115 protein-coding genes and 1 tRNA gene (1 of these 116 running past the window's edge) are annotated in these 115,343 nt (G+C 38.2%); 6 read left to right on the top strand and 110 right to left on the bottom strand.

All coding sequences use genetic code 11. The features are described 5' to 3' along the window. Window positions 1–118: 118 nt before the first annotated feature. The 4 genes from NE668_RS01880 to NE668_RS01865 form a co-directional block, all read right to left on the bottom strand. The gene (locus NE668_RS01880) at window positions 119–2,566 is read right to left on the bottom strand and encodes an ATP-dependent Clp protease ATP-binding subunit (protein WP_227036998.1); all 2,448 of its coding nucleotides are present in this window, start codon (window positions 2,564–2,566) and stop codon (window positions 119–121) included. A 234-nt stretch (window positions 2,567–2,800) separates the two neighbouring features. After that, the gene (locus tag NE668_RS01875) at window positions 2,801–3,862 is read right to left on the bottom strand and encodes a protein arginine kinase (RefSeq protein ID WP_024061851.1); all 1,062 of its coding nucleotides are present in this window, start codon (window positions 3,860–3,862) and stop codon (window positions 2,801–2,803) included. A gap of 9 nt (window positions 3,863–3,871) precedes the next feature. After that, the gene (locus tag NE668_RS01870) at window positions 3,872–4,411 is read right to left on the bottom strand and encodes a UvrB/UvrC motif-containing protein (RefSeq protein WP_024061852.1); all 540 of its coding nucleotides are present in this window, start codon (window positions 4,409–4,411) and stop codon (window positions 3,872–3,874) included. Window positions 4,412–4,417: 6 nt separating this feature from the next. Beyond that, window positions 4,418–4,897 carry a CtsR family transcriptional regulator gene (locus tag NE668_RS01865; RefSeq protein ID WP_004696020.1) on the bottom strand — a complete coding sequence of 160 codons (480 nt, stop codon included), beginning with the start codon at window positions 4,895–4,897 and terminating at the stop codon, window positions 4,418–4,420. A gap of 213 nt (window positions 4,898–5,110) precedes the next feature. Between NE668_RS01865 and NE668_RS01860 the strand changes: the two genes are divergently transcribed. Then, a complete protein-coding gene (locus NE668_RS01860) occupies window positions 5,111–5,617 on the top strand; it encodes an S-adenosylmethionine decarboxylase family protein (protein ID WP_004696023.1) in 507 nt (168 codons plus the stop codon). A gap of 80 nt (window positions 5,618–5,697) precedes the next feature. Here the strand turns inward: NE668_RS01860 and NE668_RS01855 are convergent, their stop codons facing one another. The 32 genes from NE668_RS01855 to recG all read right to left on the bottom strand — a co-directional run bounded on the left by NE668_RS01855 (window position 5,698) and on the right by recG (window position 35,466). Continuing rightward, on the bottom strand, window positions 5,698–6,381 hold the full coding sequence (locus NE668_RS01855) for an HAD hydrolase-like protein (RefSeq protein WP_227037000.1): 684 nt from the start codon (window positions 6,379–6,381) through the stop codon (window positions 5,698–5,700). A 1-nt stretch (window position 6,382) separates the two neighbouring features. Beyond that, window positions 6,383–6,808: a Fe-S cluster assembly sulfur transfer protein SufU gene (gene sufU, locus NE668_RS01850; protein WP_004696027.1), complete on the bottom strand. Its 426-nt coding sequence runs from the start codon at window positions 6,806–6,808 to the stop codon at window positions 6,383–6,385. Window positions 6,809–6,822: 14 nt separating this feature from the next. Beyond that, complete coding sequence (locus NE668_RS01845) at window positions 6,823–8,052, bottom strand: SufS family cysteine desulfurase (protein WP_227037001.1); 1,230 nt, start codon at window positions 8,050–8,052, stop codon at window positions 6,823–6,825. A 12-nt stretch (window positions 8,053–8,064) separates the two neighbouring features. Beyond that, window positions 8,065–9,111: a SufB/SufD family protein gene (locus NE668_RS01840; RefSeq protein WP_004696032.1), complete on the bottom strand. Its 1,047-nt coding sequence runs from the start codon at window positions 9,109–9,111 to the stop codon at window positions 8,065–8,067. Between the two features lie 9 nt (window positions 9,112–9,120). Next, complete coding sequence (sufB, locus tag NE668_RS01835) at window positions 9,121–10,530, bottom strand: Fe-S cluster assembly protein SufB (protein WP_004696034.1); 1,410 nt, start codon at window positions 10,528–10,530, stop codon at window positions 9,121–9,123. Between the two features lie 8 nt (window positions 10,531–10,538). After that, complete coding sequence (gene sufC, locus NE668_RS01830; RefSeq protein WP_004696035.1) at window positions 10,539–11,282, bottom strand: Fe-S cluster assembly ATPase SufC; 744 nt, start codon at window positions 11,280–11,282, stop codon at window positions 10,539–10,541. Between the two features lie 294 nt (window positions 11,283–11,576). Then, window positions 11,577–12,833, bottom strand: a complete 1,257-nt coding sequence (locus tag NE668_RS01825; RefSeq protein ID WP_227037002.1) for a diaminopimelate decarboxylase family protein — start codon at window positions 12,831–12,833, stop codon at window positions 11,577–11,579. Window positions 12,834–12,896: 63 nt separating this feature from the next. After that, on the bottom strand, window positions 12,897–13,313 hold the full coding sequence (locus tag NE668_RS01820; RefSeq protein ID WP_004696040.1) for a DoxX family protein: 417 nt from the start codon (window positions 13,311–13,313) through the stop codon (window positions 12,897–12,899). A gap of 333 nt (window positions 13,314–13,646) precedes the next feature. Continuing rightward, the gene (gene groL / locus NE668_RS01815) at window positions 13,647–15,272 is read right to left on the bottom strand and encodes a chaperonin GroEL (protein ID WP_004696042.1); all 1,626 of its coding nucleotides are present in this window, start codon (window positions 15,270–15,272) and stop codon (window positions 13,647–13,649) included. A gap of 112 nt (window positions 15,273–15,384) precedes the next feature. After that, complete coding sequence (gene groES / locus NE668_RS01810) at window positions 15,385–15,666, bottom strand: co-chaperone GroES (protein WP_004696047.1); 282 nt, start codon at window positions 15,664–15,666, stop codon at window positions 15,385–15,387. 131 nt (window positions 15,667–15,797) lie between these two features. Continuing rightward, window positions 15,798–16,376: an ANTAR domain-containing response regulator gene (locus NE668_RS01805; RefSeq protein ID WP_227037003.1), complete on the bottom strand. Its 579-nt coding sequence runs from the start codon at window positions 16,374–16,376 to the stop codon at window positions 15,798–15,800. Beyond that, entirely contained in the window at window positions 16,377–17,768 is a 1,392-nt protein-coding gene (locus tag NE668_RS01800; RefSeq protein ID WP_119563064.1) for a sensor histidine kinase, read from the bottom strand. 2 nt (window positions 17,769–17,770) lie between these two features. Next, window positions 17,771–18,802 carry a tRNA (adenosine(37)-N6)-threonylcarbamoyltransferase complex transferase subunit TsaD gene (gene tsaD, locus NE668_RS01795; RefSeq protein WP_155086188.1) on the bottom strand — a complete coding sequence of 344 codons (1,032 nt, stop codon included), beginning with the start codon at window positions 18,800–18,802 and terminating at the stop codon, window positions 17,771–17,773. Next, entirely contained in the window at window positions 18,799–19,248 is a 450-nt protein-coding gene (rimI, locus tag NE668_RS01790; RefSeq protein ID WP_004696055.1) for a ribosomal protein S18-alanine N-acetyltransferase, read from the bottom strand. Before rimI ends, tsaD begins: the two co-directional genes overlap by 4 nt. Continuing rightward, window positions 19,248–20,006 carry a tRNA (adenosine(37)-N6)-threonylcarbamoyltransferase complex dimerization subunit type 1 TsaB gene (gene tsaB, locus NE668_RS01785; RefSeq protein WP_227037004.1) on the bottom strand — a complete coding sequence of 253 codons (759 nt, stop codon included), beginning with the start codon at window positions 20,004–20,006 and terminating at the stop codon, window positions 19,248–19,250. Before tsaB ends, rimI begins: the two co-directional genes overlap by 1 nt. After that, window positions 19,990–20,484 (bottom strand): tRNA (adenosine(37)-N6)-threonylcarbamoyltransferase complex ATPase subunit type 1 TsaE, encoded by a 495-nt coding sequence (gene tsaE / locus NE668_RS01780; protein ID WP_227037005.1) that lies wholly within the window; start codon window positions 20,482–20,484, stop codon window positions 19,990–19,992. Before tsaE ends, tsaB begins: the two co-directional genes overlap by 17 nt. Beyond that, window positions 20,474–21,454 (bottom strand): thiamine-phosphate kinase, encoded by a 981-nt coding sequence (gene thiL, locus NE668_RS01775; RefSeq protein WP_008601113.1) that lies wholly within the window; start codon window positions 21,452–21,454, stop codon window positions 20,474–20,476. The genes tsaE and thiL overlap by 11 nt, the downstream gene beginning before the upstream one ends. 112 nt (window positions 21,455–21,566) lie before the next feature. Next, complete coding sequence (locus NE668_RS01770) at window positions 21,567–22,127, bottom strand: GerMN domain-containing protein (protein WP_008601115.1); 561 nt, start codon at window positions 22,125–22,127, stop codon at window positions 21,567–21,569. A 3-nt stretch (window positions 22,128–22,130) separates the two neighbouring features. Next, window positions 22,131–23,228 (bottom strand): N-acetylmuramoyl-L-alanine amidase family protein, encoded by a 1,098-nt coding sequence (locus tag NE668_RS01765; RefSeq protein ID WP_227037006.1) that lies wholly within the window; start codon window positions 23,226–23,228, stop codon window positions 22,131–22,133. A 243-nt stretch (window positions 23,229–23,471) separates the two neighbouring features. Next, window positions 23,472–24,416 carry a ComEC/Rec2 family competence protein gene (locus tag NE668_RS01760; RefSeq protein WP_227037007.1) on the bottom strand — a complete coding sequence of 315 codons (945 nt, stop codon included), beginning with the start codon at window positions 24,414–24,416 and terminating at the stop codon, window positions 23,472–23,474. Further along, window positions 24,413–25,990 carry an NAD(P)H-hydrate dehydratase gene (locus tag NE668_RS01755; RefSeq protein WP_227037008.1) on the bottom strand — a complete coding sequence of 526 codons (1,578 nt, stop codon included), beginning with the start codon at window positions 25,988–25,990 and terminating at the stop codon, window positions 24,413–24,415. The genes NE668_RS01760 and NE668_RS01755 overlap by 4 nt, the downstream gene beginning before the upstream one ends. Before the next feature lies 1 nt (window position 25,991). Further along, complete coding sequence (gene acpS / locus NE668_RS01750) at window positions 25,992–26,363, bottom strand: holo-ACP synthase (RefSeq protein ID WP_008601123.1); 372 nt, start codon at window positions 26,361–26,363, stop codon at window positions 25,992–25,994. 68 nt (window positions 26,364–26,431) lie between these two features. Next, entirely contained in the window at window positions 26,432–27,223 is a 792-nt protein-coding gene (locus tag NE668_RS01745; protein ID WP_227037009.1) for a hypothetical protein, read from the bottom strand. A 94-nt stretch (window positions 27,224–27,317) separates the two neighbouring features. Next, window positions 27,318–27,401: transfer RNA gene (locus tag NE668_RS01740), tRNA-Leu, on the bottom strand. Window positions 27,402–27,455: 54 nt separating this feature from the next. Continuing rightward, complete coding sequence (surE, locus tag NE668_RS01735) at window positions 27,456–28,217, bottom strand: 5'/3'-nucleotidase SurE (protein WP_004697320.1); 762 nt, start codon at window positions 28,215–28,217, stop codon at window positions 27,456–27,458. Window positions 28,218–28,234: 17 nt separating this feature from the next. Further along, window positions 28,235–29,497, bottom strand: a complete 1,263-nt coding sequence (locus NE668_RS01730) for a glycosyltransferase family 2 protein (protein WP_227037010.1) — start codon at window positions 29,495–29,497, stop codon at window positions 28,235–28,237. A gap of 19 nt (window positions 29,498–29,516) precedes the next feature. Next, window positions 29,517–30,188, bottom strand: coding sequence for a CDP-diacylglycerol--serine O-phosphatidyltransferase (gene pssA, locus NE668_RS01725; protein WP_077708488.1), 672 nt, complete (start codon window positions 30,186–30,188; stop codon window positions 29,517–29,519). Further along, window positions 30,181–30,822 (bottom strand): phosphatidylserine decarboxylase family protein, encoded by a 642-nt coding sequence (locus NE668_RS01720; RefSeq protein ID WP_123137894.1) that lies wholly within the window; start codon window positions 30,820–30,822, stop codon window positions 30,181–30,183. The genes pssA and NE668_RS01720 overlap by 8 nt, the downstream gene beginning before the upstream one ends. A 14-nt stretch (window positions 30,823–30,836) precedes the next feature. Next, a complete protein-coding gene (locus NE668_RS01715) occupies window positions 30,837–31,559 on the bottom strand; it encodes a WecB/TagA/CpsF family glycosyltransferase (protein WP_227037011.1) in 723 nt (240 codons plus the stop codon). A gap of 15 nt (window positions 31,560–31,574) precedes the next feature. Then, a complete protein-coding gene (gene guaB / locus NE668_RS01710; protein ID WP_227037012.1) occupies window positions 31,575–33,029 on the bottom strand; it encodes an IMP dehydrogenase in 1,455 nt (484 codons plus the stop codon). 76 nt (window positions 33,030–33,105) lie between these two features. Next, window positions 33,106–33,291, bottom strand: coding sequence for a 4-oxalocrotonate tautomerase (locus tag NE668_RS01705; protein ID WP_004696087.1), 186 nt, complete (start codon window positions 33,289–33,291; stop codon window positions 33,106–33,108). A 132-nt stretch (window positions 33,292–33,423) separates the two neighbouring features. Beyond that, the gene (gene recG / locus NE668_RS01700) at window positions 33,424–35,466 is read right to left on the bottom strand and encodes an ATP-dependent DNA helicase RecG (RefSeq protein ID WP_227037013.1); all 2,043 of its coding nucleotides are present in this window, start codon (window positions 35,464–35,466) and stop codon (window positions 33,424–33,426) included. Between the two features lie 237 nt (window positions 35,467–35,703). Here recG and rpmB point away from each other — a divergent pair, with 237 nt between their 5' ends. Beyond that, complete coding sequence (gene rpmB / locus NE668_RS01695; protein WP_008601135.1) at window positions 35,704–35,892, top strand: 50S ribosomal protein L28; 189 nt, start codon at window positions 35,704–35,706, stop codon at window positions 35,890–35,892. Between the two features lie 84 nt (window positions 35,893–35,976). Here the strand turns inward: rpmB and NE668_RS01690 are convergent, their stop codons facing one another. The 6 genes from NE668_RS01690 to tyrS form a co-directional block, all read right to left on the bottom strand. Further along, the gene (locus NE668_RS01690) at window positions 35,977–36,966 is read right to left on the bottom strand and encodes a deoxyguanosinetriphosphate triphosphohydrolase (protein ID WP_021148238.1); all 990 of its coding nucleotides are present in this window, start codon (window positions 36,964–36,966) and stop codon (window positions 35,977–35,979) included. Then, complete coding sequence (locus tag NE668_RS01685) at window positions 36,963–37,784, bottom strand: pyruvate, water dikinase regulatory protein (protein WP_004697248.1); 822 nt, start codon at window positions 37,782–37,784, stop codon at window positions 36,963–36,965. The genes NE668_RS01690 and NE668_RS01685 overlap by 4 nt, the downstream gene beginning before the upstream one ends. A gap of 10 nt (window positions 37,785–37,794) precedes the next feature. Beyond that, the gene (locus tag NE668_RS01680) at window positions 37,795–38,424 is read right to left on the bottom strand and encodes a helix-turn-helix transcriptional regulator (protein WP_004697485.1); all 630 of its coding nucleotides are present in this window, start codon (window positions 38,422–38,424) and stop codon (window positions 37,795–37,797) included. A gap of 98 nt (window positions 38,425–38,522) precedes the next feature. Then, window positions 38,523–40,904 (bottom strand): phosphoenolpyruvate synthase, encoded by a 2,382-nt coding sequence (gene ppsA, locus NE668_RS01675; protein ID WP_227037014.1) that lies wholly within the window; start codon window positions 40,902–40,904, stop codon window positions 38,523–38,525. A gap of 77 nt (window positions 40,905–40,981) precedes the next feature. Next, window positions 40,982–41,623, bottom strand: coding sequence for an NUDIX hydrolase (locus NE668_RS01670; RefSeq protein WP_227037015.1), 642 nt, complete (start codon window positions 41,621–41,623; stop codon window positions 40,982–40,984). A 228-nt stretch (window positions 41,624–41,851) separates the two neighbouring features. After that, window positions 41,852–43,060 (bottom strand): tyrosine--tRNA ligase, encoded by a 1,209-nt coding sequence (tyrS, locus tag NE668_RS01665; protein WP_105086757.1) that lies wholly within the window; start codon window positions 43,058–43,060, stop codon window positions 41,852–41,854. A gap of 157 nt (window positions 43,061–43,217) precedes the next feature. Between tyrS and NE668_RS01660 the strand changes: the two genes are divergently transcribed. Next, window positions 43,218–45,308, top strand: a complete 2,091-nt coding sequence (locus NE668_RS01660; RefSeq protein ID WP_227037016.1) for a transglycosylase domain-containing protein — start codon at window positions 43,218–43,220, stop codon at window positions 45,306–45,308. A gap of 153 nt (window positions 45,309–45,461) precedes the next feature. Here the strand turns inward: NE668_RS01660 and NE668_RS01655 are convergent, their stop codons facing one another. The 40 genes from NE668_RS01655 to nth all read right to left on the bottom strand — a co-directional run bounded on the left by NE668_RS01655 (window position 45,462) and on the right by nth (window position 84,696). Further along, window positions 45,462–47,840 carry an endonuclease MutS2 gene (locus NE668_RS01655; protein ID WP_227037017.1) on the bottom strand — a complete coding sequence of 793 codons (2,379 nt, stop codon included), beginning with the start codon at window positions 47,838–47,840 and terminating at the stop codon, window positions 45,462–45,464. A gap of 13 nt (window positions 47,841–47,853) precedes the next feature. Then, the gene (locus NE668_RS01650) at window positions 47,854–50,277 is read right to left on the bottom strand and encodes a U32 family peptidase (RefSeq protein ID WP_227037018.1); all 2,424 of its coding nucleotides are present in this window, start codon (window positions 50,275–50,277) and stop codon (window positions 47,854–47,856) included. An 88-nt stretch (window positions 50,278–50,365) separates the two neighbouring features. Beyond that, complete coding sequence (gene pheT / locus NE668_RS01645) at window positions 50,366–52,810, bottom strand: phenylalanine--tRNA ligase subunit beta (protein ID WP_227037019.1); 2,445 nt, start codon at window positions 52,808–52,810, stop codon at window positions 50,366–50,368. 9 nt (window positions 52,811–52,819) lie between these two features. After that, window positions 52,820–53,842, bottom strand: a complete 1,023-nt coding sequence (pheS, locus tag NE668_RS01640) for a phenylalanine--tRNA ligase subunit alpha (RefSeq protein ID WP_227037020.1) — start codon at window positions 53,840–53,842, stop codon at window positions 52,820–52,822. Between the two features lie 36 nt (window positions 53,843–53,878). Next, window positions 53,879–54,343, bottom strand: a complete 465-nt coding sequence (locus tag NE668_RS01635) for a PaaI family thioesterase (RefSeq protein ID WP_256195522.1) — start codon at window positions 54,341–54,343, stop codon at window positions 53,879–53,881. A gap of 158 nt (window positions 54,344–54,501) precedes the next feature. Then, window positions 54,502–55,713, bottom strand: coding sequence for an ABC transporter permease (locus NE668_RS01630; RefSeq protein WP_227037022.1), 1,212 nt, complete (start codon window positions 55,711–55,713; stop codon window positions 54,502–54,504). Further along, window positions 55,706–56,428, bottom strand: a complete 723-nt coding sequence (locus tag NE668_RS01625; RefSeq protein ID WP_120054852.1) for an ABC transporter ATP-binding protein — start codon at window positions 56,426–56,428, stop codon at window positions 55,706–55,708. The genes NE668_RS01630 and NE668_RS01625 overlap by 8 nt, the downstream gene beginning before the upstream one ends. A 12-nt stretch (window positions 56,429–56,440) precedes the next feature. Continuing rightward, entirely contained in the window at window positions 56,441–57,523 is a 1,083-nt protein-coding gene (locus NE668_RS01620) for an efflux RND transporter periplasmic adaptor subunit (RefSeq protein ID WP_004696124.1), read from the bottom strand. Between the two features lie 159 nt (window positions 57,524–57,682). Beyond that, a complete protein-coding gene (locus tag NE668_RS01615; protein WP_060918893.1) occupies window positions 57,683–58,597 on the bottom strand; it encodes an ATP-dependent 6-phosphofructokinase in 915 nt (304 codons plus the stop codon). Continuing rightward, on the bottom strand, window positions 58,569–59,411 hold the full coding sequence (locus NE668_RS01610; protein ID WP_060918894.1) for a shikimate kinase: 843 nt from the start codon (window positions 59,409–59,411) through the stop codon (window positions 58,569–58,571). The genes NE668_RS01615 and NE668_RS01610 overlap by 29 nt, the downstream gene beginning before the upstream one ends. A 119-nt stretch (window positions 59,412–59,530) precedes the next feature. Beyond that, complete coding sequence (locus NE668_RS01605) at window positions 59,531–59,938, bottom strand: hypothetical protein (protein WP_042986426.1); 408 nt, start codon at window positions 59,936–59,938, stop codon at window positions 59,531–59,533. Next, window positions 59,928–60,524 carry a fimbrial assembly protein gene (locus NE668_RS01600; protein ID WP_215675565.1) on the bottom strand — a complete coding sequence of 199 codons (597 nt, stop codon included), beginning with the start codon at window positions 60,522–60,524 and terminating at the stop codon, window positions 59,928–59,930. Before NE668_RS01600 ends, NE668_RS01605 begins: the two co-directional genes overlap by 11 nt. Continuing rightward, entirely contained in the window at window positions 60,508–61,362 is an 855-nt protein-coding gene (locus NE668_RS01595) for a hypothetical protein (RefSeq protein WP_227037024.1), read from the bottom strand. Before NE668_RS01595 ends, NE668_RS01600 begins: the two co-directional genes overlap by 17 nt. 9 nt (window positions 61,363–61,371) lie before the next feature. Next, complete coding sequence (locus NE668_RS01590) at window positions 61,372–61,779, bottom strand: hypothetical protein (protein ID WP_021148255.1); 408 nt, start codon at window positions 61,777–61,779, stop codon at window positions 61,372–61,374. After that, window positions 61,760–62,404: a hypothetical protein gene (locus NE668_RS01585; RefSeq protein ID WP_227037025.1), complete on the bottom strand. Its 645-nt coding sequence runs from the start codon at window positions 62,402–62,404 to the stop codon at window positions 61,760–61,762. Before NE668_RS01585 ends, NE668_RS01590 begins: the two co-directional genes overlap by 20 nt. Beyond that, on the bottom strand, window positions 62,401–62,757 hold the full coding sequence (locus NE668_RS01580; RefSeq protein ID WP_004696139.1) for a hypothetical protein: 357 nt from the start codon (window positions 62,755–62,757) through the stop codon (window positions 62,401–62,403). Before NE668_RS01580 ends, NE668_RS01585 begins: the two co-directional genes overlap by 4 nt. Window positions 62,758–62,764: 7 nt before the next feature. Continuing rightward, complete coding sequence (locus tag NE668_RS01575; RefSeq protein ID WP_227037027.1) at window positions 62,765–63,226, bottom strand: hypothetical protein; 462 nt, start codon at window positions 63,224–63,226, stop codon at window positions 62,765–62,767. Then, entirely contained in the window at window positions 63,205–63,747 is a 543-nt protein-coding gene (locus tag NE668_RS01570; protein ID WP_004696142.1) for a prepilin peptidase, read from the bottom strand. The genes NE668_RS01575 and NE668_RS01570 overlap by 22 nt, the downstream gene beginning before the upstream one ends. Before the next feature lie 53 nt (window positions 63,748–63,800). Next, entirely contained in the window at window positions 63,801–64,247 is a 447-nt protein-coding gene (locus tag NE668_RS01565) for a competence type IV pilus major pilin ComGC (RefSeq protein WP_004696145.1), read from the bottom strand. Window positions 64,248–64,284: 37 nt separating this feature from the next. Beyond that, window positions 64,285–65,460 (bottom strand): type II secretion system F family protein, encoded by a 1,176-nt coding sequence (locus tag NE668_RS01560; RefSeq protein WP_227037029.1) that lies wholly within the window; start codon window positions 65,458–65,460, stop codon window positions 64,285–64,287. 8 nt (window positions 65,461–65,468) lie between these two features. Further along, entirely contained in the window at window positions 65,469–66,488 is a 1,020-nt protein-coding gene (locus NE668_RS01555; RefSeq protein WP_004696149.1) for a type IV pilus twitching motility protein PilT, read from the bottom strand. After that, on the bottom strand, window positions 66,472–67,482 hold the full coding sequence (locus NE668_RS01550; RefSeq protein ID WP_004696151.1) for a GspE/PulE family protein: 1,011 nt from the start codon (window positions 67,480–67,482) through the stop codon (window positions 66,472–66,474). The genes NE668_RS01555 and NE668_RS01550 overlap by 17 nt, the downstream gene beginning before the upstream one ends. A gap of 188 nt (window positions 67,483–67,670) precedes the next feature. Further along, window positions 67,671–68,954: a phosphopyruvate hydratase gene (eno, locus tag NE668_RS01545; protein ID WP_227037030.1), complete on the bottom strand. Its 1,284-nt coding sequence runs from the start codon at window positions 68,952–68,954 to the stop codon at window positions 67,671–67,673. A gap of 117 nt (window positions 68,955–69,071) precedes the next feature. Continuing rightward, window positions 69,072–70,598: a 2,3-bisphosphoglycerate-independent phosphoglycerate mutase gene (gpmI, locus tag NE668_RS01540; protein ID WP_227037031.1), complete on the bottom strand. Its 1,527-nt coding sequence runs from the start codon at window positions 70,596–70,598 to the stop codon at window positions 69,072–69,074. Between the two features lie 13 nt (window positions 70,599–70,611). Beyond that, a complete protein-coding gene (gene tpiA / locus NE668_RS01535; protein WP_227037032.1) occupies window positions 70,612–71,382 on the bottom strand; it encodes a triose-phosphate isomerase in 771 nt (256 codons plus the stop codon). A gap of 1 nt (window position 71,383) precedes the next feature. After that, complete coding sequence (locus tag NE668_RS01530; RefSeq protein ID WP_227037033.1) at window positions 71,384–72,562, bottom strand: phosphoglycerate kinase; 1,179 nt, start codon at window positions 72,560–72,562, stop codon at window positions 71,384–71,386. 13 nt (window positions 72,563–72,575) lie between these two features. Further along, complete coding sequence (gene gap / locus NE668_RS01525; protein ID WP_174892263.1) at window positions 72,576–73,586, bottom strand: type I glyceraldehyde-3-phosphate dehydrogenase; 1,011 nt, start codon at window positions 73,584–73,586, stop codon at window positions 72,576–72,578. A gap of 68 nt (window positions 73,587–73,654) precedes the next feature. Next, on the bottom strand, window positions 73,655–74,680 hold the full coding sequence (locus tag NE668_RS01520; protein WP_012864497.1) for a sugar-binding transcriptional regulator: 1,026 nt from the start codon (window positions 74,678–74,680) through the stop codon (window positions 73,655–73,657). A gap of 240 nt (window positions 74,681–74,920) precedes the next feature. Beyond that, the gene (gene upp / locus NE668_RS01515) at window positions 74,921–75,547 is read right to left on the bottom strand and encodes a uracil phosphoribosyltransferase (protein ID WP_008601199.1); all 627 of its coding nucleotides are present in this window, start codon (window positions 75,545–75,547) and stop codon (window positions 74,921–74,923) included. Between the two features lie 185 nt (window positions 75,548–75,732). Then, window positions 75,733–76,965 carry a serine hydroxymethyltransferase gene (gene glyA / locus NE668_RS01510; RefSeq protein WP_227037034.1) on the bottom strand — a complete coding sequence of 411 codons (1,233 nt, stop codon included), beginning with the start codon at window positions 76,963–76,965 and terminating at the stop codon, window positions 75,733–75,735. 46 nt (window positions 76,966–77,011) lie between these two features. Then, window positions 77,012–77,449, bottom strand: a complete 438-nt coding sequence (gene rpiB / locus NE668_RS01505) for a ribose 5-phosphate isomerase B (protein ID WP_227037035.1) — start codon at window positions 77,447–77,449, stop codon at window positions 77,012–77,014. Window positions 77,450–77,460: 11 nt separating this feature from the next. Next, window positions 77,461–77,907, bottom strand: coding sequence for a low molecular weight protein arginine phosphatase (locus NE668_RS01500; RefSeq protein WP_227037036.1), 447 nt, complete (start codon window positions 77,905–77,907; stop codon window positions 77,461–77,463). 112 nt (window positions 77,908–78,019) lie between these two features. Next, entirely contained in the window at window positions 78,020–79,051 is a 1,032-nt protein-coding gene (locus NE668_RS01495; protein ID WP_227037037.1) for an L-threonylcarbamoyladenylate synthase, read from the bottom strand. Window position 79,052: 1 nt separating this feature from the next. Further along, the gene (prmC, locus tag NE668_RS01490) at window positions 79,053–79,922 is read right to left on the bottom strand and encodes a peptide chain release factor N(5)-glutamine methyltransferase (RefSeq protein WP_227037038.1); all 870 of its coding nucleotides are present in this window, start codon (window positions 79,920–79,922) and stop codon (window positions 79,053–79,055) included. Then, on the bottom strand, window positions 79,915–80,997 hold the full coding sequence (gene prfA / locus NE668_RS01485; protein WP_227037039.1) for a peptide chain release factor 1: 1,083 nt from the start codon (window positions 80,995–80,997) through the stop codon (window positions 79,915–79,917). Before prfA ends, prmC begins: the two co-directional genes overlap by 8 nt. A gap of 2 nt (window positions 80,998–80,999) precedes the next feature. After that, window positions 81,000–81,905: a DUF1385 domain-containing protein gene (locus NE668_RS01480; RefSeq protein ID WP_060919733.1), complete on the bottom strand. Its 906-nt coding sequence runs from the start codon at window positions 81,903–81,905 to the stop codon at window positions 81,000–81,002. Between the two features lie 57 nt (window positions 81,906–81,962). Continuing rightward, window positions 81,963–82,160, bottom strand: coding sequence for a 50S ribosomal protein L31 (gene rpmE / locus NE668_RS01475; protein WP_004696185.1), 198 nt, complete (start codon window positions 82,158–82,160; stop codon window positions 81,963–81,965). 79 nt (window positions 82,161–82,239) lie between these two features. Beyond that, a complete protein-coding gene (locus NE668_RS01470) occupies window positions 82,240–82,509 on the bottom strand; it encodes a YdbC family protein (RefSeq protein ID WP_004696187.1) in 270 nt (89 codons plus the stop codon). 104 nt (window positions 82,510–82,613) lie between these two features. After that, the gene (locus tag NE668_RS01465) at window positions 82,614–84,059 is read right to left on the bottom strand and encodes a hypothetical protein (RefSeq protein WP_227037040.1); all 1,446 of its coding nucleotides are present in this window, start codon (window positions 84,057–84,059) and stop codon (window positions 82,614–82,616) included. A gap of 1 nt (window position 84,060) precedes the next feature. Next, window positions 84,061–84,696 carry an endonuclease III gene (gene nth, locus NE668_RS01460; protein WP_004696192.1) on the bottom strand — a complete coding sequence of 212 codons (636 nt, stop codon included), beginning with the start codon at window positions 84,694–84,696 and terminating at the stop codon, window positions 84,061–84,063. 123 nt (window positions 84,697–84,819) lie between these two features. On the opposite strand from nth, the gene NE668_RS01455 reads away from it, so the two are divergent. Further along, window positions 84,820–85,089, top strand: a complete 270-nt coding sequence (locus tag NE668_RS01455; RefSeq protein WP_004696194.1) for a DUF896 domain-containing protein — start codon at window positions 84,820–84,822, stop codon at window positions 85,087–85,089. Window positions 85,090–85,218: 129 nt separating this feature from the next. Here NE668_RS01455 and NE668_RS01450 read toward each other — a convergent pair whose 3' ends face one another. The 28 genes from NE668_RS01450 to NE668_RS01315 form a co-directional block, all read right to left on the bottom strand. Further along, window positions 85,219–86,466, bottom strand: coding sequence for an aminotransferase class I/II-fold pyridoxal phosphate-dependent enzyme (locus tag NE668_RS01450; protein WP_227037041.1), 1,248 nt, complete (start codon window positions 86,464–86,466; stop codon window positions 85,219–85,221). A 247-nt stretch (window positions 86,467–86,713) separates the two neighbouring features. After that, window positions 86,714–87,283: an outer membrane beta-barrel protein gene (locus tag NE668_RS01445; protein ID WP_004696198.1), complete on the bottom strand. Its 570-nt coding sequence runs from the start codon at window positions 87,281–87,283 to the stop codon at window positions 86,714–86,716. Window positions 87,284–87,363: 80 nt separating this feature from the next. After that, the gene (gene ftsZ, locus NE668_RS01440; RefSeq protein ID WP_004697140.1) at window positions 87,364–88,404 is read right to left on the bottom strand and encodes a cell division protein FtsZ; all 1,041 of its coding nucleotides are present in this window, start codon (window positions 88,402–88,404) and stop codon (window positions 87,364–87,366) included. Window positions 88,405–88,542: 138 nt separating this feature from the next. Then, window positions 88,543–88,887, bottom strand: coding sequence for a small basic family protein (locus NE668_RS01435; protein WP_004696202.1), 345 nt, complete (start codon window positions 88,885–88,887; stop codon window positions 88,543–88,545). After that, entirely contained in the window at window positions 88,884–89,579 is a 696-nt protein-coding gene (locus NE668_RS01430; protein ID WP_004697175.1) for a DUF881 domain-containing protein, read from the bottom strand. Before NE668_RS01430 ends, NE668_RS01435 begins: the two co-directional genes overlap by 4 nt. Further along, window positions 89,580–90,461 (bottom strand): cell division protein FtsQ/DivIB, encoded by an 882-nt coding sequence (locus NE668_RS01425; RefSeq protein WP_227037042.1) that lies wholly within the window; start codon window positions 90,459–90,461, stop codon window positions 89,580–89,582. It abuts the gene before it with no gap. A 29-nt stretch (window positions 90,462–90,490) separates the two neighbouring features. After that, window positions 90,491–91,423 (bottom strand): D-alanine--D-alanine ligase family protein, encoded by a 933-nt coding sequence (locus NE668_RS01420; RefSeq protein ID WP_227037043.1) that lies wholly within the window; start codon window positions 91,421–91,423, stop codon window positions 90,491–90,493. Then, on the bottom strand, window positions 91,420–92,802 hold the full coding sequence (gene murC / locus NE668_RS01415) for a UDP-N-acetylmuramate--L-alanine ligase (RefSeq protein ID WP_004696210.1): 1,383 nt from the start codon (window positions 92,800–92,802) through the stop codon (window positions 91,420–91,422). The genes NE668_RS01420 and murC overlap by 4 nt, the downstream gene beginning before the upstream one ends. A gap of 14 nt (window positions 92,803–92,816) precedes the next feature. After that, a complete protein-coding gene (gene murG, locus NE668_RS01410) occupies window positions 92,817–93,926 on the bottom strand; it encodes an undecaprenyldiphospho-muramoylpentapeptide beta-N-acetylglucosaminyltransferase (protein WP_227037044.1) in 1,110 nt (369 codons plus the stop codon). Next, window positions 93,926–95,296, bottom strand: a complete 1,371-nt coding sequence (gene murD / locus NE668_RS01405) for a UDP-N-acetylmuramoyl-L-alanine--D-glutamate ligase (protein WP_227037045.1) — start codon at window positions 95,294–95,296, stop codon at window positions 93,926–93,928. Before murD ends, murG begins: the two co-directional genes overlap by 1 nt. 83 nt (window positions 95,297–95,379) lie before the next feature. Further along, a complete protein-coding gene (gene mraY / locus NE668_RS01400) occupies window positions 95,380–96,366 on the bottom strand; it encodes a phospho-N-acetylmuramoyl-pentapeptide-transferase (protein WP_012864508.1) in 987 nt (328 codons plus the stop codon). Window positions 96,367–96,422: 56 nt separating this feature from the next. Beyond that, window positions 96,423–97,781 carry a UDP-N-acetylmuramoyl-tripeptide--D-alanyl-D-alanine ligase gene (locus NE668_RS01395; protein ID WP_012864509.1) on the bottom strand — a complete coding sequence of 453 codons (1,359 nt, stop codon included), beginning with the start codon at window positions 97,779–97,781 and terminating at the stop codon, window positions 96,423–96,425. Between the two features lies 1 nt (window position 97,782). After that, a complete protein-coding gene (locus tag NE668_RS01390; RefSeq protein WP_227037046.1) occupies window positions 97,783–99,267 on the bottom strand; it encodes a UDP-N-acetylmuramoyl-L-alanyl-D-glutamate--2,6-diaminopimelate ligase in 1,485 nt (494 codons plus the stop codon). 55 nt (window positions 99,268–99,322) lie between these two features. After that, on the bottom strand, window positions 99,323–99,727 hold the full coding sequence (gene ftsL, locus NE668_RS01385) for a cell division protein FtsL (RefSeq protein WP_004697156.1): 405 nt from the start codon (window positions 99,725–99,727) through the stop codon (window positions 99,323–99,325). A gap of 21 nt (window positions 99,728–99,748) precedes the next feature. Next, window positions 99,749–100,681, bottom strand: coding sequence for a 16S rRNA (cytosine(1402)-N(4))-methyltransferase RsmH (gene rsmH / locus NE668_RS01380; protein ID WP_227037047.1), 933 nt, complete (start codon window positions 100,679–100,681; stop codon window positions 99,749–99,751). A gap of 9 nt (window positions 100,682–100,690) precedes the next feature. Further along, the gene (gene mraZ, locus NE668_RS01375) at window positions 100,691–101,122 is read right to left on the bottom strand and encodes a division/cell wall cluster transcriptional repressor MraZ (protein ID WP_227037048.1); all 432 of its coding nucleotides are present in this window, start codon (window positions 101,120–101,122) and stop codon (window positions 100,691–100,693) included. Window positions 101,123–101,506: 384 nt separating this feature from the next. Next, a complete protein-coding gene (gene trxA / locus NE668_RS01370; protein ID WP_004696229.1) occupies window positions 101,507–101,827 on the bottom strand; it encodes a thioredoxin in 321 nt (106 codons plus the stop codon). Between the two features lie 9 nt (window positions 101,828–101,836). After that, window positions 101,837–102,211: a CoA-binding protein gene (locus NE668_RS01365; RefSeq protein WP_101928366.1), complete on the bottom strand. Its 375-nt coding sequence runs from the start codon at window positions 102,209–102,211 to the stop codon at window positions 101,837–101,839. A 132-nt stretch (window positions 102,212–102,343) separates the two neighbouring features. Then, window positions 102,344–103,318, bottom strand: a complete 975-nt coding sequence (gene gluQRS / locus NE668_RS01360) for a tRNA glutamyl-Q(34) synthetase GluQRS (RefSeq protein ID WP_227037049.1) — start codon at window positions 103,316–103,318, stop codon at window positions 102,344–102,346. Window positions 103,319–103,398: 80 nt separating this feature from the next. Next, entirely contained in the window at window positions 103,399–106,308 is a 2,910-nt protein-coding gene (locus NE668_RS01355; RefSeq protein ID WP_227037050.1) for an insulinase family protein, read from the bottom strand. Window positions 106,309–106,448: 140 nt separating this feature from the next. Beyond that, entirely contained in the window at window positions 106,449–106,766 is a 318-nt protein-coding gene (locus NE668_RS01350; protein WP_004696238.1) for a hypothetical protein, read from the bottom strand. Window positions 106,767–106,773: 7 nt separating this feature from the next. After that, window positions 106,774–108,003: an aspartate kinase gene (locus NE668_RS01345; protein WP_004696945.1), complete on the bottom strand. Its 1,230-nt coding sequence runs from the start codon at window positions 108,001–108,003 to the stop codon at window positions 106,774–106,776. Between the two features lie 319 nt (window positions 108,004–108,322). Beyond that, window positions 108,323–108,712, bottom strand: a complete 390-nt coding sequence (locus tag NE668_RS01340; RefSeq protein WP_012864516.1) for a class II SORL domain-containing protein — start codon at window positions 108,710–108,712, stop codon at window positions 108,323–108,325. Between the two features lie 139 nt (window positions 108,713–108,851). Beyond that, entirely contained in the window at window positions 108,852–109,394 is a 543-nt protein-coding gene (cobO, locus tag NE668_RS01335; RefSeq protein ID WP_227037051.1) for a cob(I)yrinic acid a,c-diamide adenosyltransferase, read from the bottom strand. A 198-nt stretch (window positions 109,395–109,592) separates the two neighbouring features. Further along, window positions 109,593–110,969, bottom strand: coding sequence for a cobyrinic acid a,c-diamide synthase CobB (locus tag NE668_RS01330; protein ID WP_227037052.1), 1,377 nt, complete (start codon window positions 110,967–110,969; stop codon window positions 109,593–109,595). A gap of 29 nt (window positions 110,970–110,998) precedes the next feature. After that, window positions 110,999–111,706 (bottom strand): precorrin-2 C(20)-methyltransferase, encoded by a 708-nt coding sequence (gene cobI, locus NE668_RS01325; RefSeq protein ID WP_012864519.1) that lies wholly within the window; start codon window positions 111,704–111,706, stop codon window positions 110,999–111,001. Between the two features lie 86 nt (window positions 111,707–111,792). Further along, window positions 111,793–112,647 carry a sirohydrochlorin cobaltochelatase gene (locus NE668_RS01320; RefSeq protein ID WP_120055323.1) on the bottom strand — a complete coding sequence of 285 codons (855 nt, stop codon included), beginning with the start codon at window positions 112,645–112,647 and terminating at the stop codon, window positions 111,793–111,795. Window positions 112,648–112,853: 206 nt separating this feature from the next. Next, the gene (locus NE668_RS01315; protein ID WP_004696252.1) at window positions 112,854–113,735 is read right to left on the bottom strand and encodes a sirohydrochlorin cobaltochelatase; all 882 of its coding nucleotides are present in this window, start codon (window positions 113,733–113,735) and stop codon (window positions 112,854–112,856) included. A 474-nt stretch (window positions 113,736–114,209) separates the two neighbouring features. Between NE668_RS01315 and NE668_RS01310 the strand changes: the two genes are divergently transcribed. Beyond that, window positions 114,210–115,199, top strand: coding sequence for a sirohydrochlorin cobaltochelatase (locus NE668_RS01310; RefSeq protein WP_227037053.1), 990 nt, complete (start codon window positions 114,210–114,212; stop codon window positions 115,197–115,199). 51 nt (window positions 115,200–115,250) lie between these two features. Then, window positions 115,251–115,343: the start of an ABC transporter substrate-binding protein gene (locus NE668_RS01305; protein WP_227037054.1), read on the top strand. The gene runs 849 nt beyond the window's last position; 93 of the gene's 942 nt are visible here — the first part of the coding sequence; its start codon is at window positions 115,251–115,253; its stop codon lies beyond the right edge, outside the window.

Below are 115,343 nucleotides of genomic sequence, written 5' to 3'. Positions count from 1 at the left end.
TCATGACCTTTTATGCATAATTTTACTACATGGTTAACTATCATCATTCTATAGTATACCATTTAACTTATATTTTTTATATGAAAGGTAGTCATCAACTGTATAATTTGTATTTTTATCATATTGATACAACAAGATCGTTATCCTTTGCATCTGCTTTAATAATTTTACCTTCTTTTGCATCTCCTTTCAAAATAAGATCGGACACTGGGTCCTCAATTAAACGTTGAATAGCGCGTTTTAATGGTCGAGCCCCCATTGTGAAATCAGAGCCCTCCTTAAAGAGTAATTTCATAGCCTCAGGAGAGATTTCTAATTGTAAATCGCGCTCTTTAAGGCGTTTTGTAACATCACTCATCAATATAGTTACAATTTCTTTTAAGTCCTCTTCTGTTAATGGATGGAATACAATCATTTCATCGATACGGTTTAAAAACTCAGGTCTAAAATGACGTTTCACCGCATCCATTACCGATTTCTTAGCCTCTTTAAAATCAATTCCTTTATTTTCATCTACATTAGAATCAGACTTTTTAGCTGCTAAGAAACCAAGTTCTGGCGAGTTTTTATGTAAAGCTTTAGCACCTAAGTTACTTGTCATGATAATAACTGTATTTCTGAAATCAACAGTTCTTCCTTGACTATCAGTAAGACGACCATCATCAAGAACCTGTAACAAGATATTAAAGAAATCTGCATGTGCTTTCTCTACTTCATCGAGGAGAATAACGCTATATGGTTTACGACGTACCGCATCTGTTAATTGGCCACCTTCTTCATAGCCTACATAACCTGGAGGGGCACCGACTAAGCGAGACACAGTATGTTTTTCCATATATTCAGACATATCAAGTCGAATCATAGCAGATTCATCGCCGAACAAGGAGGATGCAAGCGCTCTTGCTAGCTCAGTTTTCCCTACACCAGTTGGCCCAAGGAACAAGAATGAACCAATAGGCCGTTTTGGGTCTTTTAATCCAGCCCTTGCACGGCGTACAGCTTTAGCTACAGCAGTAACAGCCTCATCTTGACCTACTACGCGTTTATGAAGTTCTTCTTCCAAATGTAGTAAGGTTGCAGACTCTTCTTCTGCAATTTTAGCCACTGGAATGCCTGTCCATTGCGCTACTACAGCAGCTATGTCTTCCTCTGTTACTATTAATTTTTGATCGCTTTTTTCTTTAGCGATAGATTTTTTATCACCAATTTCTTTTAATAGTGATTGTTCTTCATCGCGAAGCTCTGCAGCCTTTTCGAAATCTTGAGACGTAACAGCAGCTTCTTTTTCTTTCTTAACTGTATTAAGGCGATCCTCTAATGCTTTAACATCAGGTGATGCAGAAAATACTTTCATACGAACCTTAGATGCAGCTTCATCGACTACATCGATAGCCTTATCAGGCAAGAATCGATCTGTAATATATCGGCTAGATAAAGATACAGCTGCTGTTAATGCCTCATCTGTGATCTTAGCCTTATGGAAAGCTTCATACCGATCTCTTAATCCCTTTAAAATTTCAAGAGCATCCTCTTCGTTAGGCTCTCCTACTTGAACGGGTTGAAAGCGACGCTCTAAAGCAGCATCTTTTTCTATATATTTCTTATATTCATCAAGTGTTGTGGCACCGATAACTTGGAATTCACCTCGTGCCAAAGCAGGCTTTAAGATATTAGCTGCATCCATAGCGCCTTCAGTAGCACCTGCCCCAACCAATGTATGAATTTCATCTATAAAGATAATCATATCATCATGTTGTTGTACTTCATCAATGGCTTTTTTCAACCGTTCTTCAAACTCACCACGGTACTTGGCACCCGCTAACATAGAACCAATACTTAGAGAAATAATGCGTTTATTACGTAAAATCTCCGGTACATTACCAGTCACAATACGCTGTGCCAAGCCTTCGGCAATAGCTGTTTTACCTACACCTGGTTCACCAATAAGAACAGGATTATTTTTAGTTCTACGGCTGAGAATTTGAATGACTCGTTGAATCTCCGTATCGCGGCCAATAACAGGATCAATCTTACCTTGTTTAGCAGACTCATTAAGATCAGTTGCAAAATCTGACAGCTCACCTAAATCATTATTGCTATTTATTCCCTCTTGACCACCATTATTGCTACCTTTATTCGAGCCAAGAATACTACGAATTGCTTCTACTACATCATTACTACGTATATTCATAGCTCGTAAAATAGCAACTGCAACACCGCTACCATCGCTAAGCAGGCCCAATAGAATATGCTCAGTACCAACGTAATTGTGATTCATTTGATTTGCTACTTGAATGGCAAGCTCAAGTACATGTTTAACGCGAGGTGTCATATATATTGACGTTGCCTTTTTATTACCACGTCCTACATGTTCTTCTACAGCTTCAAAAATATCTTCTGTAACAAGTCCAAGCTCTTCTAAAGCTTTAGCTGCTACACCATTTTTAACCTTTGTAAGGCCGATGAGTACGTGTTCAGTACCGACATAGTCATGTCCTAACTCCAAAGCAGCCTCTTGAGCTAACGAAAGAACACGCTGTGCATCGTCTGTAAACCGTTGCATCATAATATCACCTCATCTATCTATGTAAATTGTAATTATTTCTTTTCAAATATATATAAACAATGGTGAAATAACCATTAGAATATCAAAAATAATATTAAACTCTATTAATCTATTATGCTATCTAGTATTAATATTTACTATTTTTTAAAAATCTCTTAACAGTAAACTAAGAAAATTATATAAATCAATCTATACAAAATAAATAATCATGCATTAATTATTTATGTACTTATATTAATTTGAAAGTTTTTGACGTATCACCTTTGCACGATAGCTGTCGCGATCGGTATCTGTCAAATTTTCACTACCTAAGTATTTAGAGAGGAAGTTTGGTCTAGTTATAGCAACAAGCTCATTAAAAGTATCTTTACCCCAGAATGGTAATATTTCTAAATCTACACCTAATTGAATGTCACTAAGCTTACTAAGTGCCTCTTTACCGCTTACACGTCGTGCATATTGTAAAATTCCATAGGATCGCCAAAGTATATCTTCCAAACCTTCTTTATCGTTGTGTAATAAAGATTGCCGTGACTTTCGTTCTTCTGCAATAATTCCTTCTACGATTTTAATCAATTGCTCAATAGTTGCTTCTTCACTAATACCCATCGTTCGTTGATTAGAAATCTGGTAAATACAACCTAAAGCTTCGGAACCTTCCCCATACAACCCTCGTACAGAGTAACCTAATTGTATTATGTTACGAATAAGTCTCGTAATACGACCAGATAAAGTCAATGCGGGTAAATGTAACATAACAGAAGCCCGTAAACCTGTACCCACGTTAGTGGGGCAAGCAGTTAAATAACCAAATCGCTCATCAAAGGAATAAGGGTATTTTGCTTCGATAGCTTTATCAATTTGAACTGCATGATTATAAGCTTGTTGCAATTTAAGTCCTGGAGCCATAGATTGAATACGTAAATGATCTTCTTCATTTACCATAATTGCGATAGAAGCATCATCAGATACGATCAAATTACGATACGGTAATTGTTCCTCTAAAGCAGGACTCATTAAATGCTTTTCAACTAAGACAGCACGTTCACGTTGACTTAATTGCTCAAGGCTAATATTTGTATATTGGTGCTCATCAGCCTTTTTTAATATTGGCAATAGGCCTCGAGAGATTGTATTCACTTTTTCTAAGGAAACTGTATCTTCACGATTCGTAAACAATATATCATCAAAATTTCTCGCCAATCGTATACGGCTTGAAATTACAATGTGGTCTGTCGCCTCTGTATCCTGACACAGCCACTGACTTAGCGGAGAGTCCAATATAGTATCTAACATAAGAACCTCCTATTCGTTATCACCATCAATGATAACTTCTAGATTTTTAATTTTATCTCTCAAAATTGCAGCTTCTTCAAAGTTTTCAGCTTGAATAGCTGTATCTAATTGACGGCGCAATTGCTTTACTTCATACTTTGCTTTAAAAACATTAGTACCACGACTAGGTATAGTCCCTTCATACTCAGAACTACCTTGTATTCGTTCTAATAATGGATTTATTTCACTATTAAAAGTCTCATAACATTGACCACAGCCAAACTTACCTACCCGATTGAATTCATCATAAGTAATACCACACTGAGGGCATCTCTTAGATTGATGAGCTTTTAATAAGTTATCTGGATACACCATATTCTTAAAAAAATCATTAGTAAAAAAGTTATTATCCCACATATCATTCATAAAAGAACTATAAGGAGATAATTTCCCAGCTTGTTGTAACTCGGTGGCACAAGCACTGCAAAGATGTTGCTCAGTCTTTTGATTATTTATGATATTAATCATATGGATAGTAGCTTCATTTTTATGGCAATGATCACATAACACAAATCATCACTCCTTCCGCAAAGTGTCCACCATTGATGCATATAATTGACGAACAGCATCATTACGTTCTTCTACGTCTACATTTTCAATTAATGTAGCAAAAGAATTATGCATCAATTGAGCTTCACGACGAGTAATCTTTTCAGATTGTAATAATTGAAATAATGATTGATCTACATCTCGCATATCAATTAATCGTTCTACCGTATTTGGACCTTCATAAATCCGATAAGTTGTAACAGCAGGTAAAGAATCTGAACTTTCTGGGTTAATTTTTTTGATTCGAATATATCCACCCAAGCCACGTCTTGACTCAACATCAAAACCGCGCTCATTAGAAAAACGCGTACTTAATACGTAACTAATTTGGGATGGCGCACAATCTAATTCATCAGCCAATTCATTACGCTTTAAAATTAGCTTTTCTTGTTCTTCACGCATACGGTCTAATATAAATTTTTCTATTTTATCAGCTATCATACTCATAAAAAACACCCCTTTAAAGTTTATTTACTATAGTTTTGACTATTTGTTCTTTAGCATAACTCTATTATATTTGACTTTTTGACCTTAGTCAATATAAAAGTCAAATTTTATAAAAATAACGTTTGACTTTTAATGTATTCTCATATAATTGGACTTAATCCTTAAATCTATGTATAATAAATGAGATATTATTTTCTGAAGGAAGGTGTTGTTATGGCAGAAGCATTAGGACAAGAACTGTTAATTGATTTATATTCCTGCGATGAAGACGCAATTTCATCCGCTACAGCTGTACAGGAAAGTGTAGCAACCGCATTTGACTTAGCTGAACTTGATGTAGATGAAATCAGTTGTCAAGTTATGGACGAGGAAATCGCCCTCCTTTCTGTCGCACCAGGTTTTCACTTTACATTGCACACATATCCTGCACTTGGTTATGTAGCAGTTGATTTGTATTCCTTCGAGCAAACATTACCGCTTACATTAATTATGAAAGCCTTACGTAAGTCTTTTAGAGCTGAAAAAGTAAAGGCAACAAGTGTACAACGTGGTGACTTTGGTAACGAACGTGATATGAAGCCACGTCGCAAAACTAAAATTACTACACTTGGTCGTGTTTCTCGTACACGTATCCAACTCAAACAAACAGGGGGCAAGTTGAAAAAACAAAGTGCTAAAGTTATCAAAACATTAGCTAAAAAAAGTGGCCTAAAAAAATAATATAAAATGAAAATGCAAAAAAGCTAGAGGATTCCCTCTAGCTTTTTATTTGGGTTGATATGTAATTCTATTTATATAGCTTATCTACGAACCATCATTTCTTCAAGATTGAGAACATCAGCAATTTCATCAACATCGTCACAGATATATTCGGCATCCGCTTCTTTTAACTCAGATTCCGTACCATAACCATAGGTAACGCCAATGGAGATACAGCCAAGTTCATTAGCTGCTTCTACATCGTACTTACGATCTCCAACCATGAATGTCAATCGACGACCATTTTCATCAGTTAATGGGTTACCACATAGCGTGAGAACTTTTTCAAGAATTTCTTTTTTGTGTAACAATCCCGCTTCGTAATTAGCACCAACAATAACATCAAAGTATGGTGTCAATTCAAAGTGATCAAGAATATCTTTAGCATAATGTTCTGGTTTTGCAGTAGCTACAGCTATAGTATATTGTTCAGTTTTGCATTTAGCCAATAAGTCTACAATATTCGGATATACTTTATTTTCAAATTTACCGATGGTACCATAACGTTCACGGAATTTAAAGTATGTTTCTTCCGCTTGCTCAAAGGTCAAACCACAATGTTCTTGGAAAGCATCTACCAATGGTGGTCCTAAGAACAATTGTAATGTTTCTTCATCAGGTACAGTATAACCGAAATGTTCCAATGCAAATTTAATGCTTTTAAGAATACCTTCTTGAGAGTCAGTTAAGGTTCCATCTAAATCAAATAATATCGTTTTCTTCATATTATTTCTTTAAAGCCTCTTTCAATGTATGCCATGCAAGAACTGCACATTTTACACGTGCTGGCATATTAGAAATATTTTGTAGAGCCATAGCATCTTCTAATTCTTCTAACTCATTTTCATCGGTAATCTCTTTTTTAATCATACCCAAGAAAATTTCTACTAAACGAAGTGCTTCCTCAACAGATTTGCCCTTAATGATATCAATCATCATAGATGCAGATGCTTGGCTAATAGCACAGCCAGAACCTGTATATGCAGCATCTTTAATGATACCATCTACTACATTGAGTTGTAATGTTAGATCATCACCACAACTAGGGTTATGTCCATGTTCAGAATTTGTAAATTCAGATAATTCATGCTTATTACGTTTATCTTGGTTATGTTCCAAAATAAGTTCCGTATATAATTGATCCATTTCCATTAGTGGTAATTCTCCTAATCTTTAAAACCCATTACTGAACGAACAGTCTTTAATACTTCAAGGAATGCGTCTAAATCTTCCTTGCGAGTGTATAAGTACATACTTAAACGAGTAGATGCAGATACATTGTAGAACGCACCTAATGGTTGTGCACAATGGTGACCGGAACGAACGCAGATCCCCTTAGAATCCAAAATTGTAGCTACGTCATGAGGATGTACATCATCTACAGTGAACGCAATAACGCCATGTTTTTCCTTAGGATTTTGAGAACCAATAACATGGACATGTGGCAATTCAACAATCTTAGGAAGAATATAAGCTACTAACTCCTCTTCATAGGCTTCTATAGCATCCATTCCAAAGGATTCCAAATAGTCAATAGCTGCATGCAAGGAAACGGCACCATCAGCATTTGGAGTACCTGCCTCAAACTTATATGGAAGCTCATTGAATGTAGCAGTTTGCTCTTTTACATACTCAATCATATCGCCACCCAATAGGAATGGAGGCATAGTTTCTAATAAATCACGTTTACCGTATAGTACACCAATCCCTTGAGATGCACACATTTTATGGCCAGAGAATACGAAGAAATCGCAATCCAATGCTTGTACGTCAATTTTTTTATGAGGGATAGATTGAGCACCGTCTAGAACAACAATAGCACCTACAGAGTGAGCCTTCTCAGTTAATTCTTTTACTGGGAATTCCATACCAAGCACGTTACTAACATGAGCGAAAGCAACAATTTTAGTCTTTTCATCAATTTTATTGATTTCACCATCTTTTAAGTGCCCATGTTCATCAAGATACATGTATTCTAAGGTTGCCCCCGTCTGTTCTGCCACATATTGCCATGTTACAAGATTCGCATGATGTTCAGCAACAGTAATGACAATCTTGTCACCTTTTTTCACATTATGAAGGCCATAGCTGTGGGCAATCAAGTTCATTGACTCCGTACTATTACGTGTAAATATAACCTCTTCTCGTTCGCGAGCATTGATAAATTCAACTACGCGATCCCGTGCATTTTCATAGTCTTCAGATGCTTCAATGGCTAAAATATGAGAACCACGATGTGGGTTACCATTACGTTGTGTCATATGTTCCACAACACGGTCAATTACGGACTGTGGAATTTGAGCAGTAGCACCGCTATCTAAATAGATAACACGATGCCCATTATGCTCTTTATGTAATATAGGAAAATCTTTGTATGCTTCTGCAATTGGTCTCATAAAAACGCCTCTTTAAATTTTATTACGTACAGCTGCTAACGCTGCTTCTTCAATCGTTTCATCACCAATGCGATCAATAATAGGTCGAATCATAGATTCAACAATGATATGTTTTGCCTCTACCTCACTAAAGCCACGGCTCATGATATAGAACAATTTATTATGATCAATTTGGCCTGCACTTGCTGCATGATTACCAACTACATTATCTTCTTTACACAATAAAAGTGGTAACGAAACAGATTTTACAGTTGGATCTAACAATAAGCAAGTATCTTCTTCTGCACCTTCAGAAGCTGTTGCTCCATTAAGGAAATCAAGGGTCCCTCTGAAGGATTTTTTAGAATTGCCACTAAGAGCACCTAAGGTATGAATATCACTAAATGATTTTTTACCACCATGACTCATAACCATAGAAATATCAAATTTTTGCTCTTTATTACCAAGATAAGCAATGTCATGAACCATACGGGATTCTTGACCTACTAAATCATGATAGTAATTCAAGATGTTTTCACTGCCACCAATTTCAATATTGATGTATTCTACATCTGCTTTTTCTTCTAATTTAGTGTATCGATGCTCGATATGTTGTACATGTTCAGGCAAAAGATTTACCTTTTTTACTACAACCTTACCAGCTTCTTTCACATCGTATTCGTTTAAATAGCTAACATTTGTCAATGCATCGCCAGAACCAGTTACATAGAATTGTACTTCTAGCTCAGCACCTTCACCAACGATAAATTGGAAACGGTTTGCCACACGAGCATTAGCATCAATGCGGATGCCTACAACTTCTTTCGCCTTAGGAGGCACATTGATAGCATAGCCTTCCGCTTTTTCAACTAATACATGAACAGCTTCTTTATTAGCACCTTCATAATTACCATCTAGTAATGCTGTACCAACAGGTAATGGTGAAAGTATATCTTTATTAGCTTCCACAGCGATGGATTGTACCGCTGTATCTTCTCCAGCTAGAGAGCTTACAGTATGATTAACGCGCAACCATCTGAATGTCGGTCTAGGGAGTTCATTAAATAGTAATTCGCTCATAATTCCTCCTTAACCGATAGAACCTTCTAATTCAAGATTGATTAGATTGTTCATTTCTACTGCATATTCAAGTGGCAATTCTTTAGAGATTGGCTCTACGAAGCCACGAACTAGCATCGCACGAGCTTCTTCTTCGCTAATACCACGAGTCATAAGATAGAAAATTGCTTCGTCGGAAATACGACCGATTTTAGCTTCATGACCTAAATCCACATTGTCATTTTCTACGATAATAGCCGGAATTGTATCAGATTGAGACTCAGCATCAAGCATCAAGGATTCACAAGAAACTGTTGCTTTGGAATGTTCAGCTTTAGGGCCAATCTTCAAAAGGCCACGATAAATTGCAGCGCCACCGGATTTAGAAATGGATTTAGAGTTAACATTACTTGTTGTATATGGTGCATTATGTACCACTTTACAACCTGTATCGAGGAATTGTCCTTCACCTGCGAATGTTACACCTGTAAATTCAGCATGTGCACCTTCACCGTTGAGAATACTCATTGGGTACAAACAAGAAACTTTGGAGCCAAAGGAACCAGATACCCACTCAATTGTACCATTTTTACCTACTACACAACGTTTTGTGTTAAGGTTGTACATGTTTTTAGACCAGTTTTCAATTGTAGAATAACGCAATGTAGCATTATCTTTAACGAACAGTTCAACAGCGCCTGCATGAAGGTTAGACACATCATACTTAGGAGCAGAACAACCTTCGATAAAGTGCAATTTAGCCCCTTCTTCTACGATAATCATCGTATGTTCGAACTGACCAGCACCTGGTGCATTCAAACGGAAGTAAGATTGCAATGGAATCTCTACTTGTACACCTGCAGGAACGTATACGAAGGAACCACCAGACCAAACGGCACCGTGAAGAGCAGCCCATTTATGGTCTGTAGGTGGAATTAATGTCATCCAGTATTTTTTTACGATTTCTTCATGTTCATGTAATGCTGTTTCGATATCAGTATAGATAACACCTTGCTTAACAAGATCTTCTTGAATACTGTGGTAAACAACTTCAGAATCATATTGAGCACCAACACCAGCTAGAGATGTTTTTTCCGCTTCTGGAATACCTAAGCGGTCAAAAGTACTTTTAATTTCTTCTGGAACTTCATCCCAGTTTTCTTTCATATCTACTTTAGGCTTAACATATGTATGAATATTTGCCATATCTAAGCCCGAGATATCAGGAATCCAATTCGGAATGCCCATGCGATTATAGATTTCCAAAGACTTTAAACGGAAATCGAGCATCCATTCTGGTTCATTTTTATTAGACCAAATCTCACGGATAATATCTTCTGTTAAACCGGCATCAGAGATATAAGAATATTCAAATTCGTTCTTTATATCATAGACGCCACGATCCATATCCGCGACTTGGGTTTTCTTTCTTTCTTCCATTATGCCTCCTATGCTAATGCTTTGTATGCGTCATAACCTTTTTCTTCGATTTCACGTACAAGAGAAGCATCACCAGTTTTAACAATCTTGCCATTGATCAACACATGAACATAGTCTGGTTTTAGTTTTTGTAAAATTTGGTTATGATGAGTAATGATTAATACAGCATTTTCTTCGTTATGGAAACGTTGTACACCTTCAGATACGATACGCACCGCATCTACGTCAAGGCCAGAATCAGTTTCATCAAGAATAGCCAATTTAGGATTCAAAATGGACATTTGAAGAATTTCATTCTTCTTGCGTTCACCACCAGAGAAGCCTTCATTTACATAACGTTGCGCATAAGATAAATCAAAGGATAATTCATCCATTTTTTCTTTCAATTCTTTTTTGAAAGATAATGCACGTACATTTTCACCAGTAATTGTGGATTTAGCTGTACGAATGAAGTTTTCTACAGTAATACCAGGAATAGAAATTGGATTTTGGAAGGACATAAAAATACCCGCTTTTGCACGATCATTTACTGCATCTTCCGTAATATCCTTACCATCAAAAATGATAGAACCACTATCTACTGTATATGTAGAGTTACCCATGATTGCATTAGCAAGTGTAGATTTACCAGCACCATTTGTCCCCATCACAACATGAATTTCACCTTTATTAATTGTTAAATCAATACCTTTCAAGATTTGTTTCTCTTCAACAGATACCTTTAAATCTTTTATCTGAAGTAATTCAGCCAAAATGTTCACTCCTTTTATTTGTATGTAACCATAAGAAACATACACTCATTATATATAAAACGTATATACTGACACATATAAAAAGGCGGTACGCACTAACGTGAATACCGCCGTAATTCTCGCCAACTTAGCAAGTATGTGCATAACAATCTACACTCATTATACATTCTTATCTAAATGATAGCAAGATATTCCTACTAAAATATACAGGAATTAAAAGAATATCAAGTATTACATATATTGATAGGTTTTTATTAATATTAATTCTCATCCTATTCGATTCTCAATATTAAATTATAGATTTGAAAAATCAAGAGTTCCAAATAAATCATCATATGTTTCAGCACGACGAATTTGTATAACAGAGCCATCTTTATGTAGCAATAACTCTGCAGAACGTAATTTACCATTATAATTGAAACCCATAGAATGTCCATGTGCACCAGCATCGTGAATGACGACACGATCTCCAATATCAATTTTTGGCAGCTCTCGTTGAATAGCAAATTTATCATTATTTTCACATAAGGAGCCTGTTACATCATATACATGATCCTTGGGAGCATTTTCTTTCCCCATTACGGTAATGTGATGATAAGAGCCATACAACGCCGGACGCATAAGATTTGCCATACAAGCATCTAAACCGATGTAATGACGATAAATATCTTTTTTATGAATAGCAGTAGAAACAAGATAACCAAATGGACCTGTTACCATACGCCCACATTCATAAGCCAATGCTACATCATTAAGTCCATTAGCTACTAAAATTCGATTATACGCTTCTTCTACACCCTTGCTTAATACGCGGAAGTCTACTGGTGTTTGTTCTGGTTTATAGGCTACACCTACACCTCCACCTAAATCAATAAATTCAACAGTGATACCAAGTTCTTTTTTAATATCTACAGCAAGATTAAAGCAAAGCTCTGCTGTACCAACTAAACCGTCAATATCAAGTTCGTTAGAAACAACCATTGTATGAATACCAAAGTGTTTTACACCTTTAGCTTGTAATTGTTTGTACGCTTCAAATATTTGTTCGCGTGTCATACCATATTTAGCTTCTTCAGGAAGACCAATAATTGTATTGCCCCCTTCTTTTAAAGAACCCGGATTATAACGCACGCAGAATGTATCTGGCAAAGAGCCATGATTTTTTTCTAAATATTCGATATGTGTAATATCATCAAGATTGATGATTGCACCCATTTCAAGTGCCTTTTTATACTCCACATATGGTGTATCATTAGATGTGAACATAATATCATGGCCCGTAATACCCACTTTTTCACATAAAAGTAGTTCTGCTAAGGAAGAACAGTCTGCGCCAACCCCAAGCTTTTGTAACAAACGCATGATATACGGATTTGGAGTTGCTTTAACTGCAAAATATTGCTTAAATCCCTTATTCCAAGAGAATGCATTGATGAAAGATTTCATATTCTCAATAATTCCTTCTTCATCATAAATATGGAATGGAGTTGGATACTGAGCAATAATATTTTCTAATTGTTCTGACGTGAATGGAACTGTTTTTTTGTTCATGATAACCTTTCTACATAAATAAAAGACTCATCAGCCGATGAGTCTTTTATTCTAATTTCCTAATTATTTAAATAAAGCTTTATCTAAACTAAAGCGACCAGCACCAGCAAAGAATAACATAAGTGCACCAAAGCCTAATTGAGATGGGTAGTCCCAGCTAAAGAAACTACCATTCAAACTCACAATAGTCGCAGTTGCTAAAGTACCTACAACTAGAATAGCACCAATACGTGTAAATAATCCTACTGCAATGAGAATACCACCAATCATTTCTGCAAGTGCTGCCATAGTGCCTAGCATCTCATAACCACCGGATACACCTAAAGGTGCTAACATAGTCCCTACTTTGTAGAGCCCTTCAGCTCCGCTAAGCCATTTTAAATATCCATGATAAAACATGGAAATGCCCAATGCAAGGCGATAAATCAATAAGCCAAAATTTACATAATTAGGTTTACTTTTAAAAATAAAGTTCAACATAGTGATCCTTCTTTCAATTCAAATATAACAAATCGAATAAATTCGATACGCTAATTATACTATTAGAGAATAACTATGTCAATAAGACTCACTATTAAATTCTATAGAATTATATCATACATTGTATACAAAATCAATTTTATCGATGTAATCAACATAATCTAGTCACTTTAAATCTGGTCAGCTTGAATATAATAATATCTTATTTAAAATATTACACCCTTACAATAGATTAATTTATCAGTAAAAAATAATCCTAATGAATATGAAAAATGTAATTCACAATTCATTAGGATTATTATATTTCTTATAAAATTAATTCTAAGCAGCTGATTACATCATACCGCCCATACCACCCATTGGAGGCATTGCAGGAACTGCTGCATTTTCATCTACCTTATCAGCTACGATTGTTTCAGTAGTTAATACAAGAGATGCGATAGATGCGGCATTTTGAAGAGCAGAACGAGTGACTTTTGCAGGGTCAACAATACCAGCTTTAACCATATCGATGTATTCTTCAGTCAAGGCATTAAAACCTACACCAGCTTCAGTATTTTTAACTTTTTCTACTACTACAGAACCTTCGAGACCAGCGTTGTATGCGATTTGACGAAGTGGTTCTTCTACAGCGCGTTTTACAAGGTTAATACCAGTTTGAACGTCACCAGTAGCTTCCAATGTATTCAATGCAGGGATGATATCGATGAATGTAGTACCACCACCAGCTACAATACCTTCTTCAACAGCTGCACGAGTTGCATTCAATGCATCTTCAATACGAAGTTTCTTATCTTTCATTTCAACTTCTGTAGCAGCACCTACTTCGATAACTGCAACACCACCGGACAATTTAGCTAGACGTTCTTGTAATTTTTCACGGTCGAAATCAGAAGATGTTTCTTCAACTTGTGCACGGATTTGGTTAACGCGTTTAGCAATTACATCTTTATCACCTGCGCCATCGATGATTGTAGTTTCATCTTTAGTGATGCGAACTTGACGAGCTGTACCAAGATCTTCAAGCTCTACAGAATCAAGCTTGCGACCCATATCTTCAGTAATAACAGTACCGCCTGTTAAGATAGCGATATCTTCAAGCATAGCTTTACGACGATCACCAAAGCCAGGAGCTTTAACGGCTACAGCTTTGAATGTACCACGCAAACGGTTTACTACTAATGTAGCCAATGCCTCCCCTTCTACATCTTCAGCGATAATAAGAAGTTCTTTGCCTACTTTTACTACTTTTTCAAGTGTTGGCAACATATCTGCGATGGCACTGATTTTACGATCAGTGATCAAGATATATGGGTTATCCATAACAGCTTCCATACGATCAGGGTCAGTTACCATATAAGGGGAAATGTAACCACGATCAAATTGCATACCTTCTACTACATTTAATGCAGTTTGCAAACCTTTGGATTCTTCAACAGTAATAACACCGTCATTACCAACCTTTTCCATAGCTTCAGCAATTAAACCACCGATTTCTTCGTCAGCAGCGGATACGCTTGCAACTTGAGCGATTTCAGCTTTACCAGAAACTTTGATGGAGCGTTTTTTGATTTCTTCAACCAATGTTTTAACAGCCGTTTCAATGCCTTTTTTCAAGATCATTGGATTTGCACCAGCTGCTACATTGCGCATACCTTCTTGAATCATAGCTTGCGCCAATACTGTTGCGGTAGTAGTACCATCACCTGCTACGTCATTAGTTTTAGTAGCAACTTCTTTTACTAATTGAGCACCCATGTTTTCAAATGGATCTGGAAGTTCAATATCGCGAGCAATGGTTACACCATCATTTGTAATTGTTGGGGAACCAAATTTTTTATCCAACACAACATTACGACCTTTTGGACCTAATGTAACTTTTACAGCATTTGCTAATTGATCGACGCCACGGCCTAAAGCGCGACGAGCTTCTTCATTAAACAAGATTTCTTTTGCCATATGTATTACCTCCTAAATAGTAACACTATCCAATGTAACGAAATATATGTGCCCTTAGGCAATATAGAATGTATCATCAGTTTTTATAGTCATATAGACTATAAATCAGCGATTATAATACTGCTAAAATATCGCGTTCGCTAATAATCAAATGAGTAGCGCCATCGATTTCTAATTCGCTACCAGCATATTTTGCAAACATAACAGTGTCGCCAACTTTAACTTCTGGAGCTACACGTTGACCATTGTCATATACTTTACCAGCACCTACAGCTACAACTACACCTTCTTGAGGCTTTTCTTTAGCTGTATCAGGAAGGAAGATACCACTTTTAGTTTTTTCTTCTTTTGCTTCTAGACGGATAAGAACGCGGTCAGCTAATGGTTTTAACATATAATGTCACTCCTTTTTACTAGTTAATCTCCATAATTTATTAGCACTCTAACTCATTGAGTGCTAATCACAAGTATTATTATAACCGAAGTTAAAATAATTGCAAGTACTAATTTTGATTTTTTGACTTTTTAGATATTATTTGACTTATTAGACTGTTTAATGATGAGATTACATGTTTCTATAATAGATATTTGTTTATTCATACTTAAAGTGCGGATTCGATTATACGCTTCCACTTCAGATATAGAATATAGTTCCATTAATATACCAGTTCCCTTTTGAATAATTTTACGATCTTCTAATGACTGTTCTAGCTCAGCCATCTTTTCGCGCAACTGAGCATCACTTTTATAGCGACCTAAAGCCATCTCTAAGGTAGGAACTAACTGTTCCTCCCGTACTGGTTTAATTAAATAGCCATATACACCAGAATCTCGAGCCTTATCGATTAAATCTTGCTGGCTATAACTTGTTAATAATACTACAGGTGCTTCATGGTGAAAGCCAATTTGACGTGCCGCCTCAATACCATCTAATGCTGGCATCTTAACATCCATCAATATAATATCTGGCTTATGTTTTTTACAAAGTGCTAAAGCTTCAACACCATTTGTACCTTCTGCAACGACTTCATGACCACAAGACTCAATAATATCTCGTAAATCCATACGTATTAGGGATTCATCATCCACGATTAAAACGCGCATTTATGCCTCCTTTTTCATATATATCGTCACCAATACACCTGTTCCAGTATTTTCTATGGATAAACTTCCTTTTAATTCATGAGTAACTAAATTATTAATAATTGTTAAACCTAACCGTTTATTAGACGAAACAGAAAAATCACTAGGCAATCCTTTTCCGTTATCTGTAAAAGCCAGTTTAATTGTACTACCTGCATCAGTAACTGCTAGATGAACATTTCCACGATTCCCGTCTAACCCATGTTCTAAGCTATTCGTAATCAATTCATTAATAATAAGAGATACATAACTCGCCATATGAGAAGAAATTAGCATATCTTCGCCACTGTAAGTAAAAGTAACCTCTTGGTCTTGTCGCACCATACTCATACGCAACAAACGACATAATTCATCGTAAATTGATCGTATACCAATATAATCCTCATCGTAATGAGACACTATATCGTGAACTAGAGCCATGCTCTCGATGCGATTAATCCCCTCTTGGAGTGCTTGCTTTACATCTGGCAAGCTAGAGCGTCTCGCCTCCATACGCAATAACCCTGCTACAGTTTGTAAGTTATTTTTTACACGATGATGAACCTCTTTGATAATGGAATTTTTAACCAATAATTCTTGTTGCTGTTTACTTTCACGAGTACAATCATGAAGAACTAAAAAGCACCTCGTTTCATTGCGCCCCATAGCAATAGGAATCATATGCTGACGAATTACCATATCTTGATAGATTTCTTCATTTGTACGTATACTTCTATCTAATAATACCTGCTGTATAGCGGACATCTTTAAGGTACTGCTAAAAATTGATGAACCTACCAAGCGACGATCAAAGCCTAATACATCTACTAACTTCATAGCTGCATCGTTAGCATACAGTATTTTATAAGTGTCGTCGAAAATAATTAAACCATCAAAATAGGACATAGGTTCGTAAGACAATATTTGTTCATCAGTAGCCGTCAGCATAAGACGTTGCATCGTATCAGACAAAAGGTATTCTTGCTCATATTGTTCTGCCTTAATAGATGGTGATAATGTAAAAGATATACCCCCAATAATACGACCTCCGTTGTCTACGATAGGAAAGACATATTGACGCTGCTTGTCATCTAACCCGATAAGTGGTTGACCATCTTTCATCATAGCATGCCACGTATGACTGCCTTTTAATTGACGTGTAGTAATCCCTTGATCACTGCGTTCTATGCATAGCATATCTGCACATTGTTGTGATCTCTCACCTTGTCCTGTCTCTAGTAGGGGTGTAAAAATCTGTATCCTTTGACGAGTTAAAGACTCGCCAAAGGATATGAGTTTACTAATATGCTCAAGTAATGAGGTTTGTAATGGTCCTAATGGTGTTCTATTTAAAATATCTTGACCAATATCCACGATTAATCCTCTTTCCAAGATACGTATCCAATTTCAACACTAGGCTTTGCATTCAATGTTAAATCGCCAAATTTTCCAGCCTGCGCCATATAATAAGCTCGACATCCAATCATGGCAGCATTGTCAGTAGACAATATTTTATGTGGTTTGTAATAAGTAAAACCTTCTTCTACACACATAGCTTCTAAAGCCTTTTGTAATCCTTTATTAGCTGATACACCGCCAGCAATAGTAATACGACTTTCACCTAAAGTATGTGCGGCATCTTTCGTCTTTTCTACTAACACATCTACGATGGCCTTTTGAAACGATGCGGCCACATCAGCTTGATTAATAGGCTCATTCTTTTGTTGCTTACAATTTAAATAGTTTAAAACTGCGGATTTCAAACCACTAAAGCTAAATTCAAAATTACCTGGTTCACTTAAAGCCTTTGGAAATTCAATAGCCTCTGGATTCCCTTCAGCGGCAAGGGCATCGATATGAGGGCCCCCTGGATAAGGGAATCCCATAACCCGTGCAATCTTATCAAAAGCCTCGCCAGCTGCGTCATCTCGTGTTTGACCAAGAACATCAAAATCTTCATATCCTTTTACATGTACTAACATGGTATGACCACCAGATACAACAAGACTTAAGAACGGAGGCTCCAGTTCTGGATTAGCTAAAAAGTTAGCAAAAATATGACCTTCCATATGATGCACTGGCACCAAGGGAATCCCTGTAGCAAAGGATAACCCTTTTGCAGCAGCTACACCAACTAATAAAGCCCCTACAAGACCTGGCCCATACGTAACACCAATATGATTGATATCTTGTAGAGTCACATTCGCATCACGTAATGCTTGGTCTATAACGGGTATAACTTGTTCTATATGATGACGTGATGCAATTTCAGGTACAACGCCACCAAATTTTCTATGTATTGGTACTTGGCTTGAAATAACATTAGACAAAACGGTGCGCCCGTCCTTAAGGACAGAAGCAGAGGTTTCATCACAGCTACTTTCCAAGGCTAATGTGTATATACTCATTCTATTTCCTCTGAAACGAGAGACATAATATAAGCATCTTCCGTAGGCTCTGAATAATAATCTTTACGAATTCCTTTTACAGAAAATCCTAAATTTCTATACATAGCCAATGCTGCTAAATTAGATATGCGCACCTCTAAGAAAATTTCTTTCATACCTCTCGTAAGACATTCATCTATTAATTGCTTGGTAAGTTTTGATCCATATCCCTTACCTCGTGCGGAAGGAATAATAGCGATATTCGTTATTTGACCTTCATCGTATACAAGCCAAGCACCTGCATATCCAACAATTTTGTTCTCCTCACAAATTACCATATATAATTTATTTGATGCCCCTTCTAACTCAACGAGAACAGATTCTAAACTCCAAGGAACAGAAAAAGACTGTTGTTCAATAGCATAGATAGCTTGAGCATCATCTATTGTAGCCAAACGAATCTCCATTATTCGACTCCCGCTGCCTCAGTAACTATAACTGCAGGATTTTGGTTCAACATTTCAGGATTATCCTTATGGCGTTCTTCCCATAACACTTCTGCTTCTGAGCGTCGAATATAATAAGGAACCATATCCATAGGATCAGAACTCTCTTCAGAGTCTACCAATCTACGGCCAGCCAGTAATAGAGAACTAGCTTTTGGAATACGTTGCGAGATATCTAAAATTGTTAAATTTGTATCACTTTCATCTAATAGCTTTTCTATTCGCTTAACGCCATCCCCAAGGAACACTACATGTTCTTCAGATGCTCGGAGTCGATCTAATAAATCATTAGCAGCAATGACAAAAGGTTCCTCTTTACAAACCAATTCATTATCATCATATTTGTAGATACCTGCATAAACATGTTTTTTCTGAGCATCGATAATAGTACAAATCGTGCGGTCTGTATAAGCTACATTACGAGCTAAACTATCCATGGTCATTACACCATATAAAGGAATTTGTAAGGCATAAGCCATAGCTTTGGCTGTTCCCATACCAATCCGTAACCCTGTAAAAGAACCAGGCCCAATGCTAACCATAATACCTTTTAATTCACTTTTTTTAACTTGAGAGGCTCGTAATAACATATCAATATGAGGTACCAACTGCTCAGAATGAGTCAATCCAGCTTGAATGGTCAATTCCCCAATTAGGCAACTTTCATCCATTAAAGCCACACTCGACACAAGTGAGCTCGTCTCAATCCCCAACCACATATGGGCCTCCTATTTCTACTAAATCATCCGCTGTAAGGTAATCACTAACTAATGTAATGGATCGGCTTGTATCATCAATGCGCGTTAAATAAATCCATAGTGTTTCATCAGGCAATTCATGAGGAAATTTATCAGCCCATTCTACAATGGATACGCAATCTTCTGTATACTCATAAAAGCCAATATTTTCCAGTTCACTAATATCTTCCAAGCGATATACGTCAAAATGATATAAATGAGTTCGATTCACATCATAGGTATTCATGATGGCAAAGGTAGGACTCGTAATTTCTTCAATAACTCCAAATCCCTTTGCAATTCCTTGCGACAAATGTGTTTTTCCTGTCCCCAAGTCACCAACTAGTGCTATACAAAGAGGGTCCCCATTCTGTTTAACCCATGCGCCTAATAATTTACCAAATTGTTGTGTATCTTCTACTGTATAAGTCTTTAAATGAACCTGTACCTTATCCTTCATGAAAATGATTATATCCTTTCGCTTCTACAGTCTTAATCGTTTTATCAGGTGTTACCATTTGAACCCGTGGTGGGCCAGATAAAACTTCTCCAATCAACGTAATGCCTGATAGCTTTTCCAATTCCGAAAGTAGCGATTTTGGCGCCGTAAAGACTAACTGAAAGTCTTCTCCACCATACAAAGCATAATCTACTGGATTAGTTTGTAAATGCTTAGCTAATTCGTAAGTCTCCTCGTGTAGAGGGATTGCTTGTTCTTCAAATACAATGGAAACATTACTAGCTACAGCGATTTCATTCAATTCACTTCCTAGTCCATCGCTAATATCATTCATACTATGGATACCAAGTCGTCGCAATTTTTGCCCCAATTCAATCTGTGGTTCGGGACGTTGATGCCCCACTTTGGTCATATCATAGCCTACTAAATTATATGATAACGCTCCTAAGCCTGTGGCTGCATAACCTACATAGTTTGTAACACCTACAACATCTCCTACTTTCGCACCACTTCGCATAACCGCAGTGCCTTTAGGAACCTCTCCGATAATTGTTACAGTCCAAACCATGGGCCCTTCTGTACGTACAGTATCTCCACCCAATATATTGAGTTGATATCGCATACATTGATCTTTAATTCCCCTATAAATTTCATCAAGAATGACTGTATCAACATGGTCTGGTACGGCTACAGATAATACAATTTGTCTAGGAATGCCACCCATAGCCGCAACATCACTTAAATTAGCCGTCATAAGGCGATACCCAACATCATAGGGCATCATATAGTGAAAGCTAAAATGAACACCTTCCACCATTGTGTCAGTGCTTATCAATTGCTCTGTATTTTGTTCTGCTTTATAAATAGCACAATCATCACCAATACCATACACTACAGTATTAGGATTATATATTGTGTTATCTTGAATTTGGCGAATGAAATTAAATTCCCCTACATCTTTTAATTGCATCTGATCACCTAGTTTCCGTTTATTACTTATTGTATTGTAACATATATAAAAGACAACAAAAATAGCAGATAGTTGATATAACAACTATCTGCTATAAATGTCTTTAAAAGAATTATTTTTTAATTAGATTCGTCATTCTCTTAACAGGTTCTTTAGTATCAAAGGAACCTACAGTTGGCACCTTTTTACCATTATTGACAAATAGAACACCATTAATATTATCAAAGGATGTCAATGTATTTACAATAGCAGCCATTTGTAATTTAATAGTTAAGTCTCCGCCATTACCCTTTACGAATGCATCATTTACTTCAACAGAAGCAATACCATCTTTTACAGTAACAGATGTAATTTCAATATCCTTAGAGAAGACTGGGTATTTTTGTGCTCTATCGGCATTTAACATTGCTAAAAGAGCTGCTTTAGGCGTAACTTTATTCGCCTCTATCTCAACGGTAGTTTGTTTTACCCCAGAACCATCCTCTGTAGGAACAAAGAAGGCCATCTTAACCTTTTCTTGAGATACTTTACTTGTTTCTGCATCCTTATTGACTTTCGTCTCTTGCGTAGGTTCACTTTTACCTGTTGTAGGAGCTTGTTCATGTGTACAACCCACTACAAATGCCAGCATACCTACACAGAGAATCGATAGAACTTGTTTACGTAATTTCATCGATTAACCTCCAAAGTAATTAGCAATACCATTTGCAATGCGGTTAGCAAAGTCTTCTTGAGTTTGAGGAGATTGTAGCACACGTTCCTCATTAGGGTTAGAAATAAAACCAAGCTCTACAAGAATTGCAGGCATATTAGAATGTCTCAACACGTATAAGTTACCTTCTTGAATGCCACGATCACCATTGAAACCAGGTGTGTTAGCAATTTGAGATTGTACCTTTTGTGCTAATCGAGCATCGTTACCGGTTTTGCTATAGTAATATGTTGCAATACCACCAACGCTAGGATTATTAAATGCGTTGATATGAACGCTTACAAGAGCATCAGAATTACTACGGTTAGCCACGTTAACACGAGCCCCCAATTCATCAACACCACTTGCATTAGGGCCATATACATCTACATCGGTAGTACGAGTCAAAAGTACTTTAGCACCACGATTTTCTAAAGATTTTTTCAAATACATAGAAATTGGTAGTGTAATGTTTTTCTCTTGTACACCGTGAGGTCCAATAGCACCAGAATCACTACCACCATGTCCTGGGTCAATAGTAATTGTTTTGCCAGATAAACCGCCACTAGTAGAGTATTTACCAGATCCTGTAGGTACATTTTTTGCTGGATGTGCAGATTGAGATGGCTTTTTACCATAGTAAGCAGGCTTAGCTGCAACACCTTTTTTCTGAACATCAACAACGATACGATACGGTTTCTTATTAACCGTATCTTTTTTCAAGGAAAAAACCTTTACATCACTAGTATCAATAGATGAAGGTGTCTTGATTGTTACTTTAACGTCTCTGCCATCTTGTGAAAGTTTAGCAGAGCTAGCAATAGCTGAGTCCATAGAAATGTTCTCTTTAGCAGTCTTTAGCTTTGTATTCTTTAAAGTAACAGTCGTAGTTTTCCCATCTTTGCTAATTGATGCAGATGCCTTTATAGGTGCCGATAAGTCCATAACAATACGAACATACGGTACAGGTGCATCTGTTCTAGTCACCCATCGAGCATCTTCCAAATTAGCTGCCTTTGCTTGAGTCAATAATAAAGGTATCGCCATCAAGACTGCAAGGCACATTAAAAATAGTTTACGCAATACATTCACTCCAATCTAACTGACATACATAGTGTCCAAACCATAGAGATGAGTCGATGATATTTTTATCTATCAAAATCTCATCGTTCCAATCTATCCATAAACTAATGTTAGATTATAAATAGATTATTTCATACAAACATGAAGATTAGTATACCGATTACACATATTACTATATAAAGACCTTATACAGAATATACAAAAAACAGTTTCATAAAATTATTTTTTTTATAAGTAATCAAACTAACGTTCAGTTGTAATTTGCCATTCATTCCCATCCGTACTAATATGAATACGCCCCATCGTATCTGTACGGTAAATAGCAATATTATTTTCCTGTAAACGACGTAATGTCACATCGTGAGGATGACCATACTTATTATACATGCCATTTGAAATTAATGCACTTTCAGGCTTAATAGATTTCAAAAAATCTTCAGAGCTACTTGTACGAGAACCATGATGACCTACCTTAAGAATACGAGCAAACAATCTGGAATTCTGCTCTTTTATAAGTTTTTTCTCTTCTTGCCATTCAGCATCACCCGTGAAGAGCATAGAGAATTTACCGAAGACTAATTTACCTACAATAGAATTATTATTAAGATCTGTCTCTCCTTTTTTATCAGTTAAAGGTTCAACCCAAGGAGCATATACTACAAAAACAGCACCATGCCCAAAATCAACTACATCTCCACTTCGCAAAGTAGATCTTTGAATTTTATTTTTCTCAATCCACTTTTCATAAGTTTTGTACATATTATTATCAACAGCAATACCATCATCATATACATGTTCAATAGGCATAGCCTTTGCAATAGCATAGAAACCACCCATATGATCAGCATGAGGATGCGTGATAATAATATTTTTTAACTTTGCTACACCCATAGTTTTAAGTTGAGCTACAATATTTTCACGATGCTCTATGTCACCAGTATCGATCATGCTATACTCATCACCTACCTTAAGTAATATAGCATCCCCCTGACCAATATCTAGCATATATACATCTAGCTTACCTTCAGGGGTAGTCGTTTTAGTATCGATCGAGTAAGCCCCATTAGCGTTAGTAGTTACTTGATTTGCTGCGTTTGCTACATCATTATTTGTGCATCCTGCAATGGCGAAGATAGGAATACATAATACTAACAAGAAAGCTATAAAGCGTTGTATTCTATTTGTCATTCATAATCTCCCAATAATTCACTAACCACGAAGCCTAAAAAAGCACTGACATCACTCGGAGTATAACCCCAACTCTTTGTTTCATTCAGAATATCTGCACTACGACTATGTACATATACACCGAGAATAGCACTATCTCGTAGTGAATAGCCCTGACTTATAAAACCAGCAATTACACCAGTCAGCACATCTCCCATACCGCCAGTCCCCATGCCCGCATTACCGATAGTATTTACATATACTGTTCCATCAGGTAATGCCACAATTGAAGGAATTCCTTTTAGTACAAGAATAACTTGATGAGCCTTAGCAAATTCTCTAGCCAACGTGATATAATGACGCTCAATCCATTTAATAGGTAAATCAATAAGTCTACTAAATTCACCTAAATGCGGTGTCATGACACAATATGGAAGTTCTCTTTCCACTGTATATGCAGACTCAATATCACCATCTCGCAAAGCATCTTTATTAACACAACCAACATGTCCCAATGCATACAACGCATCAGCATCTAGTACTAATGCTCCTTCGTAAGCATCTAAGATATGATCCACTAAATCACAGATTTCACGGGTGCGACCTAAACCAGGTCCCATAGCAACAACTTGGCGACAATCAGAAAGTTCTTTATTAGTCTCTGTGGAAGTAACCATCACCTCAGGTATGACACGGCTTTGTACAATCTGTTTAATTATTTGGGGTACAGCTAATGTTACCTTACCAGCACCACTATGAACTGCCGCTTCAGCAGCCAAAATAGGGGCTCCTATCATATCATTTGAGCCACCTATAATTAAAGTGTTTCCATTAACGCCTTTATGCGCCATCGGGGTACGATAGTTAATAATTTTTTCTGCTAAATCAGAATCAATGGTTATAGTTCTAGCACGTTCACCCAATACTTGTTGCCAAGGAGCACCCAATGGAGCAACCACAGAGGTTCCTCCTATAGCCTTTCCGGGATATAATAACAAACCTTGTTTGATAGCTCCAAAAGTAACAGTATAATCATAGGTCAGTGTGCCTTCAGTTACATGACCAGTAGTAGCATCCAAACCTGCAGGTACATCAATAGCCCACAAATCAAAATTATACTGACTACGCATAGTATCAATATCATTCAATATATCGATGGTCACCTCTCTTAACCTTCCAGTAAAGCCCGTTCCCATGATGCCTTCCACAGCGATAGCTACGTTGGACCAATCATTGAATTCATCATACATATCGATGCTACAGCCCATAGCTTTGCAGCGCTCAATTTGCACTGCAAAAAGATCACTACACTTGTTTATATCTCCTACTAGTACAATTTGTGCTGGTACGCCTTGCTCCATCAAATGGCGAGCCGCTACAAGGCCATCTGCCCCATTATTACCCGTACCACATATGAATAAAACAAAACTATTTATAGAACGGCCATTATTCAGGGAAAATAAATCGTACGCTCCCCATAAGGCATCTACGATACCACGTCCAGCATTTTCCATGAGGATTTCTAAAGAGATTCCTAATTGCTTAGGAACCTCTCGATCTATAAATCGAGCATCTTCTGTAGTTAAAATATTCATCTTATGCTCCTTCAAGTATAACTGTACTCATTGCATAATCCTTGCAATGACTAATTGATACATGAATATCAGTATAACCTGATGTTTCGTAAATATCTTTGAAAGTATCTTGTAAACGAATTAAGGGTGCGCCCCATTTATCATGATAAATCTCTATATCTTGCCATGATCCATGCCTCATCCCTGTGCCTAAAGCCTTAATAAAAGCCTCTTTTGCAGCATATATACCGGCAAAGGATTCGTAGCATCCTTTATTCCGACTTTTACAATATTCAATCTCATGAATCGTATAAACGCGCGCTTTAAATGAACTTGATTTCTCTATAGCTTGACGTATACGGTCAATCTCTATAATATCATTCCCTAATTTCATAATAGCTCCTAAAATACTCTAATACTATTATTATACACTCATAAAGGGGATTAAAACATAGGTAGTATCTAGACATTTACCGAAAATGGTAGGCTAGACAAACTATAAATTTCAACTTTACCTTTGCGATTGACCGCCATATACATTTGACCATTTCGACAATCCATGTCTTCTACTTCCATTCCAGAAGCATAAGGGCTAATATTTTTAACAACTCCCTCTTCATCGACGTATACAAAGGTTGTCAACGTCGTAAATATAGTATTTCCATTAGTTGCGTAAGCACCGTTATTATTTAAGTTTGTATGATTAGCATCAATTTTATAAGAACGAATACGATTAAAATTGGAGTCGTAATAATTAATTGTCCGTTCAGAGTTTGTTAAAGGCACAATTGATACATATTCATTGCGTACTTTATCATATGCAAAATTAAAAACTTTCTCTTTTAGTTTAATCGGTGCTTCAACAATCATGCTATCCGCTTCAATAGGAGTAAGGTTATATCCATTTACAACAGCATTTGTTGTATAGTAACGATTATTAACAGAATTATAAGTTAAGGTATTCATATGACCTAATAAACTTTTATAACTATACTCATATTTTGCAACAACAGTAAAAGTTTTTGGATTAATTTCATAAATAATTTGCTTCGTATTATCTGAATTAATACAAGCTAAAGCAAAAACGTCTTTTTTGGAATTATAACAAAATCCTTGGCACTGATTTACAGATCCATCTAATGGTATTTCTGCCAAGCGAGATAATGGCAATGGCATCTGTACAGCGCTAACCTGTTGAGTAAGTTTAGGAATATCAAAGATATTTGTAATATAATCAATTACACCTTGATCCATACTGTCACCTCATGAAATTAATAATGTATATTATAGTATATAAATTCATAAATATAAAAATAGGCGGTAAGACAAAAGTCTTACCGCCTAATGTTGGTGCCGGAGGTGGGACTTGAACCCACACGGTGTTACCCGCTTGATTTTGAGTCAAGTGCGTCTGCCATTCCGCCACTCCGGCGTATCGGAACATTTGTTATTATACAGACATCCCTAAGCAATGTCAACATATTTTTTATATTTCATCTAAAATATTTTGAACCCTTTTCATATCCGTATCACATTGTTGTTTCCATGTGAGTGCGACACCTGTAATATAGCCTTTACGGGCAAATTCTACATCTGTAGGAACACTTTCAGCACCATAGTCTAGCTCGCCAGCTAACCAATAATAATCCTGTCCTCTTGAATTAATACGAGCTTCGATAATATTACTGTAGGTTTGTAAGCCTTGGCTCACCATTTTAAAATGATCCCAATCACATGTGCCACGTAATGGGAAGTTCACATTTAGTAAACCGCTAAACTGGCCCGCCACATAAATTTTCTCAATCAATTCATGTATAAATGGATGCATCTCGTCTCCCCGTTCAACAGAATATCTCTCAACAGATAATGCTAAACCGGGAATACCGTAAAAACCACTTTCCATAGCTGCCGAAACAGTGCCGGAATACAATACATCAGAGCCTAAATTAAATCCATGATTAATTCCAGAAATTACAAGATCTGGCATATCATCAGTCAATAAATAACTGAGACCGAACTTCATGCAATCGGACGGCGTTCCCGTTAGAGCATAAAGGCGAGGATTTTCATCCTCGCCATTGCAAGCATCTAATTTCAATGGAACCTCGGTCGTCAATGCATGAGATTTAGCACTTTGCTCATTAGCAGGTGCTACAACGGTAATTCTATAATATTGACTTAAATACGATGCAAGATGACGTAAACCATCTGCTAAAATGCCATCGTCATTACACATTAAAATATGCATAGTCACTCCTACAGATTCTATTTTTCATTCTTATTCATATTGCCCATGCGTGTTAATTTAACATCATCTAAACCCACAGCTCTCGTATGGACTGTATGAGACCATACCTTATTATGACGGCGGAACCACCCTAAAATATTTACTGGAATCCAAGAATAAACAAATAATGGATATAGTAAATAGTAGAACCAAATCTTTGGTGGTACCTTGATTTTCAACAATACAATTAATGGGAATAGATATTGACCAACACCTATAATTGTCCATACAGACATAGGCATAATTTGATACAAAATATTTGTATAAATTGGAGTATACGCATTGATGTAGGATAACACCAAGTATACGGTTGTCAACAATAAGAAATAAGGTTGACTCACTTGGAATATACCATCCAAAATCATAATATTCCCTGTTTTGATACCAATAGCAAATAATTTAGGAATATATCGACCCGCACAGTCAAATTGCCCCTGAGCCCATCGTAAACGTTGTCTGCAAGAAGCCATCATAGTTGTGACCTTTTCATCATATACGATAGCATCATGCCCCCAACAAGTACGGATACCATGAGTCAATAGCTTCATGGAAAATTCCATATCTTCGGTTAAGCTATTGCAATCCCAACCGTATTCGCGAATAATAGATGTACGAATACACATGCCTGTACCACCTAAAGCCGTAGATAATCCAAGACGATATTTTGCTAAATGCCACATATGATTAACCATCCAAAAGGCTATGGAGAACGTACCGGCTACCCAAGAGTCAGTTGGATTTTTAGAGTTTAAGTAACCTTGAATTACAGACTCACCTTTTTCAAGATGATCATTCATTTCTAACATAAATTGAGGGTGTACTAAATTATCAGCATCAAAAATCAGGAATGCATCATATTTCCGATCCATTTGTTTTACCCGATCAAACATCCACCCCATAGCATAACCTTTGCCTATTTCTTGTTTATTTTCACGTACATGTACATTAGCGCCAGCAGCACTTGCTACTTCCGCAGTCTTATCTGTACAGTTATCGGCAACTACAAAAATATCGTACAGATCATCTGGATAATCTAGGCCACGTAAGTTTTTAACTAACTCACCAACAACAGCTTCCTCATTATGAGCACATACAACGATGGCAAAGGAATTTTTAGGGGTATAATTTTTATGTACTCGCGACCGCCACATCCCTACGACAGCGAGTATAAAATAATAAACCGTATAAATTACGATTATTACCTGCATAGGAATCAGTAATAGATCCAGTAGGTAATTCATACTATTCTCCTCCACACATCTATTTACGTACTATATTTAAAGCCCCGTTAATAAGCCCAAACATTACATAGCCAGCAAAAATCATAACGGCCCATGTATGCCAATCATACACGAGACAAGCTACAACAAATATGGCTGTGAGTACAATAGAAAGTTTATTGATATAAATCTCACTTTTACCTTTAAAATCGGGATATTTAACTTCACTAACCATAAGGAGACCTATACCAATCATACAAACTACCAACACAAATTGAGGTACCGATACGCCACACAATACGTAGGTCGCTGCTAAACATCCAGCGGCTGGAATTGGTAAACCTTCAAAATAGCCATGAACTTCATCAGTTTTAATATTAAATCGCGCTAAACGAAATGCACCAAGCACTGCAAAAGCTAATAGTGGCACATATGCAATCCATCCTAAACCATATAATTCTTTCATATAAAGCATATAGGCAGGTGCTACACCAAATCCCACTACATCAGACAGAGAATCAAGTTCCCGGCCCATTGGTCCTGCAACTCCTAAAGCTCTTGCTACGCGCCCATCTAACCCATCTGCTACTAAAGACAATAATATACATATGGCTGCGCAGAATGTATTATTAGTAGCAGACAACGTAATACCAAGAACACCAAATGCTAAATTTGCACTAGTAAATAAATTTGGAATAATAGATTTATTCATGTCGTAACCTCCCGATAACAGTATCACCACCTGTAATATGTTGACCTTTTTCCACGAACAACTCTACATTCTTATCCATATAGAGCTCAGTACAGGAACCGAACTTAATCATCCCGTACAACTGACCGCGTTCAAGTACACTATCTAGGTCGGTCCAAGATACGATACGTCTTGCTAAAAGGCCCGCAATTTGCGTTACTAATACGGAAGTACGATCATTTTCAATACAAATAGTATGACGTTCATTTTCAAAACCTACATCATCTTTGAAAGCTGGTAGGAAACTACCCATCGTATAGTGACGGTACGTAATTTTACCATCAATAGGCGCACGATTAGCATGCACGTCAAAAACAGATAAGAAAATAGTTACTTTTTTACACTCTTTATGTAAGTAAATATCTTCGTATACATCAGAAATATCCATGATTTTACCGTCCGCTGGGGATAAAATCAAATCTGGATCTTGAGGGATTACACGTTTAGGATTTCTAAAGAAATTGACGAAAAATAATGCCAGAATAAATGAAATGATCGCAATTACATAATGTCCTAAATATCCTAACACCACAGTGATAATGAGCATAGCTCCTATCAGAGGAAACCCTTCCTTAATTATTGGTCCTGTAGGCACGATTCAACACTCCTCTATTTATTTCTAATAACGGTCCACATAAACTTTGGAATAGCCAACATACGGCCAATCCGTTGAGGTTCTAAATATAATCGATACAACCATTCAAGTCGATTTTGTTGCATCCATTCTGGGGCCCGAGGAATATTACCTGCCAAGACATCAAAGGAACCACCAATTCCGATGGCAACTACGCCATCGAGGTGACTCAACTTTTCTGCAATCCATTGTTCTTGCTTTGGCACACCTAAGGCAACAAATACCAATTTTGCCTTAGATTCAGCTATAGATTTAATGATTTCTTGTTCCTCTGCACTATCAAAGAATCCGTCATGAATTCCTGCTATATTTAATGCACCTACCTGAGCAGATACATTATCAATCGCTCGTTGAGCAACACCAGGTGCCGCCCCCAAGCAGTATACAGGAATTTGATGAGTCGCCGCAACTTTAAACAATTCCTTAGTTACGTCTACACCTGTTACGCGTTCAGGCACATATTCTCCTTGACGCTCTGCAGCCCACAAAATGCCAGCCCCATCGGGAACGACGAGACTAGCATTATTCAATATGGAGTGCAATGTAGGATTTTCATTAGCCAACATAACCATTTCTGCATTAGCCGTTGCTACTAAATGTAGCCCCGGCTGTTCAGTTAATTGTAAAATACGTTGGACTGCCTCATCCATTGTGACACAATCGATAGGCACAGATAAAACAGAAATACGTTTATTCAATGTAATACTCCATTATCAACCACTATAATTTGGTGCTTCAACGGTAATGCTTACATCATGCGGATGACTTTCTTTCAAACCAGCCGCTGTAATTTGAATGAATTGAGTATTTTCAATCATTTCTTGGATATTATGACATCCACAATACCCCATACTTGCACGCAAACCACCAACCATTTGGAAAATTGTATCGGCCAGCATACCTTTATATGGTACACGACCTTCTATACCTTCAGGAACTAATTTCTTAGCTTCTGTTTGGAAATATCGATCTTTACTACCAAGTTTCATAGCTCCTAGACTACCCATGCCTCGATATACTTTATAAGAACGGCCTTGATAGATCACTGTTTCTCCAGGGCTTTCATCAGTACCCGCTAAAGTATTCCCCATCATAACTACATTGGCACCAGCCGCAATAGCTTTAGCAATATCTCCAGAATATTTAATACCCCCATCAGCGATGATAGGAACTCCATAGCGACGCCCCACTTGAGCAGACTCATAGACTGCTGTGATTTGAGGTACCCCAATGCCAGCAATAACACGAGTTGTACAAATAGAACCAGGTCCTATACCAACCTTAACTGCATCAGCTCCAGCTTCGATAAGAGCCTCAGTGCCTGCTGCAGTTGCCACATTACCTGCAATTACAGGAATGTGAGGATACGCTTGTTTAATGTCCTTCAACGTACGAAGAACACCTGCAGAATGCCCATGGGCAGTATCAACAATAATTACGTCAGCTTTAGCAGATACAAGCGCATCAAGTCTATCATACAAATCTTGAGAAACACCTACTGCAGCACCAACTAATAATCGGCCACTACCATCCTTTGCTGCATTTGGATATTTAGTCGCTTTTTCAATATCTTTAATCGTAATTAAGCCTTTTAAGTTACCGTCGCCATCTACAAGAGGTAATTTTTCAATACGATGTTCGCTTAAGATAGCTTTCGCCGCTTCAAGAGATGTACCTTCCGGTGCAGTAACTAGGGAATCTTTTGTCATACATTCCCCAATTTGTCGGCTTAAATCAGTTTCAAAACGCATATCGCGATTTGTAATGATCCCTACTAGTTTACCATGTTCTGTGATAGGTACACCAGAAATTTTATATTTTTCCATAATTTCTGCTGCATCGGATAGTAAATTTTGAGGGCTTAAGAAAATAGGATCAACGATAACACCGTGTTCAGAGCGTTTTACCTTGTCAACTTCATGAGCTTGCTCTTCAATAGACATATTTTTGTGGATAACGCCAAGACCGCCTTCACGAGCCATAGCAATCGCCATCCGTGATTCAGTAACCGTATCCATCCCAGAACTAATCATAGGAATATTTAATGTAATATCACGAGTTAATTGAGTTTTTAACTCTACTTGATTAGGCAGTATATCCGAAGCTGCTGGTATTAATAATACATCATCAAAAGTTAGTCCACGCATACCGAATTTATCGTCTCTCATATTTCTTTCCTTTCCGTATAATAAAACAAAACTACGACCCGCCTAGTCCCTATGGACTAGGCGGTCAGTCGTAGCCTTAGCGTTCAGACCGCAAAATGCCGCCTTCCATATAATCGTCTTTTTTCATATCTACGAAGATAACTTTTACTGCATCAGCAGGAACATTTACGATATCAACCGCAGCCTTTGTAATTGCTTCACCTAATTGTTTCTTTTGTTCTTTTGTACGCCCTTCGACGAGCTCTACATGAATAATTGGCATATTAACCTCCATAGATGAAAAAATGAAATAAATTGTTTGTTCTATTATACGGTATGAAGGACATATAGACAAGGAAAAAAGCCAGATAAAATCTAATATTATCGATGCTTATATACTTATTAATCCTACCTCTTAATTATACAATATTCTTAGAAATTTTTCACCAAATCTTTTTTCTAATTCCTCTTTCATGGCAATTTCTAATTTTTTTATTCCAAATCGACTTACAAAATCTAGCACATCTTTACGAGTCTCTACTAAAATCTCAATATCTTTGATGATATTAGCAACACGCAAATCAGGTAGTCCTGATTGAGCTAATCCAAACAATTGCCCTGAACCGCGAAGCAATAAATCTTGCTCTGCAAGCTCAAATCCATCCTGGATTTGTTCCATCAACTTTAAACGCTCTTGACTTACATCATTTTTAGAATCACTAACAAGAATGCAATAGGACTGATGAGCGCCACGACCTACACGGCCCCGCAGCTGATGTAGCTGAGACAGACCAAATCGTTCTGCCCCTTCAACGCACATAATAGTCGCATTTGGCACATTAACACCCACTTCTATAACTGTTGTAGAAACAAGTAATGAAATTTCGCCCTTATAGAAGGCATTCATCACTTCATCTTTTTCACTCGACTTCATACGACCGTGAACGAGACCCACTTCATAGGCCTTATAAAAGTACTCTTTTAATTCTAGATACAATTCCTCAGCGGCTTGCAAGTCTAATTTTTCGGATTCTTCTACAAGAGGGCACACCACATAGACCTGACGCCCTTCCGCCATTTCCTTACCAAAGAAAGTGCGTAATCTCTCTTTATAAGAACTATCTACAGCATATGTTTTAACAGGTTTTCGCCCTGGTGGCATTTCTTTAATTAAAGATACTGCTAAATCTCCATATACGGATAATGTCATGGTACGAGGGATTGGTGTAGCCGTCATGATAAGTACATGAGGATATGTTCCCTTCTGTTGCAATCTCGCCCGTTGATCTACACCAAAACGATGTTGCTCATCAATGATAACAAGGCCTAAATTATGGAAATTAACCCCCTCTTGGATAAGAGCATGCGTTCCAATGATCATTTGGATTCTGCCATCTGCTAAGCCCTCATAGATGCATTCTTTCTCTTTTTTCGTAGAGGATCCCGTTAATAATTCTATGGTAATACCTAAATTAGCACATACAGTTCGTATCCCTTCGTAATGTTGAGCCGCTAGAATCTCCGTAGGGGCCATCAATGCCCCCTGATACCCATTTTCAATAGCTTTTAATAAACTCAAGGTAGCCACAATAGTTTTACCAGAGCCTACATCTCCTTGCAACAAACGTTGCATAGGTCGTTCATCTTCCATATCAATACGAATATCCTCTAACGCTCGTTGTTGATCACCTGTTAAGGAAAACGGTAAATTCTCTATACACTGAGTCATTAGTTCCCCATTTGGTCCCATTTTAGGCCCTCTATGGCATTGTTCTTTATTTCGCAACAAAGCTAAACCAGCTTGCATAACGAACAACTCTTCATAGGCCAATTGATAACGAGCCTTTTCATAGAGCTCTGAGGAGTCTGGGAAATGCATCATCTTAAAAGCATCATAACGACTCATATAATGATGACTTTCACGAACCTCCACAGGTAAAATCTCTGGTAACTCATGATTAGCTGTGAACCAATTGCGTACAGATGAACGAATCACAAACTGAGATACCCCATCAGCAAGCGCATAAATAGGAACGATACCTCGATCTGGTTCACCACTATCTCTTAAATTTTCCATTTGCGGTGTATTCATTTGCATAGTACCATACTGAAACTCAGCTTTACCATATGCATATATACGTTGTCCCTTTTTGTAAAAGTTCTTTTTATATCCTTGATTAAACAAAACAATCTTCAGAGGTCCTGTGCCATCTGCAATGACGACCTCTAAAATAGACAATCGAGGGCGAGGGCGTTTCTCTTGTACGGCAATAACAGTACCTACAACACCACCTGTCATACCTGATTTTAAATCACCAATACTATAAATCGTACGGCGGTCTTCATAGGTTCTAGGGAAGTAAGTCAATAAGGATGTAACATTGGTAATTCCCAATTTATACAATTGTTTCTCGCGACCAGGACCAATTCCTTTTATAGTCGTCAATCGTTCATCCATAAAAACTCCTTTAAATATACGATAAACACATGAGATATATCCAATTTCTGTATATCCTTGTGTAAAAGTCCATTTATATCTTAGAATATGATATATAGAATATGATATATAGTATACCTTATATTGTAGTATATTTCATAAAAAGAGCAATATGTACGACAAAAACACTTGCTTTAAGCTATTCTTTATGATAATATACTTTTGTTATGTTATAGATTAAGCTTGGAGGTGGAAACTATGGCAAACCTTTGCGAAGTATGTGGTAAATCCACATCTAGCGGTATGAACGTGAGTCATTCTCACATTCGCACAAGAAAAACTTGGAAACCGAACATTCAAAGAGTACGGGCGGTTGTAGACGGTGCTACTAAAAAAGTAAACGTATGCACTCGCTGCCTTCGTTCTAATAAAGTTACACGCGCGTAAAATAAAAAGTACATGTACTCTTTGGGGTTCTAGAGCCCCAAAAAAGTAGTTAGTTCATTTTGAACTAACTACTTTTTTTGTTATTTATAATGTAATATTTGGAATATAATATTGCTTAAATAACTTAATAGCATATTGATCTGTTAAGCCTGCTACATAATCAACTACATCAAGTGTAGAGTAAAACGCTTTACCTGTTTCACAGCCTTCCATATCATCAGGGTGTTCCATGAAGTGAGTAAATAAATTTTTCACCACATGGGATGCCTTCTTGCGATCCGGAATTAAAGCTGGTGCCAAATATACATGTTTAAACATAAATTGACGGAATAGATTCATCGTCATTTCCACATCAGCAGACATAGATATAACTGGCTTATCCAAGGATTCGCGTACCATATCCTCAACCATTGCAGTAATCATACTAGATGGAGTCATACCAAAATGTTCACGCACTTCAAAAGGCAGCTCCTCTGCCGTCAACATACCTGCTCGCTGTGCATCATCAAAATCATGACATAAATACGCAATGCGGTCTACAATACGAATAATTTGACCCTCTAAAGTCACAGGAATTGTAGCCCCTGTATGACCTACGATGCCATCTCGAACAACGGTGGTTAAATTGAGACCTTGATGATCACCATGTCTTTCTAATACTTCAACCATGCGCAAACTTTGCTCATTATGATTAAAGTGCCCCACCATATCTCGCAATGCATATTCACCTACATGACCAAATGGTGTATGCCCCACATCATGGCCCATGGCAATAGCTTCCACAAGGTCTTCATTTAAACGTAATGCACGAGCCACAGTACGACCGATTTGACCTACCTCAAGGGTATGAGTCATGCGTGTCCGATAATGGTCACCTGGCGCAATATATACCTGTGTCTTATGCTTTAACCGTCTAAAACATTTACTATGAATGATGCGATCCCGATCGCGTTGAAACGCGGTTCTAAGTGGATCAGGCTTTTCTTCTATATCACGGATTGCATCGCGGCTTTTAGCTGCATAGGGAGAAAGAAGCAAAGCCTCCCTCTCCTCTATTTGTTCACGTATATTCATTTACCCTCCGACGCGCGATTTTTATCGATCAATTGCATAACAAGGGAAGCTGTTTCTTCAATGGATTTATTAGAAACATCTAACACTTGGCAGTGCAAACGACGCATAATAGCCTTTGCATAATCCAATTCAGATTGAATACGCTCAATAGATGCATAATTTGCTTCGTCTTCAAGACCGATAGCGCGTAAACGTTCACTACGAATATTATTTAATTTGTATGGATCTATAATAAGGCCCACGATTTTTTTTGCCGGAATTTTGAATAATTCCTCTGGCAATGGTACCTCTGGCACTAGTGGCAAATTTGCGGCTTTAATCTTTTTGTATGCCAAGAACATGGACAATGGGGTCTTACTAGTTCTAGATACACCAATAATAACTATATCGGCCTTTTCAAAACCAGATGGATTTTTACCATCATCATATTTCACGGCAAACTCAATAGCTTCAACCTTTTTAAAATACTCTTGGTCGAGCTTATGAACCATACCTGCCGTCATGCGCGGTTTAGTAGTTGCAATAGTACCAACTGCATCGAGAACAGGGCCCATGATATCCACAGCCGGAATATTATATTCAGCCACCTTCTCATGCAAATACTTACGTAAAGACGCAGACACAATGGTATGGCAAATAACATGATTCCCACGTTTTGCGTCGTCTATAACCTCATCAATTTGGCTTTCACTATCAATATAGGGAATGCGGACAATTTCAATTTGCTCCTTATCATATTGACTCGCCGTAGCTCTCGCTACAGCCTCAGCAGTTTCCCCCAGGGAATCCGATATTGCATAAATAATTTTTTCTGCCATTCTATCAACCTCAGTGTATGCTACATTCTAAAAATACTTTTGCTACCGTCGTTTTTGATACACGGCCCACAACCTTTAAGCGTTTCTTGTTACCTACATCCTCACGAACGACGACAGGTAAACAATCTACTTCATAATCTATCATTTTCTGTGCAGCCTCTACCAAAGTATCGGTAGGCTCCACCGCTATAACCTTGCTTACAGGGGTCATAATCATGGATATAGGCATGGTATGCGAATCTGTTTGTCCCATAGAGGCGCGTAATAAATCTTTCCGAGATACCACACCCATTAGGTATGAGCCATCACACACTAATATGGTACCTACATCCTCTGTAAATAATGTGACAATTGTATCATACAAACTCGTATCCCCATTGACCACGACTGCTTGAGATAATACATCACTTACCATAAATGACTTTAATCGCTCAGCCGTTTGTGTTTCCTTTGAAAGTCCTACATAGTAATAGCCTACGTTTGGACGTGCATCTAACACACCTAACATGGTCAATACAGATAAATCTGATCGCAACGCAGATCTTGTGACCTCTAAATGTTCAGCAATGGCACTACCTGTTACAGGACCTTCTTCGCGAACGATTTGAGCAATTTGTTCTTGTCGTTTCGACAGTTTCACACGGTAACCCCCTTTCATCTCTGTTTGTATTATATCCTAAGTTACCATTCAGAAAAAGAGGAGACCCACAGGCCTCCTCTTTCACCATAACTATATTATTACCAAATTAGTTCGTCAGATTCTTGACGACCACGACCAGTCATAGCATCGAGCATAATTCGTTGTTCGATTTGAGCCACCATTTTCTTAGTATTAACTACTGCATCTGGGTTAACAGAAATGGAGTCGATACCACTCTTCACAAGGAATTCGCAAAGTTCAGGATATACGCTTGGCGCTTGGCCACAGATAGATACAGTTTTACCATCTTTATGGGCCACCTCAATGAGGTGACGAATTGCTCTACGAACTGCTAAATTACGTTCATCATAAATATGTTGAACTGTTTCGTTATCGCGATCACAACCGAGTACAAGCATAGTCAAATCGTTAGAACCGATAGAATAACCATCTACATATTTATTAAATTGATCAGCTAAGATGATATTGGATGGAATCTCAGCCATGAGCCATACTTTAAAGTCTTTGCTACGTGCAAGACCTTCTTGAGCCATTAAGTTAGTTACTAATTCAGCTTCTTCCACAGTACGGCAGAATGGAATCATAACTTGTAGATTTTTGAAACCAAATTCGTTACGTACTTTTTTGATTGCTTCTAATTCTAATTTGAAAGCAGGTGTATACTTAGGATCATAGTAACGAGATGCGCCACGCCAGCCAAGTAATGCACTGGATTCATGTGGTTCATATTTATCGCCACCTTTAAGGTCACGGTATTCACTAGATTTGAAGTCGCTCAAACGAACTACTACTTGGCGAGGGGCTAATGCTTGGCATACTTTACGCATACCTTCCGCCAATGTATTTACAGCGAAGTCACTGCGCCCTGTTTCGATAAGGTGCAATGGATGTTCATGAATAAAGGTAGTCCAAATGAACTCTTCGCGCATGAGACCAATGCCATCACATGGTAGTACACCATATTTTTGAGCCAAATCAGGATCACCTAAGTTCATATAAATCTTAGTGCCTGTTACAGGTACATATTCAGCTGCTACCCCTGTAGAAACTTGAGCTTCAGGCTTTTTAACGATATCTTCTAATACGCCATCGTATACAATACCATTTGTAGCGTCTACAGTAATCATTTGACCATCTTTAATAGAGGTAGTTGCTTCATGACTACGGCTCTTAGTACCTACGATACAAGGAATGCCAAGCTCACGGCTAACGATAGACGCATGACAAGTCATACCACCAGCGTCAGTAACAATTGCTTTTGCCTTTTTCATGGCTGGCACCCAGTCAGGAGCTGTCATAGCTGTAACAAGAATTTCACCTTCTTTGAACTCATCGATATCCTCAGGATTGATGATAACGTGAGCTTTACCTGCTGCATTACCAGGGGATGCTGGCAAACCTTTTACAATAATATCGCGATTACCTGCATCTAATGTGCTAGCTTTTTCGGACGTTTTTGATTTTTCTTTGCGGGACCAAACTGTTTCTGGACGAGCTTGCAAGATCCAAATCTTGTCATTGCGTTCATCTACGCCCCATTCCATATCCATGTAGCAACCATAATGCTTTTCAATTGCTTTTGCATATTCTGCAAGTTCCAAAACTTGAGCATCTGTAATAACTTGCTTTTTTGCTTCGTCAGCTGGAACCACTTCTTCAACACAGTCACCATCGGCTTTACGAACAAGGCGGACATGTTTATCGTTAATCATACGGTCCGTAATTTCCATCTTTTCTTTATCCACACGGAAATTATCTGGTGTAACCGTACCTTGTACAACATATTCACCAAGACCCCAAGAGCCTTCAATAAGAATATTGTTATCATTGCCTGTTACAAGGTCAACAGTAAACATTACGCCAGCTGCTTTAGAGAATACCATCATTTGAACTGCAGCACTCAATGCTACTGTCATATGATCGAAGCCTTGTTTTACACGATAATATGTTGCACGATCTGTGAATGTAGATGCGTAGCATTCTTTTACTTTTTCGATAATTACGTCAGCACCGCGTACATTTAAATATGTATCTTGTTGGCCTGCGAAGCTTGCATCTGGCAAATCTTCTGCTGTTGCACTTGAACGAACAGCCACAAATGGATTTTCTTCGTTCACTTTTTTACCAAGTTCTTCATAAGCATGACGGATAGCATCTGCCAAGTCTTTTGGCATTTCTTCCTGACAAATCATGCGGCGAATCTTAGCACACACTTCGCGCAATAATGCAGAATTTTCTACATCATCTAAAGCATCAAGTTCAGCCCGGATTTTATCTTCCAAACCAGTAGCTTTCATAAACTCACGATAACCATGAGCAGTTGTTGCAAAGCCATAAGGTACAGGTACATTAGTGGAGGATGTCAATTCCCCTAAAGAAGAAGACTTGCCACCTACTAAATTAACATCTTCACGTTGTAATTCATCAAACCAAAGTACGTATGCTGTTTCGCGATTCATGTGAGAACCTCCTAGATTAATTAGTGCAACACATTAAACCTTTTACACATAAATAGTATACCTTAATTTGCAATCTGTCAATTTCTATGGGCATTATTATGTAAATGAACTTCCTTATATATATCTAAAAAATTCTTCAGCACTCGTCCAGTAAGTCCCCATATGGTGTATTGTTTATAGGGATAGAAATAGACGGAATAGTTTTGTCTAATTTTCCAGTCGATATTATATCCTTCTAATAGATGAAATGGAAAATCTTTTAACGGCTTAGTTCCAATGTCTAGGTGACCTACGGTCGGTTCCATATCTAATAGATATTGTAAGGGAACTGTAAATACCTCGCCTACTTCATCGGAATTTGGTTTTAAATCACTTGTATGTAGGCGCACGGCGACCGCATATAGTTTTACACCTATTGCGGATACTAAACAGTCTAGATTTCCTAGCAGTTCAATTTGATCTAAGTCTATACCAAGTTCCTCAGAGCATTCACGCATGGCTGCATGAGCACCACTTTTATCATTAGGTTCACAGTGCCCGCCAGGGAAACTGATTTCACCGGGTTGACGTCGCAATGTATTACTACGCACGGTAAACACCATATGATCTTCTCCATCGATTTCTAATAGAGGCACGGCTACTGCAGCTGTGATAACATCAATATCTGTAAGAACACTATGTTCTCGTTGTGATAAAAGGTTACTTAATTTCTTGTCCATAAATGGTCCTCTCACAAGTTATAATCTATTTTATACAATATTTGTAAAAATCTTTTATGTATCAAATCTGTATTTTATTTTTATATTGTCTTTGTATATTCATTATACATTAACTTGTAAGTCAATTTCTTGCGTCACAAACAACAGATTCAGTAGATAAATAATCTTATAGACAAAATAGACAGAAAAAACTGTGATGGGAAATCTAAACCTCATCACAGTTTTATATTAGTTAAATTTAATTTTTACAAATTTACGCTTACCAACTTGAACAATCATGCCATCTTCTAGCTTAAGGTTTTCTTCCGTATATTTTTCACCGTTTACTTTGAAAGCACCTGCTTTAATGGATCGACGTGCTTCACCATTGGACGCAGTTAAACCAGCATCTGTACAGAATTGTGGGACAAAGATTGGTTCTGTTGGTGCATCCATAGCGTACTCAGGAATATCTGTAGGCATGGCGCGTTGTTGGAACACCCGTTTAAATTCTTCTTCCGCTTCGAGAGCAGCTTCTTCACCATGGTACAAGCGAACAATGGTACGAGCCAATTGCATTTTAGCATCACGTGGATGTAACTCTCCGGATTCTAGACGTTTTGCCATGTCCTCTTGCTCTTCGATAGACATATCTGTAACGAGCATGAAATAACGCATCATCAATTCATCAGGAATGGACATCGCTTTACCATACATTTCTTTAGGTTCTTCATCAATACCGATATAATTGCCCAAAGATTTACTCATTTTTTGAATGCCGTCAAGTCCTTCAAGCAATGGCATTGTAATAACAACTTGTGGCTCTTGACCTTCTAACTCTTGTAAATGACGCCCCATCAACAGGTTGAAAGTTTGGTCTGTGCCACCAAATTCAACGTCTGCATGTAATGCAACAGAATCGTGACCTTGCATCAATGGGTACATGAACTCATGCACGCCAATAGGACGACCTTCTTTAAAGCGTTTGCTGAAATCATCGCGTTCCATCATACGTGCAACTGTATAGGAGCTAGCCAAACGAAGTACGTCAGCAAAGTTCATAGATTCTAACCATTCGCTATTGTCACGAACGATTGTTTTTTCTGGGTCTAATACCTTGAAGATTTGTGTCTTATAAGTTTCAGCATTTTTCAATACTTCTTCTTTTGTTAATGGTGGACGAGTAACACTTTTACCAGTAGGATCACCAATACGAGCAGTGAAGCCACCGATAACAATCACTACTTGATGACCAAATTCTTGGAATAAACGCAGCTTGCGAAGAGGAACAGTATGTCCCAAATGAATATCTGGAGCCGTTGGATCCAAACCTAGTTTTACAACTAGTGGTTTATTTTCCTTAATGGATTTCTCTATTTTTTTTACAAGATCTTGTTCGTTAATTAAATCCGCTACACCATGTTTAATTTGGCGCACTTGTTCTTGAGCACTAATCATGATAATCCTCCTAGAAATACTATTGTTTAAGTATACCATTATCTAAAAACTTTCACAATTATATATAGTATTGGATTTAAACCATTTATGATATAATATTTATAACTGCGTAATAGAATTTACGTTATATTTACTAAAAGAAAAAAGAGGTGACTCTATGAGTAGTAACTCAAATACGAGAACCAATCGCCGCTCAAATGGCAATGGTTCTACACCGAAGAAAACAAATCCTAAGCGTCTATTTTGGATTTGTACACTTCTCTTTATACTCATCGTAGCCGGTGGTGGCTGTGGTTTCATAAGTGCCACATTATCAAATCTACCGGATGTATCCAATGTACGCCCTTCTGCATCGTCTCAGATTTATGACGTGCATGGCAATCTCATTACTACGGTTCACTCCACAGAAAATAGATTACCAGTACCTCTAAAAGATGTACCAAAAGATTTACAGAATGCCTTTGTAGCTACAGAAGATTCTCGGTTCTATACGCATCATGGTATCGACCCTGTTGGTATCTTGCGTGCTGTATGGGTTAACATTGTTCATAGTGGCGTATCTGAAGGTGGTTCTACAATCACTCAACAGTTAGCGCGTAATGCATTCTTATCTCAAGACAGAACATTTAAACGTAAAATTTCTGAAGCATTGCTAGCACTTAAGATTGAACAACATTACACTAAGGATGAAATCCTTGAAATGTACATGAACCAAATTTACTTTGGCCAAGGTGCATACGGTGTACAATCTGCAGCTCATGTATACTTTGGTAAGGATGCTAGCCAATTAACGCTAGCTCAAGCAGCACTTATTGCAGGCTTACCACAAAGTCCTAACTACTACTCTCCATTCAATGATTTGGAAGCTAGTAAAAAACGTCAAGCTGTTGTATTAGGCCAAATGGTTAAATACGGTTACATTACACAAGAGCAAGCTGATGAAGCACGTCAAGCAGATTTAGGCTTAGTGGCAAAACAAGAACAAACGCATGAAAAATCTAATGCATCTTACTTCATTAACTATGTTATTGCACAAGTTTCTGAAAAATATGGCGACGATGCAATCTATAAAGATGGTTTAAAAATTTATACAACTCTTGATATGGATGCGCAAAATGCAGCTGTAGCAGCAATGCAAAACTTGCCTAACTACTACACTGATAGCAATGGTTTACATCAACCACAAGGTGCTATCGTAGCTATGAACCCTCATAATGGTTACATTATGGCTATGGTTGGTGGCCGTGGTGATGATGCATTTAACCGTGCTACACAAGCAGAACGTCAACCAGGTTCCAATATGAAGCCATTTGTATATTTAGCAGCTATTCAATCTGGTAAAACTCCTGGTTCTATCGTAGATGATAGCCCTGTTACATTTGGTAACTGGAGCCCTAAAAACTATGAAAATGACTTCGAAGGTAATATGACATATCGCTATGCATTACAACATTCTCGTAACGTAGCTGCCGTAAAAATTGCTGATGAAGTAGGCATGTCTAAGATTATTAAACTTGCCAAAGAAATGGGTATCACTACCCTTACAGATCAAGATAATAACTTGTCTACTGCACTTGGTGGTTTAACTTATGGTGTAACACCTCTTGAAATGGTTCAAGCTTATGGTGTACTCGCTAATGGTGGTATCAAGGTTCAACCTACGGCAATCGTTAAAATTGTAGACCGCAATGGTCAAGTTGTGGAAGAAAACTCTATTCAAGAAAAACGTGTTGTAGATGAAAAAGATGCAGCAATCATTACTAGCATGCTAGAATCTGTTATCAGTGGCGGTACTGGTGGTAATGCAGCAATCGGTCGCCCTGCAGCAGGTAAAACAGGTACAACAGATGATTCCAAGGATGCTTGGTTCGTTGGTTACACGCCTGATTTAGTAGCTGCCGTTTGGATTGGTGATGACTATGGCTCGGAAACATTACGAGGCATCACCGGTGGTGACACACCTGCTATTATGTGGGGCCAATTCATGGCTAATGCACTTGCCAACACCCCTGCATCTGACTTCTCCGTTCCTGCTAGCGCTCAATCAGCTGTTTCTGAAGGTTATTATAATCCTGTAAAAACACAGCCTAAAAAAGAAGCTGCTAAGGACGAAAAAGCAGATAAGAAAGACGATACAGGCAAAACAACAGATGAAAAAATAAAAAGTAATGACAAGCCTCAAAAAGAAGAGGTTACAGAACAGAAATCAAATTCATCGAAAAATAAAAAGTCTAAAAAGGAACGCTAATTCAACAGTAGTTTCTAAAAGGGCGGAACTCAGTGTTCCGCCCTTTCTTTATATACATATTTACTATCCAAATATTATCTATACAAAAAGGTAGCAAGCCCTAAGAGCTTACTACCTTTTTATTTCCATATACAATATTTTGAAAATTATATTTTATTTAAGAACTACATTTGTAGCCCCTGCACCACCTTCATCATAACCGGCTGTTTCAAAGTGCGCTACATGAGGCAAGGTACATAAATATTGGTGAACGCCTTCACGTAATGCACCTGTACCCTTACCATGAATAATACGCACTTGATTAACACCACCAAGCAAAGCTTGGTCAATAAATCTACCTACAGAAACGGTCGCTTCATCTACTGTTTGGCCAAGAATGTTGATTTCAGTACGAACCTCTTTTTGACGTTGTACGGCGGAGCCACCCATACGTTTTCTTGTTTTAGGCATGGCTTCTTTTTGTTCACGTGCTAGTTTATTGCCTTCTTCACGTGTAGTTGATTGTAATTCACTAACCTTAACGGTAGCTGTTAGTCCATTAATATCAACATTTACACGGTTACCATTGATAGATAACACAGTCCCCAACGAACGCAAGGACGTAACATAAACAGCTTGGCCAACCTTAATAGCATCTGCGGTTAACAACTTACGATCATCATCCACTGCAGCTTCTGGTACATGAACACTAGAAATCCCCTTACGTGCTGCATTAATAGCCGATTGAAGCCTATCCTTATTTGTTTCAGAGAATTGCGCTTTCAATTGCTTGATAATCGCTTCCCCTTCAACGCGTAAACTACGTTTCATGGATTCTGCATCGGCCTGAGCTTTGGCTAAGATTTGTTTACGTTTTTCATTAAACTGTTTCTTTTCCTTCTCTAATTGGCCACGCATACGACGTGTTTCATCAAGTTCTTTCTTTAACGCTCTTTCACGTTCAGAGGCTTTACGGAGTTGTTCGTTTAAGTCGGAAAGAACTTCTTCCATTTCATGACTACCAAATTGAGATTTATACTCTGTTGCGCGTTCTACAATGTCCTTTGGTAAGCCTAAACGTGCAGCAATGCTTAACGCATGGCTACTGCCGGCTACGCCGATATGGAGCCGATATGTAGGTTTTAAGGTGCGCTCATCAAACTCTACATGACCATTTTCAATACCTTCCGTATGGTACGCATAATTTTTAAGCTCATTATAATGGGTACTCACCATCATAAGGGCACCTTTTTTACGGAAGAACTCAAGAATAGATACAGCTAATGCGCTACCTTCTTCTGGATCAGTACCAGACCCAAGTTCATCCAGTAAAACCAAGTCGTTAGGACCACAATGTTTGATGATGGAAATAACTTGTGTCATATGAGCAGAGAACGTACTAAGGCTGGCCTCAATACTTTGCTCGTCTCCAATGTCGGCAAAGATATTATGGAATACTGGTAACATAGAACCGTGATCAGCAGGGATAAATAGGCCACATTGATTCATCAAGCTCAACAGGCCCAATGTTTTAAGGGAAACTGTTTTACCACCTGTGTTAGAACCAGTAATTAGTAAAATACGGTACGATGTACCTAATTGAATATTTGTAGGCACTACCATATTTGGTGGAATTAATGGGTGACGAGCTCTCATGAGATTAACGGTTCTGTCAGTACTTAAGATTGCCGGTACCCCCTTGTAAGAAATAGCAAGACTTGCCTTACCATATACAAATTCGATATGGGATACCTTTTCACAAGCATCCATCAAATCATTGCTATGTTGTTTTACAAGAGCCGATAACTCGCGGTAAATACGCAAGACCTCTTGCTCTTCACCAATCAAAGCCTCTTGTAATTCATTATTTAGATTCACCAAACGCATCGGTTCAATGTAAAGTGTTTGACCCGTTGCAGAACGGTCGTGAATAAGGCCATCAAAGTATTGACGATACTCTTGTTTTACAGGAATTACGTAACGATTATTACGCTGCGTAATGATGGTTTCTTGGAAATACTTTTGATTATCCTTGTCGTGCAAAATAGCTTGAATATCATTTTTAATCTTTTCACGAGTCTTGATAATCGTATTTCTAAGGCTCGCCAATTTAGGAGACGCTGTATCAAGCAATTCCCCCTTTTCATCAAAGACGCGTTTAAAACGGTTTTCAATGCGATCTGTATTCGGCATATCCTGTACCCATAGGGATAGCAATGGATAATCCATATATTTCGTTCTAAAGAACTTTGTCATGCGCTTATAAGCACCAATGGTCAAATAAATGTCCCACAAAGCTTCACGTGTAAGAACAAAGTCTTTGCGACTCTTCTTGCAAGATTCACGAATATCGCGTGTACCGCCTAACGGCTGTTCTACCTCTGTTTGCAAAGAACGCATGGCTTCTGCCGTCTCATCAAGGTTCTCTTGAATAGCTTTAGCATCCGTCATTGGCTCAATATTCATAGCCAATTCTTTAGCGATAATAGAACTACAATGCTGTTGTAATTGTTCTTTTATATGGTGAAAGTCTAATACATCTTCGTTAAACAATGTACTACCTCTTTTATAAAATACCTCTAAAATAGTGGCCCCTTGTAATAGGTGTATCATCTTTACCTATACTCTTAGGCGGAGCCTCTTTTGTTCCATTTTGAATGGATACATAATCTGCTACAATGTTACGCAATCGATGTGGATCCATATGACGCCCATCGATGCGCAAGATATGTAGACCTTTACGATGTAACTCGGGCACGTAAGCACGCATATCCATTTCATGGCTGTTCATAATGTGCATACGGCAATATGGATCAGTACGAAGTGGGAACACTTCCCCTTTGCGGTCCTTTAATGCGTAATCTTCTATTACGCACGGCATAGGACAATTTTCCTTTTTACCAGTACCAACAAAGCTAGCGATGGCACAATACTCAGAAATCATCATTTCTGTATAACCGTGTACCATTACCTCTAATGGCAAATGAGCAGATTTTTGTAAGTTTACTAGTTGTGCCAAGGTCAACTCTAAGGATGGAGCTATACTACTCATATTAAAATCTTGCCATACTTGTAGTGCAGAGCCATTGAATATGTTAAGACCTGTATCAGCTTCAATAGCACCTGAATACCCTAACTCACGAAGCCATAATAGAGCTTGTGGCATATGAATAGAAATACTATCTGGTTTAGACTCAACTATGGCCTTAAGCGTATTCATGTACGCGTCTACCTCATCATCTTTAACGACGCGAGGCGTAGCAAATACACAAAGCACATTATGCTCTTTACAAAGTTTGGCTACCTGCTCGTAGATGCTAATTTCATAAGGCTTACGTTGCAAACGGTCACCACCAAAGATAATCTTCTTAGCACCACCTTCGATTGCTGCTTTTACACCATCGAGTTCATCAACGCGAGCACTCACCATAGGCTCTGTGTATTGAACCTTACTTTTAGCTACTAACGATGACATATTTCGGGGTTCTACAGCACGTTCTGCCCAAGCTGCTTCATGGTCTGTAATCAACAAGTTTTCTAGCGCCTCTACAGCATCGCGACGCAGTGCATTTAAAACACTAGCGGGCCACATGTACGGTCCATCAGGAATAGACATAGAGCCTAGTGTAAATAATGTATTCCCTAATCTACCTACTTGATCTCTAACCTTCTCTAATGTAGTCGGTTTATTGTTAGCATAAACAGGTTCAAACTCATTAGATACTGTCACAGTACAACCATCGTTTAATATAAAGGTAAGATCTGTACAAGGCTGTTCTCGGTCTGTATTAATAGATAGATAACCATGTACCTCTAATTTAGCACTAAAATCTTGTAGTCCGCGTTGCTTTTGAGCTTTAGGACCTGATGCAAGGAATACTTGACCCGCAGCAAAGCCTTCATCAGGTTTACCTACAATATGCTTTTCATCCACTAGAGACCAGTTCTGATCGATTTGATAGTACGTAATACTACCAGAACTTTGCATGACCTTTAAGAGTGATCCTTTTTCAATCGGTTCTGTTAAGAATAAATGAACTTGACCCTTTTTGACCTCTGCTTTGCCTATCAATTTCCCTTGATTATTTGGGGCCACCACGGTCATCATTGATTTTCCTACATGGTCTGTTAAATAATCCGTAGAGAATCCACGATTAAATCCGGATGCTAATGCATCAGCATCAGTAGAATCTATATGAGCCGTATCTAAAATATGACGATAGGTCCCAATAACTTGACGCACGTAGGAAACCTTTTTCATACGCCCTTCTACCTTAAAGGACGTAACACCGGCCGCCACAAGTTCATTCATATATTCACTATAGTTAAGATCCTTTGGACTTAATAGATAGGCTTCGTGTTTTGGCAACAAGCTAGTACCTGAAGAATCCAATAGCTCATAAGGCAACCGACAAGGCTGTGCACAAGCACCACGGTTACCACTGCGACCACCGATGAAAGAACTCATTAAGCATTGACCAGAATAACATATGCACAACGCACCGTGTACAAAGACTTCGATTTCAGCTGTACAGTTCTTGCAAATATGTTCAATTTCAGCGAGGCTCAATTCACGAGCTAAAACGACACGTGTAAAACCGAGACTTTCATAAAAACGAACCGCATCGAGCGTAGCTGCAGTCATTTGTGTACTGCCATGTAAGTGTAATTTAGGAGCCACTCGCTGCGCCAATTTAGCCACTGCTAAATCTTGAACGATGATAGCATCCACGCCGATGCGCTCTAAGTCCTTTAAATATGCCTCAAGAGCAGATAATTCGGAGTCACCTATGAGGATATTTACCGTTACATATACAGACACATCTAGAATATGGGCCAAGCGAATAGCCTCGGTTAATTCCTCAATTCCAAAGTTTGCTGCATGAGCTCGGGCATTAAAACCTTTGCCACCAAGATAAATGGCATCTGCTCCAGATTCTAAAGCGGCTATAAAGTTTTCCATCGTACCGGCAGGAGCCAATAATTCCATGGACAGTCCTTTCTACCTAACTAAAGGCATAACTATAGTACTAAAAGGGTTTACCATACGGTAAACCCTTTCAATATACTGCTTAAAATTAACGTAATCTGCAGTTAATTTCTGCTAATGCATCAATAATAGCTTGAATATTACCGTCAATATCCTCATCATTCAACGTACCTTCCATAGAGCGGAATTGTAAGTTGTATGCGAGACTGCGGTAACCTGCTTCGATATGTTCACCTTCATAAACATCAAAGATAGATGCACTTTCTAAATATTCTCCACCATGTTCTTTAATGATGGATAAAATTTCACCACTAGATACGGACACAGGTGCAACAATGGCAAGGTCACGGCTAGTGCCTGGGAATTTACTGAAAGATGTATAGCGGAATGCTGGAATCGACAAGGATAATACTGCTTCCAAATCGATTTCAAACATATATACTTTGCCAGGCAAGTCAAAGTTTTTGCTCACTTGTGGATGTAATTCACCGTATTGAGCAATCATTTTACCATCAACTACGTATTGAGCACTTACACCTGGGTGGAAGTAAGGTTCAGTGCCACGATTAATATCGTAACCTGTAACGCCAAGTTCCGCCAACAACGCATCTACAATGCCTTTTACATCATAGAAATCCGTAGTGCGTTCTGCTTGATTCCAACCAGCTTGATTTGCCTTACCCATCAAGATACCACAAGCCATAGGGCGCTCATGAGGTACTTCTGTTAAAGGCAATGCCTTTGGCTCATATACATTAGCTGTTTCAAATAACCAAAGATCCTTATTTTGTTGCGCAATATTGCGTTTTGCTGCCTCGATAACAGCTGGCACCAATGTAGTACGCATGTAAGGGAATTCTTCGGAAATTGGGTTCAAGATTGGAATCGCAGTATAACGGCTATCCCCTTCAGGAAGCATCATATTGGTAAGACCATCTTTGTGCATGAAGCTAAATGTAATGATTTGAGTCATACCCAATTTAGCCAACACATGTGTTACCTGTTTAGTAAGAGCTTTTTTGGGAGTCATCCCACCAGAGGATAATACGGCTACAGGAATTGTAGGAGCGATATTATCGTAGTTATAAATACGAGCTACCTCTTCAGCGATATCAGGCATCACTGTTACGTCACCGCGCCATGTTGGAACGAGGGCAGATAATGTATACCCTTCTTCTGTTACAATGAATTCAAGGGCTGTCAAAATACGAACCATTTCGTCTTTTTCAATATTTGTACCCAAGTAATCATTGATTTGTTCCGCTGTGAAAGTAACGGAATGTTGCTCTACAGGATTTTCATATACATCAATAACACCTACATCAACTTTACAAGTAGGGCAGATTTGTTGTAATAATTGAGCTGCTCTGTCGATAGCATAAGCAGTATATTTATGGTTTACGCCACGTTCAAAACGACCAGACGCTTCAGAACGCATGCCAAGAGCTTTTGCAGTACGGCGAATGGATGGGCCATTAAACACAGCAGCTTCAAGCATTACTGTAGTAGTTTCATTCGTTACTTCGCTATCAAAGCCACCCATGATACCAGCTACGCCTACAGGACGTTCTGCATCGGCAATAATAAGCATAGAGTCATTCAATTCCCGTTCAGAACCATCAAGTGTTACAAGTACTTCGCCATTTTTAGCACGTCTTGCCACTAATTGATGACCTTTTACATGGTCATAGTCATATGCATGCATAGGTTGACCAAGTTCTAACATAACATAGTTTGTTACGTCTACTACATTATTAATAGGACGAATACCGCTATTACGCAAACGATTTTGCATCCACAATGGAGATGGCTCTACCTTAACATCAGTCACTATGCGAGCAGTGAAACGAGTACAAAGATCATCAGCTTCGATAGATACAGATGCTTTACCTTCGATGGACTCACCATTTTCGTTGACCATAATAACAGGGAATAAAGCTTTTTGATTTGTCATTATACCGAATTCACGAGATAAGCCAACCATGGAGAAGCAATCTGCACGGTTAGCAGTGAGTTCAAACTCATATACAATATCGTTCATGCCCAATACGTCTTTTACATCAAGACCAATTGGTGTATTTTCAGGGAAAATATAAATACCTTGCGCTTCCTCTGGTAAGACTAAGTCACTAGAGATACCGAATTCTGCAACAGAGCAGAACATACCTTCAGATACAACACCGCGCAATTTACCTTTTTTAATTTCTGTGCCATCAGCTAAGCGAGATTTATGATACGCTACAGGCACAATTTGACCTACTGCCACATTAGTAGCAGCCGTTACGATTTGCTTAGTAACAGGCTCCCCTTCTTCAGTAAGACATTCTACTTGGCATACTTGTAATTTATCTGCATCTGGATGTTTCGTGATTTCTATGATTTTGCCAGTATAAATTTTCTTAATGTCATTATCCATAGGAATGACATCTTCTACAGGAATACCAGCTTGTGTTAATTCATCGGCCAATTCTTGAGCAGGACGATTCATATCCACAGGCACGTATTCATTCATCCACTGTAAGCTTGCTTTCATGAGTTCCTCCTAAAATTGTTCCAAGAATCGTACATCATCTTCAAAGAATAGACGTAAATCATTAATGCCGTATAACAGCATAGCAATACGTTCTACGCCCATACCAAAGGCAAAACCTTTAACCTTTTCAGGATCATACCCATTAATGCGCAATACGTCAGGATGAACCATACCGCAGCCCAAAATTTCAAGCCAACCAGTATGAGAACATACTCGGCAACCTTCACCGCCACACATTACACAGGAAATATCTACCTCTGCAGATGGCTCTGTGAACGGGAAGAAACTCGTGCGGAAACGCACCTTTGTTTCATCACCATACATGTGCCGCAAGAAGGACTCTAATGTACCTTTCAAGTCAGCAAATGTAATGTGCTCGTCGATGATGAGACCTTCCACTTGATGGAATACTGGGGAATGTGTCGCATCATAGTCCCAACGATAAACCTTACCAGGCGCAATCATACGAATTGGGCTGTTAGGTTCATGACGTTGCATTGTACGAGCTTGTACCGGAGATGTATGTGTACGTAACAAGAAGTTTTCTGTAATATAGAAGGAATCTTGCATATCGCGTGCTGGATGATCTTTAGGCAAGTTTAAGCACTCAAAGTTATAGTAATCTTGCTCTATCTCTGGGCCTTCTTCAACGGTATAACCCATTTTCATAAAAAAGTCTTCAATCATTTCATTAACTGTAGTCAATGGATGGATATGACCTGTTTTTGGAGCTCTACCAGGTAGAGTAATATCTATTTTTTCCTCTTCCAAGCGAGCATTCATAGCCGCCGCTTCCATAGAGGACTTAATTTTATCTAATTCAGCTTCTAATGTTTCACGCACAGCATTTACAAGAGCCCCCATCTTAGGGCGTTCTTCTGGTAATAATTTACCTAAACCTTTTAACAGTGCAGTTACTTCACCTTTTTTACCTAAATATTTTACGCGTACGTCTTGCAACGCTTGTTGATCAGTGGCAGCTCTGATAGCTGTTAGCGCTACCTCTTTAATGCGTTGTAATTCTTGTTCCATTCAAGCATCCTCCTATAGTTAAAAGTCTAAACTATATTATACCAAATCAGGGTTATCTTCTTCAATAAAACGCCATGGCAAATCAGGTAATGGCTTCTCTTCTAGTACAAAAAATGTACCACGAGCTAAATGTACAAGTTCACCTAATTCATTATAGATACGAGCCGTAGCCACCATGGTTGTTTTACCATTGTGCTCTACATTGGCTACACCACGTAATACAGTACCGCCCTTAACAGCTTTCACATAGTTACCATTAAGATCAATGGTGCTAACAGATTTTCCCAAAGTAAAACAAGCGGTCCCCATCACACTATCTGCTAAACCAATACAAACAGCACCATGCAAATCCCCTCTAAAATTGCAATACCCGGTTTCATTTGTTTGCAATGTCATTTCCGCATGACCTGGTTCTACTGCTGTAATCTCAGAATCTTTTACCCAAGAAAATGGGTTTTGATCTCGTAATTCGTTGAAATATTCTATCAATGTCGTAGCCATTTGTTTCTCCAATTCTATATCAAATTCACCAGTAATCATAAGAGATTATAAAAATGGTGCGCTACATCATACATATTGTATCATGCAACGCACCATATGCGAATAACTCTATCTAATTATATAGTATGTTCTTAAAAAACACATTTATAAATTCAAAACTATTCATAATGCAATGCATCAATTGGATTGAGTTTAGCCGCTTTACGGGCTGGGTATATACCAAAAATCAAACCAATAGCCATGGAAAAGGCAAAGGACATTATGATTGTTGGAACAGATACAACTGTACTCATTCCCGATACCATTCCGATTACTTTTGAGGCTCCTATACCGAAAGCAATACCAATAAAGCCCCCCATTAAACTGATTACAACGGCTTCTATTAAGAATTGCGTAACAATTACGCTATACGTAGCCCCCAAAGCTTTACGCACACCAATTTCTCGAGTCCGTTCCGTTACAGATACAAGCATGATGTTCATAATACCAATGCCACCTACAACTAGAGAAATCGCAGCAACAGCCCCCAGGAATAACGTAAATGTTCCGGTCGTCTGAGCCACTGTTTCCATAATAGATTTCATATTTTGAATATTGAAATCATCCAAATTTGTATCTTTAATATTATGACGAACACGCAACAAGTTCTCTATATCTGCCTGCAAACGATCGATGCCCTCATCATCCTTAGCCACAACATACACCCTGCGAAGATAGTCAATGCCCTCTACGCGCTCCATTGATGTTGTATATGGAATTAACACCGTATCGTCTTGGTCATTACCCATGGTTCCGTTCCCTTTACTTTTGAGAACACCAATGACACGGAATGGAATATTTTTAACACGGATTTCCTTGCCTACAGGATCTTCATCAGTAAACAAATTTTTTACTACCGTTTGTCCCACAACCGCTACACGTTCTCGGTTCTGAACATTTTTATCGGAGAAAAATCGACCAGATGTCATAGTCCAATTATTTACGTCCTGAAAGTTAGAATTAACCCCCGCAACAGATGTAGTCCAGTTTTTATTTTGATAAATCACCACATAAGAGCCATTTGTCATAGGACTGGCGGCTTTTACACCTTCTAACTTAGCAATAGCTTCATAGTCAGATATTTTCAACGATTTCATGGACCCCTGCGAAGATCTAGCACCTGGCGTCCGCGGCGCCCCTGGCAGAACTACCAACAAGTTAGAGCCTAAGCTAGAAATAGAATTCTCAATATCTTGCTTCACCCCATTACCGATAGATACCAAGGCAATAACAGCTGCTACACCGATAATGATACCTAACATGGTCAAGAGGGAGCGCATTTTATTAGCAATCAAGGAAGCCCATGCCATTAGAAAACTTTCTTTATACATTAGGCACCTCCTTTATAGGAGTCATATTAGAATTGATCGAATCCTCTACGATTATCCCATCTTTCAAGACTACATTACGACTCGCGTACGTAGCAATATCCGGTTCATGTGTAACTAGAAGAATCGTACGGCCTTCATTATGAAGGCCTCGAAAGATGTTCATAACATCGATGGTTGACTTAGAGTCAAGATTCCCTGTCGGTTCATCAGCCATGATAATAGCAGGATTATTTGCCAATGCACGAGCAATCGCCACACGTTGACGTTGCCCACCAGACAACTCGGATGGCAAATGGTCCATACGCTCGCCCAAGCCGACAGACTGTAATAATTGAGTGGCCCGTTCAATGCGCATCTTTTTATTTACACCGGCATAAATCATAGGAAGCGCTACATTTTCTAGGGCTGTCAATTTTGTCAACAAATTAAAGCTTTGAAATACAAAACCGATCTGTTTATTACGCACATACGCAAGCTCATCATCAGATAAGGTAGCAACCTCGTCTCCATTGAGTCGATAAGAACCAGTTGTAGGTCGGTCCAAACATCCAAGAATATTCATAAAGGTTGATTTACCTGAGCCAGATGGTCCCATAATGGATACAAATTCACCCTTATTGACAACTAAATCAATGCCATGTAGAACAGGTACTGATAATTTGCCATTCACATAGGTTTTTGTAATTCCTTGTATGTCAATTACTGTTTGGTTCATAAGCACCTACCCTTAGAATGGTCCAGCTACATTATTTTTTGGTGCATTCACATCACCGCTTACGATAATTTCATCACCTTCAGATAAACCTTTTAAGATTTGAACATTAGTATCCCCAGTTACACCTGTAGAGACAGCGGTTCGTACTGGTTGACCATCTTTTATAACATATACATACTCACCTTGTTTGTCCGTACGTACAGCAGTAAGAGGAACTACCAATGTATTTTTAATATCTTCACCAAAGATTGTGGCACGAGCCGTCATAGTTGGTAAGAAATTACCTGCAATATTTTCAGGAATTTGAACCTTAACAGTATAGTACACAACGCTACTACTTGTTGTGCCCATATTACCTTTTGTACCTTTTGCAATTTCAGAAACGTAACCGGTGAAAGTTTCACCTGGCTTAGAATCTACAGTAAACTCTACCTTAGCACCTTGTTTGATATTGCCAATATCGGTTTCGTCTACAGTAAGATAAATCTCTAAATTTTTTAAATCTGCAATGGTAGCAATGATCATTTGTGTGGAAATACCAGTACTAATAGTTTGACCGGCTTTTAGCGGTGTACCAACAACAGTCCCAGACATTGGAGCTGTAATAGTAGCATCACTTAAATCTGCGGCAGCACGTTCATAAGTAGATTTAGCACGTTCATAAGATGTTACAGAATCATCATATGTTTGTTGTGCAATAGCATCTTGAGCCGCCAAGGATTTATAACGATTCATATCAAGTTCTGCTTTGGCTAACGCTGCACGAGCATCATCAACAGATGCTTGTAATTGACGTGTATCAATATAAGCGATAACTTGACCGGCCGTAACTTGATCATTCTCTTTAACTAAAACTTTTTCAAGTTTACCAGCAACATTTGTAGAAACATCTACATAATTTACAGGGTTAATAGTACCTGTGGCACTGATACTAGTTTTTACATCACCCTTTTCAACCTTGCCAGTAGTATATAACGTTTGTGCTTGATTTGCATTTAGACTATCCATGTAGTAATATGTGCCGCCACCAAGAACACAAAGAACAACAGCACCTGTTACTATACGTTTACGATGCTTTTGTAAGAACTCTTTCATTATGATCTCCTTTTTTTAAGATGAAGATATATTAAAAAGACATTTATTCTATATCAACACATATAGTATTTTTAAATTATACAGCACCAATTGCTTTTATGCAATATAATTTCATTAATGAATAAATTATGATATATAAAAAATGGCCCTTACGGGCCATTAACTACTCAATATTGACAATAATCTATAATCCTTCTCATCGATTGGAAATTCAAGACGTTCTGCCTCTTCATAAGATAGTGCACGGATATGACCATCTATATAACCTACTAATCGGTTAGCGACACCACTCATCAATAAATTAATACAGACTTCACTCATGCGAGCCGCTAAAATAGCATCAAATGCCGATGGACCACCGCCACGTTGTAAGTAGCCTAACACAGTTAGGCTAGGATCAAATTCTGTATGCTCCTTGATAAAAGCTTTCACCTCACCGCTGTTATAGGCACCTTCTGCAACGAGGATAACACTATATTCTTTACCCCGAATTTGTGTTTCCTTTAAATGACGACAAACCGCATGTAAAGGCATGGGATTTTCAGGAACCAAAACTATTTCTGCCCCACAAGCTAGGCCTGCCTTTAATGCAATATGTCCAGCTTTGCGCCCCATAACCTCCACAATAGCTACACGTTCATGGGAGTTTGATGTATCACGAATACGCCCAACCGCATCAACTACCGTATTAAGAGCCGTATCATAGCCTATCGTATATTGTGTACCACCCATGTCATTATCTATCGTACATGGAATGGTCATAGTAGACATACCAAGTTTAGATAAACTTGTAGCACCACGCATGGAGCCATCACCACCGATAACAACCAAATGGTCAATGTCATAAGTTTTCAAAATTTCATAAGCTTTGCGTTGAATTTCTTCATTCTGAAATTCTGGAAAGCGTGCCGTTTTCAGCATCGTACCACCTTGTGTTATGATGCCACCAACGTCTCGATTCGATAAGGGAAATATCTTTTCCTCAATGATACCTAAATAGCCACGTTCAATACCAAATATTTCAAAACCTTCATGTATAGCTTTTCTAGTTAGCGCTCTTATGGCGGCGTTCATTCCAGGTGCGTCTCCGCCGCTTGTTAGTATTGCGATTCTTCTCATATCCATTACCCCCTTGTGGTGTACGTTGTTTGGATATACTATGTGCCTTACCTTTTTTATTCGTTTGATTAGAAGTCTTTTGTTTATACCGTTTATCATAACGAATTTTATTAGACATTGCTCTTTTTGATACTGCTTCAGAAATCTCTTTTTTCCTACTTTGTTGATTATTAAATTGTATATCTTCAGATGCTTCTTTAGCATCTACATCGTTTATATCATTGGGTTGACGTCTTGCTTTAAATTGCACATCTGAGGCATCTAATTCATCCTCAATACGCTGTATAAAATCATAGGTCCGGCCATTTGTTGTATCTAGTACAAAATCGCACTGCTTATACACGGGCTTCCACGATTGTATCATAGCATGTACAAAGGCATTCACATTACTATAGTCCATGGTAGGCCGTTTCCCAACACGGCGATTCACGCGACTGACAATACGGAATTGTGCAGCTCGGATACCAATAATATAGGAATATTTTTTTAATACCTTTAAGGTGCGATGTTCAATAGGAAAATTCCCACCCACAGAAATCACTGCTTCATGGTATAAGCAAACCTTTTTTAGTACATCCATTTCGGCGCGGCGGAATGCTTTTTCTCCTATCTTTTTAAAAATCTCAGCAATGGGCAACCCAAAACGACTTTCTAATACGCGATCGGTATCTACAAATTGCCAACCCTTGCGTTCTGCAAGGTTCCGTCCAAAGTGACTTTTGCCACTTCCCATAGAACCGATGAGCATAATATTCCGTTTTATTATCATCTATTATGTGCCCCTTATCATTACATATCCTTCATTGTACTATAAAATGGTCCAAAAACAAAGACAGACTATAGACATAAAATCTATAATCTGTCTCTATACAGTACACCCGATTTTCATTAAGGTTTTATAATCGATTTAATTGCACAATGCACATAAACTACATTACCTTTACGTTCTATATCTTCTATTTCTATACGGCGTGAAGGATCCTTTTCTTCAACAGTATTTATCCAGTTAATCATACGCTCTGTACTACCTAATACTGTTAATTCTAGTATACCTTCATGCTCATCAGTACTGACAATCATTAATGGTTCTCCTTGCAAGGAATCAAAAATATTTGTATTAGAACTTGTATTAGATGTCTTGTTCCGTGTAAAAGATTCTAATAGTTTTGCTTCATTAGACACTATATAATCTGACTCAGCATTCATTTGTATATTATAATTATCTTGTTGATTTTTTAAGCTATTATTTTTGTCTTCAAAATAAATATGCCCATACATAGAAAGGCTAATGAGCATCCCCCACAACACTAGGCCCGTTAATATTCTCTCGACCTGATATGTTGTGCTCTCTTTTAGATCCGTCCATATGGAATGTATAAACACCTTTATCTGCTTTAACTGTTCCATGACACTCCATCCCTAGTAATTTTTGTTGGAGAATAGCAATAAATTTACGACACATTTCGTCACTCGTACCTATACCATCTATACTGATACGCCCATCCTTAATGCTAAGATGCTGTAGACTAATATGTTCTGACATAGCGGCATCAAGAATATATAGGACCATTGTATTGGGTAATATATCTGTTTGATTCTTAAGGATTTTATTCTTTATTATTTTATTTCTTATTTCCATTAATTCACCATATTGTTGATGTATTTCTTGATACTGAGCATTTGCTTGCAATCGCACAAAGTCTATCTTTCGATTTTCATAGCTACGATAGCTTGACCAACAACTATATATAGTAACAAGCCCTACTATAATGTATATAAGACTTATCCCATAAAGAAGGTATCGATAGGTATGCCATAAACTATGCCATCGTAACGAGCGAGGCATTAAATTAATACATCTGTCCTTACCAGCCCAATCCAATCCATTTAAGCCCCCTTGCCGCCATACCAATAGCCATGTCCCAATCTAATTGCCCTTGCTTGCAACGATTACGGCCACGACCTAAGAATAATAATGGAATATATTCAGTTTCTCCATACATGGAAATTATACCTTCCATATCTGTCCGTTCTTCATTTGTTATAGATTCTAACCCATACATCCGAATTCCCTGTATCTCATCTATACCAAAGTCTTGTAATCTCACTTCTAACTTATCCATAGCTTCAGCTACATCGCTACCAGTAATAGGTACAATACACTCTTGAATGCATATATCATTCCACCAAAGCCATAAATGCATGGCGCCTTCTTCCACAACACCTGTTACAGTACCGCTGCGCCGCATCAAGCAATAACAAATAGGAATAGGCCAAAAATCAATAACATCAAGGGGTGCATAAGTATCTCGTATACCTTGCTTCAAAAGCTCTAGTGAATGCCGATCTACAGCCACCATAAACATATGATAATTGTGTCGTGGATATTCCCGGCGACAAGCATCCATTTGGAAACTATCCCCCTCAAAACTAAAGTAGTCCTCTATATTCCACTTTATAAACTCCTTCATATCAAAATCATGAGGATCATAAGGTGCTACATGCATTTGTGTATCAATATTAGCAACAATACTATAAGCCCCTTCATCTAAATCATACGTTTCTATAAATTTTGTAACGTCTTCATCAATAGGTCCTGTACGCTTCATTTCTAACGCATCAGTAATGACCATTGTTTTATTTTCTATATGAGCGGTAACACATACAATATGTTCGTCAGTTATACATACTCCAGAATGTATTCTCTTTTTTCGTTTCATAGAATCACCTCAATAAGGTTTTACCTTTATAACATGCATATGTTTTTCTTTATCTACGGTCACATACATATGTACACGACTCACGATTTCACTATTTTTCAATTTTCCATAACTCATAATATGTCGCGGATTATCTGTTGATTGGTCTGCTTCAATAGTAATCTCTACATTTTCATCATCTATCACAACTAATTTATTTTGAAAGTCCCATACATTTCCTAATTTACAATAGCCCACAAACCAATGAACACCTTTCTGTGCCGCGTAATGAGCCTCTTCCAAATGCAATTCGTCTACCACATTACTTTCACATATTTGTCCTATACGCAGCCCCATAAAAGCTAATAATAATAAAAAGGACATTGTAAGTATCGCTATATATGTAATAAAGCCCGCGTTATGGGCTCCTACGTTCATAATCTGTCTCCTCTTTACTTGTATACCAATCATAAATAGCACTCTGTCCAACAGAGACCTCATATATGGATAATCCTCCATAACCACTTGTGTATTTTCTATCATTAACAAAACGATTATTAATATACCAACGTAAATACACGGTCCCATTAGTATCTACACTAAAAGGGTATTCTTGGGTATAGCCCACATTTCTTTTATCTGTAGTTCCTACAATTCGACTACCACTGACAGGTTGCAAGCTACCATCCGTTAATTTTCTGTATAATGCATGACGTTGTACAGTTAAGGTTGTGCGCTTTGTATCGTGAATATATAAACTTGTATTACGATCTTCTACAGTAACCTTCACAGGATTCCATATCATATGAGCCACAACCATACGCCGTGTATATCGACCATCCTCCATCATAGCTACACTATCAAGTAATTTAGCATCCCACATAACTGCATAGAATACGATACCTAACAATAAGGTAAGGACTATGATAGAAATCATCATACTAATAAGTGTAGAATACAAAATAAAACCCATATCATTTCTATTTTTATTTCTATCTGTTATGGGATTCTGCTTGTATTCTTTATTCTTTCCAATTACCTTTTCTATATCCTCGCCGTTCAATGTATCCCCTCCAAATCAACTGATAGAGAGTAGACAACAGATTGATTATCGATGGCATCTACTGTTAATCGTTGTAAAGATACACCTTCTATCACTACAGGCTTTATATGTGTTTTATAAGTAATTTTTTCACTAGGACTCATAGTGAATTGAGAGTTATATACACCTGCTTCTATTGTTCCAGTTTTATAGTAAGAAGCTTTAGCCTTTTCTAAATACGTTATGGTATCTTGCAATATATGATCCCAATAATACGCCTTATATACCGTAAGAGTAGCCATCCAAAATATAGATAATACAATAGGTAAAATGAGCATGATTATAGCAGCTGATATTAAGGCATCACCATACATAAATCCTTCAGTGCACTTCTTCCCACCTAATACGCCCCGTTTGTACAGATATCCATATGCGATTTTTCTCACCACTTTCACGATCTTTCAAAATAATTTCTGTCCCATCATAAGGTAAGCCTAAAGCTGAAAAAGAAATAATAGTCATAGACCGCGTGCTCTCAATATTTGACGGCAATGATATGTTTACCGTATGATGATTGGCATCTTCCTCTAAGGTGTAACTGTCCTTATTTAATATAAAAAGCATTCTCCCTTTACCATTAGATTTATGCCCTAGCATAGACCAAAGTTGAACTTTCTTTAGCATATACACCACCTCTTGCGTAGTACCATTTAAGGTATAACGACTAGGTGTTATTACAATAGGTAAAGCAATAGAGATGAGCAGTAAAATTAAACCAAGCGTAATAATCCATTCCGCCAGCAAATATCCACTTTGACGATTTATAAGTTGTACCTTAACCATTGGTAAAGCACCTCCATATAGGAACCCCCATGTAAGGCACACCATCCACCAAAGCATAAAAAGGGACCAAATGGGATATATCGATTACGATAACCTGTTAGTAAGAGATAGAGAGAACCAACACAAAATGCTACGTAAAAGAAACATATAATTTCCCATGGCGAGAGCCACATTGCAATAGCAGAAAACCATTTAATATCTCCTATGCCAAAACCTTTATGGCTGATCAAACGAAGTCCATATGTAATAGCCCCTACACTCATAACACTTAACACGGTTACTAACATAGATTTATCATTTATATAGCTATACATAATCCCTCCTATTACAAGAGCTAGCGCTCCTTCATCGGGCAATATATAGTAATGCATATCGATGGTAGCACCTGCTATGATGATGAGTGAAAACACAGCATACAAAGCAATGTGAGTATAAGATATTGCTTTTGATGAAACTATAATAGGCAGAACTATAGATGCTATATATACAAAAAGGCCTATTACATAATTGGTCCCTTTCATACCTTGTCCTTTCATATAACTAACGTATGTAATTCATAACCTATACAAGTTAATTAAGGCTCATTAGGTGCTTTAACAACAACAGATTTTGAGGTCCCACCACTGACTGCTTCATAAGTAATAGTGTATTCTTTCCCTTTTGCAGTCTTAACATGTTCAGTAAGATAACCTTCCTTATATAAATTTTCTACTGTTGGAGGTGTATCGACATTTTTATCAATCATATACAACTGAGTGGCATTTTTTATAATTTGAATATCTGCTGTTTCCTTAGCGTTTCGAGCTTTATCCGCAGCAGATAAGAATTGTGGCATCGCAATAGCTGCTAGTATAGCGATAACCGCCACTACAACCATTAATTCAACGAGAGTAAATCCGCCTTTTCTCGATTTCTTAAACCCTTCTCGAACACGAGAAATATGTAATCGATCTACGATCCATTGACCGCACATTTCTAATCGATGATTCGCTTCATGAATCATATGCATAACAGAATTCATAATATCCTCCTTTTTAATAGTTAAGTAATAACATTGTCTATTGCCCTCCTAAGTTGGCAATGGACGTAAATAAGGGATACATAACAGATACAACTAATACGGCTACACCAATTCCCATTACGGTTAGTAGAATCGGTTCCAACAATCGTTCTAAACGAGCAATATATTTTGAAAGTATAGATTCATAGTAGTATCCACAGTGGTTTAACATTTTTACTAATTCGCCACTCTCTTCTCCAATGGAGATCATTTGCCATATAAAAGAATTTCCTATTTGACCACTACGCAAACTTTCTTCAAATGAGTGTCCTGATAATAACTTTGCTTCCACCTGTTCACTACATTCAGCACCATATATATTCCCCCACAAAGGGCGAGTAATATTCATGGTGTGAATAATAGAGATACCAGAATCTAGTAAGAGAGCCCAAACTTTTAACATGCTCGTATAGTACACACAAGTACTCCATTGGTATCGGTGAGCCAATAGCCAAAGCCAACGATGTACTTTACACTTTATACTATGTTGTTTATAAGCAAATGCTAAGGAACCTATTACAACACAATGTATAGCTATTACCATTAGAGGATGCGATTTTAACCCTTGTCCTAATACAAAAAGAGCTCGCGTCATCAAAGGTAATGTAATATGCATAGTGGTAAATACATTTTCAAATGAAGGAATAATAAACAAAATGGTGACTAGAAAAAATATATTCATCATTAAAAGAAGAAATAAAGGGTAAGAAATAGCACTTATAACCTTTTGTTTCAGCTGCCTTTCCCAATCATAGTGACGGGATATATATTGTAAACTTTCACCCAAGGTGCCCGCTGCTTCACCACTTTCTAGTAAAGCCAAAGCAATAGGAGAACATCCTTCACTTCGTAAAGCTTGTGATAAAGTCTGACCACGCTCTATAGATTCATATAAAGCTGTATAGAGTAGTCCTCGTTTCCCCTGACAGAGTAACTGTAAGGCACGCCGTAATGGAACACCAGATTCAATGAGTAGACCTAATTGATAAGTCACATCTACCACCATAGTATGATTCCATTTATGTTTCTTTTTTTTATCCTGCAACGATATCCTATAAATTTTATAGCCATCTCGTTTTAACCGTATTGCAATTTCCTGTTCTGAATCCCCCCACATCAAACCTTTTTCTGTTTCATTTTGATTATTTTTTACGACATATTCATAAGCCTCCATATATTCACCTACGATAATTGTTGATCAAGCAAGGTATGCAATTGTTGTTGGGCTCCATATTGTGCCTTTACATCTCGCACAGCCATTTCTAATGTTTTCATCGGAAGTTGCGTTTCTTGAATAGATATGATTTGTGGTTCCTTACGGGTCCGTATCAAATTTGCTACTGCATGGGTATTTAGCAAAATATCACGAATAGTAATGAACTTTTTATTCCATCGAAGTAAACGCTGACATATAACGGCCCGTAACACTTGAGATATTTGATTGCGTATCTCTTCTTGTTGCTCCCCAGGAAATAGAGAAATCATGCGGTGAACCGCCATCACTGCACGCTGTGTATGCATAGTCGCCATTACAAGGTGACCAGTCTCTGCCGCATGAAGTGCCGCTTCAAGGGTTTCACGATCTCGAAGTTCGCCTACCATAATGACATCCGGATCCTCTCGTAAGGCATCTCGAATACCATCTGACATAGTATTGATATCAGCACCTAATTGTCGTTGATGGATCAAAGACTTATTAGGTGCAAACTCAAATTCTATGGGGTCCTCTAAGGTAATAATGTGACGCTCCATAGTCTGATTAATATAATCAATACAACAAGCTAAGGTAAAACTTTTACCACTGCCTGTAGGTCCACAAACAAGCAATAGACCATCATGTGCTTCACATAATTTTTGTAGCAGTTGCCCCTCACTATTGTCATCTAACTTTAGTTGTTGATGACAGAGTAATCGCAATGTACCACATATAGTCTGATTAGCTCGATATAGATGAATACGGATCCGCACACCACAACAGGAACAAGCCTCATCAAGAGACTGCCACTCATAGGAGGCTATACCACAACGGCGCAAGATATCCTCGATTAATTCTGTAGTACACATAAACGAAGTAGCCTTTAATCCATCACCATATCGCAAATAGATAGGCTGCCCACATTGTAGATGAATATCTGTTGATGATAATTGTATTGCCTTTTCTACAATAGTTTCTAAACTTTCACTTTTACAGCATAAGTCCACAACGATGCACCTCCTCTATAGATGTAACATGCTGAGATACGGCCTCACGAGCAGACTCTTCTAATGACAATAATAAATGTGTTTCTAATTGGTCCCAATGAGCCAAATTAGCAGGTATTTCTAAGTATTCAAATAAAGCAGTCCGTCCTTGATATACTGTACCATCGAATTTTCGTACTAGCCGTTGTGCAATAGCTCCCATTAATGTAGCCCGTATTAAATACGGCTCTACGCCCATATCCATGAGTCGTGTTACAACGCCTATAGCTGTATTGGTATGTATAGTAGATAATACGCGATGCCCCGTTAAAGCAGACTTAACGGCTAGCTCTGCGGTCTCCTTATCCCTAATTTCACCAATCATAATCGTATCTGGATCTTGCCGTAATACAGACCGAAGACCTTTAGCAAAGGTAAAGCCAATCTTTTCATTGATACCAATTTGGATAGCCCCTTTTATTTCAGCCTCTACAGGATCTTCGAGACAGATTAACTTTGTTTCCTCTAAATTAAGCATGCGTAACATGGCGTATAAGGTGGCTGTCTTACCACTGCCAGTCGGCCCACAGATAAGCAACAAGCCATAAGGACGTTTCAATAATTGTGCAATATGCTCAAAAATATCTGTTCGCATCCCTAGCGCTTTTAAATCTTTATGGCTCCCTTCATTACCCATAAGGCGACATACTAAGGTTTCTCCGTATAGGCTAGGCAATGTAGACACACGCATTGTTACAGACTTATCTTTATGACTCCAAGCCCAACGACCATCTTGGGGTAAACGCTTCTCGCTGATATCTAGAGAACTACACACCTTGATGCGATTGATAATGAGTTCAGCTTCCTCAAATGATACAGTCATGTAATGTTGCAGCAGTCCATCTTGTCGTAACCGAACATGAGCACCAGTTTTAACGGGATCAAAGTGGATATCGCTTACATGGTGTTCTAAAGCATACAAGATAATATCGTCTAATGTTACGTCTACATACATGGTCACCTCCAATACCTTGCGGTATGTTTTTACCTCACACTAGCGTATGGCGTTATAGGTTTCGACATCAGCCTCTAAATCCCTCTTTTATTTTTAAAAATCCACGAAGCGAAAACTTTTCTATTTTTGGACATACAAAAAAGGCGCCCCGAAGGGCGCCCTTATTAAACTGTTAGATAATACGTATCTTATTTTAAGTTATAAAAAACATCATTACCTTTATATTGTGCTGTTTCATATAACATTTCTTCAATGCGAAGCAATTGGTTATATTTCGCTACACGTTCAGAACGAGCCGGTGCACCAGTCTTAATTTGACCAGCATTTACAGCTACAGCAATATCAGCAATGAATGTATCTTCAGTTTCACCAGAGCGGTGAGAGACTACGCAAGTATAACCAGCACGTTTAGCAAGTTCCATAGCATCGAAAGCTTCAGTGAGGGTACCAATTTGATTAACTTTTACTAGAATGGAGTTACCTACACCAAGTTCAATACCACGAGCCAAACGTTTTGTGTTAGTTACAAATAAATCGTCACCAACAAGTTGTACGCGATCGCCAAGACGATCTGTCAACAATTTCCAACCGTCCCAATCTTCTTCAGCAAGACCATCTTCGATGGATACGATTGGGTATTTACCTACTAAGTACTCATAGAAGTCAACCATTTCAGCTGCTGTTTTAACTTTACCTTCACCAGCAAGATTGTATACACCATCTTTGTAGAATTCAGAAGATGCGGAATCAAGAGCCAATTTAAAGTCTTTACCAGGTTCATACCCAGCAGTTTTGATTGCTTCACAAATTACCTCTAATGCTTCTTCATTAGATGCCAAGTTTGGAGCAAAACCACCTTCATCACCTACTGCAGTGCTAAGACCTTTGCTATGAAGTACGGATTTCAAAGTGTGATATACTTCTGCACAGCTGCGAAGAGCTTCTGCAAAAGATTCAGCACCTACAGGCATGATCATGAATTCTTGAATATCTACGTTGTTATCTGCATGTGCGCCACCATTCAAGATATTCATCATAGGAACTGGCAACTCTTTAGCATTGAAGCCACCAAGATATACAAATAATGGTAAGTCCAAAGATTCAGCCGCCGCACGAGCTACTGCCATGGATACGCCAAGAATTGCATTTGCACCAAGGTTAGATTTATTGTCTGTACCGTCAAGTTGCAACATCAAGTTATCGATTGCTACTTGTTCTGTAGCATCATAACCGATAAGTGCAGGACCGATTTTAGCATTTACATTATCGATAGCTTTTAAAACACCTTTACCGGAGTAACGGGATTTATCTCCATCCCGTAATTCTACGGCTTCAAACATACCTGTGGAAGCACCAGATGGAACTGCTGCTGTCGCAATAGTACCATCTTCTAAACATACTTCAACTTCAACTGTTGGATTACCGCGGGAATCTAAAATCTCTCTTGCAATGACTTGTTCAATTACTGCCATTTCTTCACCTCATAAAATCTAATGGAATAACTGCCATCTGACAGCCATTATATATATTGAGCTTAACCTTATAGGCTTATAACTCTAATTAACTACTAATATAGTGAAAGCTCCATATTATGCTTTATGTACCAAGCTGTGACCTGTCATGGCTGTTGGTTGTTGTATCCCAGCTAAATCTAATAATGTAGGAGCAATGTCACATAATTTACCAGCTTCTAATGTAGCTGTTTTTAAACTGTCGCTCATTAAAATTAAAGGAACCAAGTTCGTTGTATGTGCCGTATGTACCTTACCTGTTTCATGATTAACCATAAGCTCTGCATTACCATGATCTGCTGTAACTAACAGATGACCTTTCTTGTTACGAATAGCCTCCACGATACGACCTAAACAAGTATCTACTGCTTGAACCGCTTTAACGGCGGCTTCAAAGCTACCCGTATGACCGACCATATCTGGATTAGCAAAGTTCAAAATAATCATATCATACGTTTCATCTTGAATTGCTTGTACAACCTTATCGGTCACTTCATAAGCGCTCATTTCTGGCTGTAAATCATAGGTTGCCACTTGAGGGGATTTTACGAGAATGCGGTCCTCACCTTCAAAGGGTTCCTCTTCACCGCCATTGAAGAAATATGTAACATGAGCATACTTTTCTGTTTCCGCAATACGCAATTGGCGATAACCACCTGCACTTAGAACTTCACCTAATGTTTCAGATAATGTATCCTTTTCATACACAATATGTACGGGCAAACCATCCTCGTATTTTGTCATAGTTGCCATATATATAGATAGTGGCTTCCGTTTAAAGCCATCAAAATCAGGTAATACTAGTGCTTTTGTAAGTTCACGACCACGATCTGGGCGGAAGTTACAGAATATAACCGCATCTCCATCTTTGATAGTCCCTGCAGCATCAATCACCGTAGGAAGTACAAACTCATCTGCTGCATCTTTATCATAGGACTGTTGCACCGCTTCACAAGCAGACCCAGCTGTTTCACCTTGACCATTTACAATGGCATTGTATGCCAATTCAACGCGGTCCCAACGATTATCGCGGTCCATCGCATAATAGCGACCACTAACTGTAGCAATTTTGCCACAGTTGACCTCTGCCATATACGCTTCTAAGTCCTTTAAATAGCCTTGTGCACATTGTGGAGCTACATCACGACCATCGAGCAAAGCATGGACATACACATGCTCGATTCCATTATCATGAGCTCCTTTAATGACTGCCTTAATGTGATCTAAGGAGCAATGAACATTTCCATCAGACACTAGGCCGATAAGATGTAAGCTTTGCTTTTTAGCCACTTCATATAGCTCACGCATAACTGGGCGACTATAAAACTCACCAGACTCAACATCTTTTGTAATACGTGTCAAATCTTGATACACGATGCGACCAGAGCCAAGATTTAAATGGCCTACTTCAGAGTTCCCCATTTGACCTTCTGGAAGGCCTACCGCAAGCCCTGATGCTTCTAATGTCGTATGTGGATACGTATCCCATAATTGATTAAAACAGAGCGGCTTCGCCTGTACTACAGCATTGGTTGTATCTGTTTGATCCCCCAATCCAAAGCCATCTAAGATGACTAGCATTACGGGAGCCTCTAATTTAGCCATTTCTAACCTCATATTAAGCGCTTACTTGATTCGCCGCTTTAATAATATCAATAAATTCGTCAACCACAAGGGATGCACCACCTACAAGAGCACCATCAATATTAGGCTCTCCAAGGATTTCTAATGCATTTTCTGATTTAACGCTACCACCATACTGGATGCGTACTGCATCAGCAGTTTCATCATCATATAGAGATCGAATGTAATTGCGGATTTCTTTACATACCTCTTCAGCTTGATCAGCCGTTGCTGTCTTGCCAGTACCGATAGCCCAAATTGGTTCGTACGCAATAATCAATTGACTGACTTGTTCTTTCGGAATATCAGCCAACGCCCCTTCTAGTTGAGATGTAATCCAGTCAAGTGTATGACCTGTTTCACGGTGTTCTAAACTTTCACCAACACAGACAATAGGATTCAAATTATGATGAAATGCACTTTTAATTTTTGCATTAACGGTCTCATCTGTTTCGCCATAATATTCACGGCGCTCAGAGTGACCGATGATTACATAATTAACGCCTACTTCTGTAAGCATAAGTGGTGAAATCTCACCAGTAAACGCACCAGCATCATGATAATCCATAGTTTGTGCACCTACTTCAATAGCTGTATTTTTCGTCAATACTACAGCACGTTCGATAGCTGTAAAAGGCGGACATACAACTACATCACAGAACAGTTCCATATCTTGTAACACGCTGTTAAACGCTTCGATCAGAATTGATCCAGATGCAATGGTGCCATTCATTTTCCAATTCCCTGCAATAATGAGTTTTCTCATATTATGCCTCGGACAATGCAGCAATACCTGGTAGGATTTTGCCTTCTAAGAATTCTAAAGATGCACCGCCACCTGTGGAGATGTGGCTAATTTTATCTGCTAAACCACTTTTTTCAATGGCTGCTACAGAGTCACCACCACCAACGATAATCATCGCATCAGATTCAGCTACAGCTTTCGCTACTGCATTTGTACCAGCTGCAAAGTTTTCCATTTCAAATACGCCCATAGGACCATTCCAAATAATAGTCTTCATTGGCGCCAATGCTTCTACATAAAGTTCGCGGGTTTTAGGCCCAATATCTAATATCATCCAGCCGTCTTCGATTTGATCAACATCTACAATTTTAGTATTAGCATCGTTGCTGAAAGCATCTGCTACTACAGCATCGATAGGTGTCAGTAATTTAGCACCTGCTACGCGAGCTTCCATAACAAGGTCTGTAGCAATAACTTCTTGACCTTCTTCAAATAAGGAGCTACCAATATTACAACCTTGTGCTTTAATGAACGCATTAGCCATACCGCCACCGATGATCATTACATCAACTTTAGGCAATAAGTTAGAAATAACGGAGATTTTATCTGTAACTTTCGCGCCACCAATAATAGCTGCCATAGGTGTTTTGGGATGTACTATAGCTGCACTTAATGCGTCAATTTCTTTTTTGAGCAAGAAACCTGCTGCCATAGGGATATAATCAGCAATACCGACTACAGATGCCGCATTACGGTGAGATACACCAAACGCATCATTGATAGCAACATCTGCAAGAGATGCCAATTGCTTAGCAAACTCAGGTTCATTTTTAGTTTCTTCATTGTGGTAACGCAAATTTTCAAGCATCAATACATCACCAGATTGTAATGCTTTTACAGCTTCTTCAACTTTAGGACCAATGCAGTCATCTACGAATGCTACAGGCTTGTTGATAAGGTCAGATAAATGCTTAGCACATGGTGCCAAAGACATTTCTGGTTTGCGTTCTCCCTTAGGACGACCAAAGTGAGAAGCAAGGATAACCTTTGCCCCTTTTTCGATTAAGTAATTGATAGTAGGTAATGCACTACGAATACGAGTGTCATCAGTGATGACACCGTCTTTCATAGGAACATTAAAATCAACACGAACAAATACTGTTTTATTAGCTACTTGTAAACCTTCAATTGTTTGTTTCATCAAAGCCTCCTGATTATAAGCCTTTGCTTGCTACAAATGCGGCCATGTCGATAAGACGTTCGGAGTAACCCCATTCGTTGTCATACCAAGAAACAACTTTTACCATGTTGCCATCCATAACCATTGTCAAATCAGCATCAACAATGGAGCTACGAGGATCAGAGCTGAAATCACAGGATACCAATGGTACATCAGATACACCAAGAATACCTTTTAATTCACCAGCTGCTGCTTTGCGGAATGCTTCATTGATTTCTTCTTTAGTAGCCGGTTTTTCAAGTTCGCAAACAAGATCTGTTGCAGATACGTCTGGAGTTGGAACGCGCAATGCGAAGCCATCTAATTTACCTTTTAATTGAGGCAATACTTTAGCAACAGCTTTTGCTGCACCAGTAGTTGTAGGGATGATGGACATAGCAGCTGCACGAGCACGACGAGGGTCTTTATGACGTGCATCAAGAATTTTTTGGTCATTTGTATAGGAATGAATAGTAGTCATCATGCCGCGTTTAATACCGAATTCATCGCATAATACTTTAGCGAATGGAGCCAAACAGTTTGTTGTGCAAGATGCATTGGAGATGATATGGTGTTTTACAGGATCGTACATATCTTGGTTAACACCCATAACCATAGTTAAGTCTTCATTTTTACCAGGTGCAGAAATCAATACCTTTTTAACTGTAGGTTGTTCTAAATGAACTTTTGCTTCTTCTGCATCGCGATATTTACCTGTACATTCAATTACGATTTCTACGCCTTCTTCAGACCAAGGTAATTTGGAAGCATCGCGGTCGTGGAATACGCGGATTTTTTTGCCATCAACATAGATATTTTCTTCGTCGAATGTTACTTCGTTAGGAATTGTACCATGTACGGAGTCGTATTTTAACAATAATGCAGTACCTTCATTATCACCAGTTGCATTAATTGCTACAACCTCAACGTCAGGATTATTAATCGCTGCGCGAACTACACATTTACCAATACGACCAAAACCGTTAATACCAACTTTTACTGCCATTGTTAAATCCTCCTAATAACAAAAATTTTAACCAAATTTCAAACTAAAATTTATAACTACTAATTCGCCTATAAGGCAGAAATTTGTAACAATTGACGCATCCCCTCCGCTGCTTGCTCATCAATTATGAGTATACCTTTTTGACAAGCTCGCATCACACCTATAATAGCATTCGCTTTTTCTTGTCCACCAGCTACAGCAATAACATTGGGAACCTTTACTACATCAGGAAGTGATAAACCAATATTATTAGTAGAATAAATTAACTTACCCTCAATGTCACAATATTGACCAAGTGCTTCACCTACCGCATGATTATCTATTAACTGCTTACGCACATCATCAGCAATATGGCGCTGATCTGCCATGCGCATTGCAGTACCAATACCAAATAATAGTACGTCAGTCCTACTAATGAGATCTCCAATTTCTTTAATTTGCGGTTCACAAGTCATGAGCATATGTAATGAGTCTTGTGAAAGTCCATCAGGTAAATGGAGCATCTTATAGGACCCGCGAAGTCTTTCAGCTAACACAGAAGCGATTACATTAGCTTGGTACTCCACTACCTCACCAACGCCACCCCGGGCAGGTACAACAATAGGATTAAATGGTAATACTGGCATCTCTTCAGCTACTGCAGCCATTGTACTGCCACCACTGATGGCAACTACAGAGTCAGGCTCTAATAATTCCTGTAATAGCTTTGCTGCTGCAAAACCTAACTTTTTAACCATCAAGGTTCCTTCAGTAGGAGTGATGATAACCCTATCGATATGAAGTGCTTCAGTCAATCGATGTTCTAGCTCGTTAATACGATCTAGCTCATTTAAAAAATTTCGCAACTTTGGAACAATTGCATGTCCCTCGTCAGTGAGAAAAATCCCTGGTTTATAAATGTCTACAAGACCATTAGCACGCATTAACTCAATATGACTTCGTACGGTTCGCTCAGGAAGGTCCGTTGCAGTAGCTAATGTCCTACGGCCTATAGGCTCTTCATAAACAAGGTGGTTTAGTATTTTGTATCGCTCCTTCAATACGCTAACAATTTCAGGAACAATACGTTCACATATCATTAGAAATTCGTTCATCGGGTCCCTCCTTTACCCGTTGGGATTATATGAATCGTTCTTCGTCCCATGTGAACAAAATCCGTCCCACCTAAAATAAAAAAATACTTTTACACTTGTATTGTATACCCTATGTGAATTTTATTCAACCCTAAATAAGAGAAAACGACATACGCCTTAGATGATTTGTTACTGTTCCCAATCTAATAGTATGTCGTCATGTCCACTTATTATATGTTAAATATGCCGTTTTATTGTATTTTATTTTGTACCAAAGATACGGTCACCAGCATCCCCTAAGCCAGGCAAGATGTAACCATGATCATTAAGCTTTTCATCAAGTGCTGCTACATAAATAGGAACATCAGGATGTTCTTTATTTACTGCTTCTACCCCTTCAGGAGCAGCTACTAAGCACATTAATTTAATATGTTTAGCACCTTTTTCTTTTAGCAATGTAATCGCTGCAGCTGCACTACCACCAGTAGCAAGCATTGGATCAGTTACGATGAAGTCGCGTTCCCCTACGTCAGATGGTAGTTTACAGTAGTATTCTACTGGCTTCAAAGTTTCAGGATCACGGTACAAACCAATATGACCAACTTTTGCAGTTGGAATTAAACTAAGCATACCATTTACCATACCTAGACCAGCGCGAAGAATTGGAATAATACCCAGTTTTTTACCTGCAATTCGTTTGCCAGTCATTTTAGTTAGTGGTGTTTCTACCTCCACATCCTCAAGTGGTAAGTTGCGTGTAATTTCATACCCCATCAACATAGTAATTTCATCAAGTAGTTCTCTGAAATCTTTAGAGCCTGTTTGTACGTCACGCATCAATGTAACTTTGTGTTGAATCAATGGATGTGTCATAACATTAACTTTCATGACTGTCCTCCTATAAAACAATATACATATCCCATTCTAGCGATTAACCATCATATTTACTCTATCACAGATTAGAAAATCATGCCATAAAAATATTGAAAGGGATGTGCCTATGGCACACCCCTTTTACACTACCTATAAACTTATAAAACTATAAATATATAATACAATCTTAATATAATCGATTAGTACAATGGATACGCTTCACAAAGTGCAGCAACACGTTTACTAGCTTCTTCATGGACCGATTTATCCTCAGGATTTTTAAGAACCACTGCAATAATATCGGCAATTTCTTCCATATCTTTCACTTGCAAACCACGTGTTGTAAGAGCTGGCGTACCAAGACGAATACCGCTTGTTACAAATGGGCTAGCTGGATCAAATGGAATTGTATTTTTATTACATGTAATACCTACTTCATCGAGTAAGTGTTCAGCTTCTTTACCAGTTAAACCAGTATTGCGAACGTCTACAAGCATAACGTGAGTATCTGTACCGCCAGAAACAATTGTTAAACCCTTTTCTTGCAATGCTGCAGCCAACGCTTTTGCATTGTCGATAACTTGTTGTGCATATACTTTGAACTCAGGTTGTAAAGCTTCACCAAATGCTACGGCTTTAGCAGCGATAACATGCATCAAAGGACCCCCTTGGATGCCAGGAAAAATGGCTTTATCGATTGCTTTAGCATACTTTTCTTTGCAAAGAATCATACCACCACGAGGACCACGCAATGTTTTATGAGTTGTTGTAGTAACGATATCAGCATATTCTACAGGATTTGGATGTAAACCTGCTGCTACAAGGCCTGCGAAATGAGCCATATCTACCATGAAGATAGCATCAACTTCATGAGCTACATCAGCCATTTTTTTGAAGTCGATTTGACGGCTATAAGCACTACCACCGGCAATAATCAATTTAGGTTTTGCTTCCAAGACAATCTTGCGGAACTCATCGTAATCGATTTGTTGTGTTTCTGCATCTACACCGTAAGGTACTACGTTGAAATATGTACCAGATACGTTAACAGGGGAACCATGAGTTAAGTGACCGCCATGGGACAAGTTCATGCCCACAATAGTATCACCTGGTTGTAATAATGCGAAATACACGCCAAAGTTTGCTTGAGAACCAGAGTGAGGTTGCACGTTAGCATGTTCTGCACCGAACAAGCGTTTTGCACGTTCAATAGCTAATGTTTCAATAACATCAACATTTTCACAACCACCATAATAACGTTTACCAGGATACCCTTCTGCATATTTGTTAGTCAATACGCTGCCTTGAGCTTCCATTACTGCTTGAGAAACAAAGTTTTCGGAAGCAATCATTTCTAATTTATCGCGTTGACGTGCTAACTCTTGATTGATAACAGCTTGAATATTAGGGTCTTGTTTTTCTAAGAAACTCATGAGTATCCTCCTCATATAGAACAACTATCTATAAAGTAATGATGTATTATTTCTCTAATGCTTTTATTTTCTCTACACGACGTGCATGACGTCCACCTTCAAACTCAGTTTCCATAAAAATGGTTACAATATCGTTAGCAAGGCCTAGTCCAATAACGCGTTCACCCATAGTAAGGATATTCGCATCATTATGTTCACGACATGCGTGAGCGGAGAATGTATCATGACAAAGAGCAGCACGAATGCCCGCTATCTTATTTGCTGCAATACCGATACCGATGCCAGTACCACAAATCAAAATACCACGATCTACTTGACCAGATACGACTGCATTCGCTACAGGTACAGCAATATCAGGATAGTCGCAAGAATCAGCTGTATGACAGCCAAAATCCTCTACTTCATGTCCCAATGTATTTAATAATTCCTTAACGGATGCTTTTAAATTTAATCCGCCATGATCACAACCGATTGCAACTTTCATAATTTCATCTCCTACGCCTTCTGAGGCACTGATGTAAGACCAGCCTCTACTAAGTGATAAATTTGTTCCGCACATTGATTATATACGGTTTGATCAGATCCATATGGGTCCGTAACATCACCATCTTGACCACCCCACTCGGAAATCGTTTTGATTTTACTTTCCTCAAATGGGAATTGGCGAAGTAGTACAGATTTGTGCTCTTTCGTCATACCAATGATAAGATCTGCTGCATTCACGAGTTCCATCGTCAATGGTCTCGATTCATGATCAGAAATATCTGCAATGGAACGGACGGCTTCCACGGCTTGTTCAGTTGGTTCTGCGCCATAAGCGGCAAATAACCCAGCCGATACAGTGGTAACATCCTTATGTTGCTCCGCTGCAAGTGCCCGTGTAATACCTTCAGCCATAGGGCTACGGCAAGTGTTACCGGTACACACAAATAAAATATTCATAATAACATCCTTACTTAATCACATTTTGTGATTACTTTATACATTATAGCAAATCTATCCAATATGTAAAGACATTTTTCTATTATCAGTGGACATATTTATGCTAGTAAATTTACTTATAAATGATATGATGACTCGATGCTTTTTCCATTCGATTCATAATGGCAACACCGAAACCATCATCATCAACACCTTCTGCTAGGATTAGCGTAACATGATTTTCATTAAAATGTAATAGACTTTTATAAAAGTCGTGCCCCAATGCTAACGCATCACCATGATGGCCAAAACAATGACATATAAAGCGTGTATCCCCTTTAATCAAATTATACGTTTCATGACTTACCAAACAACCTATGGGACCTTCTACCTCTGCAGAAAGCGCTTTGAAAGTACTTGCTACATCTTCTGGACTGCCTACAACAACTGTCATAGGTGCATCAGGAGCATAATGGGTATACTTCATACCGGGAGCCTTTGGCTTAGTTGTTGCATTAACAAGAGCAGTATCATACTCAACAGTAGACACAACATCTTCTAGCTGTGCTTTTGTAATTCCACCAGGTCTCAATATAATGACCTTATCATCATGAACTTCCACCACAGTAGACTCTACACCAATCGTACATGAACCAGCATCTAAAATATAGGAAATACGGTCCTTCATATCATGATAAACATCTTGTGCCGTTGTGGGACTTGGCCGTCCAGATATATTAGCACTAGGAGCCGCTATAGGTACACCAGCACGCTCTAATAAAGCTCGACAAAGCTCATGATCAGGGCAACGTAAAGCAACACGAGGTAACCCGCCTGTAGCACGATCTGGCACTAAATCTGATTTAGGCAATGTGATTGTCAACGGACCAGGCCAAAACGTATCCATTAATAATTGTGCCGTATTTGAAACCTCTGTTACTAAAGGTTTTATACTTTCACTATTAGGAACATGTAAAATAAGTGGATTATCGGAAGGGCGACCTTTAGCGATGTAGATTTTATCCATCGCCTCCGGATCTAACCCATTAGCACCTAATCCATATACAGTTTCTGTAGGAATGGACACTAATTCACCATTACGCAAAGCGCAAGCAAGCATATCTAGTTCTTGATCTGATGGATTTGTAATAATTTGAGTATCCATATTATCCCTCATACACAGCTGTTATAACGCGATTATTTCCACCAAGGTCAGTAATACATCGAATATTAGAATACTGCCCTGTTTCCTCTAATAAAGACTTTACAGCCTCAGCTTGATCAAAACCTATTTCAAAAGCTATACGGCCTTGCGATTTTAAATATATACCGCATGATTTAGTCAAAATACGATAAAAATCAAGTCCATCTTCACCACCAAATAAGGCAATATGAGGCTCATTTAACACGTCCTGAGACAATAATTTAGCATCCCCTGTACAGATATATGGTGGATTCGATACGATGAGGTCAAACCTCTCAGTTTTAGCTACCAAACCAGAAAACATATCGGATTCTATAAATTGAACACGATCATTTAAATTAAACCTTTCACAGTTTTCCTCAGCCACTGACAAAGCATCGGTAGATATTTCAAGTCCTACTCCACACGCATTCGGCAAGTAGTGTAATAGACTTAACAATATCGTACCAGAACCCGTACATACATCGAGTACACGCATATCGCTATCTTTTGGATATGTGCCTAGTACATACTCAATCAAAGTTTCTGTATCAGGTCGAGGAATCAATACTTTATCATTAACCTTAAAGGTCAATCCCATAAAGTCCTTTTCCCCAATAATCGCCGCTACACAATGACCCTTAACTCGTTCTTGAACGAGAGGTCTAAAAGCATCGAGTTCCTCTTGAATAAGCGGTTGGTCATAATGGGTATATAGATAAATACGATCCTTGCCTAAAATGTGAGAAAGCAGTACTTCCCCATCAAGTCGAGGTGTATCCATCTCCTTGCTTTGAAAGTACTGCTCTGTCCACTGGAGAATACGACCGATTGTCCAAATCTCCTTATGCATTTGTATTGGCCTCCTGCATTTTTGCCGCTTGGTCTGCAGCATTTAAGGCTTGAATAATTTCATCAAGATCGCCATTTAAAATAGCATCTAATTTATATAATGTTAAATTAATACGATGATCTGTGACGCGTCCTTGTGGGTAATTATAGGTGCGAATACGTTCACTACGATCACCTGTACCGACTTGACTCTTACGATCTGCAGCCATACTAGAAATGGCCTCTTGTTCAGCTTGATCCTGTAACTTAGCACGTAATACACGCATAGCTTTTTCACGGTTTTGTAATTGAGATCGTTGATCTTGACACGCTACAACGATACCAGATGGTAAGTGTGTAATACGAACAGCAGACTCAGTTTTATTGATATGCTGACCACCGGCACCACTCGCACGATATGTATCAATTTTTAAATCTTTCTCATTAACTTCAATATCAACATCTTCCATCTCTGGCAATACGGCTACTGTAACGGTAGATGTATGTACACGGCCTTGTGTTTCTGTAGCCGGTACACGTTGTACACGATGTACACCAGATTCAAATTTCATCTTAGAGTATACATTTTCACCATCCACAGAGAAAATAACCTCTTTAAAGCCACCAAGCTCTGGTTCATTAGCATCGATAATCTCACAACGCCAGCCTTGGCTTTCCGCATATTTTGTGTACATGCGGAACAAGTCGCCTGCAAATAATGCAGCTTCATCACCGCCAGCGCCCCCGCGAATTTCGATGATAATATTTTTATCATCATTAGGATCCTTAGGCAATAATAGAACTTGCAACTTTTCTTCCAATTCCTCTTTTTGAGGTTTTAACTCTTTCAATTCCTCTTGAGCCATTTCTCGGAATTCTTCGTCCATGGATTTATCTTCAATAACTTCCATAGCTTCATCAATACAAGATAAAACTTTTTTGTAGGTACGGAACGTTTCAACGGTTTCAGATAATTGAGCATGTTGACGGGTCAATTTACGCCATTCATCTTGGCGAGCAATGACCTCTGGGTCACTAATACGCTGCTCAAGATCCATAAATTTATCTTCAATAACTTGTAATTTATCAACTAACATGTTTATTCCTCTTCATATGCGTCACTCTCAGGCGGACGGACCTCTTCTAAAGCTCGTATAGCAACTTCAATTTGATCATCTTCTGGTTCACGCGTTGTCATATATTGTAACGCAAGACCTGGTTTAATAAGAGCTTTCACAAAAGAATGATCGCTACGTCCAGCAAGACGAATTACCTCGTACGCAATACCAGCTACTACAGGCATAAGGAGTACGCGGCTCACGATACGTTCCAACAAATTGGGCCAACCCAAGAAAGCAAATACAAAGATACTAACTACCATAACAATAAGTAAGAAATTTGTACCACATCGCGCATGCAAGCGACTTTGTTGGCGAACGTTTTCTACAGTTAAAGGCAAATCTAATTCATAAGTATGAATCGTTTTATGCTCTGCCCCATGATATTGGAAAACTCGTTGAATATCCTTCGTAAGACCAATCCCCCAAATATAAAGTAAGAAAAGTACTAAACGAATGATACCTTCAATGAGATTTAATACTATATGATTATCCTGTACACCAGGAATGAACTTTACGATAAATGTAGGCAATGCCAAAAACACAGCTATCGCAAACAGTGTAGAAATGACCATGGTAATGGCGATTTCACTATTAGACATTTCTTCCTCTTCATCGCCAGCAGCCTTAGCAGAAAAGGATAAAGCCTTCATGCCTATCACTAAAGATTCATAGAGAGCTACACAGCCACGAAGAAATGGTTTTTTCAATATTGGATATGTGTCAGCAATGGACTTTGTAGCCTCTTTTTGAACTACAATAGTTCCTGCAGGCTCACGTACGGCAGTTGCCGTATAGCCAGGGCCTCTCATCATGACACCTTCGATCACAGCCTGTCCTCCAACAAACTTTTTTATACGTTCTCTGTTCACAAGATCTCCTCTCATAAACAAATATAGGCAGAGCCAACAGCCCTGCCAATACATGTTACATTACAATACAAATTATTTGCCGTAACGTTTGTTAAATTGTTCAATACGACCACGAGCTTGAGCCGCACGTTGTTGACCAGTGAAGAACGGATGGCATTTGGAGCAAACGTCTACACGAAGGTCTTCTTTTACAGAGCCAGTTTTGAATGTGTTGCCACAACCGCAAGTTACTGTAGCTTCTTTATAGTCTGGATGAATACCTTGTTTCATTCTATACACCTCTTTCCAGCAATCAATATTATTCTTATAGATTATAGCATGACACCTGCACAAATGCAAGTAACCAATACTATTCCTTGGATGCTTGCTTTTCTTCAATAGCCTCAGCTAAAATAGCTTCCAAGTCGCTTTCGTTGAGGATGTCACGCAATGCAATAAGCTCCTCTAAAGAAAGGGTAATACCTTTTTTCATGCTTGTATATTCACTATCCCAAGCACGAAGATCAAACTTAGGATTGTATTTTCCCCAACTAGTACATGTTAATTGTTTTTTCCAACCATCTTTATCTTCAGATAAAGTACCAATAACCTTGAAGATTTCAAAATTAATAACTGCCATAGGTCCTCCTTTCTTACATATTCATATGCTATGTTTCGTATCTACTATATTTAGTAGTTTATATTTTTTAGGATACGATATATTTTAAACCAAAATTATATGATTTACAATTCTTTTTTATAGTCACTATAATCTTCAATATCAATAGAAGCTGTAGGTGGCATAACTTGTGCACCTAATGAATCTACGGTCTCTTTCCAACTCCTTGTAGCCTCCGTAACAGCCTTGATATATGCCTCGTCAGCAGCCTGTACAGATTCAATTAGTTGGGTCTCATCCTTTACATCTAATACGCGACGACGTACGCTACTAAGCATATAGCCAAAGGATTCATCTGTTTGAACGAGCATGGAAATTTCATGAATCAATGTTTGACCCGTAGTGCTGCAGAAATAGGCATACCACATATATACTAATTCAGCATCTGGGAACATCCAGTACATATCATCTACAGGCGCTTTTGTCGTAATATCTACATCAATATGATCAGTATGACGTTTAAAAGTAAGAAAATAAGCTCCACTTTCAATAAGAGCAGTGCGACCTAATTCAGATACACGGCTATCAATGCAATAAATACCATCTTGACCTAAGGCTACGTCCGTTTGACCGCCGGGCAACAAAATAGAACGCAAGGACAAGCCATAATTTAATACCGTAAATACTGGCAATTGCGCAAATACGCCATGAGGTAATGGAATATAATTAATTGTTTTCCACTCATCCCCTACACGTTCACGAAGACCAACACGCATTTTTTTTACATCGTATTTACCATATACGATTTCATAAGCCCCTAATGGAGTCCATTCTCGTATAACTTCTACTCGTTTTTGGTTCAAGAAAAATTGCAACGCCATATTATTTAAGCCCAATTGATTTTGTGCCATTGTAGCAGGTAAGAATAATTGAGCAGTCCCTTCTGGAACCAAGTTATGTAATCCGTTAGCGACCTCTTCTACAATATCTTCAGAGGATTGGAACATACCAACTGTGCCTGTAAAGATATGGTCAAAATAGCTACGATGAGGCCATTGATTAATGATTTGAGCCATCGGATATAAACGTGTCAAAATGCTATAACACACGGGAGATGCCGTATACAGAACGACTTTTTTATCTTCATAAGATTGAAGAATCTCTTCAACCATGCCTGCATATTCTTCTACATAAGCATACAGAACCAATTCTCCCGTTTTACTATGAGCTTCGATACTTTCACGAACAGGAATTTCCCAAATAGTGCCTACATCTAGACCTTCTAAAATGCCTGTGTCACTAATAAAATCAAACAATTCCACTCTAAAGGATGGTCCATAAAGAGCTTGGAATGTATTCAAATCATATGGTACAGGACCAAAGGATTCTACTGTGGATTTTTCTGCTAACGCATATAAATCATCTGCCGTTACACCCCACTCACGGGAGCTAGCATTACTAGAAATCAATTGATCTAGCACTTTAAAACGCATTAACTCATTTACAATATCAATTCCCTCAATACCATGATTAGCACAAAGGGCAATAAATTCTTCGTTATTTACTTTCATATTAAACCTTTCCGGCTGAAGGACATAAATGATTTAAAAAACATTCATTACACAAAGGCTTACGAGCCTTACACAATCTACGGCCATGATAGATTAACCAGTGGTGTGCAGCAGCCCAGTCCTTTTTTGGAATTGCCTTTTGTAACTTTTGTTCCATCTCTTCTGGCGTCTTAGCAATACCTAATTTTAATCGGTTAGACACGCGAAATACATGTGTATCTACCGCAATGGCTGGTGTACCAAATAAAACGGATACCACAACATTTGCTGTTTTACGCCCCACACCAGGCAATTCAACGAGTTGATCAAACTCACGAGGCACCTCTCCATGATATCGGTCAACTAAAATTTGACAAGTAGCAATTAAGTTTTTTGCCTTGGACTTATAAAGACCGCAATCTTTAATGAGAGTCTCTAACTTAGCAACTCCGATTTCAAGCATCTTTGCAGGATGATTAAGTTCTGGGAACAGTCGTTTAGTAACAATATTAACCCGTTCATCCGTACATTGTGCTGACAAAACTACAGCAACTAATAATTCAAATTCATTTGTATACTCAAGGGCAGGTTTTGCATCAAAATAATGCTCTTGTAACAATTTCAACTGCTCTGCCTTTATCGCTTTTGTTACACGCATACAGTTCTCCTTTCTCACCTGTGAAAGTACAGACGCGTACAACTTATATCTTACCATACGTATTCATTAAGTTCTATGTTATAATAAAACATACTATTCTAATATAGAATACAGGAGGCGCATATGAGTAATATTAACGATACATTAAAACGAATAAATGAACTAGCTGCAAAGAAAAAATCTGGTCAAGAATTAACGCCAGAAGAGTTAGCAGAAAAAAAAGAACTATACGAAATCTACTTAAGCTTCATTCGTGGTCAAATTACAAGCACTTTGGACCGCGTTGAATTTATAGACCCAGAAACAGGTGAAAGAACCGCTCCTAAACGAGCGCTTGAAAACTTGGCAAAAGAAGCTGATAAAGACATTAAAGAGCATAAAGATATTCACTAATGTAACAAATAAACAAAATTGATTACATTACTAATATCCTTTTATATTTATTCAATCAAATTTATATCTACATACTAAAAACCACTTGATACATGTATCAAGTGGTTTTTAGTATAATTTACTTATGTATTATAATTTACCAAGACGTTTCATGGCATTATAAATTTTTTCAGCTAGACCTGTCATTTGACATTTAGGAATACCACATGCTGCTATACGAATACCATTTGCTAATGCAATCACATAGATGTGCTCTTTTTTCAATTCTTCACAGATAGCATTCGCAGAGTCTGTAGGAATTGTAATAAAGAAGCCACCGCGGTAAGGTAACATAGGAAGTCCTACTTGTGCTGCTTCTTGTTTAAAGATATCAGCACGATCGCGAATTAATTGATAATAGCAATTGCGTTCAGCTTCATATTCCTTAAACTTAGCTGGATCAGCCACAATATTAGCCATTGTACGCATTGCGGGACGACAAATATTGGACCATGTGGCACGACTTGTAGATTTGTTAACTTCGAAAAACTCATCAGCTATTTCTTCATCATCAGAGATCCCAATCATCGCACCAACGCGCTGACCATACATAGTAAATCCTTTAGATAAGCTATAACACACACAGGTGAGAATTTCTTTTGGTAAATGACTAAATTTATTGAAGAACGCACGTACCTCATCTTTTTCACCAGAGTAATCAAGATATGCTACATCAATACCAATAATCACATTATTTCGACCAATAGCAACTAAATCCTTCAAGAAATTAAGGATAGAATTCCAATCTTTATCCTCAATAGAGTAGCCGGTTGGGTTATTACCTGGTGTGTTAAAGATAACAACCACATTTGTTTGTTTAGCCGCCAATTCGTTTACACGATTTTGGAATGCTTCATGATTAAAGTTATTATGTTCATCAAATAAGGAATACGTAACTAGTGTACGTCCAGTATCACTACAAATAACACGGTATGCACCCCAGTACCAATCCGCTGTTAATACTTCATCACCAGGCTCTGTATAGTTATGAATCAAATGATGAATGCCACCAGTGCCACCTGCGGTAGCAATGCTACGAATATGACCTTCTGGACGGAAATTACCAAAACATTCTTTTTCAGCAGCACACAAAAAATCTGGAATACCCGCAATTGGTGCATAACCAACATGTTCAGAATCCGAAAGACTCAAATATTCTTCTTTAACGGTCTTAAGAAAAACTAAGTTTCCCTCTTCATCATGAATAGCACCCAACGTACCATTCACAACATTCTCACGGCCATTTTCTTTAGCATCAGCTTGAGCTTGACCAGCAGTTACGAAGATTACGTCTTTTAATTTTTTTCCTTTTGCATGCTTTGCAGCAACACTTGTCATAACTTGCACCATCCTATCTGAAATGAATATTACACATTTATCATACCTAAACTGATTTAAATATACAACGTATATTCAGTAAATATATTGTATACATAGAAGATTTAACTAACTATTAGTAATTCAACACTTATTAAATATATATATAATAATTAAGTACCTTATTTAGGAAAAATAGTTAACAAATATACAATAAAACAGTAAATATATAAAAAAAGACCACTCAAAAGAGTGGTCCTTATCATCCTTAGAAGGAGTAGCCTACACCAGCGTGTAAACCTTTTGCAGTTTTATCATTGCTATCTACGCTATATTTATCATAGCCATAGTATACATTCAAATCTACATCAGGGCGTACTTCATATTGAGCACCTACTTGATAAGTTTGCTTAATATCATTACCCCAACCAGCCTTAGCAAAGCCGTTTACTTTATTAGTCAAAGGTACATGACCGATAACACCAGCTTGGAAACCAAGTTCAGTATCATTTGTACGAATCGCAGTACCTGCACCATATAGATTTACATTTGGATGTACCTTATAAACCAATGCTAATTGATGATCTTTAATATCGCCATTTTTTGCATTTAATTTATCGTAAGAGTATTGTAATGCAGCTTTATTGGAAAGGTCGTGTTGTAAAGAAACACCGAAACCATCATTGCTATTGCCACCACCGTTAGATACGTGTTGTTTAAAAGCATAATCAGCTTGTACCTTGGTGGATCCATCACTAATTTTTGTTACAGGAGCTGCAGCAAATGCACTGCCGGCTACAACTGTAGCTGCTAAAGTTAATAATACTAATTTCTTCATTTTTACCTCCTATACACATACCAATGGTATGTCTTAATAAGTTACTAATTGATAGGTATAATAATTATACAATCTATAAATTAGCGTTTCATGAATACAGGGATATCAGGGATACCACTGTTAGTATTTGTAGTGGATGCCGGACGGGATGTAGTTGTTGTTTTACCGAATTCAGGTACATTCTTAGTATTTGAATTAAAACCAGTTGCCACAACAGTAATTTGAACTGTATCGCCTAAGCTTTCATCGATAACAGAACCAAAAATAATATTTGCATCAGGATCCGCCGCTTCAGAAATAATTTCGGCAGCTTCATTAATTTCAAACAAGCTTAAGTTAGCACTACCGGAGATATTGAGTAAGATGCCTTTTGCACCATCGATAGATGTTTCCAACAATGGGCTATTAATAGCCATTTTAGCTGCGTCAGCAGCGCGGTTTTCACCTTCGCCAACGCCAATCCCCATCAATGCTTCGCCTTGTTCAGTCATGATAGTTTTAACATCTGCAAAGTCAAGATTGATCAAGCCAGGAACTTGAATCAAGTCTGAAATGCCCTTGATACCTTGGCGAAGTACATCATCAGCTGTACGGAATGCATCGCTTAAGGAACATTTTTTATCTACAACTTGCAACAATTTATCATTAGGAATAACGATAATAGTATCTACTTTTTGAGTCAAGAATTCAATGCCTTTTTCCGCTTGTGCACGACGGCGTTTACCTTCAAAAGCGAACGGTTTAGTAACGACGCCTACTGTCAAGGCACCGATTTCTTTAGCACATTCTGCAACGATAGGAGCAGCACCTGTACCAGTACCACCACCCATACCAGCAGTTACGAATACCATATCAGCACCTTCAAGAGCTTTTATAATTTCTTCGCGACTTTCTTGAGCAGCCTCTTCACCGATTTGTGGATTTGCGCCTGCACCAAGACCTTTTGTAACCTTCTCGCCAATTTGAATCGTTACATCCGCTTTAGATAATTCAAGCACTTGGCTTTCAGTATTAGCGGATAAAAATTGAACACCTTTAAGATCGCTATCTACCATGCGATTAACAGCGTTATTACCGCCGCCACCAACACCGATAACTTTAATATTTGCAAAATCAGACATTGAACTTCCTCCTCTTATCGTTATCTATCGTATCAATATACGTCCCAATGTATCGATTTATATACTGACAATCTTATAACAATTACATTTATTTTACACTAAAATTTAAAAACTTTCCACTATATAGAATGTGATTTATTAGAATCGCTTAGTCATAATAATCTTTCGTATAGCGCCTACATTAATAAATACATGCAATCCAAAGCCAATAAGAGCTACGTAATATAGGTTAATTCCTATAAGGTCACCTACATATACAAGAATAACAGCTAACACAACATTTGAAAAGAACCCAAGTACAAAATTACTAAGATCAAAGGTTCGTTCCAATGCAGCCCGGCTACCACCAAATACAGCGTCTAGTGCAGCCAGAACAGCGACTGATGTGTAATTTGCATAACTTATAGGTATATGAAATGGTGAAAGCCACCCTAATGTAGTACCTACAATTAAACCAACAATGGCAAAGATATAAATATTCATTCTTTACCTCCTGTTTCATTAGGCTTTATATGTTCTTCTCTGAAGGTTCCTGTAAAAGCTGGAATAGCTATTTCATTTTCTTCCTTTATGGTTACCTTTATGCCCCAGTGTTTCAAGGAATCCACCACACCGCCTCGCATGGTGAGCGCAGAATTTAATGTTTTTGGATCACCAATCGCTTTAACTGTAAAAGGCGCCCCAAAAACCTTACCATTCACAGTAATAGTCGGACCAGAGCATCGTATTTCAGAAGTCCCTATGAGACGTTGATCATTGATAGCTATCGCCTCAGCCCCACCAGCTCGCAATTCATTAACAATACGTAAAATATCTTCATCATGAATCACATATAAATTAGGATTTTCACCACTTTGAATAGGCTTTAGGCTATCCTCAATTAATACACTAACACCCGTACCTTTAACATTAGTTAAAGCTGCTTTCATCATCAACTGTTCATCTGCTTTAACATTGCTACTAGCACCAGACTGTTTAAGTTCTTCTATTTGTTTTAACAATGCATCACGTTCACTTTGAGCCTCTCGTAATTGTACGGCTAAATCACCAGCCCGTTGTAAACGGATATTTTCTTCTATATTATCTTGAGTCATCTTATATTGAGTAACAACCATGAAACCCAATATACAGCTGACTAGGGCTATTGCCCACCGTTCGTGTCTCACGACAATCATCTACCTTTTATCTTCAACATGACCTTGTTTATCTTGTTTTGTATCATCCTTCTTAGTAGATGAATTTTCTGTAGTCTTTGTTCCTGTCTGATGCTTTTTAACTTCCGGTATTACATCAGTTTTTATGTATGGCGATGAAACATTAACATCTATATATTGTACATTGCTATGTGTTGTCTTAATATCTTGTAACATAGACTGAGTTAACTCGGCTTTTTTAGCTAAGTCTTTGCCATCCCCCAATCGAATCTGTACACCTGAAACAGTATATGCCATTATCGCATCAAGATCTCCAATATTAACCTCTGCAATATTCTTGAATGTCTCCTCATCGAGTGAGTTCAAATATTCAAGAGCCGCCAATATCGGTTTATCTACTACCGTATCACCTAATAGTATATTTCCAGCTTTCACACCAGAAATCATAGGAACAGATGTGTCTTGTATAGCTGGCTCAGATGCAATCACTTGTCCCTTACTATCAAGAGTCAAATATCCAAACTGAGCCGGTACAACTGCAACAGCTTTGCGTTCTATGACACGTACGACCATTGTAAATGGCAATTGATAACTAATTTGGGCCTCTTCAACCCGTAAGTCTTTCGCCAATCTAGTTTTTAATTTCTCTGTACTAATTTGCAATATATTTACAGGTTCATGAATATCCCCTGCTACCATTACATCTTGTACAGTTACCTTATCCGACCCTATAATTTTTAAGGATCCAAAAGGAATAGGTAGTGTAAACAATCCCACCAACACGAGAGTAACTGCACCACCGATTTTTAACACTCGTTTTCTAAATACAGCCCGTTCATCTTGAACAGGTGTAGAAGACTGCATCTCCCCAGAGTTGGATGGATGGTATTGCTTATCATCCATAGATAACTCCTTATGTTCTTATTAAGCCCTTAAAATTTCCCTATACTAGCTGTTAATAGAATCTTTTCACATAATGTTGGAAAGTCAATTCCCATTTCTTTAGCTGCCTTTGGTACTAAAGACGTTGCCGTCATACCTGGCACAGTATTGTATTCTAGAACATACATATTATCTGCATGATCTGTCATAATATCAACACGAATAACCCCACTGCCTTGTACTTCGCGATACACAAGTTCCCCTATGCGTTGCATCTCAGCAGTCATTTCTTCACTAATAGGCGCAGGTACTAAATATTCTGTAGCACCTACAGTATATTTACTGGTATAGTCATACTCCCCAGAATGTGGACGTATTTCAATTACTGACAATGCCTTTCCGTCAAGAACGGATACTGTAAATTCGCGACCATCAAGAAATTGCTCTACTACAAGAATCGGATCATATTTTAGCGCTTCTGTAACAGCAGCCTCCAATTGTGCCTCATCACGAACGATGGTAACGCCAATACTAGAGCCTTGAGTGGCAGATTTCACCACTACAGGAATCGTAAACTGTTTACGAATATATCCTATAATAGCTTCTGCAGATTCTAAATTACCATTAAAGGATTCAGAAGTAGCTGTTGGAATATTAGCCCCTTTGAAAACATCTTTGCTTACTTTTTTATTCATTCCTACCGCATGAGCCATGATGCCCGATCCAGTATATGGAATTTCTGCCATTTCAAGTAAGCCTTGTAATGCACCATCTTCACCATAACGACCGTGAATTGCATTAAATACAATCTCTCCACCTAAGGATTCAATGTCTTTTAAAACAGTACGAGGATTAAGTTCTAATGTTTGGGCATTATACCCTTTACTTTCGAGTGCTTCCGCAATAGCAGCGCCAGTACGGCGAGATACTTCAGCCTCTTTGGAAGGACCACCCATCAATACGATTATTTTTCTATCTTTCATTGTAAGCCTTCCTCCAATATAGCTAATAATTTAGGTCCATATTGATTAATAGAGCCGGCACCCATTGTGATAACTAGATCATTAGGTCGCACAATTTTTGCCAATACAGCCGGTATATCATCAACAGAAGGTACATAATGTACAACCTTATGTGTAGCAGCTTCAACAGCGTCAGGAATAGTACGTCCATCGATACCTGCAATCGGATCTTCACCAGAACTGTAAATATCTGTCATATATATTTCATCAGCACTGGTAAAAGCAGTGGCAAATTCATCTTTCAACAAGCTTGTACGTGTATACCGATGCGGTTGAAACACACAAATAACGCGATGTTTTTCAAGCTCTTTTGCTGCTCTTAAGGTCGCTTTAATTTCTGTTGGATGATGTGCATAATCATCGACAACCCAGACGCCAGCAACATGACCCTTTGTTTCAAAACGTCGTTTTGCACCGATAAATTTACCTAACGCTTTTGTAATAAAGCGATTCTCTACACCGCAACATTCATGAGCCACAATAAAGGCTGCCAATGAGTTTAATACATTATGTTCTCCAGGCACGCGCAAGCTGATGCGGCTTATATTAATGCCTTTATGATATACATCATATACCAAGGAAGAGTCCACATAATGAATATTTTTTGCTACATAATCATTATTATCCTCTAAGCCATATGTAATAAAAGTACGTTTTACGCGGCTCATAACATAACGAATATTTTCATTATCACCACATACGATAGCTTTGCCTGCTTCTGGTAACGTTTCGACGAACTCACAGAAAGCGTTTAACAAGTTATCCATAGTCTTATAATGATCCATATGATCATCTTCAATATTAGTTATAACAATAGTATGTGGATGCAATTTCAAAAATGAACCATCGCTCTCATCCGCTTCCACAACTGAAAAATGGCCTTTCCCAAGGCAACTGCTACCTTTGAGATAATCTACTTCGCCACCGATAATTACCGTAGGGTCCGCATTAGCCTCCACTAAAATTTGTCCAATCATTGAAGTTGTAGATGTTTTACCATGCGCACCAGCTACTGCGATACCATCTGTTACATCTAATACAGCCTTTACAATATCAGAACGATGTAAAATGGTAATCCCTTGCTCTTTAGCGGCAACAATTTCAGGATTGTCTTCACGAATCGCTGTAGAACGAACTATGGCATCAACACCATTTACATATTCTTTATTATGACCGATATGCACCGTGGCACCCATATCTCTAAACTTAGAAATCACTGCAGATTCAGCAATATCTGAACCAGATACATCATAACCTTTTTGAATCAAAATATTCGCTATCGCACGCATACCAGATCCACCAATACCGATAAGGTGAATTTTGTGAATACCGTCTAACATAAAACCTCTCCTTGTTACTTTGCAATAGATAAAGCTAATTTTGCAATATCATGAGCCGCATTCGGTTTCCCCAATTGCAATGCTCGGTCTCCCATTTGTGCCAACAAATCACGGTTGGCCATAAACATCTCGATTTCCCCTATTAAATCGTGAGCACTCAACATTTTATCTACAATCATATGCGCCGCCCCTTCTTGTACAAAGATACGTGCATTATAGGTTTGATGATCTTCCGCTGCGTATGGATACGGTATCAATACGGATGGAATACCGCGAACTGCTAATTCTGCAAGACCTATAGCACCAGATCTAAATACTGCTAAATCGGCTGCTGCTAGTGCTTTTGGCATATCATGTAAATACGGCAAAATCAAAGATGAACTACCTAAACCATCCCCATCGGTAATGCCCAATTGGGATAAAACAGATTCATATTCTCCGTTTCCCGTAATATGGATTAATTTAATACCTTTCACACCTTGGAAGTGTTTATGTACATCTATCATAGCATTGTTAATAGTTCTCGCCCCTCGAGAACCTCCAGCTATGAGTACTGTAAAGGTATCATCACTTAAATTGAAATAGTTACGTCCCACTGTTCTCGAATCAACTAGCACATCTGGACGAACAGGATTCCCTGTATAGACTACGCGCTTTGCTTTAGAAAACGATGCTTCCGCATCCTTATAGCCTAGGGCTACCACATCAACAAAACGACTCAGAATTTTATTAGTAATACCTGCTATGACATTCTGTTCTTGAATTATAGTAGGAATATTATGTAATGCTGCAGCCAAGAGAACAGGACCACATACATAACCTCCAGTACCAATAACTACATCAGGTTTAAACTTACAAATTATGGCATTAGCTTTCACAATACCTAAAGCAGTTTTACCTAGCGTGACCATGGTACCTAATGATAATTGACGCTGCAAGCCTTGCACAGGAATTGTACTAAAATCAATTCCTTCTTTAGGAACTAATGTAGCCTCAAGGCCTTGTTTGGTGCCAACGTATAACACCTTTGCATCAGGGTTTTGTTTCATGATTTCTTTATATATAGTTATTGCTGGATATATATGTCCACCAGTACCACCACCTGAAATAATAATACGTTTCATTAATGGTGTCCTCCCTCTTGCAACATATGAACACAACGTTTAAAGTCATCCCCACGTTCTTCAAAGCAGCTGTACCAGTCAAAGCTTGAACAAGCTGGAGATAACAATACAATATCGCCAGTCTCCGCCAATTTATAACCTTGCTCTACTGCTTCTTTCATGGATGAAGCACGATAAATCGGCTCCACACCAGCCTTTTTTGCAGCCGTCTCGAAGCGATCTGCCGCTTCCCCCATGAAAATAACAGCTTTAGTATGCTCTTTAACTAGCTGCATAAAATCTTCTAAAGGCGTCATTTTATCATGACCACCAGCTAATAGAATAACTTGTTGATCAAAGGATTCTAAGGCTTTAATCACAGAATCTACATTAGTGGCTTTCGAATCATTATAGAATGTGATACCACCAATCGTCTTAACGCGCTCTAAACGATGTTCAACTCCATGAAACTCGCTAATAATGCGATGAATTGTCTCTACGGGTACGCCCAACGCATAGGATAAAGCAATAACGGTCAATATATTTTCAATATTATGACTGCCTGGAATATGAATATCTTCATCTGCAATAACAAATTTTGCTACCCCATCTTTAGCAATATAACATTGCCCATCAGCATAATAAGCGCCATTCTCTACAGCTTTTTTTTGACTAATCTTTAGAATATGACTAGGCGCACGATGTTCCATATCAGCTACAACAGAATCATCAATGTTAAGTACTAAAAAATCTGTACTTAATTGATTTTCAAAGATGCGTTCCTTCGCAGCAATATAGTTTTCCATCGTTTTATGACGAGCCAAATGATCGGGCGTAATATTGAGCATAATAGCCCCAATAGGTCTAAAATGCTTGATCGTTTCTAATTGATAACTAGATAATTCGGCTACCAAAAAACCGTCTGCAGGCATAGAGTATGCCACTTCGCTAAGGGAATCACCAATATTTCCTCCCACACGAACTGGATTTCCAGAGCCTTCTAGAACCTTAGTTAATAAGGTTGTTGTCGTAGTCTTACCATTTGTACCAGTAACAGCTACGATAGGTGATTTAGATACTTCATAAGCTAATTCTACTTCGCTGACCACGTCAATACCACGAGCCTGTGCTGCTTTTACAATCGGAATATCTAAAGAAATACCTGGAGAAATAACGATACGATCCACGCCATCTAGCAAGGACTCATCTTGACGTCCTGTAATAATATTTACCCCTGCCGCAACGAGTCGTTTCTCCTCAGCCGTAGGCAGTGTCATGGGCTTATAATCATTTAACACAACATGCGCACCCACTTGGGCTAATACCCAAGATGCACCTATACCGCTGGCTCCAGCGCCAAGAACAAGTATATGTTTATCTCCGTATTCCATCTATATCACCTAAATTATCTACAAAATTAATGTATCCTATCTAATAAGCATACCATTATTTACAACTTCCGTTAAGTATTATCTTATAAAGTGATAGTCGCTAAAAGCACACCAATAATGGCTAAAACAGCTCCACCAAACCAGAAACGATTAACAACTGTTTGTTCTGCCCATCCGGAAAGTTCAAAATGGTGATGAATAGGACTCATCTTAAATACACGAACACCACGTGTTTTGAAAGAAATAACTTGAATAATAACAGATAATGCTTCCATAACAAAAATGCCGCCAATCACCACAAGTAACAATTCTGTTTTAGTTAAAATAGCCATTGCTGCAAAGGCACCGCCTAATGCCAAAGAGCCTGTATCCCCCATGAATACTTTTGCAGGATTCACATTATATACCAAAAAGCCAAGACATACAGCTGCTATAATAGCACCGAAGTACGCAACACTTTCAGCACCGATAGAATTTGTCATCGATACAGCCATCAGGCCAATAACAGAGAATGCTATCGCCGCCACTGCTGATGTACCACCAGCAAGACCATCAAGACCATCTGTTAAATTTACTGCATTTGTAGCTCCTACAATAATCAAGAATGCCAATACATAATACCCCCATCCCAATTGTAATTGTATATCTACAACAGGAATCCATAATGTGGTAGGAACAACCATAATCTCAGTAATGCAATAACAGAATACGGCAGCCAATATAAATTGTCCAAGTAATTTTTGCTTCGCTGTTAAACCAAGATTTCGTTTCTTTACTGCTTTTACAAAATCATCAAAAAAACCTAATAAACAATGACCCAGTGTTAAAAATAATAACATACCTGTGCCCACATTCCATGGTGCAAACAATGCCACGCCAATAACAAGGGCTACCATCATGAAAGCACCGCCCATTGTTGGCGTACCTGCTTTCGCTTGATGACTTTCAGGGCCTTCTTCACGAATACTTTGTTGTGCGTGCAAAGAACGCAACATAGGAATAGCAATTTTACCTAGCACTACCGTAATGATGAAAGTCGCTACGAAGGCTAACAGAATGTGATTTATCATATGAATCCTCTACTTATTAATAAATAGGACGGCTAGATATAACTAGCCGTTACCTATTATTCTCGATCCTTTAATTCTTCAACAACGCGCTCCATTCGTAAACCACGGGAACCTTTCACAAGGATAACATCCCCTTTTTCACGAATATCACTGTATGCGTTTGCCATTTCTAAATGACTCTTACAACGGAATGCAGTTAAACCTGCTTTTTTCGCTTCCTTTGCAATAAAGGCAGCAGCATCACCAAAGGTAAATACAACACTATATCCTTCTTCAGCAAGTAATTGACCAATTTCGCGATGTGCTTCTTCAGAGAAGTCGCCGAGCTCGAGCATATCGCCGAGCATTGCAATTTTACGTTTACCTTCCAATTGACCAAGAGCTTTAATCGCTTCAGCCATGGATGATGGATTTGCATTATAAGCGTCATTTAAGATAACAATATCTTCAAACGGAACGATTTCTTGACGCATTGGAGTTCCAGTAAACTCGCTCAAACCTTTACGAATTGTATTTGATTTTATGCCTAACACACGGCCTGCGACGATAGCCGCCAATGCATCATATACATTATGTTCACCAATCATAGGCAAGAAGATATCAAACACTTCATCATAACACTTACAGGTAAACTTAATACCATCTTTTTTATAGCGCAAATGACTACCAATACAGGTAGCATTACGTTCAATACCATACGTAATAGTTTTACCTTTAGCTAAGCTATCCATTGCTTTTACATATGGATCGTCCTCATTAAGGATAGCCACACTATTTTCAGGCAAGCAACGAATCAACTCACCTTTTGCTTCAGCAATGGCTTCGCGAGAACCTAAAAGTTCGATATGACTAGTACCAACATTGGTAATAATCCCCATCGTTGGTTCTGCAATCAACGCCAGTTCTTCAATTTGGCCGAGGCCACGCATACCCATTTCAACAACACAGGCTTCATGCTCAGCGGTCAAACGTAACAAGGTTTTTGGTAAGCCAATTTCATTATTATAGTTTTTCTCAGTTTTTAATACATTAAATTCTGTACCAAGTACGGCTGCCACCATTTCCTTTGTTGTAGTCTTACCAGATGAACCGGTAATAGCAACTACAGGAATATCAAAACGGCGACGATGATAACGTGCCAAATTTTGATATGCTACCAAAGTATTGTCTACCTCGATACAAGCAATGCCTTCTACAGCACGTCCTTTTTCAACGATAGCTCCTGTGGCACCTTTTTCAATAGCCGTATTGATAAAATCATGACCATCAAAAGTGTCGCCTTTTAATGCTACAAATAAAAATCCCGATTCAATAGTTCTCGTATCAGTAGATATATCTAAAAACTTAATATTGTCGGTATGTGCACTTGTCCCCTGTGTGGCTTCCACTACTTGAGACAATGTAAATTCTGCCATATTAAATCTCCTTGAGTGCTGCTCGCGCCTCTTCACGATCATCGAAATGAATCGTTTTATCCTTTAAGATTTGGTAATCCTCATGCCCCTTACCTGCAATCAGTACAATATCCCCAGGTTTTGCATTTTGTATTGCATGTTGAATCGCTTCCCGACGATCAACGATAACTTCATAATAAGAGCCTTCACGAAGCCCTTCTTTAACGCCTGCTTCCACATCTTTAACAATTTGTACAGGATCTTCTGTACGCGGATTATCAGATGTAACGTACACAACATCACCATATTGTGCCGCAATACGCCCCATAATAGGGCGTTTGGTTGCATCTCGGTCCCCGCCACAGCCAAAGACTACGATAATACGATTCTCTTGAATCGCCTTTGCTGTTTGTAAAATATTTTCTAACCCATCTGGTGTATGTGCATAGTCTACAACAACAGCAAATGGTTGACCTTCTTCAATCAATTCAAAACGACCAGGTACAGCACTAAATGTTTTTAATGCTTTATCGATGTCTTCCATGGAAATACCTTCCAATAGGCAGGTACCAATAGCTGCTAATGTATTATACACATTAAACAAGCCAGTCGTATTCATTGCAACTGTATAATCATGACCATCATAAGATACCGTGTAACGGCTAGACTTTGGCGTCATATCAACGTCATGAGCATTCAATGTGCCGCTACCATCAATACTATAGGTAATGATAGGGGCTGTAGTTTTTTCAACAACCCGATGTCCATAGGCATCATCAATATTGATGACAGCACCCTTACCAGATTTTATCTGGTTTGGTTTGCTAACCTGTTCAAATAGTTTACATTTAGCTGCCAAGTAATTTTCAAATGTTTTGTGAAAGTCTAGATGATCTTGTGTAAGATTTGTAAATACTGCCGTATCATACTCAACACCAGATACGCGTCCTAAAGCCAATGCATGGGAAGATACTTCCATTACACAATATGTAACACCCTCTTCTACCATTTGATGCAAGATATGTTGTAAATCTACTACGTCAGGTGTCGTATTATGAATCGGATATGATGTATCACCAATCATAATATGAACGGTACCAATTACACCAACCTTATGACCTTGAGCTTTCAAAATATGACGAATCATATGACTCGTAGTCGTTTTACCATTAGTACCAGTAACGCCAATCATGCGCATGGAATTGGCTGGATAATCAAAAAAGTATGGCACACAGGACATCATAGCCGCACGTGTATCTTCAACAGTGATAACACAAACGTCACTACTTACCTCAACAGGTTTAGATACTAATACAGCTACTGCCCCAGACTCAACAGCTTTATTAACATAGTTATGACCATCGACAGTAGCACCATCTAAAGCAATAAATAAACTACCTGCTTTTACAGCACGAGAATCAGCGGTTACATCTAAAATTTCAACAGCTGTATTACCTTCTACATGCGGTGCATGTAAGGTTTTTACTATATCTTGTAAGTGTTTCATATACAATCTCCTTTACACGCAAAGGAAAGCAGCCCAATACGAGCTGCTTCGCCTGCTAGTCTATAATTTGCTGTTTCTCTTGTACATTACGTTCAGTAACAGCGCTTTTTGTGCTATAAACAAAAGAATCAGGCAAAACCATTCCTAGTTGTTCTTCTGCGATTTGTTGAATACGTACAGGAGACTTCAAAGAAGCTACTTCAACGTCCAATGCATCGTTATCTTTTGTTAATTGTACTACAGCTTGCTGTGTTTTAACTACCTCATAGCCCAACTTTGTACTGTATGCATTCATAACCATCATGATAAGCAAGCATGCAACTAATGCAGCAATACCATATACAACTTGCCACATCATAGGGCTTAAATCTAAAGCTACGTTTGCACTGCGTCTTCTCCCTTGTGCAATGACCAACATATCACCTTTTACTTGGCCCACAACAGCCTTTCTCGCTAACATAACACTTAACCCCTTCCAATTCTACAACTTTACTGCTACGCGCAATTTAGCGCTTCTAGCCCTCGGATTAACTTCAATCTCCCCTATACTTGGCTCTATAGCCTTATTTTTTGCCTTTACAACCGCCTTGTGATTACAAACACACATAGGCAATTGTGGAGGACATATACATGCGGTACTTAACTCTTTAAAAGTTTGCTTTGTAATTCGATCTTCCAAGGAGTGGAATGTAATAACTCCAATCTTTCCCTTTGGTTTTAACATCGATACAGCATCTACAAAACTATCATGCAAAATTGCTAATTCTCTATTTACTTCAATACGTATGGCCTGAAACGTCCGTTTTGCCGGATGAGGTCCATCTTGTCGTGCCTTTGCAGGTATTGCATTCTTAATAATTCTAACTAACTCACCAGTAGTAGTAATTCTTTTTTCTTGGCGTGCTTCAACAATAAACTCAACAATCCGTTTAGCCCATCGTTCTTCCCCATAGTCGCGGATAATTTGCAGTAATTGTTCACTGTCATATTCATTAACAATTTCCTCTGCCGTAAGAGGTGCATCTTTATCCATTCGCATATCAAGAGGTCCATCATTCATATATGAAAAACCTCGTTCAGGGGTATCTAGTTGATAGCTTGATACGCCAAGATCAAATATAAAACCATCTACTTCATAGATGCCCGCATTTCGGAGAGCTTCTTTTAAGTTAGAAAAGTTTGTAGGTATTGTTAACACCTGACATTTCAAATCAGATAAACGCTGTCGAGCTATACTCAAAGCATCTTCATCTTGATCTAAACCTATAATCATGCCTTCTGGGTCTAGCATCTCGCCCACTGCGTGAGCATGTCCTGCCCCACCAAGGGTACAGTCCACATAAATGCCTTTTGGATTAGTTACGACGGAGTCCACCGTTTCACGTAAGAGTACGCTAGTATGATTAAATTCCACCATAGCCTCCTATAACATAATCCCTTCAAGCCCTTCAACTAATTCTTCCATGCTTTCAGCCACTTGATCATCATAGTAATCGTATTTTTCGCGGCTCCAGATTTCGACATGATCCCCAGCCCCTACAATAACAGCCTGTTTATCAAGGCTAGCATATTCACGTAGTGGTACAGGAATGAGGACACGACCTTGTTTATCATATTCAAGCTCAGCGGCACTACCAAAAACAAAACGTTTTAAGGCACGCACGCTAGCTTTAGTGGAAGATTGTGATTGTAAAGCAGTAGAAATTTTTTTCCACGCCTCTTCGGTGTAAATAGCCAAGCAGTTATCTAAGCCTTTTGTAACGATGCACAAATCGCCTAGTTGTTCACGTATTTTCGCAGGTATAATCATCCGCCCTTTTGTATCAATGGTGTGATTATATTCGCCCATGAACATACGTATCACCGCCTTTCACTATTTCTTATCCACCACTATATGGTAAATTCTACCACAATTCCCCACCTTTCACAACAAAAAATCCATTTTTATCCCACTTTTTTATATTTTTCTTGTTTAATCTCTATTTTTCTCCGCTTTTCTACAATACATATGTTCGATTAAATATTTAAAACTAATCAATTTAAACCACTCTCCACCACAATGGTGAAATACCACTCCTTAGATGGACATAACCCCCACTTTTAGATGTATTATGTTTAGCAACTCATAAAAGTTAAAGATATTTAGGACTATATTCAAAAAAGCAAAAAAAAACCTCATCAATGTACAACACATACATTGATGAGGTTTTCCTCTATTTATATAGTTTTGATTATAGTATTAGAATTTAGATTCGATAGCCGCTTGAAGATCACCTTTAGGTAAGAAACCAATTTTACGGTCTACTACTTCACCATCTTTTAAGATAACAAATGTAGGCAATACTTCAACTTGTAAATTACGTGCTAATTCTGGTTCTTCATCAGCGTTTACTTTTACAAAGTTAGCTTTACCTTCAAGCTCACCTGCAATTTCTTCAATGATTGGCATCATACGTACGCAATAACCGCACCATGGAGCCCAGAAGTCAACAACAGTAACACCACCTTGGTTTACCAAATCTTGATATTCAGCAGTTTTTAAGTCTTTTAATTCGCTCATTGTACCCTCCTACGGTAATTGAACTAATACACAATCTTGAATGACATGCAGGTCTAAAGCATGTGCTTTTTCAACAACAGATGGTTTATCCGCCCCCGGTTGCAACCACACAATAGAAATGCCAAGTTCTTTGCATTCATCAAGTGCAGCTAATCCCGCTGCTTCTGGCACAACAAAATCTACCACAGCAGGCACAACGGGAAGTGCAGAAAGGCTAGAGTAACAGGTGTCTCCATCTATTTCTGCAATATTAGGATTAACTGGATATACTTCATATCCGTGATCTTTAAGACATTTATAAATCTTATAACCGAACTTTTCGGTTTTATGGGTAGCTCCAATAACGGCCCATACTTTTTGATCTAAAGCTTGTTGAATTGTCATTTCGACCACCTCTTATATACTATTATAAATAAATATCGAACATTGTCAATATATTATATCGAATTATATAGTTAAAGAATCATTCTCTTTTAGCAATCATCCTATAACATAAAGCAATACTATTCTATTACTCTATTCTTTAATTTGTATCTCAATCATTTTCTGACTAAGACTAGGTAAATTTAAATCAATCTCAATTAATTCAGATAAACTAATTTCTCTACGACTAAATGTATGAGCATCAACTAAGCCGCCAGCAATAGCTAGTTCACCTAAAATTCTATTAGGAGACCATTGACTTTCACGTAATTCACGAATAGTAATACTTTTTTGTCGTTTAGATAATCTATGCCCTTCAGAATCAATTAATAATGGAGCATGTCCATAAGAAGGTATTTGTATATTTTTAGATGTAAAACTAGATTGTAATGTTTTATATAAATATATTTGCTGCCCCGTAGTCTCTAGTAAATCGTCTCCACGAATGACCTCAGTTATCCCCATAGCAATATCATCCAGTACAACAGCTAAATTATAGGCATACATACCGTCACCACGACGCAATACATAATCATCTAATGCACCTTCCAAATGAATATGTTGAAAGCCTTGCCAGCGATCTACAAAATCTATATCACAGGAATTAACGGCTAAACGCAAAGATGGTTCTTTAGACGTCATAAACTCTTTTATCAATTTATCCTCTAGATGACGACAGTGTCCATCATATCGATGAATTATTTCCCCAACGTGGGGCGCCGAAGCAATAGACTGAAGCCTTGTACGATTACAAAAGCAAGGATAAATTAGTTTTTCTAATGCAAGATGTTCTAATACGTCTCCATAATATGTTTGTCGTTCACTTTGCCAATACGTTGATTCTGGCCCTCCCACACGAGGCCCTTCATCCCATTCAAAGCCTAACCACTCTAAATCATCTAATAGAGCTTCCCCTAACTCACGTTTAGAGCGTTGGGTGTCTATATCCTCCATTCGCACAACATACTGCCCTTTTTGTTGCTTCGTAGAAACATAAGATAAGAGGGCTATCCACACATTGCCAAGATGGATATATCCTGTGGGGCTTGGAGCAAATCGACCTTTCATGATGCCCTCCTACAGTACAAAACAAGTGGCATATCCCGTAAATTTACACAGAATATGCCACTATAAATAATATAAAACGATTATCCTAGAGAAATAATGTTATCGAATACCTTACCAGCGTCTTTAATTTTTTGTTCGTTCCCCATTGTACAAATATGATTGCCCTTCAATACAGGTTCAACCACATCTGCTAAAGCAACGATATCCTCTGGCTTACAAGCGATAACTTGTTTACGGAAATTCACTTTATCCTCTAGTTTAGCCCCGCTAAAATACATACCCATCGCACGTGGACCACGCAATGCAGGAGTCATTGGTAAATCTAAAGAACTCATAGTACCGATAATATATTTACGCATCTCACGATCAGTCAATGTGAACTCACGAAGGTATTGAGGTAACTCTTTATATACATTTAATGTTTCTACCAAGTTTGGATCGCGATAGCTACAGAAAATCATATTACCATCGTCATAGAAGTTTGCAAAGGCACCATAAGCACCACCTTGTACACGAATGCGAATCCAAAGATATTCATAACGTAAAATCGTTTCCAATACACTCATTGGTCCCACGTGTTTATACCCATGGTCTATAAAGTTACCACCTTGAGCTACATATTGAACCTTACCAGCTGTAACGATACCATCATTACCAGACAAACGTGTAATCTTTAATGTATCATTACTTAACTCAGTAGTATCCCAAGTTTCAATCAATAGTTTCATGAGATTTTCAAAGGCTTCTAATTCGCCTTCTTCACCAACAAACATGATATCTACATTGTTAGCACGGAAAATCTTACGAGCTACATCAGCTAATTTTTCTGGCAATAATGGTAATGCCGCAGGATTAGACGCCAATTCGCTAATCTTTTGATAATAACCAAAGTTACCATTATCTCTAAATTTACCAACTGCAGATACTTGTGCCATAACACGTTGACTTACAATGGAATTACCACGACGAAATGCTTCATTATCCCAAATAGCTTTGCTTTCTTGAACAAGTTCAGTCAAGCGTCTATCGTTACTATAATCTGCTTTTTGTACTACTTCGTTAATCAAGCGACATAAGTCAGGTAATTTAGAATGCAAGGCTTTAGCGCGAACAATCATGAGAGGAGTATATTCATCACGCTTACCATCTTTACTAATAGCCGTAATATCTGAGCTTAAACCACCAAGGTTCATATTGATATCTTTAGCCAAAGCTTCGTAGCCACGTTCAGATGTGTCAATACGGCCGAGAATATCACTTAAAATGTCGGCATAGAATAACTCATCTTCTGTAAGACAGCTTAAGTCAAAGTAGAGCCCTACATAATTGATACCTTTTGTGAAAGTAGGTACAAAATGTACTGTAGTATTGCCAATTTTGCTTTCACGACGTTCTACTGCTTCAATATTAGGATTTAAATCAGATAATTCAAGCAATGGAATCGACGCTAACGCTTCATCACTATCTGGAGCTTCTTGACGAAGTTTAAGTCGTTTTGTTTGCTCTACAATTGCTTCGATTTCTTCTGGAGACATCTTAGCTTTTACAGCAGTTAAATGCTCTTTAACCTCTGCATCCTTGCGCTCTTGAAGACCACGTTCAGGATAAATAGAAACAAGCACTTTATGATTGTTATTTAAGATAGATTGACGAATTAAATCTTCAAAGTACGTACCGGATAAGCCCTTGCGAATATTCACTAATGCTTCTTCGTAGTGTAATAACTCAAGTGGGTCATTGTCATATAGCCAATTATCCATCATACGGATAACATAAGCTAAACCGATTGGGCGACCACCAAAGTCGCTTTCACGAAGAGCAAACTCAATACTATTCAAAGAAGCTTCTAATAATTCTTTATCTAAACCGTTATCACAAAGTTCTTGCAATGTAGATTCCACAATACGCTGCAAGTCAGCTTGTTTATCGAGATTAGAACCAGTTGCTTGCACGGTCCACAAAGGTTGACGAATGCTATCAAGATAATAACCACTCACATCAGAACCGATACCTGCTTTCACCAAAGCCTGTTTAAGAGGAGCCGCAGGAGATGTCAACAATGCATGTGTTAATACCTCAAAAGCCAAGCTATGCTCAGGTGTTACATCAGGTAAAACATAGGCAAAAGAATGTAAAGTACGGTTATCTGTAGGTTCTTCAGAACCTACGCTGTATGGATAGCTCACCACCTTACCTTCCGTAAATGGAGCTTGTAAGCCAACCTCTGTATTAACCTCAATAGCATCGAAATGACTTAAGTACTCATCATTCAAGAATGCCAATTGCTCTTCAATATTCATATCACCATAAAGAAAAATATAACTATTGGACGGATGATAATGAACGCGATAGAACTCTTGGAACTCTTCATAAGTTAAGTCCGTAATATGGTCAGGATCTCCACCAGAATCAACACCATAAGTGGTATCTGGGAAAAGTTCACGCATCATTTGGCGTTCTAGAACGGAATCCGGAGAGGAATAAACCCCCTTCATCTCATTGAATACAACACCTTTATAGGTAAGTTCATCTTCCGCATTATCTAGTTCATAATGCCAACCTTCTTGCATCACGATTTCTGCATCATCGCGAACGCGTGGATACAATACAGCATCAAGATATACGTCCATCAAATTGTGGAAGTCTTTATCGTTTTTGCTGGCTACTGGATACATCGTTTTATCAGGATATGTCATAGCGTTTAAGAACGTGTTTAAAGACCCCTTAACAAGCTCAACAAATGGCTCTTTTAAAGGAAATTTACGAGAACCACATAAAACGGAATGTTCCATAATATGTGCTACACCAGTACTATTATGTGGCGTTGTTCTAAAAGCGATATTGAATACTTTATTAGAATCTGGTGAATCAATATAAATTAAACGTGCACCAGACTTTTCGTGTTTCATTTCATAAGCGGTACCATTGATCTCATCAATGCGCTCAATGCGGTCAAGGCGAAAGCCAGAATAAACCTTATTTATTTCCATGCTGTCCCTTCTTTCTATACTAATATAATGATTTCTCTCTGAATAATTTATTATATCATATCGATGACTCTATATATAGATGTTAAGAATAATTATCGAATTACAAAACCCCATAGGCAAGTATACCCATGGGGTTCATATTATTTATTATGTTGCATCTGCCACTTTTGATTGCGACGTAAGGTTAATAAGCCTTCTAACACGGCTTCAAATTGTATAAAGCTCAATGTATATGGTTGATACATATCTGGTACAACCTTGTAAGTAATAGTAACCTCAGACTTATCGTAATCATAGAAGATACCATGTAAATTACTCATTGTTGTATAACCAGTTTGAGCTTGTTCCAATGTTGGAATAGGCTGATTTTTTAGATTTCCTAGTAGATCGCTAATGAAACCTTCCTTACGACCTTGGTCATTGAGCATTTCATCCATAAAACTACGTAGACTATCCATGAAGTAATTAACCTCGTTGATCTAACAATAAGCCATTATGAATTACACGAACGGCATCTTTTACGCGATCTTCAGCAACAAGACAAGAAATACTAATTTCAGAAGTAGAAATGATTTCAATATTGATACCTTCTTGGCTCAAGATATCAAACATTTGTGCAGCTACACCAGGTTGTCCTAACATACCTGCACCAATAATGGAAACTTTCGCCATTTTTTCATCGATATTAACAGCTTCAATATCTACTGCTTTTTGTAATTCTTCTAATACTTCTCGAGCTAGTACCACATCATCCATAGCTACTGTAAAGATAAGATCAGTTTTTGGTTCTCCCACAGAACGGATAGATTGAACAATCATATCTACGTCAACGTTTCTAGCAGCTAATGCTTTAAATACAGTCGCTGCAACGCCTGGTTTATTTTCAACGCCTACAAGGGCTACTTTTGCTGTATTTGTATCATCAGCTACGCCAGTAATTACGTGTTTATTTGCTTCCACAGTATAATCCTCCCGAATAATAGTACCTGGTTTATCACTAAATGTAGAACGTACATGAATAGGTACACCATAACGGAAACCCATTTCTACGGCACGCGGTTGCATTACACCTGCACCAAGGCGTGCCATTTCAAGCATTTCACCATACGTTACTTCTTCTAATTTGAAAGCTTCCTTCGCCACGCGAGGATCTGTAGAATATACGCCGTCTACATCCGTAAAAATCTCACATACATCCGCTTTCATAGCACCTGCCAATGCAACAGCTGTTGTATCAGAGCCACCACGGCCTAATGTCACCATATCACCATATTCAGTTATACCTTGGAAACCAGCAACTACTACTATTTTACCTTCATCCAAAGCTTCAAACACACGATTAGGATCAACGCCCAAAATGCGACCTTTATTAAACGTATCACTACTTGTAATACCTGCTTGATCACCTGTTAAGGATACAGATTCCTGACCACGTTCGTTAAAAGCCATTGCCATCAATGCAATTGTTACTTGTTCACCTGTAGATAACAAACGATCCATTTCACGACCATACGGCTTGGATGTAACTTGTTTAGCTAAGGCCACCAAGTCATCAGTTGTATCACCCATAGCGGATACAACAAGAACGATTTTATCGTCAGCTTGCTTCTCACGAAGAACGCGATCAACAATATTAAATATTTTTTCTGGTGTAGCTACGGAACTACCACCAAATTTTTTAACGATTAAGGCCACAATAATCCCTCATTTAACTATGTTTACTAAATATCAATATGCATATACTTTACCACAAACAAATAGCACTGTAAAGGGATGTACAGCAATTAATCCACTGGAGTGATACAAAACTCCTTTTTATGCGGACACTAAAAATCAAATAATATGTTTATAATATTATGAATATGCATTAAATAATCCTAACATGTATTAGCCATAATGCCATTAAATATCTACTATTGGAAGTTTAACTTTACCTCATTATTAAGCTATGTAAACACATAGATATACAAAAAGACCAGCCCTCGGGCTGGTCTTTATTAGTTGTTTTAGTTAATTAAGCAACTACGATATCTTTTTCGGATTCCCACAAGCCATGAATATTGCAGTAGGAAACAGCGATCAATTTACCGGATTTTTTCAAAGCTACTGCTAAAGTCCCTTCAGAAACTGCTACTACAGGACCTTCATTTGCAGTTGCACCGTCACCATGAACGTTGAACTCGATAGCGCCAACTTCGAATGGTAATTGAGTGCCTTCAGCTACGAAGTACAATTTAATCCAATCAATGTGATGTTCTACAGTGTTTGGATGTGCAATGTCTTTACCTACGGATAAAGTAACGTGGAATGTTTCACCTGCTTTTACAGTATCAACTGTTTCGATAACAGGAACGTGTTTTTCAGTAGCGAAATCGCCAGATTTAATGTAATCATGTACAGCCATAGTTAACCTCCTGGTTAGTCTTATATACATACTTAATGTCAAGAATATTGAGCACCTCTGTGCTTATGACTATATTATACATTTTCGATATAGTTTTAGCAAGTTCTTTTTCGATATTTTTCGATTTTTTTGAATTTAGTTAGAATTCAATTCCTTTAGCAGCCTTAATGCCCTTTTCATAAGCATGCTTTACTACATTCATCTCCGTTACAGTATCTGCCATATCAATGATTTCAGGTTTAGCATAGCGACCCGTCATAACAACATGAAGTCTTTCTGGCTTATTTTTAAGCATTTCCACTACAGAATGCACATCGATAAGCTCATAATTAATGGCATTATTTATTTCATCCATAACAATTAGATCCCATTTATCGGAGTTTACTTCCTCCACCAATGTCCGCCAAGCGGCTTGAGCTGCTTCTTTATGTCGAGCAAGTTCAGCTTCTCCTACTTCATCACGTTTATAGTAAATAAAACCCTTTCCCATAGAGCGAATTTCAACTTGATCACCTAGTTTAGCAAGACCTGCCAATTCACCATAACCATTACCGCTCTTAATAAATTGTAATATAAGAACCTTGAAACCTTGTCCGACAGCACGTAAAACAACGCCTAATGCCGCTGTTGTTTTACCTTTACCATTCCCTGTATTAACTAGAATTAATCCACGTTCTTCCATAATAGCTCCTTTAATACGAACTGTCCCGCAATAACTTTAAGAACTAACTATTCCTGATTAATTACATTCTCCTCATATTTACTAATAGGATCGCAACAATACATATGAATATAATTGCAATAGCACATTACAATACTTATGTATGTAATTGTGATAATACATAGTAATATAAACCTATTAAATACATTTATAGATCTATTACTTTTGGGCTTTATAAGCAGCACATGTATCAACAAAATGTTGTGCCCCTTCATCAGAGCCAGCAAAGTTCAAATGTAAGTAAGAAGCTAATACATTTTTTGTTGCATAGCCGCCGTCATACGATTGAGGTTTACGGCCTCCTTCTAAATGAAAAGCCCATGGAAAGTCATCTATAGTTGGCTCCATTGTAGAGAAATGGAACTCATGACCACGAATAGCTGTATTCATAGCGCCTAATAAAGTATCTCTCTTTGCAGTTGCTGTAACATAGCCCACCTTTTGAAGCTTTTGTTGCATCACACAATTGGCAGGTACAATACCTACAGTTTTATATACAGAACCTCCAAAGTCATTAATACTTTCACAAAGATACATGAGGCCACCACATTCGGCATAAATAGGCATACCTTGTGCATTAGCTTGGCGGATAGATTCCTTCATAGACTCATTGCTAGATAACTGAAATAAAAACATTTCTGGGAAGCCACCACCGAATACAAGTCCGTCTACATCAGGAATTACCGAGTCATTAAGCGGACTAAAGTAAACAAGCTCAGCCCCTTTTTCCTCTAACGCAGCAAGACTAGCTGGATAGTAAAAAGAGAACGCCTCATCATAAGCTACACCGATTTTCACACGTTTTTCAATGGTTTTAACATCTATAGCATCTGGTAGTTCGATAGTTGGTGCATTAGTAGCAATTTCCAATAGTGCATCGAGATTTACCATCTTCTCAACAGCTTCTCGAATCGTATTAATCGCCTCTGTTGGATCAATTTCAGTAACCGGTGTAAGTCCTAAATGACGTTCTGGAGAATGCATACGATCATCACGATAAATGGCACCAATAACAGGTACCCCGATTTTATCCATCCCTTCACGAACCATACGCTCATGATTGGCTGAGCCTAAGCGGTTCAAGATGACACCACCAAAGTTTACCTCTGGGTCATAGTCACGGAACCCTTTAGCAATAGCGGCTGCACTTTCACCCATAGCTTTACAATCAATAACAAGCACCACTGGTGCATTTAACTGTTTAGCAATTTGAGCCGTAGAACTAACGCCCTCTCGACCACCATCGTAAAGGCCCATAACACCTTCAATAATGGCAAGGTCTACATCATGTGCCATTGTAGCAAAGAAAGGAGTCAACTTGTGAGGTGGCACGAGCCACGTATCTAAATTATAGCTGTCACGGCCGGATGCAATTTTATGAAAGCCCGGATCAATATAATCCGGGCCCACTTTAAAAGATTGCACCGTACGTCCACCATTTGCATAAGCGGCCAATAAACCCGCTACGATAGTTGTTTTACCAACACCAGAGTTGGTGCCTGCAATGACAACACGTGGAATCTGTACTGTGTTCATAGATATTACCTCGTAATACGATGTGTTTGTTAACGATCCTTGCGTTTTGCAAGAATTGTAGATAAGTAGTTGAGTTTAGTATCTTTTGGCATATTATCTAAACCTACGAATACTTGCTCATCAGGCAAACCTACACGGCTAATCATAACCGCATCATCTGCCATATTATGTTTAATCAAGGTTTCTTGTACTTCATCAAAGTTTTTATATACCTTCATAATAACTGCATCATCTGCAACAGCCAATACAGCATCGATTTTTTCTTTAGGCGCTGTAGCTGGAACGATGGCCAATACCTCTTCCTTCTCTACGATTGGATAGCCAAGGTGAGATCCGATAGCACAGAATGCAGTAACGCCAGGAATTGTTTCAATTTCATGCCCTGTGTTTTCAATCAAACGGTATACATACATATATGTGCTGTAGAACATAGGATCACCTAATGTTAAGAATACAACACTTTTACCTTCATCCAAATAAGACAAGATAACGCGTTTAGCCTCTTGCCAGCCTTCCTCTTGCGTAGAATCATCCAACACCATTGGGAATACTACAGGAACGATTTCTGTATGTTCTTGGATATATGGGGATGCGATATCAAGGGCTACGGAACCATCTTTCTTTTCTGTTTTAGGTGTGATAATAATATCTGCTTCTCCTACGATGCGAGCAGCTTTCACAGTCATTAATTCAGAATCGCCAGGGCCTACGCCAATACCATATAATTTACCTTTCATGGGTATCTCCTATTCTTATAGTCACACTCTATTTATAATTGCAATATCTTTTATTATAACCAATTTATACAATATATACAAAGATACTATTTAATATTTGGTATTGCAGGACGATGTGGGCTACGTTTGCCATACAAATCGTCGATACAATCTTGCACATGTTGACGGAAAATATCATGAATCGCTTCATATTCACCTAGAGCACTATGAATTGGTTTAACCTCATATCCTGCTCCAGCGAGTTCATTCACTATGCTATCCTCTTCGTCACCAAATAAATCATTTTGTGCATGATCCCCGAGTACCAATAATAAAGGATGTACATAAATTGTTTTTGGGCGTTTACCATCAAGCCATTCCCAAGGCATTGCTACATCTGACACATATGGTGCGTTTTCAAGTACAGCAATACGCACATTCGTAAGTCCATTACGGATTAGCTTAAACTGTAAATTACCATATGAAGAATTGCCAGAACCAAGACCTCCATGACCAACCAATAACAAACCATCATCTTTGGAAATATTAAGAGATTTAATGAAACGGTCAATCAAAATTTGGTAATCATCTGGATGCTCTTCTTGTCCCATGTAGTATACGAGAGGTCTACCTACACGCAACACTTCGAGTTGTCCTTCACCTTCATGAGCAAGGATATTATTTTTTAATTTATCGAACTCTTCACCACCGGTGAAATGAAGTGGCTGCACATATACATGTGTATAACCTTCTTGAATCAGTTTCTCTAACGCCCCTTGTTCAGTAGGAATCTCAATACCACGCTCACGTAAGCGCTTAACGATGATACGAGAGGAAAAAGCTAATTCTACAGTATAATCCGGATACGATTTACGAATATGTTCTACTACAGAATCGATATTATGTACACGAGCACTGTCCACAGTGGACCCAAAGGCAACAACTAAGATAGCTTGTTTCATGAATGTCTCCTTATATTAACTAATAATGTATCTTAATCATACCATAGACCATTCTCTAGGGGCATACCATGGTACGTATAAAATGGAAATTATTCTTATCTTTCATAGTAAAAATAAAAATCCTCCTCATTGGATATCCAACAAGGAGGATTTTTATTAATGTGAAGGAGTGCAGTAATGTATGTCTAATTATGTAATAGCAAATATCAAGAAATCAAACCTTGCGCTTCCAAGCGAGAATTTGTCATCACAGGTTTTACGGATTCTCTAGGCATGGGCCGCTTCCGATCAGACATGCGGATAGCTTGACCTAAATGTTTCAAAAATAAATCTTGTACATGTGGATTTTCCCCAAGCCCTTCATTCCAGATATCAACATTATAGCCTTCCTCAGCGAGTAAAGCATAAATGGAATCGGAGCGTTCACCGCCAAGATAGTCCATTAAATGTGTAGAACCTATGAGAGCCAATGGTACAACTAATAAATCTTTATGCCCCATACGATCCAAGAAAGTAAGAGCTTGTTTAAAAGTAGGGAAACCATTTGTAGTAAATACTACTACGTTTGGTGCTGCACCATACATTGCCTTTAATTGCAATGTACTGAACTCTAATTGATTTTGGCCATTCGCCATGAGCACAACAGATTTATTAAGTGCTTTTGTATTAACGTGACGAACAATGCTTTCTAATGTTGCTTCATAATCATCGGCATAATTTTTTACACCTAAAGAGGTAAGCAATGGTTTACCGATATTTACCTGGCTAAAACCATATTCATTGCTATGTAAAAACTTTAATGCTTGTTTGCGCATTTGTTGGTAGCACTGATCTGCCACCAATGTAATAGGTTGAATGTACACCTCATCAATTCCCATGCGAGCGAAATCTTGCATAGCCTCTGTGAAAGAAGAAATCTTATCTTCGTATTTCTCATTCCACTTCTCTACTAATGCATCAGATAAGAATACGCGGCGCACCTCCATATCGCTATACATGGAACGTACTTTTTTCTCTATACTGCCAATGGATTTCTCCACAGCATCTTGGTAAATTGATCCAAAGGATGCAATAATTATGCCTTTCATATGTGACCTCCATATTACTCATACATGAAACAACTTTCACAATTGAAAATTGTTATCAACTACTATGTAATAATAGTACAAGATTAATCTATAGAAGTCAATGAGAAAAAATATCAAAATTAACATTTATAACGATCAATTTAGTTGTAGTAACGTTATGGGCCCCATCAAAATAGTCCTAAATAAAAAGGAAAAATAAAATTACTCACATATTCACATATTCATACCCTTATAACCAACAAGAATATAATTATAAAATGTACTATCATACTATATTCATCACATTAATTTATTAATACTTTCTTATTTTCTCTATACTTCTAGGGGTATAGGGTTTATTGACACTCCTTAGCCCCTCTGCTACGATTGATTTAAGGTTATATATATGCGATAAATCCATAGTTCTCATTATATTAGAACTATGTGAATGATTGCATATTAGTGTAGTTATAGTTATAAATTAGGAGTATAGAAATGAAAAAACAATTAGCTTTAGCATCCGCTATTCTAGGTCTTGCAGTATCCTTTGGTGCACCTGTTGTATCTAATGCTGCATACCAATTAAATCCTGAAGTAAAAGACCCTACTCCAGCATTAAAAGAAGCTTCTGCAATCGGTGTTCGTACACACAATACTGAAGCTTTACAAAACTTGCCAAACAAAGATGCTATGGTTGTTATGAGCTTTGGTACAACTTATAAAGATACTCGTGCGAAAACAATCGATGCAACTGTAGATGCTATTAAAGCAGCTCATCCAAACACAAAAGTAATTACAGCTTTCACAAGCCATATTATTCGTGATCGTATCCAACAAAAAGAAGGTATTACTTACCCAACTCCTGAAGAAGCATTGGCTGAACTAAAAAAAGACGGTTACACTCGCGTTGCATTAGCATCCCTTGATGTAATTCCTGGTATGGAATACAACTACGATGCAGCAGTATATAATTTGTACAAAGATAATTTCAAAAAAATGACACTTGGTACATCTCTTATGTACTGGATGGGTCAAGAAAACCAAACTGACCAAGTTATTGAAACATTAAAAGCTGTTCAATCTCAATTCCCTAAATTAGGCAAAGAAGACGGTCTTCTTATCATGGCTCATGGTACTCCAGATCCTTCCAATGCTTACTATTCTGTAATTCAAGACCGCATCCATACTCTTGGTATGAAAAATGTATTCGTCTACACAGTAGAAGGTACTCCAAATCTTGAACAAGTTATCCCTCAATTAAAATTACATGGTATTAAGCACGTTACATTGATGCCATTCATGATGGTTGCAGGCGACCATGCTAACAATGACATGGCTGGTAATGAACCAGATTCCCATAAATCCATCCTTGAAAAAGAAGGCTTCAAAGTTGACACTTACATCCATGGCTTAGGTGAAAATCCTAACATCCGTAACTTATTCGTTGAACGTGCTAACGAATCTTGGGACGCATTACAAAAATAATCAATCCATAATTTAACTAGTATCGTTATATAACGTACATAGGAGTACATCATGAAAAAACTACTACTTTGTAGTCTCGCTTTGGTCATGGTTGTACTAGCAATAGCTGGGTGTGGTAAATCCACATCCAGCTCTTCTGCTACT

This window comes from Veillonella parvula, from assembly GCF_024461875.1.
GTDB lineage: Bacteria > Bacillota > Negativicutes > Veillonellales > Veillonellaceae > Veillonella > Veillonella parvula_I.
This window is presented reverse-complemented; position numbering and strand designations above follow the sequence as displayed.

Excerpts from the sequence above, each read along its gene's own strand:
- NE668_RS01320 (WP_120055323.1), bottom strand. The coding sequence starts at position 112,647 with ATGAAACAAGCTATCTTAGTTGTTGCCTTTGGGTCCACTGTGGACAGT.
- NE668_RS01650 (WP_227037018.1), bottom strand. The coding sequence starts at position 50,277 with ATGGAATTATTGGCTCCTGCCGGTACGATGGAAAACTTTATAGCCGCT.
- NE668_RS01480 (WP_060919733.1), bottom strand. The coding sequence starts at position 81,905 with ATGAGAGGAGATCTTGTGAACAGAGAACGTATAAAAAAGTTTGTTGGA.
- NE668_RS01630 (WP_227037022.1), bottom strand. The coding sequence starts at position 55,713 with ATGTATAAAGAAAGTTTTCTAATGGCATGGGCTTCCTTGATTGCTAAT.
- NE668_RS01350 (WP_004696238.1), bottom strand. The coding sequence starts at position 106,766 with ATGGATAGTCTACGTAGTTTTATGGATGAAATGCTCAATGACCAAGGT.
- NE668_RS01670 (WP_227037015.1), bottom strand. The coding sequence starts at position 41,623 with ATGGACAAGAAATTAAGTAACCTTTTATCACAACGAGAACATAGTGTT.
- NE668_RS01635 (WP_256195522.1), bottom strand. The coding sequence starts at position 54,343 with ATGGCTACGACATTGATAGAATATTTCAACGAATTACGAGATCAAAAC.
- NE668_RS01430 (WP_004697175.1), bottom strand. The coding sequence starts at position 89,579 with ATGATTGTCGTGAGACACGAACGGTGGGCAATAGCCCTAGTCAGCTGT.
- sufB (WP_004696034.1), bottom strand. The coding sequence starts at position 10,530 with ATGGAAGAAAGAAAGAAAACCCAAGTCGCGGATATGGATCGTGGCGTC.
- NE668_RS01605 (WP_042986426.1), bottom strand. The coding sequence starts at position 59,938 with ATGCTCATTAGCCTTTCTATGTATGGGCATATTTATTTTGAAGACAAA.
- NE668_RS01770 (WP_008601115.1), bottom strand. The coding sequence starts at position 22,127 with ATGAAATTACGTAAACAAGTTCTATCGATTCTCTGTGTAGGTATGCTG.
- NE668_RS01530 (WP_227037033.1), bottom strand. The coding sequence starts at position 72,562 with ATGAAACAAACAATTGAAGGTTTACAAGTAGCTAATAAAACAGTATTT.
- trxA (WP_004696229.1), bottom strand. The coding sequence starts at position 101,827 with ATGAGCGAATTAAAAGACTTAAAAACTGCTGAATATCAAGATTTGGTA.
- rpmB (WP_008601135.1), top strand. The coding sequence starts at position 35,704 with ATGGCAAACCTTTGCGAAGTATGTGGTAAATCCACATCTAGCGGTATG.
- NE668_RS01420 (WP_227037043.1), bottom strand. The coding sequence starts at position 91,423 with ATGAAAGATAGAAAAATAATCGTATTGATGGGTGGTCCTTCCAAAGAG.
- NE668_RS01550 (WP_004696151.1), bottom strand. The coding sequence starts at position 67,482 with ATGTATGTAGACGTAACATTAGACGATATTATCTTGTATGCTTTAGAA.
- pheS (WP_227037020.1), bottom strand. The coding sequence starts at position 53,842 with ATGGAACAAGAATTACAACGCATTAAAGAGGTAGCGCTAACAGCTATC.
- tyrS (WP_105086757.1), bottom strand. The coding sequence starts at position 43,060 with ATGATTAGTGCTCAAGAACAAGTGCGCCAAATTAAACATGGTGTAGCG.
- NE668_RS01820 (WP_004696040.1), bottom strand. The coding sequence starts at position 13,313 with ATGTTGAACTTTATTTTTAAAAGTAAACCTAATTATGTAAATTTTGGC.
- NE668_RS01745 (WP_227037009.1), bottom strand. The coding sequence starts at position 27,223 with ATGGATCAAGGTGTAATTGATTATATTACAAATATCTTTGATATTCCT.
- mraY (WP_012864508.1), bottom strand. The coding sequence starts at position 96,366 with ATGATAAATCACATTCTGTTAGCCTTCGTAGCGACTTTCATCATTACG.
- sufU (WP_004696027.1), bottom strand. The coding sequence starts at position 6,808 with ATGGAAATGGATCAATTATATACGGAACTTATTTTGGAACATAACCAA.
- NE668_RS01365 (WP_101928366.1), bottom strand. The coding sequence starts at position 102,211 with ATGACAATTCAACAAGCTTTAGATCAAAAAGTATGGGCCGTTATTGGA.
- NE668_RS01470 (WP_004696187.1), bottom strand. The coding sequence starts at position 82,509 with ATGGCAGTTATTAATTTTGAAATCTTCAAGGTTATTGGTACTTTATCT.
- NE668_RS01875 (WP_024061851.1), bottom strand. The coding sequence starts at position 3,862 with ATGTTAGATACTATATTGGACTCTCCGCTAAGTCAGTGGCTGTGTCAG.
- NE668_RS01435 (WP_004696202.1), bottom strand. The coding sequence starts at position 88,887 with ATGAATATTTATATCTTTGCCATTGTTGGTTTAATTGTAGGTACTACA.
- cobO (WP_227037051.1), bottom strand. The coding sequence starts at position 109,394 with ATGGAAGAACGTGGATTAATTCTAGTTAATACAGGGAATGGTAAAGGT.
- NE668_RS01560 (WP_227037029.1), bottom strand. The coding sequence starts at position 65,460 with ATGGAGGCTTATGAATATGTCGTAAAAAATAATCAAAATGAAACAGAA.
- guaB (WP_227037012.1), bottom strand. The coding sequence starts at position 33,029 with ATGAGAGACGATAAATTCGGTATGCGTGGACTAACTTTTGATGATGTA.
- pssA (WP_077708488.1), bottom strand. The coding sequence starts at position 30,188 with ATGAATAAATCTATTATTCCAAATTTATTTACTAGTGCAAATTTAGCA.
- NE668_RS01825 (WP_227037002.1), bottom strand. The coding sequence starts at position 12,833 with ATGAACAAAAAAACAGTTCCATTCACGTCAGAACAATTAGAAAATATT.
- murC (WP_004696210.1), bottom strand. The coding sequence starts at position 92,802 with ATGTTAGACGGTATTCACAAAATTCACCTTATCGGTATTGGTGGATCT.
- surE (WP_004697320.1), bottom strand. The coding sequence starts at position 28,217 with ATGCATATTTTAATGTGTAATGACGATGGCATTTTAGCAGATGGTTTA.
- ftsL (WP_004697156.1), bottom strand. The coding sequence starts at position 99,727 with ATGTTAGCGAGAAAGGCTGTTGTGGGCCAAGTAAAAGGTGATATGTTG.
- NE668_RS01340 (WP_012864516.1), bottom strand. The coding sequence starts at position 108,712 with ATGGCTGTACATGATTACATTAAATCTGGCGATTTCGCTACTGAAAAA.
- NE668_RS01570 (WP_004696142.1), bottom strand. The coding sequence starts at position 63,747 with ATGAAAGGGACCAATTATGTAATAGGCCTTTTTGTATATATAGCATCT.
- NE668_RS01685 (WP_004697248.1), bottom strand. The coding sequence starts at position 37,784 with ATGGCAGAAAAAATTATTTATGCAATATCGGATTCCCTGGGGGAAACT.
- NE668_RS01755 (WP_227037008.1), bottom strand. The coding sequence starts at position 25,990 with ATGAATATTTTAACTACAGAAGATGCTCGATTTATAGATCGAGAGGTT.
- ppsA (WP_227037014.1), bottom strand. The coding sequence starts at position 40,904 with ATGAATCGCGAAACAGCATACGTACTTTGGTTTGATGAATTACAACGT.
- rpmE (WP_004696185.1), bottom strand. The coding sequence starts at position 82,160 with ATGAAACAAGGTATTCATCCAGACTATAAAGAAGCTACAGTAACTTGC.
- NE668_RS01805 (WP_227037003.1), bottom strand. The coding sequence starts at position 16,376 with ATGCGCGTTTTAATCGTGGATGATGAATCCCTAATACGTATGGATTTA.
- mraZ (WP_227037048.1), bottom strand. The coding sequence starts at position 101,122 with ATGTTCATGGGCGAATATAATCACACCATTGATACAAAAGGGCGGATG.
- NE668_RS01615 (WP_060918893.1), bottom strand. The coding sequence starts at position 58,597 with ATGAACGCCGCCATAAGAGCGCTAACTAGAAAAGCTATACATGAAGGT.
- NE668_RS01520 (WP_012864497.1), bottom strand. The coding sequence starts at position 74,680 with ATGAACGAATTTCTAATGATATGTGAACGTATTGTTCCTGAAATTGTT.
- NE668_RS01330 (WP_227037052.1), bottom strand. The coding sequence starts at position 110,969 with ATGAACACAGTACAGATTCCACGTGTTGTCATTGCAGGCACCAACTCT.
- prfA (WP_227037039.1), bottom strand. The coding sequence starts at position 80,997 with ATGTTAGTTGATAAATTACAAGTTATTGAAGATAAATTTATGGATCTT.
- NE668_RS01840 (WP_004696032.1), bottom strand. The coding sequence starts at position 9,111 with ATGAGCGAATTACTATTTAATGAACTCCCTAGACCGACATTCAGATGG.
- NE668_RS01590 (WP_021148255.1), bottom strand. The coding sequence starts at position 61,779 with ATGAACGTAGGAGCCCATAACGCGGGCTTTATTACATATATAGCGATA.
- pheT (WP_227037019.1), bottom strand. The coding sequence starts at position 52,810 with ATGAAAGCAAGCTTACAGTGGATGAATGAATACGTGCCTGTGGATATG.
- NE668_RS01390 (WP_227037046.1), bottom strand. The coding sequence starts at position 99,267 with ATGAAACACTTACAAGATATAGTAAAAACCTTACATGCACCGCATGTA.
- NE668_RS01730 (WP_227037010.1), bottom strand. The coding sequence starts at position 29,497 with ATGAATTACCTACTGGATCTATTACTGATTCCTATGCAGGTAATAATC.
- gpmI (WP_227037031.1), bottom strand. The coding sequence starts at position 70,598 with ATGGCTAAATTAGAGGCTCCCGTAATGCTAGTCATCTTAGATGGCTTT.
- nth (WP_004696192.1), bottom strand. The coding sequence starts at position 84,696 with ATGCGTGTAACAAAAGCGATAAAGGCAGAGCAGTTGAAATTGTTACAA.
- murD (WP_227037045.1), bottom strand. The coding sequence starts at position 95,296 with ATGGAATACGGAGATAAACATATACTTGTTCTTGGCGCTGGAGCCAGC.
- NE668_RS01865 (WP_004696020.1), bottom strand. The coding sequence starts at position 4,897 with ATGAGTATGATAGCTGATAAAATAGAAAAATTTATATTAGACCGTATG.
- cobI (WP_012864519.1), bottom strand. The coding sequence starts at position 111,706 with ATGAAAGGTAAATTATATGGTATTGGCGTAGGCCCTGGCGATTCTGAA.
- recG (WP_227037013.1), bottom strand. The coding sequence starts at position 35,466 with ATGGATGAACGATTGACGACTATAAAAGGAATTGGTCCTGGTCGCGAG.
- upp (WP_008601199.1), bottom strand. The coding sequence starts at position 75,547 with ATGAAAGTTAATGTTATGACACATCCATTGATTCAACACAAAGTTACA.
- acpS (WP_008601123.1), bottom strand. The coding sequence starts at position 26,363 with ATGAAATTAGGGAATGATATTATAGAGATTGACCGTATACGTCAAGCT.
- NE668_RS01355 (WP_227037050.1), bottom strand. The coding sequence starts at position 106,308 with ATGGAAATAAATAAGGTTTATTCTGGCTTTCGCCTTGACCGCATTGAG.
- NE668_RS01690 (WP_021148238.1), bottom strand. The coding sequence starts at position 36,966 with ATGAATATACGTGAACAAATAGAGGAGAGGGAGGCTTTGCTTCTTTCT.
- gluQRS (WP_227037049.1), bottom strand. The coding sequence starts at position 103,318 with ATGAAAGGTCGATTTGCTCCAAGCCCCACAGGATATATCCATCTTGGC.
- NE668_RS01580 (WP_004696139.1), bottom strand. The coding sequence starts at position 62,757 with ATGTATGGTGATGCCTTAATATCAGCTGCTATAATCATGCTCATTTTA.
- NE668_RS01465 (WP_227037040.1), bottom strand. The coding sequence starts at position 84,059 with ATGAAAGTAAATAACGAAGAATTTATTGCCCTTTGTGCTAATCATGGT.
- NE668_RS01565 (WP_004696145.1), bottom strand. The coding sequence starts at position 64,247 with ATGAATTCTGTTATGCATATGATTCATGAAGCGAATCATCGATTAGAA.
- tsaB (WP_227037004.1), bottom strand. The coding sequence starts at position 20,006 with ATGTGGTTGGGGATTGAGACGAGCTCACTTGTGTCGAGTGTGGCTTTA.
- NE668_RS01860 (WP_004696023.1), top strand. The coding sequence starts at position 5,111 with ATGGCAGAAGCATTAGGACAAGAACTGTTAATTGATTTATATTCCTGC.
- murG (WP_227037044.1), bottom strand. The coding sequence starts at position 93,926 with ATGAAACGTATTATTATTTCAGGTGGTGGTACTGGTGGACATATATAT.
- NE668_RS01575 (WP_227037027.1), bottom strand. The coding sequence starts at position 63,226 with ATGGTTAAGGTACAACTTATAAATCGTCAAAGTGGATATTTGCTGGCG.
- NE668_RS01425 (WP_227037042.1), bottom strand. The coding sequence starts at position 90,461 with ATGGATGATAAGCAATACCATCCATCCAACTCTGGGGAGATGCAGTCT.
- NE668_RS01855 (WP_227037000.1), bottom strand. The coding sequence starts at position 6,381 with ATGAAGAAAACGATATTATTTGATTTAGATGGAACCTTAACTGACTCT.
- NE668_RS01310 (WP_227037053.1), top strand. The coding sequence starts at position 114,210 with ATGAAAAAACAATTAGCTTTAGCATCCGCTATTCTAGGTCTTGCAGTA.
- rpiB (WP_227037035.1), bottom strand. The coding sequence starts at position 77,449 with ATGAAAGTTGCAATCGGTTGTGATCATGGCGGATTAAATTTAAAAGCA.
- NE668_RS01315 (WP_004696252.1), bottom strand. The coding sequence starts at position 113,735 with ATGAAAGGCATAATTATTGCATCCTTTGGATCAATTTACCAAGATGCT.
- tsaD (WP_155086188.1), bottom strand. The coding sequence starts at position 18,802 with ATGAGTATATACACATTAGCCTTGGAAAGTAGCTGTGATGAAACCTCT.
- NE668_RS01625 (WP_120054852.1), bottom strand. The coding sequence starts at position 56,428 with ATGAACCAAACAGTAATTGACATACAAGGAATTACAAAAACCTATGTG.
- NE668_RS01495 (WP_227037037.1), bottom strand. The coding sequence starts at position 79,051 with ATGGATACTCAAATTATTACAAATCCATCAGATCAAGAACTAGATATG.
- NE668_RS01845 (WP_227037001.1), bottom strand. The coding sequence starts at position 8,052 with ATGAGACCAATTGCAGAAGCATACAAAGATTTTCCTATATTACATAAA.
- NE668_RS01705 (WP_004696087.1), bottom strand. The coding sequence starts at position 33,291 with ATGCCAATTATTCATGTAGAGCTCGTCGAAGGGCGTACAAAAGAACAA.
- NE668_RS01500 (WP_227037036.1), bottom strand. The coding sequence starts at position 77,907 with ATGAATATTTTATTTGTGTGTACCGGTAACACTTGCCGTAGCCCTATG.
- NE668_RS01595 (WP_227037024.1), bottom strand. The coding sequence starts at position 61,362 with ATGAAACGAAAAAAGAGAATACATTCTGGAGTATGTATAACTGACGAA.
- NE668_RS01760 (WP_227037007.1), bottom strand. The coding sequence starts at position 24,416 with ATGACAAATAGAATACAACGCTTTATAGCTTTCTTGTTAGTATTATGT.
- glyA (WP_227037034.1), bottom strand. The coding sequence starts at position 76,965 with ATGAGTTTCTTAGAAAAACAAGACCCTAATATTCAAGCTGTTATCAAT.
- tpiA (WP_227037032.1), bottom strand. The coding sequence starts at position 71,382 with ATGAGAAAACTCATTATTGCAGGGAATTGGAAAATGAATGGCACCATT.
- prmC (WP_227037038.1), bottom strand. The coding sequence starts at position 79,922 with ATGCATAAGGAGATTTGGACAATCGGTCGTATTCTCCAGTGGACAGAG.
- NE668_RS01610 (WP_060918894.1), bottom strand. The coding sequence starts at position 59,411 with ATGATAATAAAACGGAATATTATGCTCATCGGTTCTATGGGAAGTGGC.
- NE668_RS01395 (WP_012864509.1), bottom strand. The coding sequence starts at position 97,781 with ATGGCAGAATTTACATTGTCTCAAGTAGTGGAAGCCACACAGGGGACA.
- NE668_RS01450 (WP_227037041.1), bottom strand. The coding sequence starts at position 86,466 with ATGACAAGTGTTGCTGCAAAGCATGCAAAAGGAAAAAAATTAAAAGAC.
- NE668_RS01880 (WP_227036998.1), bottom strand. The coding sequence starts at position 2,566 with ATGATGCAACGGTTTACAGACGATGCACAGCGTGTTCTTTCGTTAGCT.
- NE668_RS01660 (WP_227037016.1), top strand. The coding sequence starts at position 43,218 with ATGAGTAGTAACTCAAATACGAGAACCAATCGCCGCTCAAATGGCAAT.
- NE668_RS01455 (WP_004696194.1), top strand. The coding sequence starts at position 84,820 with ATGAGTAATATTAACGATACATTAAAACGAATAAATGAACTAGCTGCA.
- eno (WP_227037030.1), bottom strand. The coding sequence starts at position 68,954 with ATGGCAGTAATTGAACAAGTCATTGCAAGAGAGATTTTAGATTCCCGC.
- groL (WP_004696042.1), bottom strand. The coding sequence starts at position 15,272 with ATGGCAAAAGAAATCTTGTTTAATGAAGAAGCTCGTCGCGCTTTAGGC.
- thiL (WP_008601113.1), bottom strand. The coding sequence starts at position 21,454 with ATGCAATTAAAAGATGTAGGGGAATTTAATTTCATTCGCCAAATTCAA.
- NE668_RS01445 (WP_004696198.1), bottom strand. The coding sequence starts at position 87,283 with ATGAAGAAATTAGTATTATTAACTTTAGCAGCTACAGTTGTAGCCGGC.
- ftsZ (WP_004697140.1), bottom strand. The coding sequence starts at position 88,404 with ATGTCTGATTTTGCAAATATTAAAGTTATCGGTGTTGGTGGCGGCGGT.
- NE668_RS01620 (WP_004696124.1), bottom strand. The coding sequence starts at position 57,523 with ATGAAAGAGTTCTTACAAAAGCATCGTAAACGTATAGTAACAGGTGCT.
- gap (WP_174892263.1), bottom strand. The coding sequence starts at position 73,586 with ATGGCAGTAAAAGTTGGTATTAACGGTTTTGGTCGTATTGGTAAATGT.
- tsaE (WP_227037005.1), bottom strand. The coding sequence starts at position 20,484 with ATGAAGGATAAGGTACAGGTTCATTTAAAGACTTATACAGTAGAAGAT.
- groES (WP_004696047.1), bottom strand. The coding sequence starts at position 15,666 with ATGTTAAAACCATTAGCTGACCGCGTTCTTATCCGTCTAGAAGCAAAA.
- rimI (WP_004696055.1), bottom strand. The coding sequence starts at position 19,248 with ATGGAGATTCGTTTGGCTACAATAGATGATGCTCAAGCTATCTATGCT.